Genomic DNA, 106,503 nt, shown 5'->3' on the forward strand with positions numbered 1-106,503 from the left:
GGCCGCCGCTGACGCGGCGACCCGTCCCAACGAACTCACCCCTGGTTAAAACACCAGGTTCACCTCAGGTGGACAAATGCGCCGTTCATCGGTTGCTCGGGCTAGAACGGCTTGGGCTCAGCCGCGATCTCGCCCAGGATGTCACTCAGCGGGCGCGAAGACTGTTGGGTCAGCGAAACGGCCTGGCCCGGCGGCACGTTCTCCGCGATGTCCGTCCCGGCGCACGTGACCCGGGACGCCGGCAGGATCCCGGACACCAGGTACTTGTTGACCAGCGCATCGACGCAGGCGTTGCGCCGCAAGGCGTAGTGCCCGTGCTGACCGTCGTTGGACACGTTGATCAACGGCACGTTGAGGTGCTCGGCCATGACCCGCCCGTTGGCGAGCGGCGTCTGCGTGTCGCCGTCGGAGTTGATCACGATGCCCGCGGGGTACTTCCGCGTGATGGCCGGGATCTTCTCCGGCCGCTGGAACGCGCGGAACGTGCAGTTGGTGGGCGCCATGTAGTCGACGGTCCCGCCGTACGGGTTGGTGTCCCGCCACCGCTTCATGTCGTTGTAGTAGGTGTTGACGTCGGTGAACCAGTCCCACTCGCAGGTGACGGCCTGGTACGTGCCGGGGGAGGTGGGCTCGATGTCGCCCTTCTTCAGCGCCGCGACGATCGCGGAGGCCTCAGCGGGATCAGCGGCTCCGGCCTTGATCGAGGCGATGTGACGTGCGAACGCGGCCCACGAACGACGGTAGCGGGTGGCTCCCACCGCGTAGTCGAACGACGAGACGTCCGCGTACCCGCCGAACGGACCCGCCTTCAGCTTCGCCGCGATCGCGTCCAGCTCACCGCGGACGGCGGCGGGTGTGGTGCCGAGCCCGTAGGTGGAGTTGCGGGCAGCGGTCCACTCCGTCCACTTCTTCAGGTTGTCGGTGATCGCGTCCACCACGTCGACGTCCTGCTCGTGCCACGTCTTCAGCGGGTCCAGAGCGGAGTCCAGCACGCTGCGGTCGAGCGACTTCGGGAACATGGAGCCGAAAACGGCACCGAGCTGCGTTCCGTACGAGTACCCGACGTACGAAACCTTCTTCTCCCCCAACGCTCCGCGGATGACGTCCATGTCGCGGGCGGTGTTCATGGTCGACACGAACCGGCGCATCTCGCCGCCACCGCGCTGGCAGTTGGCCTCGACGGCACGCCCGTAGTTGGACCAGTTGGCGAGCTGCGCATCCGTCGGGCGCGACGGGAACTCGTCGTCAGACGGCGTGGAGATGCACCGCAGCTGCGTCGACCGGCCGACGCCCCGCGGGTCCATGCCGATCACGTCGTAGATCTTCAGCACCTCGGTCTGCGCGTTGAACCAGTGCACCGCGCCCAGCCCGGACCCACCGGGCCCGCCGGGGTTCGTCAGCAACACGCCTCTGCGGCGTGCCGGATCCGCGGCCTTCTTGCGGGAGATCGCGATCTCCAGATTTCCGTTGCCGGGATTCTTGTAGTCCATCGGCACGATCACCGTGGCGCACTCGACCCCGGTCGACGGCGACACCCACCCCGCCGGGCACTCGGCCCAGGCCACCGTCTGGTTGTAGTACTCGTCCAGCGGCCCCGGTTCCGCATGGGCCGTTCCCACCAGGGACATGAGCAGCGGGGCGGCCAAAGCCGCCGCGCCCCAACGCTTCCTCACCGCGACACCCCTCCGATCGTTGGTCGGCGACGACGCTTCCGCAGTCGCCGACCCGATCGAAACCCGCCGAAGGTCGGGTGAATTTCACCGCACCTCGCACACCTCGTAGGTGAGGACGAGGCCGTCGAGCACGCCCTTCGCGACCGCCTGCACGCGGTTCAACCAGCGGTAGCGGTCGTCACCGGTCTCGAAGAGCGGCGCGGCGTAGAGCGGCGCACCGAAACCATTCGAGACGTCAACCCGTCCTGAGTAGTGCAGATACACGAAAGCGCCGTCGTGGGTGCGCAGCACAGAGCGGACGTCCAGCGTCGCGGTGCCGTCCGGGCCGATGGTGAGCCAGTCCGCGGTCGACGTGCCGTGCATCCTGCCGCGCAACCGCTCGCCTTCGAACGTCCCCGACTCGACCTCGTAGATCAGGCGGTCACCGGCGGGCGTTTTCGGGAGCGTGTAAGGCTTCCGCAGCCTCGCGGTCATCGTTCCCAGCGGTACTAGCTCCATCACGCGACCGTCCCACCGTCGACCACGAGGATCGAGCCGGTCGTGTAGGCGGCGGCCTCACAGGTCCGGCCCAGCGCGGTCTTCGCGACGACCGCGGAGCGCAGGTTCTCGTCGGCGACGATCGCCGCCGAAAAATCGGTGCGGATCGCGCCTGGCGCCACGGCGTTCACCCTGATCCCCGCCGGGCCCTGCTCGCGGACGAGCGTCCGGCTAGCGCTGATCATCGCGGCCTTGGCGGCGGAGTAGAGGCCCATGAACGGCTCGGCCTTCAGTCCGGCGGCCGACACGACGTTGACGACCGACCCGCCACCGGCACCGAGACCGGCGGCGACGGCAGCGCGGGTCAGAGCCAGTAGCGCGCGCACGTTCAGGGTCATGATCTTGTCGGCCTTGGCGGAGACGTCGATCAACGGGTCGAACGGCGGCGCGGCGCCGGCGTTGTTCACCAGCACGTAGAGGCGGTCGAAGCGATCGACGACGGGCAGCGCCTCGACCTCGAACTCGCGCTCGACGGCCGCGGCGACCTCCTTGGTGGTCTCGGCTGTCCGCGCGACCACGGCAACGCTCGCCCCCGCACGGGCCAGCGCGCGCACCGACTCCAGACCGATGCCACGGGTACCACCGGTGACCAGTGCGACGTGTCCGATCAGCGAAAACGGGTTGCTCGACATGGCCGCGAAACTAGGGGGCCGCCGCGCCGGGCGACAACGAGCGCCGCTTATCTGCCGGGAAACCCCGTACACGGCGTGCGGAGTGCGGTTTTGGTAGGAAGAGGTATGGATCCGGTCAAGGCGTTGAAGCAGGTGGCGTTCCACCTCGAACGGGCGGGCGAGCCGACCTACCGCGTCCAGGCCTTCCGCAAGGCGGCGGCCGTCATCGCCGATCTCGACCCGGCGGAGGTCGAGAAACGCGCGAAACTCGGCACTCTCACCGACCTGAAGGGCGTCGGAAAGGCGACGGCCGGTGTCGTGGTGGACGCGCTGGCCAACCGCGAACCGTCCTACCTCGCGAAGCTGCGGCACGTCGACTTCTCCGGCGGCGAGGAGCTGCGTGCGAAGCTCAAGGGCGACTGCCACGTCCACTCCGACTGGTCCGACGGCGGCAGCCCGATCAGGGAGATGGCGGAGGCTGCCCGCGACCTCGGCCACGAGTTCATGGTGCTGACCGACCACTCGCCGCGCCTGACCGTCGCGAATGGACTGTCCAGGGCCCGGCTGGAGAAGCAGCTCGAGGTCGTCGCCGAGCTGAACGTGGAGCTGGCGCCGTTTCTGATCCTCACCGGCATCGAGGTCGACATCCTCGACGACGGTTCGCTCGACCAGGACGACGACATGCTGGAACGCCTGGACGTCGTGGTCGCGAGTGTCCACTCGAAACTGAAGATGCCGAAGGCAGAGATGACCGAACGGATGGTGACTGCGGTGTCGAACCCGCACGTCGACATCCTCGGCCACTGCACCGGTCGCCTCGTCGTGGGCAAGGGCCGGCCGGAGTCGCAGTTCGACGCGGTGCGGGTGTTCGAGGCCTGCGCCGAGCACGGCACGGCGGTCGAGATCAACTCACGGCCGGAGCGCCTCGATCCCCCGCGCAGGCTGCTGAGCCTCGCCGTCGACGCGGGCTGCACGTTCTCGATCGACAGCGACGCGCACGCGCCCGGCCAGCTGGACTGGCTGCACTACGGCTGCGCGCGGGCGGAGGAGTGCGGCGTCACGCCCGACATGGTGATCAACACCCGGTCCGCATCAGCGCTGCTGTCCGGGTGAGGTGCTCGTACCACGAGACCAGCGGCCCGGTGTCGGCCAGCGCGCGGCCCAGCGCGACCCGGCACAGGTCCCTGACCGGCTCCGGATCCCACCCGGCCACCAGCTCGTCCACGGTCCCCAACGACCCCAGCGCGTACTGCTCCAGGCCAGCGCAGATCGGCACGACGGTCCCGTCCGCCTTCACCACGAGCGGATCGACGCGCACGAACGCCGACGGATCCGACCGCAGCAGGGCGGCGGACGTGACGTCGAACTGCACCTCGACGGCGTCCTCCTCGGCGACGCGGTTCAGCTCCACGGCCGCGTAGACGAGGTCGACCCGATCGACGCCGTACGGCCGCACGCGGACCTTGCGCGCGCCCTCCCCCACCGCCTCGGCGGCCATTTCCCGCAGTGATGACACGTTCTCCGGCACGAGGTCGATCAGCACGGTCACCCGGTGACCGTCCGCGGCGCATTCACCCACATCGTCCAGCCCGACCACGAGCTCGGCTCCCGGCACGACGGCGAGCCAGCGAGGGTCGTGGACCTCGACTCCCATACCCGTAAGGAGCCGCCATTCGGCCCACAAATACCTCCGTACCGCTCATCGGGCCATTTGGTTTTTCCACCTGGCTGTATCAGGGCCGCCGGCGCTTCCATCGAAGTGCGGAGAACCTCGTCACCCACTCCCGCCACAGCCGCGGATGGGCCGATCAGGGGACTTGGGGTCACACCATCGGGAACACCCGAAACGGGTTCTCACGCAGGAGCGACGTCATCTTCGGGGAGGGAGGGAGCATGCGCCGCCAATTCATCGTCCCAGCGGAGTCGTGCGCCCGGAGTGCGGCCGAAGCGCGCCGGACGGTGCTGCGCGATCTCCACGACGGTGTTGGCCCGTCACTCGCCGCTGTCGCCCTCGGGCTGCGGTCCGCACGGCAGCTGCTCACCTCCGACCCGGCCGGCGCGGCGCGGATGCTCGCGGTGCTCGAGGAGGAGATGCATTCGGCGATCGACGACATCAGGTCGCTGGTGGCGAGCGAGAACCCGGCCTCGGTGACCAAGCACGGTCTGGTCGGGGCGGTCGAGCTGTTCGTCGCCGCGCTGCGGTCCCGGCTGCACGTGGCGATCGACGTCGTGGTGCTCGGCGAGATCCCGGCGTTGCCCGACGCGGTGAGCGTCGCGGCGTACCGGATCATCCGCGAGGCGTTGACGAACGTCGTGACGCACGCCGACGCGCGCACCTGCCAGGTGCGGCTGTGGTTCGACGCCGAGCTGCGCGTCGAGGTGGTCGACGACGGCGTGGGAGCGGCCGAGGTGTCGACGGGCGTGGGTCTCGCCTCGATGCGGCAGCGCGCCAGCGATCTCGGCGGGGAGTGTCGCGTCGAACCCGGTCTCGGCGGCGGTACCAGGCTCGCGGCCGCACTGCCCCTGTCATGACGTTGCGCGCGCTGGTCGTGGACGACCACCCGTTGTTCCGCCGCGGCGTGATGGCTGCCCTGATCGACGGCGGCATCGACGTTGTCGACGAGGCTTCCGGTGGCACGGCCGCCGTCGCACTCGCGCAGCGGCTGCAGCCCGACGTGATCGTGATGGACCTCAACATGCCGGATCTCGGCGGTGTCGAGGCGACGCGCCGGATCGTCGCGGCACGGCCGTCCGCACGCGTGCTCGTGCTGACGATGTTCGACGACGACGAATCCGTGTTCGCGGCGATGAAAGCCGGCGCGCGGGGATATCTGGTGAAGTCCTCGCGCCCTCAGCAGATCGTGGACGCCGTGCGCGCGGTCGGCGAGGGTGAGGCGATCTTCAGCCCTGCCGTCGCCACGCGGTTGCTCGACTTCTTCGCCACGGCACCACGTCCGACCACGCTGGGAGGACTCACCGGGCGCGAGCGGGAGATCGCTCGCCTCATGGCGGACGGCAAGGGCAACGCCGCGATCGCCAAGGAGTTGTTCCTCAGCACCAAAACCGTCCGCAACCACGTGTCCAACATCCTCCGCAAGCTGCAGGTCGCCGACCGCGCTCAGGCCGTGAACCTGTTCCGGGACACATCGGGATGACTGCCCCTGTCGACCGGGACGTTCCCGGTCGGATGATTGGTCGTGCCGCCGTCAGAAGGGGAGCTGATGAACGCCGAGCCCGTCACCGTCGTCCTGCACGCCACCGACTCCATCACCCGCGCTGGCGTGACCGTCGCACTGCGCTCCCGGCCGGAGATCCGGCTCGTCGAACCGGAGACCGCGGAGAGCTGCGTCGCGCTCGTCGTCGCGGAACGTCTGGACGACAACGTGCTGCAACTGCTGAGAAAGCTGCAGTGCCAGCCCAACCCCGGCATCGTGCTCGTCGCCGGTGACGTGGCCGACTCCGAGCTGCTCGACATCGTCGGCAGCGGTGTCTCCGCCGTGCTGCGCCGCTCCGATGCCACCCCGGACACGCTGGTCCGGCTGATCCGCGCGGCACACGCCGGGGAGGGGTCGCTGCCCGCGGATCTGCTCGGCCGGCTGCTCGGCCGCGTCTCCCAGCTGCAGCGCAACGTGTTGCGCCCCAACGGGCTCAACCTCGCCGGCATGTCCAGCCGGGAGACCGAGGTGCTGCGGATGATCGCCGACGGCCTGGAGACCAGGGAGATCGCGGAGCGGCTGTGCTACTCGCAGCGGACGGTGAAGTCGATCCTGCACGACATCACCAACCGCTTCCAGCTGCGCAACCGCGCCCACGCCGTGGCCTTCGCGCTGCGCGAAGGCCTCATCTGACCTCATTCCGCGCGGCCGTTGAGGACGACCGAAGGCGTGCACGCGCCCTTGGGCTGCGGGTTCTGGCAGCTCACCCGGAACACGATCTTCTCGCCCGGCTGGAACCGCAGCGGTTCCTGGACGTGCTCGTCGCGGTCCCGGAAGTTCCCGAGCCCGATGACCCTGATGACCGTGCGGGTCCCGTTCGCGTCCCGGACGAGCTGGGCCGTGCCGGTGTCACCCTTGGCGTTCTCGAAGAAGATGTCCTTGATGAGAACGGTCTTCTTGTCGTCCGGCGGGGTGAACGAGATCTCGGTGAACGAGCCGGTGTTCGCCACGATCGGCGCGGTGACGTCGATCCGGAACGTCACGGGCTCGCCCTTCTCCGCGGGCTTGGGCAGCGTCGGCGTCCCGCTCGTGTCGCCCGGCTTGAGGCCCAGCGCGCCGAGTGCCTGCTCGGCGTTGGCCGCCGCCTTCTTCGACTCCTCCTTGGCGGCTCCCGCCGCACCGGCCGCGTCCTCGCTCTTCTGCTTGATCTCCGCGCTCTCCTGCTGCATCGCCTCGCGGGCGGCGGACTTCACGGCGGGCTTGAGCACGCTGAACCACAGCGCCGCCAACGCACCCGCGAGCAGGAGGAGTGCGATCACCGCGGGCAGCAACCACTTCGGCAGCAGCTGCCGCTGAACCATGGTGCCCTGGGCGAGCAGCGGGTCGCCCTGCTCCGGCGTGATCTCGACCTGGAACGGGTGTCGCTTCGGTTCACCGCGCAGGAACGTCCTGCGCGGCTTGGCCTGCAGCCGCACGAACGCCGTGGTGCCCGGTGGCAGCGAGATCTCCGACCGGTCCAGCCGGAAGTCCAGCTCGTCCTCGGGGTCGACGGCCCGCAGCCGCAGCAGCGCGGGTGCGTTGCCCACGTTGTCGACGGCGACCTCGTACTTGGCCTTTCTGCCGCCCTCCGCCTTGGCGGGCACCAGTTCCGCGGCCACGTCGGTGAACGCGCCGACGGTGACGACGCCCTCCTCGACGACCGAGCCGTGCGGATCTTCGCGCGAGATGACGCGCACGCCGAACGGGACCGCGCCCGCGTAGACGCCCGCGTCACGTGGTGGCGCGAACCGGATGAGCACGGGCGCGGACTCACCGGGGTTGAGGTTGACCACCGGCGGTTCGGCGTGACTCCACGACGCGGCATCGCCGACGACGTCGACCGTGAACTGGTCCACCAGCTCGCCCGCGTTGCGCACCATCACCTGGCAGGTGACGTCCCCGCCCGGTGCGACGGCAAGGTCCGAAGTGGACAGTGTCGCTGTTGCTCCCATGACTGGCAGTCTCCTTCTTTCCCTGTCGCCGCGCAGCGGCGGTGGAGGCGTGACCGGGTGCGCCCTTCGCTGCCCGTTGGGGAAGCCCGGTCAGCCGCGTTCGACGAAGTCCGACGGTTGCACGGTGCTCGGCAGCGCGAGGAAGTCGCCCGACTTCACCTCGCCGAACCTCGTGCCCTCGACGGAGGTGGCGGTGGCCTGGCGGATGCCTTCGGTGTCGTTGTGGAAGACCAGCATCTGGACGGAGAACGTGCCGTCGGCGGTGGTGATCTCCCCCGGTGTCTCGGAGATGCCGGGGTTCCAGCCGAGCCGCACCTTGGCTCCCGGCGGGAAGTCCTTGCCCTGCACCGAGACCACCCCGCCGAGCGGACCTGCCTGCTGGTCGACGGTCAGCGTCGGCTGTTTGACCACGATCCGCGTGGTGGCGACGTTGTCCCCCGCGTCCTCGTCCGGCCCGGTGGCGATCACGACGCCGACGAGCTCGCGGTCGACGGCCTGGGTGGCCGGGATCGTGAGCTTCACCTCGGTCTGGCCGTCGGGTCCGAGCGTGCCGACGGCGCACTCGGGGTCGCAGCCGAACGCGGAGGCGACGACCCGCACGTCGGTGAGCGTCGAACCGGAACTGTTGAGCAGCTTGAACGTCACGGTCACGTCGTCACCGCCGACGAACGCCGGCTGCGGGCTCGCCGACATCGCGAGTGAGAGCGATCCGGTTCGTTCCAGCACCTTCACGGTGACCCTGGACGTGATCGTGCCGACCGCGGCGGTCACCACGTGCTCTCCCGCCGTGACACCGGTGGCTTCTCCGCTCACGACCTTCCGGCCACCCGGCGCGATCTGGCCGAGGTCGCCACCGGCCGGTCCGCCGGTCAGGCCTTCGGGCACGGTCACGGTGAGCGTGGCCGGTGCGGGCGCGAAACCGGTGTTGGCGACGACGACCTCGATCGTCGTCTTGCCGTTGAACGGAACCTCGGCCGGTGTCGCGGTGGTGGTGACGGTGAGCCGCGGAAGTCGTTGCACGGCGGGCTGACCGGCGTTCCGGGTGAGGAGCCGCGGTGTGCCGTTCTGCACGGGCACGGTCCACAGGTCCGGTGGCGACTCGACGTCCGAGGCCGCGAAGACGATCCTGGTGCCGTCCGGGAGCCACGCCGGGCTCCTCGGGCGTTCGACGGCAGAGGAGCCGCGGACGATCACGCGTGCGCCGGTGCCGTCGGCGTTGACCACGCAGATCTGGTCGTCCTGCGTGACGGCGAGGCTCTTGCCGTCCGGGGACCACGCCGGGTCCTCGCCCGGCCGGCCGCGGCACGGATCACCGAACCGCGGGGACAGGTTGATCTGCGAGCTGCCGTCGGGTGTGACGAGCCAGACCTCGGGACCGTCCTGAGCGGTCGACCTGACGGTCACGACCGCGGTGTCGGTGCCGGTGTTGCCGCGCGCGTCGGTCGCGGTGCAGGTGACTCGGGTGACGCCGATCGGGAACCTCGTGCCGGACGGCGGTGTGCAGACCGGGGTGAGCGGACGGTTCTGGCTGTCGGTCGCGCTCGCCTGGTAGGTGACCGCGACGTCGGCGCCGTCCTGCGACTGCACCGTCACGTCGTCGACGCGCACCACCGGTTTGACCAGGTCGGCGACCTGGACGGTGACGGTCTGGACGTAACCGGGGCGGGCCTGCTGCTCGTTGTTGAGCCGGAACTCGATGGTGCAGCGCAGGGTGCTGCCCGCAGTGGCGTCCGGGGCGACCGTGAACTTCTCGGCGAACCGCACGTTCTCGCCGCTCGGGCCGGTGACCGGGCCCGGCGGGGTGAGCTCGACGGTGAGGCCGGTGTCGCACTTCGGCACCGGGGTGATCGTGACGTCGAGGTCCTTGATGCCGTCGAGGATCGCCGTGCGGATCTTCTCCGGACCGGCTCCCTTCACGTACTTCTGCAACGATCCCTTGGGGTCCTTGATGATGTCGTCGATCTGCTTCTTCGAGTTGAGCCCGACCCGCTCGTCGCCGCTGTCGACACCGACGGTGCGGATGTTGGCGCGTTTGAGCTCCACGATGGCGTTCTCGACGGAGTCCTTGCCGGTGACCCGGTACTCCGCGGTCGGTTCGTCACCGATGATCACGACGACCTTGCTGGCGTCGGAGCGGAACTCGAACTCGCGGGTGGCGGTCTCGATCAGCGCGTGTGCCCAGACCTCCGTGGAGAAGGGGTCCGTGACCAGACTGATGCCCTTGACTGCGGCGACGGCCTTCTCGACGTTGTCGGTCAGCTCCAGGCGGCGGCGGAACACCTCGTCCCTGTTCTCCGCACCCGCGTAGGTGGCGACGCCGAACCTGGTCTCCGGCTGCAGAGTCTTGACCTCCTCCATGATCTTGCCGAGCTGGTCCTGGACGCCTTTCAGCTCGTCGGACATCGACTGGCTGATGTCGATGAGCAGCACCACGTCGGGCTTCGGCGGGATGCGCGAGGTGTGCACGACCTGCGTGAGGTCGAAGGTGGTGCCCTGGCGGGCCGGGAGCTCGGTGACGGGCACCTCGATCTCCGGTCGTGGCGGGGTGATGTTGCTGGAGCGCCTGGTGATCGCGATGGTCCTGCCGTCAGGTGACCAGTCGGGCTGGGTGTCGCGGGCGCTGAGGTGGGCGGGGATCGGGATCTCGCCGGTCTTGGCGCCGTCGGACACCCGGTGGATCTGGATGATCGGGCGGGTGCCCTCGCCGGCCGGGACGCGGGTGACGACAGCGATCATCGTGCCGTCCGGGGACCACGCCGGTTGCGACTGCGGCCGCGTCTCGTTGTTCAGAGGCCTGGGGTTCGTGCCGTCGGCGTTGGCGATCACGATGTGGTCGCCGTCGGCGTAGGCGAGCTTGGTGCCGTCGAGCGAGAACGCGGGCTCCTGCTGACTGCCCGGACTCCTCGTGAGGTTCGTGCGCGTGTTTCCGTTGCTGTCCACGGTGAAGACATCGCGGTCGTCGTTCTCCGAACTGGAGAAACCGATCTTGAACGGCTCCGGCTCCGGTGCCGGTTGGGCCCGGCTGACGGGAACCGGCGCGGCGAGCAGCGCCACGAGCAACAACGGAAGTGCGCGCACGGTCATTTCACCTGCTTCTGGAACAGCTCGATCTCGCTGATCACCACGTCGGTGCTCTCGCTGGACGGGTAGACACCCGCGACGAGCACCTGGACCTGCTTCACACCGTCGCCGTTCTTGATGTCGTGGTGCTGCTGCTCCGCCGTGTCGGTGAGCGTGATGTCGTGGGTCTTGCCGGTGTCGAACACCAGCGTGAGGCGTTGCGGCCGGGCGGTTCCCAGGAACTTCTTGGAGTCGCCGCTGTAGACGATCATCCGCCGCAGGTCGGTGACGTGGTCGAACTGGATGGTCAGCGCCGCGGTCTTCGCGTCGGGTGCCGCCCAGTAGGTGCCGTAGTCGTTGTCCATGGCCAGCCCTGCGGGATGGTCGGGGCGTTCCTGGGACGCCGAGAGCGAGCTCTGCCGCACCGGGACCCAGTCCTCGACGAAGAGGTCGACGACCGCGTCCTTACCCTTGACGACCTGGGTGTTGACGGTGCTGCGGAACGGCTGGGAGAACCCGTACAGGCCGCCGAAGAGCAGTACCACGACCGCGAGCGCCCACCGGAAGGCTCTGCCGATGCCCTGGCGGACCTTGGTCGATCGCCTGACGCGGCGCGGCCGGCTGCCTTGCTTCTTGTACTCCGGGCCTTGCCTTGGCACCCAGCGCTTCCACCACGGCTGCTTCTGCGTGACCGCGTCGTGCAGCGACTGACCGCAGACGCCGCAGAACTTCCTGGTGGGCACGTTGCCGGAGCCGCACTGGCCGCAGATGAGGTCACCGGGCTGGGCCTGCCGCCGCATCGTCTGTTGTGGACGGTGGTGGGGCTGCGGCTGCGGCGCGTCGTCCGGGCGCACCGCGCCCGTCTGCACCCTGGCGCCGGTCCACTTCAGGAAGTCGCCGCAGTTGCCGCAGAACTCGGCGTTGGGCGCGTTGTGCTCGCCGCAGGTCTGGCAGACGATCATGTGGTCACCTCGATGGTCGTGGCGACGTGGGCGGGCACCATCCGGCGCACCGCCGCGGTGATCCGCGCCCTGTCGACCGCGGCCGGGTTCGCCACCCGGATGCGGATCAGCACGTGCGCGGGGGAACTGCCCGGGATCGGGCCGTGCGGGCGCGGGGACACCGAGACGCCGCCGCTGTCCGCGATGTCGACCCGGCCGCCGGTGAGGAGCCAGACGTGCTCGGCCAGACCTCTTCTCGTGCCGCGGAACCTGTGCAGCCGCACGGCTCTCGCGACCAGCTCGCGGCGTTGGGCCGGGGTCCAGCTCTCGTCGAGGTCCAGCGCCACCCAGCCGGCCAGCCAGTCGACGAAGTCCGCCGGGGCGAGGCGCGGGTCGAGGTAGGCGGCGAAGCAGTCGAGGACCGTGAAGACAGGGGCGATGACCTCGTCGAGGGCCTGGGTGAAGCGCTGGGTGAAGTCGTCGTCGGTGTAGACGGCGGGCATGCGCTCGCCCAGCGGGTGCGGGGAGATCAGTTCGTCGACGGCACTACGCATGGTCGCACCTCGGGAAGATGGGGCCCGCGATCTCGGCACACATGTCAGCTCCTCGCCACTCGAACCTGGTGCCCGTAGGAAAAGGCCAGGCCGTTGGGCGGCAGGTCGACCCGCTGCACCGACTGTCCCCTCTCGCCGGTCAGCAGGTTCGCCGCGAACAGCCGGACGTCCTCGACCAGCTCGACGCCGGGGATCCGTTGCAGCACCGCGTAGACCTCACCCGAGTGCACCGGCCGCCCGAACGGCCAGCCGTCGCCGTCCGCGCCACCGCGGATCGGGTCGAGGTAGTCGCTCAACGCGTCCATCGCCCTGGCCCTGACCGCCTCGGTCGGGGTCCCGTTGCGCGCCTTGAGGTCCGCCACGACCGTGACGCCCTGGTAGAACGGCGGCTCCACGCTCACCCGCGCCCCGACGCACCTCCGCGCGTCGAGGTGCCGCGCGATGCGCTCGAGCGTCTCCTGGTCGACCTGGAACGCCGCGAAGTTCGGTTCCTCGTGCTCGGGAACAGCGGGCACGACCAGCACGCGCACCCCGTCGTCACCGGGCGCGCACCGCACCCGTGCGACCTCCGGAGCGGCCTCTCGCGCGAGGATCTCGTAGTCCTCGGCCGTCACCGCCCTGTCCCGCGTCCGCAGCGACAGCGGGCCTCTCAGTGCCGCGTCCTCGACCGACTCCCCCGCGACACCGCCGCGACCGGGCTTGCGGTTGGTCACGTTGCTCACGAACGGCACGGGATCCCGTTGCACGGTCACGAGGTTGCGGGCGACGTTGCCCCGCACCCCACCACCGGTGCGGTATTCGGGGACGCGGATCGCCGCGGACTTCGCCGGCACGGCTCCGTAGTGCCGCAGCGTGCCGTCCTGCTGCCGCACCGCTGGGCCGAAGATGATCTGGCCCTCGTTGTTGTCCAGCAGGAAGTGCCGGTCCTGCGGCCCCGACTCGACGAACGTGGGCACCTCGGTCCAGGTGTCCCAGCCGTCGGTGGTGGCGACCTCGACGGTGATCGGCGCGCCCGCGACGACCGGGGTGCGGGCGAGCGGGAACCGTTGTCCCGCCACGCCTTCCGAGACACCGATCGTCTCACCCTTCACGACGTCGGCGTGCACGGCCTCGGTCGTGCCGCCGATCGTGGCCGCGGTGACGTCGCGGATCTTCGGTGAGCGCTGGTAGAACGGCTGGCCCTGCCACAGTTCGGCGGCACGGCAGCGCAGCCAGCCCGCGCGTTGCCTGACCAGGATCGACGTGGTGTGGCCGGACGGGACGTGCACGACGACGTCACCCGCGGAGTTGAAGCCGCCGTTGGTGAAGTGGTCGACCTCGCAGGCGGTCCAGCCCTCGCTCGTCCACGCCTCCCACACCCACGGCGGGTCGGCGGGGTTGATGCCGGAGCCCATCGGCTCGCAGTCGAACCTGAGCAGCACCGCGCAGCCGGGAACCGCGTTGGACAGGCCGAACAGCACGGCGTCACCCGGTTCGGGCTGCTCGCTGAACGCGTGCGGTTCCTTGGCGGCCCTGAGGTCGTCGGTGCGGTCGACGGGCTGACCGTTCGCGGTGGCGGTGGCCAGGTGGGAGAGTTCGCAGGGCACGATCGTGAGCGGGCGGTCGACGGTGAAGACGACGGGTTCCTCGACGCCCTTGCGCTGGGTCGCGACCTGGTTGCCCTGCGGGACCTCCACGGGTGCGGGCTGGGGTGCGGACAGCCAGTAGGTGACGTCCACGCGGGCGGCGGTCGGGGCGAACAGCTCCACGCCGATCAGGTCGAGGAACTTCAGGTAGTGCAGCCGCGGCACGCGGTTGAGCCGGTACATCAGCTCGTCGACCATGTGCGCGAACGCCTCGATCAGCGTGACGCCGGGGTCGGACACGTTGTGGTCTGTCCACTCGGGACAGTGCTGCTGAACGCGGCGCTTGGCCTCGTCGACGAGCTGCTGGAAGCGCCGGTCGTCCAGGTTCGGCAGGGGCAGCGGCATCACGCACCGTCCTCGTGCGGCGGTATGACGTAGAACGGGAAGACGAGGTTGCGCGGGTCGTTGGTGTTGCGCAGGGTGTAGCGGATGTCGATCAGCAGGGTGCCGCTGTCGACCTCGGCGAAGTCGACGACGACGTCGGCCACGTCGACGCGCGGTTCCCACCGCTCCAGCGACTGCCGCACCTCGTAGGCGATCTGCCCGGCCGTCGTGGAGTCCGCGGGCGCGAACACGAGGTCGTGGATCGCGCAGCCGAACTCGGGCCTCATCGGGCGTTCTCCCGGCGCCGTGGCGAGGATCAGCCGGATGCTCTCCACGATCTCGCGGTCACCGTCGACGAGCGCCACCGATCCCGTCGCGTCGGTGCGGACGGGGAAGCTGAGGCCCCTGCCGATGAAATCCACCGTCTCACCCTCCGATCAGGACGGTCGGGCAGCCGGGCGGCAGGATCGGCGCACCGCAGCCGCTCAGGTCGCCCACGCGGGCCGCTGGCTTGCCGCCGATCAGCACCGTCGGGCAACCCGGCGGGATGATCGGCGTCGGCGGGTGCACGGCGGGTGGCGGGAACGAGCAGGTGTGCATGTTCCCGACCGTCGCGGCGGGCAGTCCGCCGATGAGCACGGTCGGGACACCGGGCGGCATGACGACGCCGGGGTGCCCGGTCATGTCTCCGACTCTTGCTGCGGGTGGCATGGTTCGTTCCTCAGTTGATCTTGACGATGGAGCCCTTGACGGTGAGGACACCGCCGGCCGTGACCTCGGTCTGCGCCTGACCGGCGATCTTGACCTGCGTGCCTTCCGCCTTGAGCTCGGTCTGTGCCGTGACGGACACCTTCTGCCCCTTGAGCTCCAGCGGCCCGGTACCCGCGTCGACGGTGATACCGTTCTGCGCCTTGACGTTGATGGTCTTGCCGCTGGTGATCTCGACGTTCTCCGACTTCTGGTCGAGCTTCACGACGAACTTCCCGTCACCGCTGGAGATCACGATGCCGTCGTCCTCGACGAACTCGACCCTGTGCCCCTTCCTGGACACGAAGCCCCGCGCGGCGATCTCGCCGTTGCCGCTGTCGACCGGCGGCTTGCCGAGCGTGGGCGGCTTGTCCTTGCCGTTGTAGAGGCCGCCGAGCACGTACGGGGCGTCGAAGTCGCCGTGCTCGAAGCCGACCAGCACCTCGTCGCCGACCTCCGGCAGGATCACCGTGCCGCGGTTCGCTCCCGCCCCCTGCTGCACGGTCCTCGCCCAGACACTGGTGAAGTCCGCCGACAGCCACGGGAACCTGACCTGAACGCGGCCGATCTGCAGCGGGTCCTTGGCGTTCGTGACGACCGCGGGCACGAGTCCGTTGAGGGGCTTGGGAGTGGTGCCGTGGACCAGGCCGTAGAGGGAGCGTTCCTGCCTGCCCGACACCGTGAACTCCGTGGTGTAGCCGGTGTGTTCGGCGAACAGGTGCCTGGTGCTGGTCAGGGTGTACTTGCCCTGGAACGGTTCGCCGACGTTGGCGAGCGCCACCGCCACTCCCGCCTTCAGCTCGGGGTTTCCCCTCGCCACACCGGTGAGTTCGGCGCACGAGCCGCCGAGCTGGGCCGCCAGCGCCTCCGCCGCGGTCTTGGCCTCGGCGTGCGTCCGGTAGGGCAGGCCAGCTTCGAGGTGCGGCGGTGCCTTGAACTTGTTGGCCAGCTGCGCCGGGTTGGCCTGCGGCACCTCGACGCCGGCGGTGTTCGGGGTGGCGGTCGCCACGATCTCCTGTTTGTTCTCGAAGTCCCAGCCCCTGACCTGGACCTCCGGCACCTGCCCTGCCGTCGTGATGCCCGCCCTGAGCGCCACGAGCGTGCTGTGCATCTCGAGGACGAGCGGGTTGGACCTGGCTTTGGCGTTGGTCTGCGGCGCCGACGCTGGCGGTTGCGGCAGCTTGAAGTCGAGCTTGCCGTCCCTGACCGCGATCTGCGCGCCGACGGTTCTGGCGAGGCGGCTCAGGAACTCCCAGTCGCTCACGTTGTCCTGGCTGAGCTGGGTGTCCGGCCTGCCGCCGAAGCCGGGCACGTTGTCGATCGTGCCCGTTTTGATGTTCGCGCGTTCGGCGACCTTCTTGACGACGTCGCTGACCGTCATGTTCGGGTAGACCGCGACCCGCCTGCCCCGGAACAGCCGGTGTGCCTCGTCGTAGCCTCTCACCTCGGTGAACGTGCCCTGGGCGTCCAGCTCGACGCCGACGGCCGTGATCTCGCCGCTCATCAGCGGTTTCGGGCCGCCGGGATCGGCCGTCTGCACCTTGAGGGCCGCCTTCGCGCCGATCGTGAAGCGCCCCTTGGAGAGCACGACGTGGCCGGGGTCGCGGAACCGCAGCACGAACATGTCCGGCAGGTTCCGGCTGTCGTCGACGTAGGCGTAGGTGAGCAGCAGCTTGACGTCCGCGGGCAGCGGATGCCCCTCGACCTCGACGACCAGGTTGTTGGCGAAGCTCTCGTTAGCCATGCTGGATCTCCTCCAACGCCGGAACGAGCACGGTCGAACCGAGCCGCAGCCGCATCGGGTCGTCGATGTCGTTGGCCTCGGCGATGTACCGCCACAACTCGGGGTTGCCGTACGCCTGGTACGCCAGCGACTGCAACGAATCGCCGGCCGTGAGCGTGTGAGCGTCCCTGGCTGCGAGGGCACCGCTGGTCGGGTTCTGGCCGCCGGGTTCGCCGCTGACCTCCTCCAGGTTGACCGTGCACACCGCCCTGACCGGCATCCCGCCCGGCGTGAAGAGCGTGTACTTGGCCGAGACGCTGGAGACGAAACTCGGGAAGCCCTTCGTGGTGCCCCACTGGAAGATGACCCAGGGCGGGGTGCCCTTGCCGTCCTTGCGACTGTCCTTTGTGGGCACGGTGAGGTTGAAGAGCTGCTCGACGGTCTTGATGGTCGCGTCGCCCATGGTGTCGGTGGAGTCGAGGAAGATCTCCAGGCTCAGCTTGGCCGGCTCGGCCCCCTTGAACTCCGGCACGCCGGCCTTGGCCGCGTTGGGCTGAGCCTGCCGCTGCCACTTGGCGTTCTTGGCGAGCGTGAGCTCCTTGGGGTTGAAGGTGAACTTGATGACGTCCAGCTGCGCCCCTGGCTTCTGCAGCCCGCCCGGCTTGGGCGGCTCGTGCACCGTGATGCTGGCGTGCTCCATCTTCTTGGACGTGGTCGCCGACCCCGCACTGGTGAACGTGACGGTCATCGCGCGTCCAAGAACCCGTGGTGCGCCAGCTCGAGCGTCTCGGTGGCCACCTTGGTCTGCTCGGCGCTCAACTGCGGCCCCGTCCACCGCACCGGCACCACCTCGGCCAACGACCAGCTGGCGATGGTCTTGCCCTCCAGCGTCTTCGCCTCGATGACCGCGGTTCGCCGCTTGATCCCCGCGGCCATCCCGGCGATCCAGCTGGTGATCTTCTGGCTGTCACTGGTGACGGGCCGCGTGAGCTTCACGTTGGGGTACTTGATCCGCGTGGGCAGCTGCCAGACCATCCCGTTGTTGCCGCCCTCTTCCCGCTGCTCGATGACGAACTCGCACCCGAGCCCCTCACAACTGTTGAACGGCCCCAGGTCGTCCTTGTCCACCGACACGTAGAAGCAGACGGCGACGGCTTCCTCAGGTGCGGTCATGGCATGTCCTCACAGGTCGGTGAGCGCCCCACGACGCTCACGGTCGAGCCACAGATCGGCCTTGAGCCGGCGCAGCAGCGGGTCGTACAACTTGCGGAGCAACTCGTCGGCGTTCTGCGAGGCGCCCTGCTGTGCCTGCGGTGGTGCCTCGCTGCGTTGCACGGCGGGTGCTTCCTGGCTCTGCGCGGCCGGTTCCGGGTCCGGTGTGCGGGCGACGACGATCGGGGTCGGGTCCGCGACGGGCAGGGCTGCTTGGGGTGTGTGGGTGACGGGCGGAGTTGCGGCCAAGGCCGGTGCGGTGCGGCGCTGCACCACGGGTGATCCGAAGTTGCCGCCAGGAGCACCCGACGTGAGCGCCCTGGTGACGCTCGTCGATGCCCGCTCGGCGAAACCCGCGATCGGCGCCGAATGCGCGGGGTCTTCGGCCACGGCACGTTGAACGACACGCGATCCAGCCGACCCGCCACCAGCACCGAGAACCGGCAACGGATCGGCAAAACCCGCAACTGGCGCCGACTCGCCGAGGTGCGGCACCATCGGCACGCCGAGCCCAGGGGTTCGTTGCACGGACAGCACATCAGGACGCGCGACTCGTGACGCCGGGAGCCCGCTCACCTCCGCGGCCCGCTGCACAGCATGCCCGCCGGAACCGACAAGCGGCTTCACCGCACCAATCGCGGGCTCAGCGAGTGTGTCCGGACCGGACGTCACACCGGACCCGACGAGCGGCGCCACAACACCGGCGTCGGAAGGTTCCCCAAGCCCAACGAGTGGCATCTCGGCACCAGCCGCCACGACAGGTCCGGCAGGCGAACCCTCGGACATGCCCGCACCGACGTCCCTCGAAGCAACCACGGAATCAGCCGACGGGCCCGGATCCGTCATCCGTTGCACGAAAGGCGCCCCCGGCCCGGCGAGCGGTGGTGCGGCAGCCGGTACGTCGGATTCACCGGCCGACCGCACGACAGCCGAAGCAGATCCTGTGAGCGGTCGAGCCGCGTTCGAGATGCCCGCTGGACCTGCCGCGCCATCGGGACCAGCAGCCGAGGAACGCTGCAGCACAGACGAGATCGGCTCACCGAGCCCCAGCCGCCGCGGCCGCGGTTCCGGAGCCGAACGAGGCGGCTCCTCCCAAGTCCGCTGCACGGCAGCAGCACTCGGCGAGGTCTCCGCAGCAGTCACAGACGGGCCCGCAGCTGCCTCTGCCGGGTCCGCAGTGGTTTTTGGCGGGTCTGCGGCGGCTCCAGGTGGCGCCGCAGCAGGGTCTGCAGCTGCTACACGTGGACCCGCAACGGCCCCAGGCGAGTCCGCAGCGGCCACACGCTGGACAGCCATAACCAGAGGCGGACCCGCAGCAACCACAGACGGGCCGGCAGCAGGCACAGACGGGCCCGCAGCTGCCACACGTGGACCTGCAACGACCTCAGGCGCGCCCACAGCAGCAACACGCTGGACACCAGCAACCACAGGCAAACCCGCCGCAACCGCAGACGGGCCCGCGGCAACCACAGACGAGTCGGCACGACCGACAGACGGCTCCGTAGCAACCACAGATGAGTCGGCACCACCCACAGACGGCTCCGCAGCAGCCACAGACGAGTCCCCACCACCCACGAACGGCTCCGCAGCAGCCACAGACGAGTCCACAGCTGCCACCGACGAGCCAGCCGCAGCCACATGTGGACCCGCAAGGACCTCAGGCGCGCCCACAGCAGCCCCACGTGGATCCGCGACGACCTCAGGCACGCCCATAGCAGCAGCACGCTGGACATCAGCAACCACAGGCGCACCCGCCGCAACCGCAGACGGACCCGCAGCAACCACAGACGAACCTGCAACGGCCGCAGGCAGCTCCCCAGCAACCACACGCGGGCCAGCAGCACCCCCAGCCGGGTCCGCAGCAGCCACACGCTGGACAGCAGCCACAGGCGAGTCCGCAGCTACCACACGCGGGCCAGCAGCAACCACAGGCGCGTCCGCGGCAACCACACGCTGGACACCAGCACCCACAGACGCGTCCGCAGCAGCCACACGCGGGCCAGCAGCACCCCCAGCCGAGTCCGCAGCCACACGCTGGACAGCAGCCACAGGCGAGTCTGCGGCAACCACACGCTGGACACCAGCAGCCACAGACGCGTCCGCGGCAACCACACGCGGGCCAGCAACACCCCCAGCCGAGTCCACAGCAGCCACACGCTGGACAGCAGCCGCAGACGTGCCCGCTGCAACCGCAGGCGGGCCCACAACGGCCTCAGACATCGCGACCCGAGACACCACGGCCCCGGTCACGTCCTCCCGCGGCGGCCCCCACTCACGCGGTGCCGGAGCAGCCACGTCGGAAATCGAGCCGGAAGGCTCCCCCGGCCCCACCGCGTGCGCCAGTGGTGCCAGGAACGAGGGGTTCTGCCAGGCGCTCAACCTCGACGTGAACGAGGACACCGGGTTGATCAGCGGGTGGGGTGCCACGACTCGCTGCAACGGCGGCAAAGTCCGCCAGTCGGCCCGGACAACGGGCAGAGCAGGTTCAGCTGAACGCCGCCGAAAGGGCCACACGGCAAGTCACCTCCCCGAACCGAAACCAGAACCGAACCCAGAGCCAGAACCGAAACCAGACCCAGCGCCGGCGCCGGACCCCGCCGAAATCCGCGTGTTGATGCGGCCGATCTCCTCCACGTACCGCAACCGGTCCGCGTGCTCCAGGTCCAAAATGGAATCGAGCGACCAGTGGAAGTGGTAGGCGACGTACGCGACCTCCGAGTACAGCCGGTCCGGCGCGTACGTCACGATTCCCCCAGGCGCCCACCTGCGATGTCGACCTCGAAGCCGTGTCCGCAGGAGGGGCACGCGACGGCTGAGCGGGTGTGCCCCTCGCTGTTGATGCGGCGGTACATGTCCTGCAGGAAGGCCAGGTCCGAGGCGAACAGGTTCTCGATGATCCCCGCGTGCACGTCGGTCACCGAGCCGAGCCGGACCACGACGCGGCCCAGCAGCACGACGGTCAGGAAGGCCGCGTTCTCGCGGACTCGGTCGTCCCGCAACGGGATCAGCTCGTCGCGGGCCGTGGCCAGGCGCATCACGCCCGACTTGTGCACAACACCGGAGTCGTCGACGTAGCCGCGCGGGAGCTCGAAGGCGAACTCGGTCTGCATGACAGGCGCAGCAGAGCGTTTCACTCGACTTCCATCTCCTCGTAGGTGACCGTGAGCTTCTCGGTCAGCACGGAGGTGTCGCCCGCCTTCAGAGTGCCGATCTCCAACGCCTTCGGCCAGGCGCGCATGATCTTGTAGCGCTTGATGGGCTGACCCTCGTAGTCGTAGACGACGACCACGCCGTTCTTGCGGGCGCTGCCCATCTTGCCGAAGCGGGAGTCCTTCACCCACTTCTCGAAGGAGTTGTCGGCGGTCAGGCCTCGGGTGAAGACGACCTCGCCGGCCTTCATGCGGCCGGGGAGCTTCTTCACGACGTACTTGCCGTCGGCCATGTTCTGCTTGAGCTCGATGACGTCCTGCTCCATCTTCAGGCCCGTCACCTCGGAGATCTGCTTGATCGTGATGCCGTCGACCTCGAGGCCGAACGAGTGGCCTACCGACGTGTCGAGATCGGGGAGTGCCATGTCGATGAACCGCCTTTACTCGTTGACCAGACTGGTGCCGCCCTGCAGCTGGGCGAGCCGGAAGATGACGAACTCCGCGGGCTTCACCGGCGCCACGCCGATCTCGCACACGACCTGGCCGAGGTCGATGCCCTCCGCCGGGTTGGTCTCGCGGTCGCACTTGACGTAGAACGCCTCGTCGGGGGTGAGGCCGAACAGCGCTCCCTTGCGCCACTCCATCACCAGGAACGCGGAGATGGTCCGGCGGATGCGCGCCCACAGGGCGTCGTCGTTCGGTTCGAAGACGACCCACTGCGTTCCGTCCAGAATGGACTCTTCGAGGTAGTTGAAGAGCCGCCGCACGTTCAGGTAGCGCCACGCCGGGTCGGACGACAACGTCCGCGCGCCCCACACGCGGATGCCGCGGCCGGTGAACGTGCGGATGCAGTTGACGCCGATCGGGTTCAGCAGCTCCTGCTCGGCCTTGGTGAGCTGGGTCTGCAACGCGACGGCGCCGCGCACCGTCTCGTTCGCCGGGGCCTTGTGCACGCCCCGCGCGGCGTCGCTGCGAGCCCAGACGCCCGCCATGTGGCCCGACGGCGGCACGAAGATGTTGTCCGAAGTGGACGGATCGTAGACCTTGATCCACGGGTAGTAGAGCGCCGCGTACTTCGAGTCGTAGCCCGCCTCGGTCTGCTTCCAGTTCTTCACCTGGTCCGGTGAGAGGTCCGGCGGCGGGTCGAGGATCGCCATGCGGTCGCCCATGAGCTCGCAGTGCGCGATCATCGCCGACTGCACGGTCTTCACGGCCTCCAGCGTGATCAGCCCGCGCTGGTAGGAGCTCATCAGGTCGGGCACCGAGATCATCGTGACCTCGTCGACGGCTTCCAGGCCGCCGAAACCGGTGCGGTCGGCCACGTCGCCGACGTAGTCGTCGGCCACGACCTTGCGCGGCACGGGCGGCGGCGCCGGAGCCTCGCGCAGCGCCACGGAAGCCTTGTCGGGGCGGGCGAGTGACGCGCCGGCGACCTCCTCGATCGTGATCAGCTTCGAGGCCGTGTTCACGACGGTGACCACGTTCTCCTTGCCGCGCTTGGACGACACCTGGTGCGTCTCGACGACCTTGCCGTTGTCCTTGACGATCAACGAGAAGCGGTCGTCCGGCGGGTTCTCCCCGGCAGGATCGCCGACCTCGACGGACAGGCTGCCCGCACCGAGCTCGCGCGCCGACACGCGGTAGCCGCCCAGCTGGGCCTGCGGGCCCGCGGGCAGCTCGGCCTGGCTGGAGCGCGCGCCGCCGACGCGGACGACGTAGCAGTTGCTGCCGCCGTTGAGGAAGTAGCCGTAGACGGCGAGCGGCAGGTAGCAGCCCTCGGCGAAGTCGCCGAACTTCTCGGTGTACTGCGCCCAGTTCGACACCAGCGTCGGCGTGTTGTAGTCACCTTTGGCCGCGAACCCGACGAACGCGGCGACGGCGGTGCCCACGCCCTCGATCGGTCGAGCACCTGCCTCCACCTCCTCGACGTACACGCCCGGCGAGAGATAGGTGGGCATCGACGGCCTCCCAAGTCGTACGGAACCCTGTCCGACCATGCTGCGGCGACCAGCGAAAACCCGACACGACCGCGCGGCGGTGCCGGAGGGAGCCGGTGACTGCCCGAAAGGGCAGCCACCCCGGAGGGGGATTTTCCGGCCGTTCACCAAACTGCCGCCGTACGCTCACCGCACTCATCTCATTTGAGCCCTACCCTTCGCGACGGTCCATGTCCGCCAACAAGGAAGTGCGCAGGCATGTCACGTCGCAGGGCTCCATTGGCCGTGCTCACCACGGTCGTCGTCACGGCGGCCACCCTCACCGCCTCCACGGTGGCGCACGCCGCCACCACGACCTTCACCCCCACCGCCGACACCTACGTCGACAGCAGCTCGACCGGCACGAACTACGGCACCTCCGGCCAGCTCGGCGTGGACAACTCGCCGATCAAGCGGATGTTCCTGAAGTTCTCCGTGTCCGGCCTCACCGAGGCGGTCAGCAGCGCCAAGCTGCGCGTCCACACCGATGACGTCGCCGGCGCGGAAAGCCCGAACGGCGGCACGTTCCGGGCGATGACCAACACGAGCTGGTCCGAGACCGGTGTCACCTACAACGCCCAGCCGGCCATCGACGGCGCCACGCTCGGCTCCCTCGGCTCCGTCGCGCGCAACGCCTGGTACGAGATCGACGTCACCAGCTACGTCACCGGCAACGGCACGTTCAGCATCGGCATCACGTCGAGCAGCTCGGACGGCGCCGACTACGACTCGCGGGAATCCGGCGCCACCACGGCGCCGCAGCTCGTGGTCACCACCGGAACCACCCCGCCGCCGAGCGGTGATCCGGTGTTCGTCGGTGCGGGTGACATCGCGGACTCCGGTTCCGGTGACACCGCGACCGCCGCGCTGCTGGACAACATCCAGGGCACCGTCTGGACCACGGGCGACAACGCCTACCCCGACGGCACCGCGTCGAACTTCAACACCTACTACGAGCCCACGTGGGGCCGGCACAAGGCACGCACGCGGCCGTCGCCGGGCAACCACGACTACCACACCAGCGGGGCCACCGGGTACTACAACTACTTCGGGGCGCAGGCCGGACCGTCGGGCCGGGGTTACTACTCCTTCGACCTCGGCAACTGGCACATCGTGTCGCTGAACTCCAACATCAGCATGGCGGCGGGCAGCGCGCAGGAGCAGTGGCTGCGGCAGGACCTGGCGGCCAGCACGAAGCCGTGCACCGCGGCGTACTGGCACCACCCGCTGTTCACCAGCGGCGCCAACCACGCCCCGGACACGTCGACCAAGCCGTTGTTCCAGGCCCTGTACGACGCCAACGCGGACCTGGTGCTCTTCGGGCACAACCACCAGTACGAGCGGTTCGCCCCGCAGAACCCGAACGGCGGGCTGGACACGGCACGCGGCATTCGGACGTTCGTCGCGGGCATGGGCGGCGCCGGTGCCTACGGTTTCGGCACGATCAAGCCGAACAGCGAGGCCCGCAACACCGGCACCCGCGGTGTGCTGAAGCTGACGCTGCACAGCAACAGCTTCGACTGGCAGTTCGTCCCCGAGGCGGGCAAGACCTACACCGACAGCGGCACCACCAACTGCCACTGACGCACCGCCACAACCGGGCTGGAGGCCGACGTTGTACCTGTCCACAATTGACCGACCGAGAGCAGCGAGCTGGAAAGGGCTGAGCGGCAACGTCTTCGCGCTCGGCACGGTCAGCCTGATCACCGACGTCTCGTCGGAGATGGTGGCCGCGATCCTGCCGCTGTACCTGGTCATCGGCCTCCAGCTCAGCCCGGCCGCGTACGGGCTGATCGACGGCGTCTACACCGGCGCCACCACCCTGTTGCGGCTGGCGGGTGGTTACCTCGCCGACCGGACGAACAGGCGCAAGGCGGTCGCGGGCTTCGGCTACGGCATCTCCGCCGTGGCCAAGCTCGGCCTGCTCGCCGCGGGCAACTCCCTGACCGCGCTCGGGTTCGTGATCACCGCGGATCGGGCGGGAAAGGGCCTGCGCACCGCGCCGCGGGACGCGCTGATCACGTTGTCCACGCCCAGCGGCGACCTGGGCCGCGCGTTCGGCGTGCACAGGGCGATGGACGGCATCGGCGCCTTCGCCGGGCCGCTCGTCGCGATGGCCGTTCTCGCGGCCTCGGCGCAGTCGTTCGACGCCGTGTTCGTCACGAGCTTCTGCATCGCCGCGTTCGGCGTGCTGGTGCTCGTGCTCTACGTGCGTGACCGGCCAGAACCGGTGCAGCGCAAGGAACCAGTCCGGCTCGCGCTGCTCAGGGATCCGGCCGTGCGCCGGATCGTGCTGGCCGCGTCGCTGCTCGGCCTGGTCACCATCGGCGACGGGTTCGTGTACCTGTTGCTGCAGAAGCGGGAGGGGCTGGCGTTCGGCTGGTTCCCGCTGCTGGCCGTCGGCACGAGCCTGGTCTACCTGCTGCTCGCCGCACCGCTCGGCGCCCTCGCCGACCGGGTCGGCAGGCTCAAGGTGATGCTGTGCGGCTACGGCGCCCTGACCGCCGTCTACCTGCTGCTGCACGGCCCGCTCGGCGGCTGGCCGCTGCTGGTGCTGGTCGTGGTGCTCTACGGTGTCTTCTACGCAGCCACGGACGGCGTGCTGATGGCGCTCGCCGGCCCGGTCCTGCCGGAACGGTTGCGCACCACCGGAATCGCGCTGATCCAAAGTGGACAGGCGCTCGCGTACCTCGGCTCCTCCGTGCTGTTCGGCCTCGCCTGGCAGTTCTGGAGCCCGGAAACCGCCACCAGGATCGCCGCGGTCGCGGTCGTCCTGGCCCTGCTCACCACCGCCGCACTGCTGGGACGTCGCACCTCGTGAAGAACCGACTGCTGATCACCGTCATCGCCGCCGTGCTGCTCGGCGGCGTCGCCATCGGCTACACCGCGCTGTCCGGCACCTCACCCGGCGAGGCCGCGCATTCCATCCCGGCGGGCACCGGCCCCCGGCTCATGATGCTCAGCAACGGCAGGCTCTCCACCGTGTCCCGCAGCGACCCGGCCGGGCCGCGGGAGATCACCGAGCAGCGCTGCGACCGGGCGTACGCCGCGAGCGGCACGATCTCGTGCCTGCGCCCGGTCGGCGCGTTGAAGGCGGGCGAACTCGCCGTGCTGGACAGCCAGCTGAAGGAACTGCGCACGGTTCCGCTGACCGGCTTCCCCAACCGCACCCGCGTTTCCGCCAGCGGCCGCATGGTCGCGTGGACGCTGTTCGTCGACGGACATTCCTACGCCGCCAACGGTTTCTCGACCAGCACGGGCATCTTCGACACGAAGACCGGCGCGCTCGTGCAGTCGCTGGAGGAGTTCACCGTCGAAGGCATGCCGCAGCTGCCGGTGGACGCGAACTTCTGGGGCGTCACGTTCACCGCCGACGACAACCGCTTCTACGCCACCATGTCGACCGGCCCGCACCGCTACCTGATCGAGGGCGACTTCGCGGCCCGCACGGTCCGGCCGCTGACGGAACACGACAACGTCGAGTGCCCGTCGCTGTCCCCCGACGGCACCCGCATCGCCTACAAGGCGGCCGTCAACGGCGACCCGCAGCAGGGCTGGCGCGTCTCCGTGCTCGACCTGGCCACGAGCAGGATCACGCCGCTCGCCGAGACCCGCTCCGTCGACGACCAGCCTGCCTGGCTCGACGACAGGACCGTCGCGTACGGGATCCAGCGCGACGACGGCCTGAACGACGTGTGGTCGGTGCCCGCCGACGGCACCGGAACGCCCAGGATCGAGATCCCCGAGGCGAGCTCACCGGCGCCGATCGGCTGATCGCCACGCCACCAGCCCGAAGGCGAGCAGCGCGGCGGCACACGCGGCGATCACCGTGCCGGTGGTGACGTTTCCCTGCCACCGCACGGCAAGGCCGACGACCAGCGCGACGACGGCCACCGCCACGACGCCCTGGATCCAGCGCGGCCACGTCGTGAGGTCGATTCGCTTGCGCACCAAGGCAGATTATCGCCGCCACTGCCTCGATCGGCCCGTTCTGCCCCAACGGGCAGCATCAACGGCCTCTCCGCACGACCGTCGCGGCATTTCCGCGGCACGGTGCGCTCGCTGACAGTGGACGTTGTGAGCGGCTTGGACCGTGAGGAAAAACGGACACCCCCGGAGTCGCCCCGCCGACCTCCTGCCGCCGGGGTGAAACCGGCCGCGCACGCGATGCTCGCTTTGCAACGCGCCGCGGGGAACACCGCGGTCAACAGCATGATCGCCCAGCGCGTGCCCGACTCGGGGCAGATGTCGGAGATCAACGCGACCGCGGACGCCGTGGTGCACGAGGCGTCCGCCAAGGAGGGCGCGCCACCGGAAGAACGGCCTCCCGCCGGGGATCCAGCCGCGATCAGGGCGCGGCAGCGTGCCGCGTTCGCCCAGCCCGACAAGGTCTCGGCCGAGCGGTCGAAGGTCGTGGCGGCAGCGGCGGAGACCAAGACGGAAGCCGCGAGGCCGGCCGCTCCCGTGACGCCGCCTCGTCCCGCACCCGCCGCACCGCCGGAAAGCCGTGCGCCGCAAACAGAAGCGCCCGCCGCCGCCGTCGCCTCCGCCAGTGACGCTGTCGCCCGTGCCGCGGCGGTCCCCGTTCCCGAGCCCCCGGCACAGGTCGCGCCACCGGCGTTCGCACCGCCGGTCGACTCCGGCGGGCGCCCCGTGCCCGCCAATCCCGTCGCGGACCAGGCGGTCGCCGCCGTCGCGATCAAGCTGCAGCAGTTGCGGTACACGGGACACCAGCTGGCGGCAGAGGCGGCGGCGTCACGGGCTCGTGGTCACGCCCTGGAGGCCGGACTGCAGACCGCGCGGGCCAAGGTCGCCGAGGCGGACACCTCCATCACGACCGTGCGAGGACACGTCGATCAACGCCGTGCGGTGGCCGATCAGTCGAAGAACGCGCTGACGTCGTCCACGGAGAAGGCCACGCAGGTCGCGGCCGAAGCGCCGGGGTTCGCGTCGAAAGCCGACGAGGGCAAGGCGAAGACCGGTCCGATGGTGTCCGAAGCGCGGCAGCTGGGCGGCCGCGCAGCGTCCGTGCAGCCCGAGGACGCCGAGGCGGCCGGCAAGGCCCGTGAACAGGCCGGGCAGGTCAACAGGATCGGTAACGACCTGGGCAGCATCGACGGCGCGATCAGCGCCACCGGTCAGCGCGCGACCGGGCTCGTCGACGAGGCGGCCCGCGCGACGGCGCTCAACTCCGAGGCGAGCGGCAAGATCGCGGCCACGGAGGCCACCCTGGCGTCGACCACCGGCAAGCTCGACGAGCTCACCGCGCAGAACACGCAGGCGAAGTCGGACATCGCCGCGCTGGCAGGCGGACCGGCCGAGATGCGCGAGGGTGCCGCGCAACTCGACGAGCGGGGCGCGGCGGCGATGACCGCGTCGACCGCGCTGGAGTCCAGGCTGCACGCCACGCAGACCGCGTACCTGGGTGCGATGGCTTCCGTACCGGCGCGGCAACTGCGTCAGGGCCCTGCCCTCCAGCGCGAGGCGTACGGCGACCGGGAAAGGGTGAACCTGACCCACGGCCTGCCCGCGTGGCTCACCGGCGAGGACCCGCCGTCCGCACGGGCGCGCGCCGAACAAGCCGCCGCGGCCGAACAGCGCAGGCTGGACGAGCTGCGCCAGATCGAGGCCGAGTCGCACGGCAACTTCGCGTCACTGGGCGCCGGCGCGAAGGCGAGCCTGGCGCTGCGCATGACGTTCTCCCGCCTCACCGGCTCGCTCGGCGCCACGAACTGGCCGAAGTTCGGCCTCAACATCCTGCGCGGCTTCGTCGACCCGCGGGTGTCGATGACCGGTGTCCTGACCGGCCTCGGCATGATCCTCTCCGGCGGCGCCAACCTCTTCAGCCGCCAGCAGTGGGAACGCGACCCGGTCGGCAACCTGCTGAAGTCCGCCGCCGACATCGCCACCGGCATCACCATCGTGCTCGGTTCGGTCGCGGGCCTGGCGATCGCCGTGATCGCCATCTGCGCCGCGGCCATCCTTCTCACCTTCGGCGCGGCCAGTCCGGTCTGCGTCCCGATCATCACGTTCTGCAGCAGCGTGGCCGCCACCGTCGGCCCGTGGGCGGTGGAGGCGGCCGCCATCGCCCTGGAGCTCAACGCGTTCGTGCTCATCAAGAACCTGGTCGACGCCGCCACGGCCGACACCGCGGGACGACTGCGCCAGGAGTCCGAGGACATGGCCTCCGACACCGAGACCATGGGCGTGATGGCGATGCAGATCGCCGGCGAGAAGGCCGGCCAGGTGGTCGGTCCGAGAATCTCGAACGCGGTCGGCGCCGTGCAGTCGGGCCTGCAGGGCTCGACCTCGGTGGCGGCGCGGGCCATGGGCGCCGCGATCGGCGACATCCGCGGCGCGGTGGCGGCGGGCAGGCCGTTCGGCAGCGGCGCGGAACCAGCGCCCGTGGCGGAAGGTGCAGCTGCTGGTGAGGGTGCGACGGCGGGTGAGGCGCCGGTGGCGGCGGGTGAGGCGCCCGCGGTGCCGGAGAGCGCGGTGCCGGACACGGCACCGGCTTCCGAGGCACCGGCGGTCACCGAGGCGCCCGCAGTTTCCGAGGCGCCCGCGGCCTCCGAAGCACCGGCACCGGCGGCGAGCGATGCACCACCCGTGTCCGAACGCGCGCCAGCTCCCGCAGATCTTCCGGAGGGAACCGCAGCCAACGACAACGCCATCCCGGAGTTCGAGCCCGTCGACGTCCCCGAAGGCACCGCGGCCAACGACAACGCGCGGCCGTCCGGCGAGCCCGTCGAGGCTGCTCTGCCCGCGACAGGCACCGACGGCCAACCAGCTCGCAGGCAGTTCACCGTCATCGAAGGCGAGGGCGGCCGTGCTCCGGACCGCCCGGTGGCATCGGCGGGCACCGGTGAACGGCTCGACCTGCGCCAGGTGGAGATCATCGGCGAGTTCGTGGAGGGACAGGGCAAAGCCACCAGCGGGGATCTGGGTGAGGACGCGCTGGGACAACACGGCATGCACGACGCCGACACACCGGGCGGCGCCGGGCAGCGGCCTGAGCTCGAACGGGGCAACTTCGCCCACGAGCACGGTGACGTGCTCGTGCCGGAGGACCAAATGCCGCGCGGCCTCAACCGCGAGTTCGAGATCGAGTTCCCGGAAGGCGGCTCGAAGCGGCTGGACCGCGTCGACATGGCGAACGGCGTGATCTACGAGATCAAGCCGAACACCCCCTCGGCGATCGCCGAGGGTCAGCGGCAGGTCGCCATCTACGTGCTCCACATGAACGAGCAGTACCCGCGGCCGGGCGGCTGGTCGGGCAGGGTGGTGACCTACGACCCGGCAGCCGCCGCGGCGCTGCTGGGCCAGAAGTGAGGAGTCACTCGGCGGCGGCTTCTTCCTCTTCCTCGGCCCGCTGCACGAACGTCTGCGCGGTCTCCTCCTCAGGAGCCTCCTCGCGCTGCACGTGCGCCTCCCCGTGGTCTTCACACCGCTGCACCGGAGCAGCAGCAGGCGCGGCCATGATCCGATCCGCGTTGGCCACGGCATCCCGCTCGAACCGGTCGGACGGATCGCTGACCTTCACCCCACCCCCGGCATCGGTACCGTCGACCGGCCCTGACCGCTGCTGCACCACGTGCGTCAGCTCATGAGCCAGCATGTGCTTGCCGGAATCCGAGGAGGGGTCGTACCTGTCGCGCTGGAACACGATGTTCGAGCCGACGGTGTAGGCATGGGCGTTCACCGAGCGGGCGGAGTGGTCCGCCGCGGCGTCGGTGTGCACGCGCACGTCGGAGAAGTCCTGGCCGAAGCGGCCTTCCATGTCCTCGCGCACGTCCGCGGCCAGCGGCGAGCCGCCGGACGAGATGACGTCGTGCACGGGCGAGCGTTCTTCCTCCACGACCGCGCCGACGCCGGCGTTGCCCACGGCACGTTGCAGGCCCAGCATCCCGGCCGGTCCGAGCACGTCGGTGCGTCCGGCGGCGGCCGCGCGGCCGAGCAGGTCGGTTTCCTCGTGCTGGACCCGGTCGCCCTTGGGGCGGAAGGAAGTCTCCGCGTCGAAATCGTGTCCGTGCATCTCCGCTCCCTGTGAAATGAGCTAACTCACCAGACGTTCGGTTGCCAGTTCGAAGTAGCGGCCGAACTCGCGTTCCCCCACCAGCCGTCCGAGCTTGCGGTACTCGCGCGCCACCGCGCCGATCAGTTCGACCATGCCGACCACGTGGCCCGCCTCGGCCGCCAGGTAGGCCGCCGTCACAGCCGCCGACCTGATGTGGCCGCCCGCCAGTTCGAACGACGCCGCCAGGAAGTCCAGGTCCACATCGGACGATCGCGGCACCGAGGTGCCCAGGCAGCGGTCCCACAGGCCGCGGCGCAGGTCCGCGTCGGGCAACGGGAAGTCCACGATCACGTCGAGGCGACGGGTGAAGGCGTCGTCGAGGTTCGCGCGCAGGTTCGTGGCCAGCACGGCGATGCCGTCGAAGGATTCCATGCGCTGCAACAGGTACGCGCTCTCGATGTTCGCGTAACGATCGTGTGCGTCGCGGACTTCCGACCGCTTGCCGAAGATCGCGTCGGCCTCGTCGAACAGCAGCACGCCGTTGACGCCCGCCGCCTCGACGAAGATGCGCTCCAGGTTCTTCTCGGTCTCGCCGACGTACTTGTCCACGACCGTCGCCAGGTTGACCGTGTAGAGGTCGAGCCCGAGCGAGGCCGCGATCACCTCGGCCGACATCGTCTTGCCCGTGCCGGAGTCGCCCGCGAACAACGCCGTCACACCGCGGCCGCGGCCGCCGCCCGGCCGCATGCGCCACTCGTCGATCACGCGGTCCCGGTACCTGGCCCTGGCCGCGAGCTCGCGCAGCAACGACGTGACGGGCGGGGGCAGCACCAGGTCCTGCCACGACACCGCGGGCTCGATGCGACGGGCCAGGCGTTGCAGCCCTCCCGCGTTCTGGCTGCGCGCACCGGCCCTGAGATGCGTGACGTCGACCAGGCCGTCGTCGGCCAGCGCCGAGACCGTGGCCGCGTTCGCCGCTCTGCTGATCTGCGTGGGGCCGAGGACGAAGTGCGCGGTGACCTCGGCCGGGTCGATCCCCTGCGCCAGCTTGCCGTCCAGCTCCGTGCGCCACAGGTTCACCCGCACCTCGAACGGCACCTGCACCGCGTCGTGCTGCAACGGCGGAACCCGCGTCCAGCGCGGTTCCCACGCGCCCGGCCCGTACGCGATCACCGGGATCTCGTCGTGCAGCAACGGATCCAGTGAGAAGTTCGAGTCGACGGGCCCGATCGCGATCCCCGCGCCCCTGAGCAACGCCTCACGGGTGACCGCCAGCGCGTCGGTCATGCGCGCCGCGTCCACGAGCAGCGCGGGGAAACCGGCCCGCGCCAGTGCCGCCACGGCGAGCTCGGCCGCGCCGCCGCCGGGGTGCTCGCGCAGGTACACGAGCCGGACACCGCGTTCGATGCCGCGCGCGAGCCGGTCCGCGCCCGGCATGGCCACCGGATCTCCCGGCAGCGTCACGAAGTCCGCGAGCAGCGGGTCCGGCCGGTCGTCACCGAGCAGGTGCGCCCCGACCCGGTCCGGTACCCGCAACGACCGGCTGAGCAGCGGCCTTTCCCGGTCCTCCGTGGTGATGAGCCCGCACCGCACGAGCGGGCTGCCGTGGTCGAGCCTCGCCCTGCCCTGCGACGACGCCTCCGCGAGCCCGCACAGCCTCAGCGCGAGCCCGACCGTCGCCCTGCGCCGCGTCACGTCGTCGTTCAGGTACCCGTAGAACTGCTCGAACCGGCTGTCGACGTCCGGCGCGAGCGCCACGAGCAGCAACTCGACGTCCACTTCGGACAGTTGCGCCTTCCGCGCCAGCCGGCCGAGCCGCCCGTCCGCCGTCGTCTCGGTGAACGGCGCGAACGGTTCCCTGCCGCTGTCCAGCAGCGCCTCGATGACCTCGTCCGACAGGTAGAGCCCGCGGAACGGGTCGTCCGGGTTCGGATCCGTGGCCCGCCGCGCCGCCACCGCCACCCGGATCCGCCGCTCCAGCCCTGCCATCCGCTCGAAGATCATCGCGCGACCCTGCGCATCGCCACGCCGTCCGCGGACACGTCGTGCCGCACCCGTTCCTCGCCGGTGTGCAGCTGCACGCCCTCGCGAGCGGGCGGACCGGCCGCGATCCTGCGCCCGGACGACACCGGCGCCGACACGACGACGTCGAGCGACGGCTTCAGCTCACCGCCCAGCGCGCTCCACACGTCCGCGAACGCCCTGTCCTCCGGCGGTGGCAGGGCGACCGTCATCGGCACGGGCAGCTGCATCTCGTCGAGCGAGCCGCTGAGGAGTCCCGGTGGCACGGCGTCGTACTTCAGGAACCCGATGAGCAGGTCCGAGAGGAGCCGGTGCTCGTCCTCCGGGCGTTGCGTCCAAGCCGTGACGAGGTACGAGAGCTTCATGTGCCGCGGCGGGACGTGCCGCGCCGCCACCTTGCCCTGCGCGTCGTACTCGTTGAGCAGCCCGCGCTGGCGGCGGCGCATGTCCTCACGGATGTCGTAGAGGTAGATGTTGACCGTGGGCGCGTTCCGCCGAGCCGCCCAGTCCTTGGTCGGCGCGTCGAACGCGACCTCCAGATCGGAACCGCGCAGCGCCTCGTCGCGGACCAGGCGGCGCAAAGCCTCGTCTACCTCGTGAATCACGCGTCCACGATCGCGCGCGGGCCGGAGAACCGGGACCAGCGCGCCGACGTCCTGAGGGACACGATCGGCTGCCCCAACGGGCAGGCGCACACCTCAGACGGGCAGCGGCCTCATCCGGTCCGGCATGTGGGCCCGCAGCGTGTCGTGCAGCAACGCCACGTCGTCCGCGGCCAGCACCACCGACCCGGTGGCGCAGGCCAGCACCGCCTCACCGGTGCGCTGGTCGGGCACGTACCGGAGCGCCACGTCCGGCACCGTGCACGACTCCGCCTGACGAATCGCGGTCAGCAGCTCCGACACCCGCTCGTACCCCAGCCGCGCGCTCCAGCGCAGCGCGGCCGGGGGACGGACGAACAACCGGAGGCCTCCAGCGGCACGGCGAACTTCAACGCACGTCAACACCGCAGCAACCTCCTAGCAACATCTCACCAGCGAGACTAACCAAAAGCGCAGGAGGTCAGCGGCAGGTGTCACCCGTTCGGTTCACTGGTAGCAGGGCTTCTCGAACTTGAAATCTTTTGCTGTCGGACCGGTGAAGAAGTCCTCCACCAGCGTCACTCCGGTCGGCGCGGCGTCGTCCGGGCGGTAGATGAGTGACTGACGGAACAGGGCATCCTGCGCAGAAGCGGAGAAATTACCTGCACCCGAAGGAAGCATGCCCTCGTAGTCCACAGAGGTGAGTTGACGCACCGCGTTGAGCAGACCGGCCCGCGTCAGGTCCTTGTTCGCCGCGGCCTTCTCCAGCGCCGCCTTCAGCGGGTACGCCCACACCCACCCGGCCGTGTAACCGTCGTTCGGCGTCACGCCGGGCAGCGCGGCACGCATCGCGGTGTGGCCGACGGACTCGGTCGCCCACGCCTTCCACGGCGCCGACTGCATGTACAGGGCCTTGATCGCGGGTGCGGCCGGCGACTTCAGCAGGCCGGGGTTCCACGTCGGCGACGTGCCGATGAACTTGCCCTTGTAGCCCCGTGCCGCCGCCTGGCCGACGATCACGGCCGCGTCGGTCGGGCCGGTCGTGAGGATCACCAGGTCGGGCTTCTTCGACACGACCGCGTCGATCGCGCCGCCCTGGTTGTCCTGGCCGGACTGGGTCGTCACGTTCTCGAACGACAGCCCGCGCTTCTCGGCGGCGATCTTCGCTCCGGCGGCCGCGTCGTCGCCGTAGTCACCGGCGAGGTGCACCGCCATCACGGACTTCACGCCGAGCTTGTCCACGGCGTAGTCGACGGTGTTCATCGACTCGACGCAGTAGTTCGTGCCGGACTCGAGCACGACCTCCTCGAAGCCCCACAACGAGGTCCACGACGCGGGCACCGACACCATCTGGCTGCTCTCCAGGTCGGGCAGGATGGCGACCGTCGTGGGTGAGCCCAGCGTCTGCGTCAGCGCCAGGATCTTGCCCTTGATCTCCTGGTAGACCTGGTTGTGGATCTGCGGGTTGTACTTGTTGTCCTTGACGTACGTGGTCACGTCGACCTCGTAACCCCCGATGCCGCCGCGGTCGTTCACGCGCTTCCAGAACGCCTTCTGCGCGTCCGTGATCGGCACGGCCAGCGTCTTGAACGGGCCTTCCGTCAGATCGGAAATGGTGCCCAGGTAGATGCAGCCCTTGGACTTGTCGGTCGCCTGCGGGCACGCCTCTTTCGTGACGCCGAAGTCGACCTTGATGCCACCCGCGCCCTCCTGCGGCGCGGCGCCGTCCCCGCCCCGGCACGACACCGCCGCGAGCAGTCCCGCGAACAGAACAGCGCTTGTCTTCATCCTGGCAAATCGCTTACCGGACATGGCGATTCTCCTCAGTACGAGAACGGCCAGGTGCGCCAGTAGTTGCGGACGCGCACCCAGATGCCGAACAACCCGCGTGGCTCGACGATGAGGAACACGATGATGAGCACGCCGTAGAGCACGGCCTCCACCTGGAAGACCGTGATCGCACCGGTGGCGTCACCACTGATGAACGGCAGCACCGCGGGCAGTTCCCTGGTGATGCGTGGCAGCAGCGTGATGAAGAGCGCTCCCATGATCGCGCCCGAGATGGTGCCCGCGCCGCCGATGAGCACCATCGCGATGTACTGCACTGACAACAGCAGGTTGAACGAGCCGGGGTCGAAGAACCCGTTCACCACGAACAGCAACGCGCCAGCGACGCCCGCGTAGAACGAGGACACCGCGAACGCCAGCACCTTGTACTTCGTCAGGTCCACGCCGATGACCGACGCGGCCAGGTCCCTGTCGCGCACGGCCGCGAACGCCCTGCCCACCCGCGACCGCACCAGGTTCCGCGCCAGCACACCGAAGATCACCAGCAGCACGAACATCACCAGATACAGCTGCTGTGCCGCGGTGAACAGCGCGTTGTCCCGGTCCAGCCGCACCCCGAAGAGCTCGGGGATCGCCGCGGGCCGCCCGACTCCCGGCCCGCCGGTCAGCGACGTCCACTCCCGGAACACGTGCTCTCCCAGGAAGACCAGTCCCAGCGTCACGATCGCGAGGTAGAGCCCGCGCAACCGCACCGCCACCGGCGCCACGAGCACGCCGAAGAACGCGGCCACCAGACCCGAGGCCAGCAACCAGATCGGCAGCGACGTGATGCCGAACCCGATCACCCGCCCGGTCTCGGGACCCGACAGCGCCGCACCCGTGTACGCACCGATCGCGAGGAAGAACGCGTGCCCCAGCGAGACCTGACCCGCGTAGCCCGTGACGATGTTCAGCCCGATCGCGCCGATCGCCGCCACGAAGCCCGTCGCCAGCAACTGCAGCAGGTCGTCCGTGATGAGGAACGGGACCAGCAGAGCGAGAACGACGAGCGCCGACACCGAGACACGCTTCGGGCGCGTGTTCAGGAACGCCATGTCCTGCGCATAAGAGGTGTACAGCTCTGGCCTGCCCTTGATGGTCTTCGGTCCCTTCACAGCCGTTCCACCTCCCTCTTGCCGAACAACCCATATGGTCTGACGAGCAACACCAGCAGCATCAACGCATACGGTGCGACGAGTGCGAAGTTCGGCCCGAGCCACGGCGCGAAATCACCCTGGTAGGTCCCGAAGAGCGACTCGACGATCCCCACCGCGAGCCCGCCGACGACCGCGCCGCCCAACGACTCCAGTCCACCGAGGATGATCGCGGGCAACGCTTTCAGCGCCACGATCCACAGCTGCTGGTCGACGCCGGCACCGGTCGCGACGAACACCCCGGCCAACGCGGCCAGGCCACCCGCCAGCGCCCACGACAGCGCGAACACCGACCCGACCGAAATCCCTTGCGCCAGCGCGACTTCCTGGTCGTAGGCGACCGCGCGCATCGCGAGCCCGATCCGCGAGTACCGGAAGAACGCGAACAGCGCGACCGTCACGACGGCGGTCGTCCCGATCATCACCAGATACCGCTGCTGCACCTCGGCACCCAGGAACGAAACCGTTGTCAGGCCCCAGGGATCGCCGACCTGCCGCACGTCCAGCCCGATGAACGCGTTCGTCACCACCCTGACCACGACGTCCACGCCGATCGTGATGATCGCGACCACGAACACCGGCTTGCCCACCATCGGCCGCAGCACCGTGCGCTCCACGCCCAGCGCCAGCACGGCGATGACCACCGCCGCCACGAGCACCGCGCCGAAGAACGACACCTCCGGTGCCAGGTACGACACCAGCACCGCGCCCGCCAGCATGAACGCCGGCTGCGCGAAGCTGATCACCTGCGTCGACTTGTAGATGATCACGAAGCCCAAGGCGAGCAGGGAGTAGATCGACCCGGTGCCGAGGCCGCGGATCAACGACTGCAGGAACTCATCCATACATCGACTCCACGAGGTCGTCGAACATCTTGCCCAGCGCGGCCCGTTTCACCTTCTGCGTCGCGGTCAGCTCGCCGTCCTCGTGGTCGAGCTCCTTGGGGAACATGCGGAACTTCTTGATCTGCTCGACGGAGGCGAACTTCGCGTTCACCTCGTTCACGATCTGCTGCACCAGCTCCAGGACCTCGGGCTTCTCCGAAAGGTCCCGGTAGGTGGTGTAGGGGATCTTGCGCTGCTGCGCCCAGTGCCCGACCGTCTCGTACTCGATGCCGATCAACGCCACGAGGTACGCCCGCTGGTCGCCGATCACCACGGCTTCCTTGATGTACGGCGAGGTCTTCAGAGCGTTTTCCAATTCGGACGGTGCGATGTTCTTGCCGCCTGCGGTGATGATGATGTCCTTCATCCGGTCGGTGATCTTCACGTGCGTGCCGGCGACCCACTCGCCGACGTCACCGGTGTGCAGCCAGCCGTCGGTGATCACGCGGGCGGTCGCCTCGGGATCACGCCAGTAGCCCGCGAACGTGCCGCCGTGCCGGGTGAGGATCTCGCCCGTCTCGGAGTCGATCCGCAGCTCGATCCCCGGCTGCGGCTCGCCGACGGTGCCGACCTTGACCCTGCCCGGCCGGTTTCCCGTTGCCACGGCGGTGTTCTCGGTCATGCCGTAGACCTCGTGCATCGGCACGCCGATGCCCATGAAGAACTTCAGCACGTCCGGCGCGATCGGTGCGGCACCGGACGAGGCGTAGCGCACGTACCGCATGCCGATCCTGGTCTTCAGCGCGCGGAAGCAGAACAGCCAGCCGATCGCGTAGATCAACCGGCTCGACGCCGTGTGCGTGCCACCGGTCCGGACGAGCGTCGTCCCGATCGACTCCGCGCGCTTCAGCCAGAACCGGGTGACCGTCCGCTTCAGCCACGAAGCCGACGACACACCGATCGTCACGCCCGCCAGCACCTTCTCCCAGATGCGCGGCACGCCGAACAGGATGGTCGGCTGCACCTCGCGCAGGTTCGCCTGCACCGTCTCGATGGACTCGGCGAAGTGCACCTGCACCCCGGAAGCGGCGCTGAACCACGTGGTGAAGATGCGTTCGGCGACGTGGCACAACGGCAGGTAGGACAGCGTGACGTCGGCGGAGGACGGCGGTGGCGAAGTGAAACCGCCGCCCTCCACCAGCACGTGGATGGCGAACTCGACGTTCGCCACGGTGAGCATCGCGCCCTTGGGCGGCCCGGTCGTGCCGGACGTGTAGATCAACGTCATCACGTCGCCGGGCTCGGTCTGAGCCATCCGCGCGGCCAGCTCGTCGCCGTGCTCGTCGCGATAGCGCGCGCCCATCGCGAGGAAGTCGTCCCACCACAACAGCTTCGGGTTGTCGTAACGCCCCCTGATGCCGCGCGGTTCGAGGTAGACGATCCACTCCAGGTCGGGCGTGTCCTCCAGCACGAGCAACGCCTTGTCGACCTGTTCCTGGTCCTCGGCGATGAGGATCCGCGCGCCGGAGTGCGACAGCAGGTAGGCGACCTCGGACGCCGGGTTCGTCGGGTACAGGCCGACGGTGATGCCGCGGGCCGCGACGATGCCGAGGTCCGCGTAGAGCCACTCGCGGCGGTTCTCGGAGTGGATGGCCACGCGGTCGCCGGGCTGCAACCCGAGCGACAGCAGCGCGTCCCCGACGAGCTCGACGTTCGCCCAGTACTGCGCCCAGGAGACCTCCTGCCAGATGCCGAAGTCCTTGGCGCGCAACGCGATCTGGTCCGGTGTCCTGGCCGCCCGGTCCTTGACGCGGGTGACGACGGTGGTGGTCATGTGGTCACGCTCCGGTGCTGTTCGCCCAGGTACGCGCGGATGACGTCCGGATCGGCCTGCACCTCGGCGGGCGTGCCGGTGCGGATCGGGCGCCCGAAGTCCATGACCATCACGCGGTCGGCGAGGTCCATCACGAGGCCCATGTCGTGCTCCACCATGATCATCGGGATGTTCAGCTCCTCGCGGACGTCGAGGATGAACCGGGCCATGTCCTCGGTCTCCTCGACGTTCATGCCCGCGACCGGCTCGTCGAGCAGGAGCAGCTTCGGCTCCATCGCGAGCGCCCTGCCCAGCTCGACGCGCTTCTGCACGCCGTAGGGCAGCAGGCCGACCGGGAACCGGCGCCACTGCTCCAGCTCCAGGAAGTCGATCACGTCCTCGACCGCGCTGCGGTTCTTCAGCTCCTCGTTCCGAGCCCTCCCGAGCCACAGGAACGCGGACAGCGGGCCGTACCGCATGTGGTTGTGGCGGCCGAGCATGAGGTTGTCGACGACCGTGAGGTGCGAGAACAGCTCGATGTTCTGGAACGTTCGAGACATCCCGCGAGCGGCGATCCGGTGCGGCCGCATCCCGACAAGATCCTCGCCGTTGAACCGCACGCTGCCCTGTTGCGGCCGGTAGACGCCGCTCAGCACGTTGAAGATGGACGTCTTGCCCGCGCCGTTCGGGCCGATGACGGCGAAGAGCTCGCTCTCGCCGACCTCGAACGACACCCCGTCGACGGCGATGACGCCCTCGAACGCGAGCCTGATGTCGGTGACCTCGAGAACGCTCATGACAGCCACCGCTTCCTGCGCTTGTAGTGCTTGACCGCACGAAACGAGGAGGTGCCGAGCCCCAGGTAGAACTCGCGGATGTCGTCGTCGGCGAGCAGGGCGGCCGCGGGCTTGTCCATGACCACCTTGCCGGTCTCCAGCACGTAGCCGTGGTCAGCGATGGACAGCGCCATGCTGGCGTTCTGCTCGACCAGCAGGACCGTGGTGCCCTGTTCGTTGATCTTCACGACCAGGTCGCGGATCTGCTGCACGAGCAGCGGCGCGAGGCCGAGGCTGGGCTCGTCGAGCAGCAGGTATTCGGGCTCGGACATCAGCGCCCTGCCGATCGAGAGCATCTGCTGCTCGCCGCCGGACAGGTAGCCGGCGCTCTGCCTGCGCCGCTCCTGCAGCCTCGGAAACAGCTCGTAGCAGCGGTCGAGGTTCTGCTTGAGGCGTTTCGGTCGCGCGTGGCCGCCAACCTTGAGGTTCTCCTCGACGGTGAGCTCGGCGAGGATTCTGCGGCCCTCCAGCGCCTGCTTGATGCCTCGATCGGCGATCCGAGCAGGTGAGAGGCGGTGGATCGGTTCACCGTCGAGCGTGATGGAGCCCTTGGTGACCTTGCCGTCGTGCACGTCGAGCAGGCCGCTGAACGCCCTCATCAGCGTTGTTTTGCCTGCTCCGTTGGCTCCGAGCAGCGCGACGACACGACCTTTGGGCACCTTGAGGCTCACGCCCCGGAGCACCAGCATCACGTCGTCGTAGACAACCTCAAGGTTGTTCGCCTCGAGCACCGGCGCCTCCTAGGGCCTGCGATGCCGATCAGTATGACCTGGATCACGTCCGATATGACTACCGTGCGCGATTTCGTGATGCGCAGGTCGCGATTGGTCCACCACTCTCCGTGTCCGTCCAGAGTGGACCGAACACGATGTGTGACAACGCGTGACTTGGGTACTCACCTGGTGACGACAACTCAGAGGAGGAGGTTTCGTGACCACCATTGAGAAGTCGGTGGACGTCCACGTGCCGGTGAGCACGGCCTACAACCAGTGGACCCAGTTCGAGTCCTTCCCGGCGTTCATGGACGGCGTCGAGAAGATCGACCAGGTCACGCCGACCAGGACCCACTGGACCACGAAGATCGGCGGGGTCGTCCGCGAGTTCGACGCGGAGATCACCGAACAGCACCCGGACGAGCGCGTCGCGTGGACCACGGTCGACGGACCGCCGCAGGGTGGCGTGGTCACCTTCCACCGGCTCGACAACGACACGACCAGGGTCCATCTCCAGATGGAGTACGACCCGGAGACCTTCACCGAGAAGGCGGGCGCCGCGCTCGGCGTCGTCGGCCATCGGATCGAAGGCGACCTGAAGCGGTTCAAGGAGTTCATCGAGAACCGAGGCACCGAGACCGGCGCATGGCGGGGCGACGTGACGCCGCCGCCCCAGGTCTGATCGTGGTGCACGTTGACGCCAGATCAGCAGGCGGCGTTTGAGGAGCTCGCCCGCACCGGACGTGACTCGCCGCGCTACTACGCGCTGCGGGACCGTCTGGTGCGCGAGTACCTCCCGCTCGCCAGGCACATCGCCCGCCGCTTCAGCGAACGCGGCGAGCCCATGGAAGACCTCGCGCAGGTCGCCGCGGTCGGGCTGATCAACGCGATCGACCGGTACGACGTGGGCCGGCAGACGGACTTCCTGTCCTACGCCGTGCCCACGATCACCGGCGAGGTGCGGCGGCACTTCCGCGACCAGTGCTGGGCGGTGCGGGTGCCGCGCCGCCTGAAGGAGCTGTGCGACTCGATCGACGGCGCGACCGCCGAGCTGTCGCACAAGACCGGGCGATCTCCTACTCCCTCCGAGATCGCCCGGCACCTGGCGGTGCCGCTCTCCGACGTCTACGAGGGGCTGCGCGTCGAGAAGAACGTCGCGTTCGCGCCCCTCGACGCGTTGGAGGGTTCGACGGTCGACGACCCGGCCCTCGAAGGCGTCGAGATCCACGAGGCCCTGCAGCCGATGCTGCGGGGCCTTCCCCGGCGCGAACGAACCATCGTGGTCCTGCGGTTCTTCGGCCGGCTGACCCAGACGGAGATCGCGCGGCGCGTCGGGATCTCCCAGATGCACGTCTCGCGGCTGCTGACCAAGTCGTTGGAGCAGCTGCGCAACAACCTTCTGGCAGACGACTGAAATGAGCGAGCGCGGATGCCCGGTCTTCGCGATACTGGCAGCATGAACCGGTTGCGGTGGCCCCAGAAGCTGGCGATCAGCACCGGTGCCCTGCTCGCTCTCTGGGGAATCGCCGGGTTCTTCGTCACGGGCTTCTCACCGTTCGCCGGCCAGTCCGACACCTGGATCCTGTGGCTGCGGGTCAACCCCCTGCAGAACACCATCCACGTCGTTCTGGGCGTCGTCCTGCTGCTCACGTTCCGCAGCCTGAAGGCACTCGGCACCGGCGCGCTGCTCGTCGCCGCGCTGTCGCTGATCGTGTTCGGGCTCGGCGCCGCGAGGTACGACGAGGGCGTTGTGAACGTGCTCAACGTGAACCCCGGCAGCAACGTGCTGCACCTGCTGGCCGGGTTCGCGGCGCTCGCGGCGGCTCAGGGCGCCGTCTGGTGCCGCCAGTGCGACCGGGTGGCGGCGCTCACGACTTCGTGAGCAGCTTCCGCACGGCGCGTTCCGGGTCGCCCTTGCCGATGACCTCTCCCCGTTCGAACGCCTCGATCAGACGAGGGTCCACGTAGGACTTCCGCGCAACGGCCGCCGTGTTGCCCAGGTGTTCGGCCACCTCCTTCATGACCGCGCTGATCGCTCGTTTCGTCGGTTTGCCGCGTTCCCCGAGAGCTGCCGCGAACGCCTGGGCGGCGTGCACGGTGGCGTGCCACGTGCGGAGGTCCTTCACGCTGAACTCGTCACCGACCAGCTCGCGGAAGCGTTCGTTGACGTCGTCGGCGGTGAGGTCGAAGACGCGGCAGTCCGGCGTCTTGTCCTTGAGCAGTCCCCGCACGGCCCGCGCGAGCACCGGGTCGGTGATCTCCTCGTCGACCTCGACGCCGTGCTTGGCAGGGAAGCGGAACCGGACCCGGTCGCCGCGCACCGAGAGGTGTTCACAGAGGAGGGTGGCCACGCCGTGGGTGCCGTTCTCCTCGGCGTACTCCTCGTGGCCGACGCGGAAGACGCCGAGATCGAGCATCCGCAGCGCGATGGCGAGCAACCGCGTGCGGCCCCGCGACCTCATGTCCTTCTCGATCTGCTCGCGGAACCTCTTGAGCCGCGGGGCCAGTTTCAGGACCCGGTCGAACTTCTCGGCGTCCCGGTCGGTGCGCCACTTCTCGTGGTAGAGGTACTGGCGGCGGCCCGCGTCGTCGTAGCCGACGGCCTGGATGTGGCCGTTGGGGTGCGGCGAGATCCACACCTCACGCCAGGCAGGGGGAATGACCAGCGCTTTCACCCTCGCCACGTCCTCGGGGGCGAGGCGCTGCCCGGTCGCGTCGAGGTAGCGGAAACCGCTGCCGTGTCTGCGGCGGGTCCAGCCCGGTCCTGCCGGGTCGCTGCGGCGCAGTCTCATGCGGGCACCTCGTGGTTGATCAGCACGGAATGCGGGTACCCGCTCGCCGATGAATCACTACACGGTCGGTGTGGAACAAGAGTTCCTTCTCGTGGATCCCGAAACGCGGCGGCCGGTAGCAGCGGCGCCACGGGTCAGGGAGATCTCCCGCGCGCCCGGTGACCTCGACGTGCAGGGCGAGCTGACGCCGTTCCAGATCGAGGTCGCCACCGGCGTCACGCACTCCTTCGAGGAACTGGACGAGCAGGTCCGCTCGGCGCGGCGGACGCTGGTGCGGGCCGCCGACGAGGCCGGGTGCCGGCTCGTGGCCACGGGCATGCCGCCGCTCGGCGAGGCCGGTCCCCCTCCCGGAACGGATGACCCGAGATATCACCGGATCGAGTACTCCCACCGAAGACTCGTCATCGGGCAGGGTGCGTGCGGACTGCACGTGCACGTGGGTGTCTCCTCGAAGGCGGAAGCGGTGGCGGCGTCGAACAAACTGCGTCCGTGGCTGCCGACGTTGCTGGCGCTGAGCGCGAACTCCCCGTACTACGCCGGAGAGGACACCGGCTACGCGAGCTGGCGGTCGATGGTGTGGTCGCGCTGGCCGGTGAGCGGGCCGCCTCCGCACTGGGACGGGCCCGACCACTACGACCGGACCGTCTCGGCGCTCATCAACTCGGAAGCCCTGATGGACAGGGCGATGGTGTACTGGGACGTGCGGCCGTCGGCCGATCATCCGACCGTTGAGGTGCGCGTTGCGGACATTCCGCAACTGGCAACGGAAGTCGCGGTTCTCGCGGAACTGATCCGGGCTCTCGTCGTGACGGAACCCTCCGAACAGAGGGTGGACGATCCCGTGCTGCTGGCGGCATATTGGCGGGCGTCGCGCGACGGGGTCGACGGACTGGCCGCCGATCCACACACCGGAAAACTCTCCCCCGCGTTCGACCGGGCGGTGGAGCTCGTGGATCACGTGGCCGTCGCGCTGCGCGATCGCGGCACTCTGTCTACTGTGGAGCGCCAGTTGGACTGGCTGCGCCACAACGGCTGTGGTGCCTCGAGGCAACGTCGCTGCCCGGACCCCGAGTCCCTTGTGGACATGCTGATCGCCCGAACGCGTGAGGAAACCTGATGCGCCTGCCCGCTCCCCGCGGCCACATGAGCTCGGCTCTGGTCGCCGCCCTCCGTCGTCCGCCGGTGCCGAGGCCGGCGTTGCTCGTCAGCGGGGGCACCAGGGAGATCTTCCTCGACGACGATCTCCAGCTGTCGTTGTGGATCTGCTACGAACTGCGCATGCGCGGCTTCGACGACGTGCACGCGGCCTGGGAGGACCACCCGGCGCTGGCCCAGTTCCACGCGGCTCTGGAAGAGCGCTGGGAAGCAGGCCTCCGCTCGCTCACCGAGTCGACCCAGCACGCGGAGCTCTCCGACGAGGGCATGGCCGAACTGCGAAAGCACCACGCGTTCTGGCAGCCGCGCCGCGAGATGCGCTCGGTGCTGCGCGACATCCAGGGTGACGCCTACGGCACCCGGTCCGAGCGGACGCACTCGGTGCTGTTCACGGTGACGCTGCGCGACCTCGATCCCGTCGGCGTCGACGAAATGCCCGCCCCGACCCTGGCCCTGGTGAACGCGATGTCGTTGTTCGGCCTGCACCAGCGCCTGGTGGGAGCCCTGGTCGGCTTCCTGACCGCCGTCGACACGATCGGCGGCGACCCGTTCGCCCAGCTGCTGCCCGTCCAGTGCCCGCCAGACGACGTCCGTCTCGGCTTCACGGTGTGCCACGAACTGCACGCCCGCCTGACCCAGCACGTCCACGCGTCGGTGCAGGCGGGACGCACCTCACTGCGGGGGCGGTGGCTGCTCCCGCAGGGGCGCGTTAACGTGGGGTGCTGACACCCCGATTCGCTCAGGAGGGAGAACCGTGCCCGACCCCACCGCGCTGGCCTCCGTGGTCGTCGACCGGATCGCACCCGACGTCGTCGTGCTGCACGTGTCCGGAGAGCTCGACACCACGAGCAGCAGCGAACTGACCGCTCCGCTGGACAGTCACGTGGTGTCGGAGAACAGGGCCGTCCTCGTGGATCTCGGCGGCGTGAAGTTCCTCGGCTCCGCCGGGCTGGAGGCGCTGGTGCTGGGGCAGCAGCGAGCCTCGCGGGCCGGAGTCGAGTTCGTCATCGTGGCGTCGGCGCGTGCCGCACTGCGGCCGATCGAGGCGACCGGGCTGGACACGGTGTTCACGATCCTGGGCTCGATGGACGAGGCGAAGGAGCGCTTCACGTCCTGACCGGGGCCTTCGCCGAGCCGCCGCGAGCGCTACCAGGGAAGAGGCCCTGAAGCGTCGAAGTAGCCGCCGGTCGGCCCGTCCGGCCCGATCTGCGCCATCCGCACGATGATCTCGGCGCCCTGCTCGACGGTCTGCCGTCCACTGCCACGGTTCAGATCGGTGGCGGTGAAGCCGGGCTCGACCGCGTTGATCCGCATCCGCGGGAACGCCTTCGCGTATTGCACCGTGACCATGTTGACCGCGGCCTTCGACACCGGATAGGCGACACCGGGATAGCCCGTGCCGGCAGCCGCCGTGGCCAGCGAGGCGAGCCGGCTGCTCACGTTCACCACGACCGGCGCGGCGGACCGCTCCAGCAGCGGCAGGAAGGCGTGCAGCACCCGGACCAGGCCGAACAGGTTGACCTCGAACGTCTCCCGCATGAGGTCGGCGGTCACCGCGTCGGCGCCGACCACCCCGGAAGGCGTCCACTCCGGGGCGATTCCGGCGTTGTTGACCAGCACGTCCAGCTGTTCCACGGTCTTCGCGGCGGCGGCCACCGACTCGTCGGAGGTGACGTCGAGCTGGACGAACCGCGCACCCACCTCGGACGCGGCCGCACGGCCGCGGCCGGAGTCCCGGCTGCCCAGCCACACCGCGTGGCCCGCGCGGACGAGCTGACGGGCGGTCTCCAGGCCGAGGCCCTTGTTCGCGCCGGTGATGAGCACAGAAGCCATGGTCCGAACCTACGACCTGGAGCGCGCTCCGGGTCAAAGGATCAATCCTGGCCGATGTCCTCGTACCAGAGCTCGGGGCGCTCGGCGATGAACGCCGTCATCAGCTCGATCAGCGACGGGTCGTCGACGATCGTGATGCCGACACCGTGCTCGGCCAGCCAGTCGTGGCCGCCGTAGAACGTCGTGGCCTCGCCGATCAGCACGTTCGAGATGCCGAACTGGCGGACCAGGCCGCTGCAGTACCAGCACGGCGACAACGTCGTGACCATCGTGGTGCCTCGGTAGCTGCGCTGGCGGCCAGCGTTGCGGAAGGCCGAGGTCTCGGCGTGCATCGAGGCGTCGCCGTCCTGCACGCGGCGGTTGTGGCCGCGGCCCAGCAGACGGCCGTCGCCGTCGAAGAGTGCCGCGCCGATGGGGATTCCGCCCTCGGCGAGTCCCATCCGCGCCTCTTCGACGGCGACGGCCAGCATGTCCGAAGCAGCTGTCATACGAGCAAACTACTTCGTCTTGTACAGCTTCACCGTCATCGACGTACCGGACTGGCGCAGCACCCGCAGGCCGACGCCCGCGGCGGGCAGCTTCACGCCCGCGTTGGGCTGCTCGGCGAACCAGAACTGCTTGGTGTCGTCGAACACCGGCTGGGCCGCCGCGCCGCGGATGTAGGAGGCCTTGCCGTTGACGTGCAACGTGAAGGAGTCCGACTTCTGCAGCGAGAACGGCGCGTCGTAGCCGCTGACGGACGGCGACCAGCGCTGGCCCTCGAGGTTGTACAGCGGCGCCGGGTTGGCGTCGATCGGCAGGATGAGGCCCTCGCCGGGGTGCTCGCTCACGTTGTTGTCGAGGAACGAGGTGTTCCACAGCGACACCAGCAGGCCGTCCTGGTACGGGAAGTGCTCCACGTAGTCGGGCTTGTCCGGGAAGCTGTAGCGGTACGGGCCGGTGCGGTTGTACTTGCCGTACGACTCGTAGGTGCGGTTCGACGCGATGTAGAACTGGTCGAACGTCTTGGTTTCCTTGCCCTCGGTCGTGCGGAAGCCGCGCGTGGCCCACACGCCCGCAGTCTCGCCGCCGTCGGTGAGCACCGGGGCGCCGTCGGCCGTCACGGTGATCGAGTCGGCGAAGAAACCTTGCAGCGCAAGGGCACCGTCCGTGCGGTAGGCCAGCCGCAGCTTGGTGTTCTTGCCGGCGTAGGCGTCCAGCGGAACGGTCAGGTCGACCCACTGCCCGCCGGAGGACGCGCTCAGAGCGGGCGCGTCGGCCGAGTCGCGCTGGAAGGGCTGACCGTTCGCGACGCCGTCGAGCTGCGTCCAGCTGCCGTCCTCATTGGACGCTTCGACGTAGAGGTAGTCGTAGTCCGCCTCGATGTCGTAATGGGCCTTCAGCGACAACGACGCCGTGGTCTTGCCGCGCAGGTCCAGCGGGACCGTCATGGAGTGGTCGAGGTCGTTGCCCTTCTCGCTCCACCACATCCTGCCGCCCGCGAAGGGTGCGCCGTAGTCGAACGACTTGGAGATGTCCGGCAGGACGACGACGAGACCCTGGGCCTTGGCGGTGTTGTACTCGTGCGGGCCGAGCTCGAAGACGCGTTCCTGACCCGCGACCGCGACCTCGTAATCGAGCCAGCCCAGCTGCAGCTTGTCCCACGCGGAGAACTCGTTGGCGCGCTCACCGGGAGCCTCGCCCGGCGCGTTCACCCGGTTCTGGGCCATGATCGACCACCAGTTGACGCCGTTCGAACCGCCGTTGGTGTCGTAGTGGTCGGGCAGGCCGAGATCGTGCCCGAACTCGTGCGCGAACACGCTCACGCCGCCGTTCTCGGGCTGCACGGTGTAGTCGCCGACCCAGATGCCGGTGTCACCGATCTGCGCGCCGCCGAGCTTGTTGGTGCCGGGGCCGGTCGAGTAGTTCTTGAACGCGTAGCCGCGGTGGCTCCACAGCGCGTCCTCGCCCTGCCACGGATCACCGTCGGCCTGGTCGCCACCGGCGTGAACGATCTGGAAGTGGTCGATGTAGCCGTCGGGCTCGTTGAAGTCGCCGTCGGCGTCGTAGTCGTAGCGGTCCCACTCGTCGTACTGGGCGAGCGCGGCCTTGATCTGCTCGGTCGTCCTGCCCGCGGCCTTCTGGTCCGCGACCCACTGCGTGACGGCGTCCTTGATGAGCTCGCGCGAGTTGTTGCAGATGTTGTCGGCGCACGGGTAGCCGTTGCTGCGGCCGTAGCGGGCCTCGTTGTAGCGGACCTTCACCCAGTCGGTGACGGTGCCGGTGACCGTGTACCTGCCGCTCGACTGCTTGTCGTAGAAGTTCGCGACGGAGTTGGCGTCCTTCTTGCGGCTGAAGTACAGGTCCTGGAAGTACTGGCGGCTGAAGTCCTGGCGCCAGATCGTCGTGTTGTCCACGGCCCGGTTCGGCTCGGGGATCTGGTTGTGCACCGGGCCGTCGAACCGCTGCGGGCCCGGCGTGTTCGGGTTGGTGTCGCGGTCGGGGAAGTCGGGGTGCCGCTCGTTGCCGAACTCCGCCAGGATCACGAAGATCTTGTCGGTCTTCTCCCGCTTCAGCTCGACGTACTGATCCTTGTCCCGCTTCTTGCCGACCTTCGCGACGGTGCTGCTGCCGCGCTTCTCGGTCGTCGCCTCGCCGGTCAGCACGTCGGCCAGCGCCTGCTGCTTCAACGCGCGGCGCTTGACCTCCAGCTCGTGCGGCTGCTCGTCGGACTGCCGCGTCTCCTGCTTCTCCGGTTGCGCGGGAGGTGTCGCTGCGGCCGGTGTGACCAGGCCCGCGGTGATGAGCGCGAGCGCCGCTGCTCCCGCCAGAACTCTTCGCACTTGTCGTTCCCCTCTCGGAATCCGGAGGGCACGCTACGTAGCGGATCCGTCGCTCGACACGTCCGAAAGTCGGGACCGGGCCCCTGCTGGGCCTTTCGGACGCGAGCCGTTCGGCGTATAACCCTTCTCGGGTCGGGGCTGATCCTGGGAGTCCACATGAGACGTCGTCTCCTCACGGCTGCCGCTGCCCTGGTGCTGGTCGTCGCGGGAGCACCGGCTCTGGCCGCCGCCCCTGCCCCGTCCGGCTACCTCGTCGGCAGCACGTCGCCGCTCACCCCTGCCCAGCTCGACCAGCTGCGCGACGCCGGTGCCCAGGTGCACGTGGCCTACCGCAACTTCGGCGGCGCGGCCGCCGCCATCCCGAGCACGAAGGTCGCCGCCGTCCGCGCGCTGCCGTTCGTGACGTCGGTGAACCCCGACCCGATCCGCAAGCTCGCGGCCGTCTCCGATCCGGCGGCCGCGCCGCTGCCGAACGCTCCGTACTGGCACGACCAGATGGATCTGGAGAACGTGTCGCAGACCGGCGCGGGCGTGTGGGTGGCCGTGCTCGACTCCGGCTTCTACCCGAACTGGCGCGACTACTTCGTCGAGAGCGACATCCTCACCGACAAGGCGCGCGCGTTCACCGGAGTCCTCGGCAACCCCAACGCGAACCAGTGGGACTCGGGCAGCGACCCGCACGGCATGGCGGTCTCCGCGACGATCGTCGGCCACCGCTTCGCCGACGACACGAACGAGGGCGGCTGGGGCGCCGGCTACGCGACCGGCTCGCCCGGCACGAGGTGGATCCCCGGCGTGGCACCCAACGCCAAGATCATCCCGGTCAAGGTGTGCGAGCCGATCGGCTGCTTCGGCAGCGCCATCAACGCGGGCGTCGACTACGTGACCTCGCTCAAGAGGGCCAACCCCGGTCAGCCGATCGTGATCAACGCCTCGCTCGGCGGCGCGGGCCTCGACGCGGTCGAGAAGAACGCGCTGGACGCGGCCGTCAAGGCGGGCGTCGTGGTGGTCGCGTCGGCCGGCAACGAGGGTGACGCGGGCATGGGCTTCCCCGCCGCGTACGAGCCCGTCGTGTCGGTGGGCGCGGGCGGCTGGACCCGGCAGTGGAACGACTACCCGGACAAGACCTGGTGGCTCGACGACGTCGCGGAAGCGAGCGTGTCCGAGGTGTACGTGACCGGGTTCTCGTCACGGCAGAAGGCGGGCCAGTACCTGGACGTCGTGTCCGAGGGCCGGTACCTGCTGCTGCCGTACCCGTGCGCGCAGCTCTACAAGGACGGTCAGGTGGCGTCCTCGACGAACAACCGCACGTGCGCGTCGAAGGCCACCCCGGACAACGCCTCCGCAGCACCGTTCCAGTACCTCTTCATGAGCGGCACCAGCTTCTCCAGCCCGGCGGTGGCCGGTGTGGTCGCGCTGATGCTGGAACGCAACCCGCTGCTGTCCAATGCGGACGCGGCGACCGGCACGCTGAACGACCCCGCGTCGTGGGGACCGGGTGAGCTGGAGCGCAGGCTGGAAGCGTCGGCGACGCCGCTGCAGCCCGGCTCGGTCACCGTGACGCACCGGACCGGTGTGCCGCTCACCGAGACCTGGGGCGCGGACGCCATCGGGCACGGCTGGGTGTTCGCGGACGACGCGGTGAACGCCGCCGGTTGACCTGATGCCCGGCACGTCGGGAAAGTGGGAGCTTCCCCCTTCCCCGACGTGTCGGGAGGTCGACAGTGTCGTCGTCAGGGTCGTCATCAGGTTCATCGGTACAAATCGGAGTGAGCAGGCCGCCGCTCGACGTGGCAGACCTGCCGGAACCCGAGGAAGTCTTCGAGGTTCGCAAGCTGGGGCCGCTGCAGGTGGTCCAGTTCGTCATCGGCCCCAGCCTGATCGCGCTCGGCATCTCGATCGGCAGCGGTGAGTGGCTGCTCGGCCCGCAGGCGGTCGGCAGGTTCGGCTTCGTCGGCGTCGGCTGGGTGATCACGGTGTCGGCGTTGCTGCAGACGTTCTACAACGTGGAGATCGCCCGCTACGTCGTGGCGACCGGCGAGGTCCCGATCGTCGGCTGGGGCCGCGTGCCGCCGGGCTGGAAGTTCTGGGTGCCGGTCTCGCTGCTGGTCTTCTACCTGGCGTTCATCTTCGGCGGCTGGGCGGCGGGCGCAGGGCAGGGGCTCTTCGCCCTGATCACCGGCCGCGGCTACCGCCCGGACGAGATCGAGTACGTGCGGCTGCTCGCGATCGGCCTGCTGGTCGTGGTCTTCGTGATCACCGCGGCCGCCCGCAAGGTGTCCCGCGCCCTGGAGCTCACGAACTGGGTGCTGGTGGGGGTTCTGCTGCTGGTCCTGATCGTGGTGACGGTCCTGGTCGTGCCGTTCTCCGTGTGGTCGGAGGGAGTGCGCGGCCTCGTGACGCCCGCCACGCCGCCTGCCGGGATCACCGCGACCCAGCTGGGCGGCCTGGCCGGGTTCACCGCACTCGCGTCCGGCCTGAACTGGTACGCGATGAACCACTACCGCGACAAGGGTTACGGCATGGGCCACCGCGTCGGCTTCCTCTCCGGCCTGCGCGGCGGCAGGCAGGAGCTGCGCCCGGTCGGCGTGACCTTCGTGGACACCCCGGCGAACGCGTCGCTGTGGCGCCGCTGGTACCGGCTGCTGCTGATCGACCAGTGGGCGGTGTTCTTCGTCGGCGCGATGCTCGGCATGCTGCTGCCGACCGTGCTGATGGCCCACATCGTGGCGGTGTCCGGCAAGCAACCGACCGCGGCGAACGTGCCGACGTTCTCCGCCGAGCAGCTGGGAATCCTGTACGGCCAGGGCATGTTCTACCTGATGCTCGTGGTGGGCGTGCTGGTGCTGTTCTCGACGCAGCTAGGCATCTTCGAGGCTCTGGTGCGCAACTTCACCGACGCAGCGCACGCCGTCTCGCCCCGGCTGCGCCAGCGGATCGAGGACGACCCGCGGCGGTTCTACTACCCGTTCATGCTGCTGGTGCTCGCGATCATCGCGGGCGCACTGCACCTCGCGCTGCCCGTGGAGCTGGTGCAGATCTCGGCGAACATGTCGAACCTGGGCGCGCTGATGTTCCCGTTCGCCCTGATGTACCTGAACTCCCGGCTGCCACGCCCCGCCCGGCCGCGGTGGTGGCACCACGTGATCCTGGTGCTGAACGTGGTGTTCTTCGGGTTCTTCTTCGTGAACTTCGTCTACGAGTTCGTCACGGGAGGCCCGCTGGTGCGGTTCTGACCCACTCACTGATGCGCGCGGAGGCGCGTGAACGGAACAGGAACATCACCGGTCGGCTGACGACGAGGGCGACGCCGTCGCCGGCCAGAGCCAGGTCGTCCACGCCAGGCTCGCCGTAGACCTTGAGCCACACCAGATCCGGCACGTAGCCGTCGGGGTTGAGGTTCCCGAACCGGTCGCCCTCGGTCACGACCGCCTCGCCCAGCTCGAACCCGGTGAAGCCGGCGCCGGTCATCCTGGCGCCGGTCTCCCGCTCGACGAGGTGGACCGGGGGAAGCGTGAGGACGCCGCTGAGAGTCCAGTCGTCGACCACCACGTGCAGTCGGCCGGCCTCGGACTCCTCGCCGTGGTGGCCGGCAACGGGTTCCGCCTCGACCACGTAGTAGGTCATGCGCGCGTCCCTCACTTCGGCGGCAGCGCTTCCACGAAGTCGCGGCACCGGGCGATCCAGTCGTCCAGTGCCTCGTCCTCGGAGACCACGCCTCCGTCCACGATCACCCAGCCCTTCATCGGCCGGCCGGTGAAGTCGAAGACGCGCGCCCCCGGCTGTGCGAGCGCGTCTTCCTGCGCGTCGGGGCCCACGCGGGCGATCAGGTCGTCACCCATCACGCCCACCAGCAGGTTCCCGTTCCACAGGAACGCGATGCCGCCGAACATCTTCTTCGCGGTGACGCCGGGCAGCGCGCCCAGCGCGTCGCCCAGGCGGTGTGCCAAGCCCTCGTCGTACGCCACACGCTGAATACTGTCTCAGCGAGTTGCCAGGCGCCTCTCAGATTCGTGTGGCTTCATGGACGTACAGGACATTTAGGAGGCCATCTTGTTCGGCGTGGTCGGCTTCGTGCTCGGTTGGCTCTTGACGCTGTTCATCCTCGTGATGATCGGCCGGATGATCGTGGACTGGGCGGTCACGCTCGAAGCACGCGGTGACTGGGTGTGGAAGGTGCGCCGGGTGACGCACGCGGTGACCGAGCCCGCGCTCGCGCCGGTGCGCAAGGTGCTGCCGCCGCTGCGGTTCGGCGGGTTCGGGCTGGACCTCGCGTTCACCGTCGTGTTCATCGCCGCGCTGATCCTCAGGTCGATCGTGTGGTGAGGACGCCGGGGTTGAGCAGGCCCTGAGGGTCCAGCGCGGCCTTGGCGCCGGACAGGGCCGCGGCGAACAGGTCCGGACGCTGCCGCGCGTACCACGGCATGTGGTCGCGGCCCACGGCGTGGTGGTGGGTGATGGTGCCGCCGGCCGAGACGAGGGCCTCCGACACCGCGGCCTTGATCTCGTCCCACTGCGAGGTGAGACTGCCCCACCGGCCGGGCGCGTAGATGCCGTAGTAGGGCGCCGGGCCGTCGGGGTAGACGTGGGTGAAGCGGCACGTGACGACGCCGATGCCGCACACCTCCTGCAGCGCCTCGGTGGCCGCCGCCACCACCGCCGCGTGCAGCTCGGGGAAGCGGTCCCAGGTGCAGGCCGTCTCGAACGTCTCGGTGATCATCGCGTGCTGGGCCATGGCGTCGCGCTGGTACGGCATGCGCAGGAACGACTTCCGCCACCGCTGCGCCGCGCCCTCGACGACCTCGCCGTCGCCGCACAGTTCCACCGCCCGCGCGAGCAACGCGTCGACGGGGTGGTCCGCGGACTCGAAAGCCAGCACCAGCACCGAAGTCGCCGAACCGGCGTTGAGGAACGCCTCCGCCGGGTCGAGCAGCCGGCAGTTCGCCGGGTGCAGGCCGGACTGCGCGATCAGGCGCGTCGCCTCCACCGCGCGTTCCCACGACGAGAACCGCACCGAAGCCCCCGCGCGGTGCACCGGCGGCGACTGCAGGCGCAGCCACGCCTCGGTGATCACACCCAGCGTGCCTTCGGAGCCCAGGAAGAGCCGGTCGGGCGACGGTCCGGCGCCCGAGCCGGGCAGGCGGCGCGACTCGGAGATCCCGGACGGTGTGACGACCCGCAGCGACTCCGTCAGGTCGTCGATGTGCGTGTAGAGCGTCGCGTAGTGGCCACCGGCGCGGGTCGCGAGCCAGCCGCCGAGCGTCGAGAACTCGAACGACTGCGGGAAGTGCCGCAACGTCAGCCCGAACGGCTTCAGCTGCGCCTCCAGCGACGGCCCCAGCACACCCGCCTGGATCCGCGCGGCACGGCTCGTGGGATCCACCTCCAGCACCTGGTCGAGCGCCGAGAGATCCAGCGTCACCACGCGGTCGAGGTCCCGGGGTTCGACACCGCCCACGACGGAAGTGCCGCCACCGAACGGAATCACCGCGACGTCGTGCGAAGAACACCAGTCCAGCACGTCGACCACGTCCTGTTCGGTGCGCGGCCGGGCAACGGCGTCCGGCAACGGTCCGACGTCACCGGCGAGGTTGCGGGTGACGTCGCGGTAAGCCTGACCGCGGGCATGACTCAGCCGGTCGACGGGATCGGCCGAGTAGAGATCACCCGGCGGCGAGATCCGCGACGGCGGCAGGTCGAGCGACGAGGGATCAGGTGGTGCGTGGAACGTCAGGTCCGCGCCCGGCAGCACCGCCCCCACCCGATCGGTCAGCGCACGGCGTTCCTCCGGGGTGACGGCGTCCTCGACGTTGCCCCAGCCCCACCACGACCTCGTCGTCATGCCGAGCAACCTAAGCGAAACGGCGAAGTTCTGGAACGGGTGAGTAGAAGTACTCGCGCGGGCAGGACGGCCGCGGCACTAGCCTCCACAGGCATGAAGACCTGGGGGGTCGCACTTGCGCTGGTGGCGATGACCGCGCTCGGCGGGGCCATGTACTACGTGACGAGACCGGACGGCAACAGCACCACCGACGAGAAGGCCCGCGAGGTCGCGGAGCGCATCGGCTACCCGGTCGGCACCGACGCCAACTCCTACGCCCGCGCCGCGCTGTCGGGCAACACCGACCCGAAGTACTTCGCGGTCATCGGGATCACCGACAGCCCGACCGACGACCCGGAGAAGGTCCGCGTGAGCCTGGTGTTCCGCGTCCACGACCCCGGCACCTCGGAGGACCCGCCGTCCTTCCGGCTCTGGGAGCGGGACCCGGTGACCGCCTGCTACCGCGCCGACTTCAACTACTACGGCGTCACGAAGGGCGGCCCCGACCGCATCCGCTGTCCTGAGGACGCCAGGCCGATCACGCCACCGCCCGCTCAGAAGACCGGCGTGCCGGAGGCCTACCTCGACGCCTTCAAGGCGATCCTCGCCGGACTGCCGCCCGCGCCGACGCAGGACGAGGTGCTCGCGGCGTTGCGCGCGAAGCTGCCACCGGTGCCGGTCGACGAGCAGACCAAGCTGCCGTGGGTCGAGCCCCGCCTCGACGCCTTCGTCAAGGACGGCGCCGTCGGCATCATCGCCGGAAGCGGCGGTCAGTGCCTCAACGGCGTGCGCCTGGCCGACGGAACCGTTGCGGCGTGGTACCCGCCCCGCGTGCAGACGCAGCCCGGCGAGTACGGCTGCTCCGGCGAGAGCGCACTGGCGCTCTACCGGGTGCCGCCGCCGAAGTGATCAGCCCGCCCCGAAGCACACGAACCCGACGGCAGCGGCATAGGCGGCGTCGTCGGCGGCCGCCCGTTGCACGGCGGCGAGTGCTTCGGCGGGCGCCATCCCGGCCGCGAGCTTCTGGTGCAGCTCCACCATGACCGGAGCCGTGTTGTCGGTCGGCACCGGCACCACGGGCGCGATCAACGTCCGCGTGCCCAGACCCAGCAGAGCTGCCGTGAAGCCCATCAACTCGTCACCCGGCCGCACCGCCGACTGCCCCGTGTCGCACGCCGACAGCACCACGCGGGTCGGAGGAGTCCGCAAGCGCTCGATGTCGTAGACGGTCAACGGCCCGTCCGCCAGTTCCAGGGCGGAGAACAGCGGGTTGTCGACGCGGAACGAGCCGTGCGCCGCGATGTGCGCCAGCGAGGCACCGTCCATTGCGGACGCCACCGCGCTCACCGTCGCCTCCGAGCCGACGAGAACCCGGCCCGGCACGTGCGCGCTGATCGCCTTGATCTCGGCGGGCGCCGCGGTCATCCTCGGCCCGGCCGCCAGCACCGCCTCGCCCGAAGCGTCCGCGACGTAGCACGCCCGCAGCCACACCGACGCCGACGGCGCGACCGTCACCTGACGCTCCAGCACCGCCCACGGCAGGCCGTTCAACGCACCGGTCGGCACCACGACCAGCGGCCGCCCGTCGATCCTGGCCGCCAGCGGGGTCAACAACCGTTGCGCCAGAAGCGAAGCGGCGTGCGCGGCGGAAGACCGCGCCACCGCGAGGTTCGGCAGCTGCGGCGGCAGGGTCACCAGCCGGTGCAACGCGAAGCGCAGCAACCGGATCTCGCGCACGACACCGTCCACCGGCCCGAGCGAGTGCAGCGACGCCCGGCCACCGGCCAGCACCACGGCCATCAACTCGCCGTCGTACTCGACGAACTCGATCAACGCGGCGTCGCCGAGAGCACTGACCAGGGACGCCACCGACGGCGGCTTGAACACCGCGACCTCACCGGACATCTGGCGCGTGAGGTCGCGAACCCGTTGCTCGGCACGGACGAGCTTCGCCCGCAACGCACCGGCGGGCTTCCCGGCCAGCAGCGCCGACTCCACGTCAGCCGACACCGCCCGCAACGACGCCAGCGCGTCCTCGAGCCGCGGATCGTCGGGCGGCGACACGGCCTTCATCCGCAACGCACCGGCGCGCCAGCTCTCGGTCCACGACAGCACCCGCGCGGCGTTCCCGGAGGCCACGGCCAGCCGCAGCCCTTCCAGCGCCAAGGCCTGCCCCTGCACCCCGGTGGACGCCCGCAACTCGGCCGCCCCCAGCGAAACCCGGTACTCGTCCAGCAGCGAGATGCCGCGACGCAGAGCAGAGGACGTACCCCGGACATCACCGGAAAGCTTGCGCCGCAACGCCTCCGCGTACCACCCGCGCACCCGCAACCCGGCAGGGCCGCGCAGCCGGGAAGCCGCGGCGACCGACAACTCGGCGACGGCACGGGCGCGATGCCCGAGATCCGCCGCGACCAGTCCGGCGTCGATGCGGGCCTCCAGCGCGGGCAGCCGCCAGTCCATCGCGTCCAGCTCGGAGGCGACCCGCGACAACGCGAGCCGCAACGGCCGGCTCCGGTCACCGCGCAGCACGGCGGCGTGCAGCTCCAGGTACCGCGCACCGGCAGCCCACAACAGGCGTTGCTCGCGGCGGAACCTGCGCCGCGCCTCGGCCGCGAACCCGTGCGCGGCGTCCGGGTCGTCGTCGAGCAGGGCGATCCGCGCGCGGAAGTACAACGCCTCCGACACGCCCAGCGGGTTCTTCAACGCCTTCAGCTCGGTGATCGCCCGGTCGGCGGCCGCGCGGGCCTCGTCCAGCAGCGGCACGGAGACCAGCAGCTCCAGGCGGTTCACCAGCAGCACGGGACGCATCACGTCGAGCCGCCGGTGCACCTCCTCCGCCTTGTCGAACAGGGTCAGCGCGGCCGGCACGTCACCGCCGCGGGTGGCCATGATGCCCGCGTTCCAGTGCACGTCGGCGACACCGAGCTCCTGGCCGAGCTCCCCCAGCAACGACGCGGCGAGCTCGAAGTCCGCCGACGCCTCACGCATGTTGCCCACATACGCGCGCACGAGCCCGCGGTTGTTCAGAGCGCGCGCTTCGACGAGCTGGTCGCCGACGCGCCGAGCACCGGCGATGGCGGCGGTGTAGTCGCGCTGCGCGTCGTCATAACGGGTCAGGTAGTGGAAGACGACACCGCGTTGCATCAGCGCGGCCACCGCGTCGGCGCCGGTCAGCTCCGGCATCGCGAGGTCGAGCAGCTTCAACGCCTGCTTCTGCTTGCCGGTGTAGGCGAGCACCCACGCGAGGCTCATCTGCGCCAGGGCGGCCAGGCGCGGCAGCGAGGCCTCGGAAGCGATCCTGATCGACCGCCGGAGGTGCCGGGCGGCGCCGCTGAAGTCGTGCATCTCCCGCAGCGCGAGACCGATCGCCCGCTCGGCGACGGACCATTCCGAACGATCCTCGGTCGTGCGGAGCACCGCGCGCGCCATCTCGACGGCCGCGCGCGGGTTGCGCTGCCTGGCCTCCAGCGCGTCCTCCGCACAAAAGTCGGTCACGGCGTCACTTTATCCGCTGTGGTAGCTTGATCAAGCTCGGTCGGGGTGCCCGTCAACGCTGCTTTAGTGAGGCCGTGGTGTCGAAAGTGCCAGAAAGCGCGGAGCTTTACCAAAGAGCTTTCCTGCAGCTCATCGCCGAGGACAAGAACATCAGCTTCCACGCCGAACGCGGGCGTGAATTCCTTTATCGACCCGGCCAGCTGCTCGTCGGTCCCGACGATCAACAACGGGTGATCGAAAAACTGCGCGAAAACAACATCGTCGCCCGCCCGGTGGATGGATTCGCCGGTTTGGCGCGGCTGATCCTGCCGAACAACCCCGAGGACGTTCCCCGCATTGTTCGCCTGTTGCGCGACCAGCGGAACTGGCCGAACCAGCGGGTGCCGCTGGTGCAGCCGCACCACGTGATCGTCGGCCACGGCGGCCTCGTCATGGGCAACCCCGGCGACCGGCCCTACCCCGCCGAACCGATCCCCGCGCCCAAGTCGGACGACCGCCTCCGCGAGGTCAGGGTCGGCATCATCGACACCGGCATCTCCTCCGGCGCCGACAGCGAGCACTCCGACTGGTTTGCCGAGCGCTACGACAAGGAGCCCGACGACGTCGACCCCGCCTACAGCAGCGGCAACCACTTCGCGTTGCAGGGCGGGCACGGCACGTTCGTCGCGGGCGTGATCCAGAGCGCCGCGCCCGGCGTCACGTTCGACCCCGAGGTCGCCCTCGACCAGAACGGCTTCGGCGACGAGGAACGGCTCTGCAACAAGATCATCGAGCTGGGCCAGAAGAAGATCAACGTGCTCAACCTGTCGCTGGGCTGCTTCACCGAGGACGACGTGGCGTCCGAGCCGTTGCGCCGCGCCGTCGAGGGCCTGCCCGCCGACGTCGTCGTGGTCGCCTCGGCCGGCAACCAGGGCACGCAGCGGCCGAGCTGGCCCGCCGCGCTGTGCCGGGTCACCGCCGTAGCCGCCGCCGAGCAGAAGCGGGACGGCTCCCTCGGGCCCGCCTGGTACTCGAACTGGGGCCACTGGGTCGACGCGTGCGCGATCGGCAACAGGGCCTCGACGTACCTCAAGGGCGAGTGGCAGCTGCCCGGCGAGGCCTCCGCGACGCCGTTCGCGCTGTGGGCCTACTGGTACGGCACGTCGTTCGCCGCGCCCCTGGTCACCGGCCGGATCGCCGCCACGATGGTCGCGGACGGCATCACCGCAGCTCAGGCGCGTGACAAACTGCTGAGCGGCCCGGAGTTCCACCCCGGCTACGGAGTTTTTGTCAAATAGTTGTATCTGGGGAGCAACCTCGGCCTCCGCCAGGTGTGACCGCAAGGAGTCGACGTGACCGCAGGATCCCCGATCGCCGCGCTCGTGAGCGCGGCGGCCGAGGGCGACCAGTCGGCGTGGAACGAGATCGTGGACCGTTACACGCCCCTGGTGGTGTCGGTGATCTACAAGCACCGGCTGCGCCCCGCGGACGCGGCCGACGTGAACCAGACGCTGTGGCTTCGGCTCGTGGAGCAGATCGGACGGCTGCGCGAGCCCGAGGCACTGCCCGGCTGGATCATGACGACCACCCGCAACGAGTGTCTGCGCGTGCTGCGCGTGCAGCAGCGGACGCACCTGTACGACCCGTTGTCCGAGGCCGACGCGCTGGAGTCGGAGCAGCTGGACGCGGACGTGGAGGCGGACCTGCTGGCCGTGGAGCGGCGGCAGGCGTTGCGGGACGGTTTCGCCGAGCTCACCGACCAGTGCAAGCGGTTGCTGACGAAGCTGATGACCGATCCGCCGCCGAGCTACCAGGTCGTGAGCGAAGAGCTCGCGATGCCGGTCGGCAGCATCGGCCCGACGCGGATACGTTGCTTGGAGAAGTTGCGGAAAACCCCTGCGATCTCGGCGTTCCTGGGATCGTCGGCGACGAGAGGAGGTGTGCTGGGTGCGGCACGACTGGGACAGTGACGAAGTACTGCTCGACGCCCTGCGCGACGCGTTGAGCACACCTTCCGAGGAGGTTCCGCCGGAGTTCGTGGAAGCCGCGAAGGCCGCGTTCACCTGGCGGAACATCGACGAGGAGCTGCTCGCGATCACGTCGTACGACTCCGTGCTGGACGACACGCTGTTCGCCCGCGCGAGGTCCACGGCGACGGCGCGGCAGCTGATCTTCGACGCGGAGGGCGTGTCGTTGCAGGTGGAGGTGTCGGCGGCGGGAATCACCGGCCAGCTGATGCCCGCGTCGGGATCGGTCACGCTCGTGACGCCTTCCGGGGACCACGAGACGTCGGCCGTCGACGAACTCGGGATGTTCGTGATGGGTGCGGCACCGCGCGGACCGGTCAAGTTCCGTTTTTCGAACGGTTGCACCGATTGGTTCATCCTCTAGTCACCATTCGAGTGACAGGGGAATTCATTCGATCGGCCTACATCTGCGGCCAGTAGGGTTGTCGACGCTCAGAATTCGCATCATCGCGAGAGGTGTGTGCTGTGGTCGATCGAGTCAGCTGGGTTCCGGAAGGTGTCAACGTCGACGTTCCGAGTTCTGCCCGGATCTACGACTACCTCCTCGGCGGCGGGCACAACTTCGAAGCGGACCGCGAGACGGCAGAGGCTCTGATCAGGGTGCTGCCCGTGCGGGACATGGCCCGCCGCAACCGCGCGTACCTGCGCCGCGTCGTGCTCGAGCTGGCCGGTCTCGGCATCCGCCAGTTCCTGGACCTCGGCTCCGGCATCCCGACCGTGGGCAACGTGCACGAGGTGGCGCACGAGGTCGCGCCCGAGTCGAAGGTCGTCTACGTCGACTTCGAACCGGTCGCGATCACGCACGCCGAGCTGATGCTGGCCGACGAGCCGAACGTGACGGCGTTGCTCGCGGATCTGCGCGAGCCGGAGAAGGTCGTGGCCCAGGCGCGCGAACTCCTGGACTTCTCGCAGCCGGTCGGGCTTCTGGTCGTGGGCGTGCTGCAGTTCATCCCGGACTCCGACGACCCGTGGGGCGTGTTGTCCCGGTACGTGGAGGCGCTCTCGTCCGGTTCGTACCTCGCGCTGTCGCACTTCACCGCGGACAGCATGCCCGCGGCCATGGCCGCGGGTGAGGAGATCTTCGCCAGGACGGCCGAGCCGATCACCCCGCGCACCAAGGCCCAGGTGGCGGACATGATGGCCGGCACGGAGATCGTCGAGCCCGGCATCGTGTTCACGCCGGAGTGGCGGCCGGAAACGCCGGAGGACGTCGGCGCCGACCCGTCGAAGGCCAACATCTACGCCGCGGTGGGTCGTAAACCCTGATGACCACCTCGCCCCTCGCACAGCGCTGGGCGGCTGTTCTGATCGAGAGCGCGTACTCGCCGATGTCACGGCGAAAGCTGACGCAGCACCTCGAGGAGCACGCCGCCCGGTTGCGTGCTGGGCAGGAGGTCGAGGCGGTCGGCGCCTGGCTGGTGCGCAAGCGCTTCACCGGCCCCGACTCGTTGCGCCGCACGCTCGAGGTGCTGGCGCCGGAGTTCTCCGCCGACGTGCTGGGCGCGCTGGCGTCCGGGTACGTGCGGGCGACCCGCGACCAGCTGTTCGCCGAGCAGGAGAAGGTCAAGAACTCGTTGCTGAAGGCCGTGGAGGACGCGCAGCGCGACTCGCACGACAGCGAGGCCCGGTTCGCCCAGGTCTTCGCGTCGACGGCGGTGGGCATCGCGATCTTCGACCTGCAGGGCGGCGTGGTGGAGGCGAACGAGGCCCTGGCCACGATGCTGGGCCACGAGGAGATGCCCAAGGAGTTGTTCGCCGAGGCCGACGCGATGGCGCTGGCCGCGGCCTGCGACCGGATGCTCTCGTCCTCTGTGGACAGTGACAGGCGGGAGTGGCAGCTGACGCGCAACAACGGCGACACGGTGTGGGCGAACGTGGTGCTGTCCGTGCTGCGCGGGTCGGACGGGCTGCCGAAGTTCCACGTCGCGTTGATCGAGGACGTCACCGAACAGCGGATGCTGCAGGAGTGGCTGCGGCACCAGTCGTTGACCGACCTGCTGACCGGGCTGCCGAACCGCGCGTCGTTCACGGACAAGCTGGAGTCGGCGCTGGCGTCCGGCGAGCCGTACACACTGGGATACCTCGACGTCGACAGCCTGACGATCGTCAACGACGGTCTCGGCTACACCGCGGGCGACGCGGTGCTGGTGGAGGTCGCCCGGCGGTTGCGCGTGGTGCTGCCGGACGCCGTCGTGGCACGGGTCGGTGGCGACGAGTTCGTCGTGCTGATCCACGGGTCTCCGGACGTGGCCGCGCTGGCCACCATGATCGACGAGGAGCTGTCCGAGCCGGTCTACCTGGAGGGCGCGGGCGTCGCGGTGTCGACGTCGATCGGGTTCGTGCACGCGACCGGGCCCGGCGTGGACCCGACGGTGGTGCTGCGACGGGCGCACTCGACGTTGCGGCGCGCGGAAACCGGCGGCAAGAGACAGTGGGCGATCTACGACCACGAGGCCGACGTGGCCGACCGCGCGAGATTCGCCCGGATCGCGGCGATGCCCGGTGCCTTCGAGAACGGCGAGATCTCCGTGGATTACACGCCGGTGTCGTGGGTTTCGGGATCCCTGGCCTTCGTCGAGGCCTCGCTGCGGTGGGGCGCGTCCCGCCACGACGAGGTCGTGACCTATGCCGACGCTCTCGGCCTGGCTTCCCGCGTGGGCCAGATGGTGTTGCACGACGCGTGTTCGCGCGGGGAGCCGGTGCTGATCCGGTTGTCCCGCGACCAGTCACGGGATCCGGACCTGGCCGCGCACGTGCGCGCGAACCTGCGGGCCTGCGCCTTCCCGGCCTCGTCGTTGTTCCTGGCGCTGGACGTGCGCTCGATGCCCGACGCCGAGGAGAACCTCGACGTGTTGCACGACATGGGTGTCCACGTGCTGCTGCACGAGTTCGGCGGCGGCTTCGCCGGTTTGTCCACTGTGGACCGCAGTCCGGTGTGGGGCGTCCGGCTGGCCCACCCGCCCTCGGAACGGCTGGCGCGCCAGGGAATGGCGCTGATGGTGCCGCTGCTGCGGTCAGCCGGTGTGCACGTGATCGGCGGTCCTGGCGACCCGGACGAGCTCAAGGCGCTCGGCGTGGACCTGGTGGTGTCGTGAGTGGTTTTGGCCGCCGCCGACCAAAACCACTCACGAGCGTTCGTCAGGCAGCGTCCTCGACGGTGGCGAGGTCGGCCTTGGCGGTGCCGGCGAAGTTGCGCTCGACACGGGACTTCTCGGCGGCGTTCGGCACGGGGTTGGTGCACGAGACACCACCGGTCGAACCCGACATCAGGCTGGAGCACGGGCCGGGCTTCACGTCCGGCAGGCCCAGGATGTGCCCGATCTCGTGGGCGGCGATCCGGGTGATGTTGTACCCCTGGTCGATCGCCTGCTTGCCCATCCAGATCTTGCCGTTGCCGAGGGTGGTCGGCTGCGCCCGCGGCCAGCCGGGGTCCGCGACGATGGTGAAGTTCGCCCGCTCACCGGCGCGCGCCTTCCTCATCTGGACGTTCTTCACGTTGGAGTTCCACACCGCCGCGGCGGCCTCGATCTCCTTGTCGTACTGAGCCGCACCCGTGGAGTTGTAGAGAAGGGTGCGAGCAGCGTGTGCGGTGCCGACGAAGCCGGTTGACAGGGCGGCCGCGACAGCGAGCACAGCTGTTGTTTTGCGCAGGAACACAGGAATCTCCTCGCAATGCAGGGTGATTGCGCTTCGACTGTATCGCCGCAGCGTTGGCGCACAAGAAGAGTCAAGTGTCAAACAACCCTGGCACGGTCCAGAAACTTCGTAGGGCAATCCCCTCCGTGCTGCGGTTTCCCGCTCCACCGCCACGAACAGACCGCCGCCAGAAGAGGGGTATAACTGTTGACGTCGTCCGGATCTGATGGTCCGGAAGGGCGTCACCGATGTGAGGCGAACGGACCGATGAGGCAATGACGTACCCGCCCGGCTACGCCGAAGAGCGAATCCAGATCCTGAGCGCGGTGTGCCGGGCCGCGGACTCCTACGCCGAAATCGCGGGCATCATCGCCACTTCGGCGAACGAGGACGTTGCCCTGGCGGCACTCCGGGAAAGGCTCGGCACGACCGAGCCGGGCGCGCGAGCGGTGCTGGAGATGCAGTTCCGCAGGCTCATGCCCGGCCACCGCGAACGGCTGCGTTCCGAGCTGGAGGAATGGCGGAGCCAGGTCGAACGGGACCGGTGAGCCCGGTCCCGCGACCTCAGGCGAAAGAAGGCTGCCGCAACGCGTGCTCCACCAACGCGATGAGGATCTGCTTCGTCGACTGCCGGTTCCGCGCGTCGCACGGGATGATCGGCACCGAGGACGGGATCGTCAGCGCGTCCCGCACCTCCTCCGCCCGGTGGTGCATCAGGCCGTCGAAGCAGTTCACCGCGATCACGTACGGCAGATCGCGGTCCTCGAAGAAGTCGATGGGCGCGAACGCCTCGTCGATCCGGCGCGTGTCGACCAGCACCACGGCACCGATGGCGCCGCGGACCAGGTCGTCCCACATGAACCAGAACCTGTGCTGCCCCGGCGTGCCGAACAGGTACAGGATCAGGTCCTTGTCCAGGTGCAGCCGGCCGAAGTCCATGGCCACCGTGGTGGTGACCTTGTCGGGGACGGCCGAGAGGTCGTCCACACCGACCGACGCCTGGGTCATGACGGCCTCGGTGGTCAACGGGGTGATCTCGGAGACCGAACCGACGAACGTCGTCTTGCCGACGCCGAACCCACCCGCGACGACGATCTTCGCCGACGTCGCGTTCAGGTCGACCCCAGGTGACCCCGGACGACCCGGAGCACCTCTGCTCATGGGGAACTTCTCTCTACTCAGGCTCGCATGGAAACGTGCAGCTGGGCACGGATCTCCGGCGTCAACTGGAGACCGACCCGCTCCACCAGCCGGGTCATCGCGTAACCGATGAGCCCGATGTCGCAGTTGGGCGCGGCGAGCACGGCGAGGCAGGACCCGTCGCTGATGGACATCAGGAAAAGATAGCCCCGTTCCATCTCCACGACAGTCTGCTTCACCTCACCCGCCTCGAAGCAACGCGCCGCGCCGAGGTTCAGCGAAACCAGGCCGGAGGACACTGCGGCCAGCTGTTCCGCGCGGTCGTGCGGGAGGCGGTCCGACGAGGCGAGCAGCAGACCGTCCGCCGAGACGACGATCGCGTGCGCGACACCGGCGACCCTGCTGACGAAGTCCTCGACCAGCCAGCTGAAGTTGTCCAGTTCCTCAGTCGCGGTGGTCACTGGTGTTCCCTTTCTGCGATCACGGGGATGCCGCCGACGGCCGAGTCGAAGAGCGACTCACGGCCGAGCTGGACACCCTTCTGGTACGTGGCGAACCGCTGCCGGAGCCGTTCCGCGGAACGGCCTGCGGTCCCGGCAGTCGCCAGCTGGGGAACGGGTGACGACGGTTTCGGCGTGGAGCCCGGTACGAGACGCGCCTTCGGGACGCGCTTGGGCAGGCCGTTCTCCGTCGTCTGCGCGGGCACGCTGCTCTCCAGCGCCCCAGCGGCACGCCAGCCCTCGTCTGCCGATCCCCAGTCGGACTCGGCGAAGTCGGCGACCGCGCGCGGCACCGCCGTTGGTGCCTCGGACTTCGAAGGTTCGGACGAACGCTGCCGCTTGGGCAGGCCGTTCACCGTGGAAGGTTCTGACCCGGTGTCCGGCTCCGCTGCCGGAACGTCCTTTGTGGAATCAACCGCCGGCCGCTGCGGCGCGGCCGCCGGAGTCTGGAACCACCGCGACAGGCTGTCGGCGGAGATCTCCTCGACGTCGTCGGAGATGGCGGGGAAGATCTCGGTCGCCGGATCCGCGGGTCGTGCGGGTTCCGCCGGCCGCTCCATCGGCGGCTCGTAGGAGTAACCGTCCTCAGCGGACACTTCGGTCGGCTCGACGCGCGCGGTGAACAGGCCGTCAGCGGACGTCTGCTCGATGCGGTGCCGGCCGGAGGGCTCGTCGGCAGCGGCGGACGGCAGCACGACCGGGTACTCGGGCGTCCACTTCGGAACGCCGGCGAGGCCCTCGCCCGTCGCCTCGACGGGCGTGGCCGCGGGCGGCAGCGGCAGCGCGGGCGGCGCTCCCTTGTGCAGCAACGAGATCGGCAGGATCACCTGGGCGGTGACACCGCCCTCGATGTCGTCGTTGTTCGCGAGCGTCACGCGGATCTCGTGGCGCTTCGCGAGCTGGCCGACCACGTACAGGCCCATCTCGCGGGCGACGGAGACGTCGACCTCAGGCGGATCCGCGAGCTTCGCGTTGGCCTCGGCGATGTCGTCCTCCTGCATGCCGACACCGCGGTCGTGGATGCGGATCGCGACCTCGCCCTTGCGGGTCTCGATCGTGCGCACGGTGACCTTGGTGGTGGGCTTGGAGAACGCCGTCGCGTTGTCGAGCAGCTCGGCGATGAGGTGCGCGAGGTCGTTGACCACGCGGCCCTGCACCATCATGTCCGGCGTCGGCGCGATCTGGACGCGCGCGTACTTCTCGACCTCGGACACCGCGGCGCCGAGCACCTCGGCGATCGCGACCGGGCGGGTGACGCGGCGGTTGACCGTCGTGCCGGAGAGGACCAGCAGGTTCTCGCTGTTGCGGCGCATCTGCGTCGCGAGGTGGTCGAGCTCGAACAGCGACGCCAGGTGGTCGGGGTCCTGCTCGTCCTGCTCGAGCCGGTCGATCACGCTGATCTGGCGTTCCACCAACGCCTGCGAGCGCCGCGACAGGTTGATGAACATGTCGTTGACGTTCGCGCGCAGTGCCACCTGCTCGACGGCGAGGCGGACGGCTTCGCGCTGCACCAGGTCGAACGCCCGCGCGACCTGGCCGACCTCCTCTGTCGTGTTGAGCGGCACCGGGACGATCGCCTCTTCCGCGGCGCGTTCCGGGTCGCGGTGCGAACGGATGCGGCGAATGGCTTCCGGCAGCTGGTTGCGGGCGACGTCGAGCGCGCTGCGGCGGAGGATGCGCAGCGGCCGAAGCATCGACTGCGCGACCATCGCCATCAGGCCGAACGCGACGATCAGCGACGCGGCGACGAGTGCGGCGTCGCGCCACGCGTCCGTGCGCGCCTGGGCCGCGAGCCGGGTCGTCGTGCTGTCGGCCTGGCTCTCCAGGTCACCGGCCAGCTCGTGCACCAGGTTGGCGGTGTCCTCACCGATCTTGAGGACCTCGGCGTCCGTGATGGACACCGGCTTGCCCTCGGCGTCCTGCGCGAGCGCGAGCTTCACGAGCCGGTTGCGCCCGTCGACCGCGGAACCGGACACCTTGTCCTGGAACTTCTGCCGGTTCGCCGTGGAGGCGACGTCGTTGAACTCGTTGAACGCCGCGTCCAACCGGGACTGCGCTGCCCGCAGCTCGTCCGCGGCACCGGGCGCGAAACCCCGGCGCAGCGCGGTGGACGTCAGGATCGAGTTCTGCTGGCCGACCTGTTCCTGCGCCTGGTACAGCGCCTGCGCGGCGGCGACCAGCGGAACGATCTCCGGTTCGCTCAGGCTCGAGATCGCGGCGCGGTGCACCTGGCCGAGCGAGGCGATGATCTGGTTGTAGGCACCGATCACGGCCATGTCCGGGTACTTCGTGGTCAGGATCGTGTTGCGCAAGCTCGCCAGGCCGTCCAGCGACTGCAGCGACTTGCCGAAAGCTTCCTGCAGAGGCGCGCTCAACGCGGTCGTCGTGGCGCCCGTGTCCCGGTACTTGCCCAGTTGGGTGTCGGTGGCGCCGGTGCGGCCGGCGTGCTCGGGGCACGCGTTCTGCCTGCCGGCGGCAACACACTGCACCGCCCAGTCGCGCTCGACCTGGAGCGCGTTCTCCACCTTCGCGGCCTGGTGGCTGACGGCGAGCTCGCGCTGGACGGTGCTGAACAGCTCCACGTCGTCGAGCTGGGTGTTCAGGCGCAGGCCCGCGAGAGTCGCGGTGCTCAGAGCCGGAACCAACAACACCACCGCGAGCTTGCTCCGCAACCGCCAGTTGCGTAGGCGGAACCGGTCGATGCCTCGCTGGTCCTCACGACCGCGCACCGTCAACACTCCCCGCCCCGTTTAATAGCTGCAAACCTGGTGGATCTTGGTGTAAAACGCACGGCTCTCATACCGCCGTTCGGACGACAAAAACTCGTTCCAGAATCAACAACTGACAGTAGGACGGCTAAATGGCCTCTGCTCGATAATTCGTCCGGCGGAAACAACAGGCGCGGGCGGCCGTGATCACGGCGCGATCACAGCCGCCCGCGCCGTTCGTCAACTACCGGAGGGCTGGATGAGCATCGGCTTGACGTCGAGCTCCTTGTCCAGCAGCCCGTACCGCTGCATCAGCTGCGTGACCCGCTGCAGCCGGGTCGCGTCGAGCGAGGTCGGGAAGGCACCGAAGTGGACGAGAGCTGCGGTTTCCTTGTCGACCTTGGCGTACTCGACGAGCAGCGGCTCCACCGTGGGGCGGTCGGCGGCGTCGGCCTGGCCCTTGGCGATCGCGCGCTGGAACGCGGCCACCGTCTTGGGGTTGTTCTTGGCGAACTCACCGCTGGTCGCGTAGCCCGCGATCGGGATGTTGTCGGTCGGGCCGGAGGCCGCGTCGAGGATCTTGACCTGGCCGGCGGCACGCTGGGCACGCGTGATGAACGGCTCGACCATGAACGCCGCGTCGACGGTCTTGTTCGCGACCGCCGCCTGCATGTCCGGGAACGGCATCTCCTTGAACGTGACCGACTTCGGGTCGACGTTCGCCGCCTCCAGCGTCGCCTTCGCGGTCAGCTCGGCGATGTTCTTGAACGTGTTGATCGCGATGGTCTTGCCCGCCAGGTCCTTGGGGCTCTTGATGGCCGAGTCACCGGCGGCCAGGATCAGGAACATGTCGGGTTTGGCCTGGTAGCCGTCGGCGATGAGCTTGATCCCGTCGACCGCCTTGGCCGCGTCCTTCGACTGGGCGGCGAAGAACGAGACCCAGTTGCCGAACGTCATGTCCAGCTCTTTGTTGATCAGGCCGGGGATCGCCTGAGCACCACCCTGGATCACCTTGAGCTCGACCTCGAGGCCCTCCTGCGCGAAGTAGCCCTTCTGCTTGGCCACGTGCACGGATGCCACGTCGAGGATCGGAAGGACGCCCAGGGTGATCTTGGCCTTCTCGACCTGGCCGTTCGAGTTGGCCGCGGGCGTCTGCTCTTTGCCGCCGAGCAGTCCACAGCTCGCCACGGTGGCGAGCAGCGTGGCGAGGGCGATGCCACGGACGGCGATGCGGCGGACTCTTCGAGTCATCGGGAGCACTCTCCTGTCGGAGCGGTGTCGTCGTTGCGGGGAATGCGCGACGGTCAACCACTCAGAGTAATGATGCTGCTCCAAAAGACCCCAGTTGACCGACACACGCAGGTTCCAGTCCACTACCTGCGGTGAGCATCTAAGCACAGCAGGTCTAGGGCGAGGAGAACCCCAGTTGAAGCGCTCCGTTGCCGTCGTCGGCGCCGGGCCGGCCGGTCTGACCTTGGCAAACCTGATCCAGCAGTCAGGTATCGACTGCGTCGTGCTGGAAAAGGCCAGTCGCACTCACGTGGAAACCCGGCCACGCGCGGGAGTCCTGGAACATCGCTCTGTAACCATGCTCGAGTCGCACGGACTCGCCGATCGTTTGCTGATGGAAGCAGACCGTCACGGAACGTGTGAATTCCGCGTGAGCGGACAGGCGTTCCAGGTGGCGTACAGCGATCTGTACGGAGGCCGGCAGCACTACGTCTACCCGCAGCAGGAAGTGGTCAAAGACCTCATCGCGGCATTCCTCGACGCCGGTGGCGACATCCGGTTCTCGGTCAGCGACGTGGAGCTGGCCGACCTCACGTCGTCACGACCGTCCGTGAGCTGGACCAGCGCGGACGGGGTCCGCTCGACCGTCACGTGCGACTTCGTCGCCGGGTGCGACGGATTCCACGGCGTCTGCCGCCCGTCCATTCCTGACGGAGTGCTGACGGAATTCACCCATCAGCACGGGATCGAGTGGCTGGCGATTCTTGCCGAGGCCCCTCCGTCCACTAAAGCCATCATTTATGCATTGCACGAGGATGGTTTCGCCGGCCACATGCTGCGGTCGCCGACCGTTTCTCGCTTCTACCTCCAGGTGCCCGTCGGAACCAAAGCCTCGGATTGGTCCGACGAACAGGTGTGGGAGGCACTCCACAAAAGATTCGCACTGCACGGTTCGACGTGGTCGCTGACCGAGGGCAAGATCATCGAAAAGCGCGTTCTCGACATGCGCAGCCACGTGGTGGAGCCGATGTCGTACGGCCGGCTGTACCTGCTGGGTGACGCAGCCCACATCATCACGCCGGTCGGCGCCAAGGGCATGAACCTCGCGATGAACGACGCCGCAACGCTCTCACATGCACTGACGGACTTCTACGCGACCGGTTCGGAGACCGGCCTCAAGACCTACTCCGACGACTGCCTGCGCCGGGTCTGGCGGGCGCAGGAGTTCTCGCAGTGGATGGTGAACATGATCCACACCGACGTGGGCTCGCCCTTCTTCGGACGCTTGGCGCAAGCACGACTGGAGCACCTGGCCGAGTCGGCCGCGTACCGCGCGAGCTTCGCGGAGAACTACGTCGGCCCCTGAGGGCACAATCTCCCCCTATGGGGTGACTCCCGGGCTCCCCTAACGAGTGAGGCCAACCCCCTAGGGGCCAGCTTTCGTCACGATCTGGGGCCAACTCCCGATGCCGGGGGATGTCGATCATCCATACGGTTCAACACGACATCCCCCGATTCAGCTACAGGAGCTTGAGTCCCATGCAGCAGACCACGCCCGCCGAGCCCACCACGGTGCAGACCGGCCAGACCACCGTGCAGAGCGGTGACACCACGGTGCAGACCGGTGGCACGACCGTGGAGACCGGTGGCACGACCGTGCAGGCCGCGGAGCCGACCACGCTGCACGACTTCACCCTCGGCCTGCTGACCGACCTGGACGCCCGTGAGGCGTTCCAGCAGGACCCGCTGGGCTGCCTGGAGGCCGCGGGCCTGAGCGACATCACCGCGGGCGACGTGCACGACATCCTGCCGCTGGTGCTCGACGCCGCGTCCGTGCCGAACGTCGAGGGAATCGAGGACATCCTCGGCGGCACCGAGCTGCCCGCCGTCGACAGCCTGCTGCAGATCGCGGGCACCGTCGAGGGCGTCACCGGCGTCACCGACATCGCCGCCCCCTCGGCCATCACCGCGCTGGTCTCGGACTTCTCCGGCCTGGGCGACGTGTCCGGCACCCTCGACTCCGTCGTGTCCACGGTTCCGCAGGCCACCGACGTCGTCTCCAACGTCTCCGACATCGCGACGCACAACGTCACCAAGGTGACCGACGTCGTCGACGTCCACGGCATCCACAACACCGCCGACGTGCTGGTCAAGGACCTCGACGCCGACGTGCTGGTGAAGGACGTCGCCGACACCGACGTGCTGGTCAAGAACGTCCTGAACTCGGCGGACGTCGTCGACGTCAACAACGTCGCCGACGTCGCGCACGTGACCGACAACGCCCTGCACGTGACCGACAACGTCGTGCAGAACGTCGCTCAGGTCGGCGACGTGCACCACGACCTCGGCCAGGTCATCGGCGACGTGAAGGTCGGCGACCTCGACCTCCTCGACGGTGGCATCGGCAACCACAACAACGTGGACGTCCACTTCTGATCGTTCTGCCATCTGCTCTCGTCGAGCAGTCACGGGGGGAACGGAAGGCGGGTGCTCGGCTCTGCCCCCGAGCGCGGGTGCCCGCCTCCCCCACGTCGCACAGCCGAGCCCCGGACCGCGCCGGTCCGGAGCTCGGCTGTTTTGTCATCGCTTCCGTCAGGTCGCGTCGTAGAGCGCGGCCACGCCTCGCTCCATGGCCTCCCGGACGCGCAGCAGGTCCACCGGGGACCCGTGGGCCCCACCAGGGTCGACCGCGCGCCAGACGTCGGACGGCGTGGTCCCGACCGGCAGGTCCAGGTACCACGCGAAACCGCGCGGCCGTGGCGGCACACCGGCTTCCACCAGGTACGAGTTGACGAACGTGTCGATGACGTCCTGGTCCGGGTGCATCGGAGCGGGCGTGCGCACCACCCGGCGCGGGCCGGCCACCCACGCCAGGAGAAGCTGGTAGCCGTTGTCCGGCAACGCGAGCAGCCGCCGCCCTTCCAGCAGCACCACCCTGTTCCGCCCGCCGGACACCTCGGTCGGTTCCGCGTCGACGACGAGGAACCGGTTCCAGTCGGTCATCCGGGAATCAGGACGAGACGGTCTCGCTCAGCGACTCGCGCTCGGCGGCAGCCCACTTCTCCACGTCCATCGTGGGCTTGCCGACGTTGAGCAGGCGCGCCACCTTCGACCGCAGTTCCACGAAGGCCTCGTCGGTCCGCGTCGTCACCTGGTCGCGTTCGGCGGGCAACGGCACCTCCAGATCGGCCACCAGCCGGGCGGGAGAGCCCGAGAGCACCAGGATGCGGTCCCCCAGGTACACCGACTCGTCGATGTCGTGCGTGACCACGAGAACGGTCGTGTCGTGCTCACGACGCACGCGGAGCAACAGGTCCTCCAGCTCGAACCGGGTCTGCGCGTCCACCGAGGCGAACGGCTCGTCCATCAACAACAACGAAGGCCGGTACGCCAGAGCGCGCGCGATCGCCACACGCTGCTGCATGCCACCGGAAAGCTGCCAGGGCCGCTTGCGAGCCGCCCCGCCGAGCCCCACCCACTCCAGCGCCTCGGCGGCCCGTGCGCGGCGTTCGGCGCGCGGCAGCGACCGCAGCGGGAACTCGACGTTGCCCTGGACGCTCAGCCACGGGAACAGCGAACGCGAGTAGTCCTGGAACACCACGGCGAGATGCGAGCCGTGCAGGGACACGTCGCCGCGCGACGGCGCGACGAGCCCCGAGATCGTGCGCAGCAGCGTGGACTTGCCACACCCCGACGGTCCCACCACGCACACCAGCTCGCCGGCGCGCACGGTGAACGACAGACCACCGATGGCCTCGTGGTCGCCGTAGGTGTGGCCCAGGTCGGCCACCTCAAGCATGTTGCTCATCACGACTCCTCGGTTGCCACGCCAACGCCCTGCGTTCCACCGCCAGCAGCGCGGTGTTGAGTCCGTAGCCGAGCACGCCCAGCAGGACGATCCCGGCCCACATGCGCGTGTAGTCGAACTCGCGCTGTGCCTGCATGAGCTGCGAGCCGATGCCGTTGTCGGTGCCCACGAGCTCGGAGATCACCATCAGCACCAGCGAGAGCGACAACGAGACCCGCAGCCCGGCGAAGATCTTGGGTGAGGCGGCGGGCAGGACCACGCCGAGAACCCATTGCCAGCGCGGGATCCGGAAGACCGCGGAAGTGTCCACTTTGGTCACGTCGACGGAACGGGCACCGTCCACGCTGTTCAGCAGCACCGGCCACACGACACCGAAGACGATCGTCGCGAGCTGCATCGACGTGCCCGCCTTGAACAGCAGCAGGAACACCGGCACCAGCGCGGGCGGCGGGATCGAGCGCAGGAACACGAGCAGCGGTCCCGCGTACTCCATGGCCCGGTCGGACCGGCCCAGCACCAGCCCGAGCGACACGCCGATCACGCCGGCGATCACCCAGCCCGACAGCAGCCGCACCACCGACGGCACGACGTGGCCGGTGAAGTTCGCCGGCTCCAGCACCCACCACTCGTTGGCCGCGGTGACGATCTTCGACGGCGGTGGGAAGAACGGGTCGTCGGCGAGCCAGCCGAGCACCTGCCACACCACGACCAGGCCGGCAAACACGGTCCACCGCTGCAGGAACTTGGTCACCAGGCCACCCACCGGCGGCGGACGCGTTCCAGGCCGTTGTTGAGCAGGACACCGATCGTGCCCGCGACCACGGTGCCGACCAGCACCTGGTCCATCCGGCCCGGTCCGCTGCGAGCCTCCATGATGAAGTAGCCGATGCCGATCTGGCTGCCGGCCATGAGCTCGACGCTCACCATCACGATCAACGCCGTCGTCGCCGCGAGCCGGATTCCGGTGAGGACGAACGGCAACGCGCTGGGCAGCGCCACGAGGAACAGGACGCCCATCCGGCCGGTGCCGAAAACCCTTGCCGTGTCGACGAGCAGCGGGTCCAGTTCGTCGAGGGCGTAAATGGTGTTGAAGAGGATCGGCCACAGTGCCGCGTAGACCGCCAGCGTGATCTTCGTTTCCGGACCGAAGCCCAGCATCACCAGCGCGAGCGGAATCAGTGCCACAGAAGGGATCGGGCGCAGGAACTCGATGACCGCGCGCGTCGCGTGACGAACGGCGGGGACGCTGCCGAGGACCAGTCCACTCGGCACGGCGATGGCGACGGCGATCACGATCGCGATCAGAAGTGCCAGGACCGTTGCCACGACATGACTGATGAAGCTCGGCGAGGTCAGTTGCGTGACCAGCTCACCGACCACGACGGACGGTGGCGGAAGCGCGTGTGCGGGTATGAAGGGAGATCGTCCTACGAGCTCCCAGAGCACGAGGAACCCGGCGATGCCGAGAAGTCCCCTTGTGAACGCACGCACTCGGTCACCCTAGAGAGTGGATCTCCCGTTCACAATGCGTGCTTGCCCAACTCCAGGTTGTTTCCCACACATCGCCGCGCTTCAGCAGACCCTGACGCGCTCCACTTCGCCGAAGCTCTTCACCCATTCGGAGTCCGAGAGCCGCGCGCCGTCTTTTTCACACATCTTCTTGATGATCCGGCCGCTGTCGAGGAGGTACGGCAGCAGTTCGGGGTTGTCGCCGCCCGCGCGGACGAGGAAGTCGCCGTACTGCGGCCGGTACACCGGTTGCGTGTCGTGACCGTGCCCCGTCACGTACACGAGCCGGTCCGCAGGACGCCCTGACGTGTAGAGCTGTTGCACCTCGAAGACGTTGTCACGCACGACGGCCACGCGGCCGTCGTCGGAGAACGTCACGCGGGCGCCCGCGCGCATCACGCTGTCGATCGTCGCGCGCAGCACGGGCGACTCGCTGGGCACCCGCTGCCACACCTGGACGATGCCCTCCGGCGAGTGCTCCACGGCGAGCCAGCGGCCGTCGCTGCTGTAGGTGAGGCCGCGGACGTAGACGGGCTGGACCAACGGTGGCGACGCGGCCTCGAAGGTGCCGCCGACGTGCCAGAACTCGATGGTCGTCGTGCCCTTCGCGGCGTCCCACACCGCGGTGGCGAGCTCGCGGCCGTCGTAGTTCAGCGCCACGCTGCCCGCGGCGCGCACCGGCATCGGCAGCCGGCGGGGCTGCTTCGGGTCGCTCACGTCGAGCAGCACGCCCGGCTCGTTGTCGTCCGGCGTCGGGAGGCCCTGCTCGACGTCACCGATCCTGCCGACGATCCGCGAGCCGTCCGCGCTGATGTCCAGCGTGCGGAACCGGTCCTGCAACGGGCCGAGGTAGGTGATGTCGTTGGCGCTGTTGACGTTCCACAGGTGCTGACGGCCGGTGCCGTCCTGCGTGACCGCACGGTGTTCGGCGAGCTTCACGACCCGGTGACGGTCGAAGAACCGCTTGCCGGACACCGCGCCGTCCTCGTCGAGGCTCCACATGCGGTCCGTGCCGTCCTCGTCGGTCACCGCGGCCAGCTCACCGCGCGGCGCGACCTGCACGGCGGCGTTGTCGGCCGGCGTGCCGGTGAACGGGATCCTGCGCGTCACCGCGTTCGCCAGCCGCAGCATCCGCTCGGCCTCCGGCGACGGGTTGACCTTGTAGCCGACCAGCGCGTACTTGTCCGCGTACGGCCGGCGCTGCTCCATCAGCGCGGCGGACTCGGAGATCGCCTTGCTGCCCAGCTCCCTGTCGTGCAGCTCGGTGATCTTGCGCTCGCTGGCCAGCGCGTAGATGACGGAACCGGGCACGAGCGCGGCGAGCACCGCCATCACCGCGATCAACGCGGTCGAGCGCCGGGTCTCGCGTTTGGCGCTCATGTCGACGAACCGGCGTTCCTGCGCCGTCAGGAACTCGCCGAGCTCCTTGGCCTTGCGCAGCCGCGCGCCCCGGTAGAGGGCCAGCGGGTCGCGGTCGCTCGCCTCCCACAGCTCGATCGCCGTGACGAGCTGCTGGTGCGTGCGGAGCTTCTCGCGTTCGGAGTCGATCCACCCGGTGAGCCTCGGCCAGCGCAGCACCGCGTCGTGGGCGAGCTCGACGCCGTCCTCGGTCAGCGTCACGAGCCTCGCTTCGGCGAGCAGGCCGAGCAGGTGCGGGTCGATGTCGAGCGTGCGGGTCCTGCGCTGCACCATTCCGTTGCGCTGCAGGGAGACGAGCCTCAGGAAGACGCTCTTCACCGCCGCCTGCTCGGCGCCGGTGAGGCCGTCGAAGAACGTGTTCGCCGCCCGTGCGACGACGTGCTCGATGCCACCGGCCTCCTCGAACCCGGACTGCGACAGCGTCATGCCGCGCTTGCGCCGCCAGGTCTCCACCAGTGCCTGCTGCACCAGGGGCAGCGCGTGCTGGTTGGCGGCGTCCGCGACCAGTCTGGCGATCACCGCGGTCTCGACGGTGGCGCCGATCTTGGCGGCGGGCTCGGTGATCGCGCGGCGCAGCTGGTCCGCGCTCATCGGCTCGATGACGATCTCGGTGCCGCTCAGGCCGAGCGCGCGGCACCGGTCGCGGTGGTCGGCGCGGACCGCGACGACGACGTGGGGGCAGCGGGTGAGGGCGGTGACGAAGTCGTGCTGGTCGAGCGCTTTCTCGACGTCGTCGACGAGGAGGATGAGGCCGGGGCGGTGCTGGCGGATCCGGAGCCGGAGGTGGTCGGGGTCCTGCCTGAACTCGGAGGCCAGCTGCTGCGGCGTCGTGTTCTCGAAGACCTCGGAGAGGGCGTGGGCGAGATCGTCGAGCGCGTTGTCCTTCGGCGTGATCACGACGGCGTCGTCCAGGGCGGGCTTCAGGCCGGCGTGGAGGAGGGAGGTCCGGCCGGACCCGGAGGGGCCGACGAGAACGGTGAGCGGTCGCGCCCTGACCGACTCGACGACCTGTTCGACGAGGCACTCGCGGCCGAAGAACCTCTTCGCGTCGTTCTCCCCGAACGGTTCACCGCCCGGGTACGGTGCGTCAGACTGTGGTGGCAGTGCGTGTTCGGCGGCGAGCTCACGCCAGCGCTTGGCCCACGGCGCGGGATCGCCCTCACACGCCCGGACGAACGCGAGCGTCAGCGCCAGGGACGGCAGTTTCCTGCCGCCCGCCGCGTCGGACAACGCGGTGGGCGAGTAGTTCGCTCGCCTGGCCAGCTCGCGATAGCTCGGTTTGCCTGCCTGGTCACGCAGTCTGCGCAGGTCACCGGCGAACCGCAGCAACGCGGTGTCCTCAGGACCCAGCGGTCGTTCCCCTCGTGGCATGCCGCCTCCCGGCCGGATTGTCCACCAGAGGTTCGCCCGGCGTCTAACGGCCCGCTAACCATCCGCAGGACCTGCTGGTCAGTTCCGGCAGGGCGGGGTGAAGGCGAGGTCGCCGAAGTAACGCTCCCACTCCTCCCGGTTCATCCGCGGGTAGGCCTGCTCGCAGATCCGGACCGCCGGATCCCGCGGATCGACGTTCCACAACCGCACCGCCCGATCCGCACCGCCGGTCACCACCTCGTCGCCCTTCGGCGTCAGCCCCACCGCCGCCACGGGCCCGGCGTGCCCGCGCAGCAGCGCCTGCTCGACGGGTTCGGGGCCGTCCCCGAGCCGCCACAGCCGCACGAGACCGTCGTCGGTGGCGACCGCGGCGCTGCCGGTGCCGAGCCACGCCGAGGTGACCTCGCCGCCACCGGACGGGATCTCCGCGCGCAGCACCGGGTCGCGCGGGTCCGTGACGTCCCAGAGGTGGACGGCGGTGGTGGCGGTCGTCATGAGGAGGTTGCGGCCGCCGAACTGGGCGTTGCCCGCGAACTCCTTGGTCAGGGAGAGGAGTTTGGCGTCGTGCGGGTCGGTGATGTCGACGAGGTGGACGGCACGGCCGGTGGTGACGGCGGCGAGGACGGTGCCGTCGGAGCGGAAAGCCACGCCCGCCAACGGTCCCAGGCCGAGCTCCGCGGTGGTGAGGAGCCTCGGGCGTTCGCGGCGCAGGTCGGTCCAGAAGCTCAGGACGCCGTCGTTGCCGGTGGTGACGAGGGTGGTGCCCTGCCAGGCGACGGCCGCGGCACGGGTGGGCAGGACCGCCAGTTCGCGGGGTTTGCCGAGGGAGACGTCGACGACGTGGACGGCGCCGTCCTCACCGGCGGAGGCGATCAGGCCGCCGGTCGAGTCCATCGCGAGCGATGTGACGGCGCCGGAATGCCTTGCGGCCACGTGGAAAGCGCGCGGGGACGGCAGGTCGTCGAGGTCCGTCAGCACCACCGTGCCGTCGCGGTGACCGGTGGCGACCTGTTGCTGCGTCGAGCCCACGACCAGTGCGGTCACCTCGGACTCGGCGTCGCGGAGCACCTGGAACGGGACGTCCTCCTGACGCAAACCGTTGCGCGCCTGGGACAACGGCACGAGCTGGTAGGCGGCGAGCGCGACCTGCTGGGCCAGGCCGGGGTTGGTGGACCGCAGCGCCGCCGCCTCGCCGACCGCCTTCAGCACCACCGCCGTCGCGCGTTGCTCGTCGGCGGTTCTGCTGGCCTGCAAGGCGAACACGGTCGAGCTGGCGGCGATGACGATCAGGGCGGCCAGCGCGGCGAGCAGCTGGCGCTGGCGGCGGGTGCGTCTTCGCGCGCTCACCGAGACCTCCTCCTCGGCGGCGAGGCTCGCGGCGAGGAACGCGCGTTCCCTGGAGTTCAGCGACAGTCCGGCGGGAACGGTGGTGAGCCGGCGGCCGCGGAACAACGCGCCGGGGTCGCGGTCGAGGGACTCCCAGGTCTGCGTGGCGTGCGTGAGTTCGCGCTGTGCCTTGATGTTCTCGCGCTCCTGCTCGATCCACTCGCCGAACGCGGGCCAGCTGCGGATCAACGCCTCGTGCGCCAGTTCGACGCCGTCGCGGTCGATCACGACGAGCCTGGCCGCGGCCAGCGCGAGCAGCACGTCCTCATCGGCCTCGAGCTCGTCGGAGTGCGCACGGCGTTTCGTGTCCTCTTCGGTCACGAGCCGCAGGAGGATCCGTTTCGCCTGCGCCTGCTGCCGGGACGTGAAGCCGTCGAAGACCTCCTGCGCGGTGCGGGCGACGGCGTGTTCGAGACCGCCGACCTGCTCGTAGCCCGCGAGCGTCAACGTCATGCCGCGCCGGTGCTGCCAGGTCTCCGCCAGCGCGTGGGACAGCAGCGGCAGCACGGCGGCCTGGCCCACCGCGTCGGCCATCAGCCGCGCCAGCAACGCCGTCTCGACCTTGGCACCGGCGACGGCGGCCGGTTCGGTGATGGCGAGGCGCAGCTCGTCCGGCGTCATCGCGCCGACCATGACCTGACCGCCGCTGAGCGCCTCGACCAGCTCGGGGTACTGCGCGCAGTGGCCGTAGTAATCGGCGCGCACGCCGATGACGACCTTCGTGCAGTTCGTCAGTGCCGAGATGAGCCACGTGCGCAGTTCTTCGCTGCGGCACAACGTGAACAGCTCCTCGAACTGGTCCACGACCACGAGGTGCTCGTGCCTGCGGCGCAGTGCCGCCGGATCACGCAGCTCGTCGGCGAGCTCGACCGCGTCCGCGCCGGTGAGCCGGGCGAGCGCGAGCGCGCACTCCTCCACGGGATCCGCGCCGGGCGTGAACAACAGGACGGGCCCACGCGTGCGGGCGATGAGACCGGCCCGCAGCAACGACGACTTCCCCACCCCGGACGGCCCGAACACACCGGTGAAGCGGTGCTTCGTGGCCAGCAGCTCCGCCGTCAACCGCTCGCGCCCGAAGAACTTCGGCGCGTCGTCGGGCTGGAACATGGCCAGCCCGACGTACGGACTGTCGCTGCCCCCGTGCGGTTCGGTCTCCGCGACCGCACGCCACCGCCGCTCCCACTCCTCCGGGTCGGCGTCGCAGGCCTTGGCGTACGCCTTCGTCACCGCGAGCGACGGCAGCTTCCGCCCGCCCGCCGCCTCCGACAGCGCCGCGGCCGAGTAGTGCGCCCGCCGGCTCAGCTCCCGGTAGGTGGGGCTGCCCGCCCGCTCCCGCAGCCGGCGCAGATCCGCCGCGAACTGCAGGAGACCGCTCTCGCCCTCGTCGAGAGGGCGTTCCCGTCTCGGCATCCCGTCATTGTTCAGAGAACTTTGTTCAGCGGCCAACGCCTGACCGTGAACAACCCGTTCGCCCTAACGTCGACAGACGCGAGAAACCCCGGTGCTCGCGCCCCGAACCGGCGCCGGAGTGGCTGTGGGTGGCCTCCCCCAGGTGCCACCCACAGTTCAGCAGACCGGCACCCGCTCAACCTCGGGCAAGTACCTCGCCCAGTCCTGGTCGGGCAGCTCCGCACCGCCGAGACACAGATTCCGGACCACCTCGTTGACGTCCGTGCGCAGCAGCCAGATGTTCCCCTCCGTCAGCGCGACGAACCCGTACGGCGGCGACCAGTGGTCGACCGCGGTGATGTTGTCCGGGAAGTTCTCGAACCCCGCGATCCGCACGGGCCTGCCCCGCTGCGCCAGGTCCCAGACGTGCACCGCGCGGTCCGTGCCCAGCAGCACCTGGCGGCCGTCGGGCGAGAACTCGATCATGGGCTCGGCGTTGGGCTGAGTGGGGATGTCGGCCTGCACCACCGGATTCGCGGGATCGGTGACGTCCCAGACCTGGACCTGCCCCAGCGACAAGCTGGCCACGAGGACGAACCTGCCGTCCGCGCTGAACCGGCGCGGTTCGAAGGTCCCCGGCGCCGTGGACTCGTACACCCGGTGCGCCGCATCGCCGTCGATCCGCCAGATTTCGGTGGATCCGCCGTTGATCCGCGACACGACCACGATGCGGCCGTCCGGCGACATGCGCAGCGACAACGGTGGCTTGTCGCCGGGGACGGCGATCTCCCGCAGCTCGCTGGTGCCGACGTACCGCCAGATCTTGGCCCCGTAGCCGTCGATGGGCCTGTCGGTCGTGACCACGCCCGCGATGGTGTCCACCGTGCTGTTCGCCGACAGGCCGTTTCCGAAGTACGAGCTGGCCGGAACGCGGGCGAGTGTGCGCGGACTGGACGGGTTGGTGATGTCCTGCAGCTCGGCACCCCGCTCCGTGGCGACGATCGCGCGCCGGTCATCGTCACTGACGACGAGCGGCCGTCCGACGATGGTGCCGTGTGACGAGTCGATGCCGTGTGAACGGAGGTTGTGAAGCGACGTGACGAAGCTCAGCTCCTGAAAGGTGCCGAAGAGGCTGCCGCCGTCGAGCTTGGTGAAGCGGCTTCCCGCCCACGTCGAGTTCAGCCGCTCGCGCCGTGTCGTCGCGTCGACGGTGAGCAGCGCGTCACGGGTCGCTTCGGTCGGCGCGACCTTGTACGCCGCGAGCGCGAGCCGGATCGCCTCCCCCGAATCGGTCGGCAGCAACGCCATCCGCCGTGCCACGTCGGCGGCACTTCCCGCCACTGCGACATCCCGTTGCCGGGACGCCTCGCTGGACCGGTCGATCGCGAACACGACAGTGCCCGCGAGCAGCAGAACCAGCACGGACAGCACAGCCACGACCACGCGGGTGCGGCGGGCGCGGCGGCGGCCGTCGGCCTGGCTCGCGGTGAGGAAGGCGCGTTCGGGTTCGGTGAGCGAGCCGGGGTCCAGCTCGCTCGCCTGGGCCAGCCGCACGCCCTTGTAGAGGAGGTCGCGGTCGCCGTCCCACTCCGCGGCGGCCTCGGTGAGCTGGTGGTGCACGCGCAGCGCGTTGCGGTCCTCGGCGATCCAGTCGCGCAGCCGCGGCCAGGACCGGATCAACGCCTCGTGGGTGAGCTCGGCGTGCTGTTCGGTGAGCGTGACGAGCCGGGCGGCGGCGAGGTGTTCGAGCACCTCGGCGTCGAGATCCTCACGGGCGGCGCGGCGTTTCGTGTCCTCGGTGCCCTCGCCGAGCGCGATGAGGCGCAGGAAGATGCGGCGAGCGGTGTGCTGTTGATCTTCCGTGAGCTCGGAGTAGACGGCCTCCGCCGTGCGGGCGATGGCGTGTTCGACGCCGCCCGCCTCCTCGTACCCGGCGAGCGTCAGCGTCATGCCGCGGCGGCGGTGCCAGGTCTCGACCAACGCGTGCTGCACCAGCGGAAGCGCGGCCGCCTGGCCCGCCACGTCGGCAACGAGGCGGGTGACGAGCGCGGACTCGACGGTGGCGCCGACGCGCTGGGCGGGTTCGATGATGGCGCGGCGGAGTTCGTCGGTGGTCATCGGTCCGACGAGGAGCTGGCTGCCCTCGAGCGCCTCGACGAGCTCCGGATGCCGGCCGATGTGACCGTAGAAGTCCGCGCGCACACCGATGACCACGTGCGGTGCGCCGACCAGGGCCCGCACGAACCAGTCGCGTTGCTCCGCGCCGCAGAGCGTGAAGATCTCCTCGAACTGGTCGACGACCAGCACCAGGTCGTGTTGCTGGGCGAGCAGCCCGAGCGCGGCCGGGTCCGCGAGCTCCGCGCGCAGGGCCACGGCGGACTGACCGGTCGCCTGGGCGATGCGAACCGCGCACTCGTCGAGCGGGTGCACGCCGGGCGTGAAGATCAGTGCGCGGTCGAGTTTCGGCAGCAGTCCCGCGCGCAGCAGCGACGACTTGCCGGAGCCGCTCGCGCCGAAGACACCGACGAGCCGGCGTTTCCCGACCAGGTCGACGAGCTTCGCCGTGAGCTTCTCCCGGCCGAAGAACCGGTCGGCGTCCTCCTTCTGGAACGCCTTGAGGCCCACGTACGGCGCCTCACCCGTGGGATCGGGCGGAGCGGCGATCGACCGCCACCGCTGTTCCCACTCCTGCTCGTCGCCGTCGCAGGCCTTGACGTAGGCCAGGGTGACGGCGAGCGACGGCAGCTTCTTGCCACCCGCGGCATCGGACAGCGTGGCCGCCGAGTAATGCGCGCGTGAGGCCAAGGCCCGGTACGACGGTTTGCCCGCCTTGTCGCGCAACTTGCGCAGATCGGCCGCGAACCGGCCGAGTTCCGTGTCTTCGCTGTCCAGCGGACGTTCGGTGCGTGGCATGTCGGTCTCCCCCTGTGACCGATTGTCCACTCCCTGTTGTTCAAAGCGCATGGCCGACCCCTTACAACGTCTTCGCCGTAGCGTTTGCGTTGCAGGTGGTGATCGGGGGATCGCCAGAAGATGCCCCTCCGGACTCGGGGGCCGGAGGGGCACGGGGGATGTTCAGAGTGTGGTCAGAGCCCGACGAGCTTGTACAGGCCGCCGACTTCCTGGCGGTTCAGGACGCGCATCGAGCCGGGACGCTGGTTGCCGAGGTAGACCTCGCCGATCGCGGTGCGCACCAGCGACTGCACCGGGTAGCCCGCGGCCTCCAGCAGCCGACGCACGATGTGCTTGCGCCCCTCGTGCAGCACCACCTCGACCAGAGCCTTGCCGGGAACGGCGCTGACGAGCTTGAACGAGTCGACCTTGACCGGCCCGTCCTCCAGCTCGATGCCCGCCTTGAGACGCTTGCCGACACCCTTCTCGACCGGGCCGGGAACCTCGGCGAGGTAGGTCTTCTTGACGTTGTAGCTCGGGTGCATCAGCCGGTGCGCGAGCTCGCCGTCGTTGGTGAGCAGCAACAGCCCCTCGGTCTCCGCGTCGAGGCGGCCGACGTGGAACAACCGCTCCTTTCGGTTGCGCACCAGGTCGCCGACGCACGGGCGCCCCAGGTCGTCCTCCATCGTGGAGAGCATCCCGAACGGCTTGTTCAGCGCGATCGTCACGACGTCCTCGCGGATCTGCACCCGCACCCCGTCGACGTGAACCACGGCCGTCTCGGGGTTGATCCGACGCCCCTGCTCGCGCACGACCTCGCCGTCGACCTGGACGCGTCCCTGGTCGATCAGCTCCTCCGAAGCACGGCGCGAGGCGATCCCCGCCTGCGCGAGCACCTTCTGCAGGCGCACGCCCTCGTTCTCAGACATCGTCGATCGCATCCACTTCGGGCAGCAGCGGCGCGATTGGCGGCAGGTCGTGCAACGACGACAGCCCCAACCGCTCCAGGAACAGTTCGGTCGTCCGGTACAGGATCCCACCCGTGTCGCTGTCCGTGCCCGTCTCCTCGATGAGCCCCCGCGCGACCAGGGTCCGGATCACACCGTCCACGTTGACGCCACGCACCGCCGCGACCCGAGCCCTCGTGACGGGCTGCCGGTAGGCGATCACCGCGAGCGTCTCCAGGGCCGCGCGGGTGAGTTTCGCGCGCTGCCCGTCGAGCAACAGCTTCTCCACGAACGGGGCGTACCGGTCCCGCGTGTAGAACCGCCAGCCGTCCCCCGCCCTGCGCAGGTCGATGCCGCTGCCGGACTCGGTGTACCGGGTCGACAGTCTACGGAGTGCCTCCTTGATCCGCTTAACCGGCTGCTCGAGGGCACTGCTGAGCTGGTCTTCGGCGATCGGGCTGTCGACGACGAGGAGCACGGACTCCAGTGCGGCGTCCAGTTCCCGGTCGTCGGTGAGGTCCGGGAGGCCGCTGTCCTCGATCGCCTCCTCGGGGGCGGCGGCGAGGAGCTGCGCTTCGAGGGTGGCGGCGTCGGGGTCGGCTTCCGGCTCGGGCTCGGCCTCGGCTTCCGGCTCGGGGTCGGAGGGAGGCCGATGAAGGGCTCCTTCATCCACCTCAGGTGTATCAGGGAGCCCTTCATCGCTCGCGACCGCCTCGGGCTCGGGCGACGCAGCGGCTTCCGGCACGGCGGCGGTGTCGTTCTCACCGTCCCCGTCGAACGCGGGCCCCGGCTTCTCGACCTCTGCCGCGTCCGGCCCCACCAGTGGCTCGCTCATCCGCCGTAATCCTCGTCCTCGTCGCCGGCGTGCACCTGCGCCTGCGCTTCCTCCAACGTCCCGCCGACCCACGTCACCTGCAGCGGCCCGAGCGGGTCCTCCTGCTCGAAGGCCAGCGACTTCTCCCGGTACAGCTCCAGCAGCGCCAGGAACCGCGCGACGATCTCCATCGTCTCGGTGCAGTCGGCGATGATCTCCGCGAACGACGCCGTGCCCTTCTCGATCAGCAGCGCGCGCAGCGTGTCGGCGGTCTCGCGGATCGACACGCGGTGCTGGTGGATGTGGGCCGTCGACAGCGTGCGCTTCTGCTTCGGCCGGAAGGCGGCGGCGGCGATCAGGGCGAACTTCTCGGGCGTCACGCCGAGCATCACCTCGGGCAGCAGGCCCTCGTACCGCGGCTCCAGCGACACCGACCGCGGGTACCGGCGGTAGGCGCCCTGTTCCAGCTCCGCGAACAGGGCCGCAACCTGCTTGTAGGCCCGGTACTGCAGCAACCGCGCGAACAGCAGGTCCCGCGCCTCCAGCAACGCGAGGTCGTCCTCGTCCTCGACGTCGCCGGCGGGCAGCAGGCGGGCTGCCTTCAGGTCGAGCAGGGTCGCCGCGATCACCAGGAACTCGGTGGTCTCGTCGAGGTCCCACGACTCCCCCATGGCGCGGATGTGCGCGATGAAGTCGTCGGTGACCTGGTGCAACGCCACTTCGGTCACGTCGAGCGTGTGCTGGGAGATGAGCTGGAGCAGCAGGTCGAACGGGCCCTCGAAGTTCGTCAGCCGGACCTTGAACTTGCCGTCGTCAGCAACAGGAGCTTCCTCTGTCACTGCTCGCGCAACCTGCGTACCAGCAACGAGGCGTCACCATGTGTCTCGAGGTCGTCCAGCACGATCGCTATCGCCTCGCGCACCACGCGGCCGCGGTCGACGCCCAGGCCGTGCGAGGCGCGCAGCGACAGCCGCGCCTGCTCCAGCGCGAGCAGTTCCTCGTCGGACACGTAGACCGTGATCTTCGTGGTGTGCTTGGTGCGGCCGGAGCCACGACGCTGAACGGGCGGTTCGACGGCGTCCGGCACCTCGGCGGGCGCGGCAGCGGTCAGCCGGAAGAGCTCCGCCGCCCCCGGCAGTGATGGGCGACGGTTCACCTGGCGATCACCTCGCGGGCCAGCGCGCGGTAGGCGTTGGCGCCGGACGAGCGGGGTGCCCAGCGGGTGATCGGTTCACCGGACACGGTGGTCTCCGGGAAGCGCACCGTGCGGTTGATGACCGAGTCGAACACGATGTCGCCGAACGCCTCCACGACGCGGGCCATGACCTCGCGCGAGTGCAGCGTGCGCGGGTCGAACATCGTGGCGAGGATGCCGGTGATGTTGAGCTTGGGGTTCAACCGTTCCTTGACCTTCTCGATGGTGTCGATGAGCAGCGCCACCCCGCGCAGCGAGAAGAACTCGCACTCGAGCGGGATCAGCACTCCGTCCGCGGCCGCGAGGGCGTTCACCGTGAGCAGGCCGAGCGAGGGCTGGCAGTCGACCAGCACGTAGTCGTAGTGGTCGATGACGGGACGAAGGGTGCGCACGAGCGTGTGCTCGCGGCCCACCTCGGACACGAGCTGGATCTCGGCCGCCGAGAGGTCGATGTTGCTCGGCAGCAGGTCCATGTCGTCGACCATGGTCTTGCGGATGACGTCGCGGACGGCGGTGTCGCCTTCCATGATGACGTTGTAGATCGTGGTTTCCAGCTGGTGCGGGTGCACGCCGAGGCCGACCGACAGCGCTCCCTGCGGGTCGAAGTCGACGAGCAGCACCCGTCTGCCGTACTCGGCCAGCGCCGCGCCCAGGTTGATGGTCGACGTCGTCTTCCCGACGCCGCCCTTCTGGTTGCACACCGCCAGGATCTTCGCCGGGCCGTGGTGCAGCAGCGGCGGAGGGTCCGGGATGTGGCGCCGTGGGCGGCCTGTCGGGCCGATGCCGTCGACCTGCTCCTGAGCGACGTCGTCCACCGGCGCGGCGTGCGGAGCCAGGCTCAGTTCGGCACGGGGCGCGAAAGCGTGCTCCGGTGTCGACATGGCTGGCGTTCCCTCACTGGTCGTAGTCGTCTCTCCGGGCGCAGCGTAGGCCGCACCCGTGCGAGCGGCAACGCGCCTCGCCGGTGTTTGTCAAGACTTGGTTAGACGGGGACATCCGTTCGTGTGCGCCGGTCAGCCGCGGACAGCACCACGTCGAGCAGACCTGGGAAGAGAAGATCCAGGTCATCGCGGCGCAGCGACACCCAGCGCTGGTTGCCGCGGCACCGTGTTCGGGTGATGCCCGCTTCCCGCAGCACGCGCAGGTGCTGGGAGAGGGTCGACTTCGCCACGTCAACCTCGAAGGCCCCGCACAGCCTCTCCCCGCTCGACTGGATCTGGCGAACGACCGCGAGCCTCGTCGGGTCGCTCAGCGCGTGCAGCACGGCGGCTAGATCAATGGCCTGTGGGGACGGCTCGTCCAAGTTCGGCACCTGACCACCGTACCCGTGGAAGCCTCATGTTCCAGTGGCCCGAGGGTGTGCAGTTGCGTAGACCTCCCTCAAAGTCGTAACGGTTACCAGTGTGTACACCTGAGTGGTGGTAACCGATGCGTGCCCGAGAAGTTCTTGAACCACCCGAACGTCCGCACCCCCTTCGAGCAGATGGGTGGCGAACGAATGTCGCAACGTGTGAGGCGACACCGCCGCGGTGATCCCGGCGTCCTCCGCGGCGGTCTTCAGCACCGTCCACGCGCTCTGCCGCGAAAGCCGTCCACCCCTTGCATTCAAGAACAATGCAGGCGTGCCACGCCCCTTGGCCGCCAACGCCGGGCGCGCCCGAACCAGGTACGCGTCCACGGCGGCCAACGCGGGCCTGCCCACCGGCACCAGCCGCTGCTTGCCTCCCTTCCCGTCCAGCAACACCGTCCGCTCGGCGGCGTCGATGTCGTCCACGTCCAGCCCCACGACCTCGGAAATCCGCGCTCCGGTCGAGTACAGCAGCTCGAGCAGGGCCTTGTCCCTGAGGTTTCCCACATTTTCGAGCAGCGTCAGGACATCGTTGACAGGTAAGGCTTTCGGCAGCCTCTTCGGTGGCGATGGCGGGTGCACGGCCCGTGCGGCGTCATGGGGCACCACGCCTTCCCGGTGTGCGAACCGGTGCAACCCGCGCACGGCGACCAACGTCCGAGCCGCCGACGAGGCTGCGAGCCCGCTCTCCCGCAACGCCGCCAGGAACTCGCTCACGTGCTGCTCGGTCACCGCACCCAGCTCCGTCACCCCGATGGACTCGAGGTGTTCGGTGTACCGGCGCAGATCGCGGGTGTAGGAGTCGAGCGTGTTCCGTGCGGTGCCGCGTTCGACGGCGAGGTGGTCGAGGTAGCTCGCCACCAGATCTGCAATCACGCCAGTCCTTCCAGCACGATTTCTCCGTCGCGCGCGTTGACGCCCTTGGCCAGCGCCGGGTCCTCCGCGATCGCACGTTCGAAACCCTTGTCCGCCAACGCGATGACGTACGGCAGCGTCACGTTCGTAAGCGCGTAGGTCGACGTGTTCGGCACGGCACCCGGCATGTTCGCGACGCAGTAGAACACGGAGTCGTGCACGCGGTAGGTAGGCGAGTCGTGCGTCGTCGGCCGGGTGTCCTCGAAACAGCCGCCCTGGTCGACCGCGATGTCCACCAGCACGCTGCCTGGCCGCATCCGCGACACGAGCTCGTTGCTGACGAGCTTCGGGGCCTTCGCACCCGGCACGAGCACCGCGCCGATCACGAGATCCGCCCAGCGGCAGGCCTTCTCGACCTCGTAGACGTTGGACGCGATCGTCTGCAGGTGCCCGCGGTAGGTGAAGTCGATCTGCCGCAACCGGTTCACGTTGGTGTCCAGCACGACCACCTCGGCCTGCATGCCGATCGCCATCGTCGCCGCGTTCATCCCCGCCACGCCCGCACCGATCACCGCGACCTTGCCCGCAGCGACACCGGGCGCACCACCGAGCAGGACGCCACGGCCGCCTTGCGCGCGCTCCAGGCAATGCGCGCCCACCTGAGCCGCCATCCGCCCGGCGATCTCGCTCATCGGCGCCAGCAACGGCAACGACCCGTCCGGCAGCTGCACGGTCTCGTAGGCGATGGCCGTGATGCCGGCGGACGCGATGGCCTTCGTGCACTCCGCGCTCGCCGCCAGGTGCAGGTACGTGAAGAGCACCTGATCGCGGCGCATGCGGTGGTATTCGGGCTCGATCGGTTCCTTGACCTTCAGCACGAGGTCGGCGGCCGCCCACACCTCGTCCGCGGTCGGGGCGATCCGCGCGCCCGCTGTCGTGTACTCGTGATCGGGGAACGACGAGCCGGCTCCGGCGTCGTGCTCGACGACGACCTCGTGGCCGCGGCGGACCAGCTCGACCACACCGGCGGGCGTGATCGCGACGCGGTACTCGTGGTTCTTGATCTCCTTTGGGACACCGACCAGCATCGTCGCAGCGTATTCCCGATATCGATCTGCTGCATCGGATACCGTGCGCAGTCGTGTCACAAGCATTCGGGCCAGAGCAGCAGCGCATCGGCAACCAGCAGCGCGAAGAGGCGATCACCGCGCTCAACGACCACTTCGCGCTGGCGCGGCTCGACATCACCGAGTACCAGGCGCGGGTGAACCGCGCGTCCGGCGCGCAGACCTACGCCGAGCTCGCGGAACTGTTCCGCGACCTGCCGCAGCCGCACCCGCCGTTCCTCGCCCCGCCCTCGGTGCCGTTCACCGCCGTTCCGCCGCCGCCACCGGGTTTCCCGCCCCAGCCCACGCAGCCGTACTACCCGCCGCCCACGGGCCAGCAGTACGCGGTTCCGCCGCCTCCCGGCACGGGATATCCGAGCCCGATCGCCCCGTACGGCTACGACCCGATCACCGGCCTGCCGCTGTCGGACAAGTCGAAGATCGCCGCGGGCCTGCTGCAGATCTTCCTCGGCAACCTGGGCGTCGGCCGGTTCTACACCGGCCACGTCGGCATCGGCATCGCCCAGCTGCTGACCTGCGGCGGATGCGGCATCTGGTCGCTGGTCGACGGAATCATCTTCCTGGTCAGCGGCGGCACCGACGCCGACGGCCGGCAGCTGCGCAACTAACCCTCGGCGGCCGCCTTGATCGAGGCGGCCTCCGTCTCCACGTACCGCCTGGTCAGCGAACGCGTCATCAGCCAGCCGACCCCCGCCAGCGGACCGGACACGGTCAGGCCGAGGGTCAGCCTGCTTCCGTCGGGGTGCGGCTCGACGTCGTGCACGGCCGTGACGGTGACACCGGGCTGCTTCGACTCCCAGGTGAACGACGTCCCGTCGGTCAGCTCGGTGACCGTCCACACCGCCGGGGACAGCCGGGGCTGCCGCAACCGCGTTCGTGAGCCGACGGCGAGCGGTCCGGCGTCGAGACGTTCCACGGAGTCGACAGTGGGGATCCGCTCTGGCCAGCGCTCGACGTCGGCGATCAGCTCCCACACCCGCTCCGGCGGGGCCGCGATGACGACGGCGTGCTGCAGGCCTGGCATGCGCCGAGTCTAGATACCGGCGAGATTTCGCCCAACGCCCCAAACGGCGGCTACGACGAGAACGGCGAAACCGACCGATTTCGGCACGGATCTCCGTTCGCCCGTCCACTTGTCGCGCGTCCACCGCCCGAACAGCCACAGAACCAGCGGCACGCCCAGCACGAGCAACACGGCGTTGTAGTGGAACGCTCCGACGATGTCACCGTGCAGCAGCGCGTGCACCATGCGCGTGGCACCGCATCCGGGGCAGTTGAAACCCGTCAGCCACTTGATCGGGCACTTCGGCAGGAGGTTGCCGGGCTGGTTCGGGTCGACCACCAACAAAATCGCGGCCCCCACCCCGGCGGCCGCCAACACGATGAACGGCGCTTTCATCGACCTGAGGTGGACAAAAGCGCCGTTCATAGCAGACGACTCTACCCCTTGCGCGCGGCGAACCGGGTCGGCTTGTCGCGGAAAGGCGCGTCGGACTGGCGCGGCTCGGCACGGCCCTCGAGCACCTCGCGGGCCGCGATGAGCCCGGCGACGGCGGACGCGTTCACGATCTCGCCGGAGAACACCATCCGCACGGCCTCGTCGATGCCGAAGCGGTGGATCTCCAGGTCCGCCTCTTCCTCGCCCTGCACGTCACGGTCCACTTCGGACAGATCGCGGGCCAGGAACACGCGCACGACCTCGTCGGTGAAACCGGGGGACGCGGCGACGTCGACCAGCGTGTCCCAGCGCGCCGCGTCGAGCCCGACCTCCTCGGCCAGCTCCCGCCGCGCGCCGACGACCGGCTCCTCGCCGTCGTGGTCGAGCAGCCCGGCCGGCAGCTCCCAGAGGTGCCTGCCCAGCGCGTGCCGGTACTGGTGGATCAGCACGACCTCGCCCGCGTCGTCGACCGCCACGACCGCGACCGCGCCCATGTGCTCGACGATCTCGCGCTTGGCGGTGCCGCCGCCGGGCATCTCGACCTCGTCGATCCGCAGCGCCACGACCCGGCCGACGTGCAGGTCCTCGCTGGAGACCGTGCGGAAGTCGTGCCGCGAGGTCACTTGGACGCTCCCGCGGTCAACGGGAGGCGGTCGGCGACCCGGTAGTCGATCGCGGCCTTCACGAACGCCGCGAACAGCGGGTGCGGCTTCGTGGGACGGGACTTGAGCTCCGGGTGCGCCTGGGTGGCCACGTAGAACGGGTGCACGTCGGCCGGCAGCTCGACGAACTCGACCAGGCGGCCGTCCGGCGACAGACCCGAGAACACCAGGCCGGCGTCGGTGAGCTTGCCGCGGTAGGCGTTGTTGACCTCGTAGCGGTGCCGGTGGCGCTCGGAGACCTCGGTCGATCCGTAGGCGGTCGCGACCTGCGAGCCCGGCGTGAGCTTCGCGATGTACGCACCGAGCCGCATCGTGCCGCCCATGTCGCGCTGACCGGAGACGACGTCCTCCTGGTCGGCCATGGTGGAGATGACCGGCGAACCGCCCTCTTCGAACTCACTGGAGTTCGCGTCCTCGATGCCCGCGAGGTTGCGCGCGGCCTCGATCACCATGCACTGCAGGCCGAGGCACAGGCCCAGCGTCGGCACACCGCGCGTGCGGGTGTACTTGAGCGCGCCGATCTTGCCCTCGATGCCGCGCACGCCGAACCCGCCGGGGATCAGCACAGCGTCCATGCCGGACAGCGCACGGGCAGCGCCCTCGGGCGTCTGGCACTCGTCCGACGGCACCCACTTGATCTCGACCTTGGCGTGGTGCGCGAACCCGCCCGCACGCAGCGCCTCGGTGACCGACAGGTAGGCGTCCGGCAGGTCGACGTACTTGCCGACGAGCGCGATCTTCACCGTCTCGGTGGGGTTGTGCACGCGCTCCAGCAGGTCGCCCCACACCGTCCAGTCGACGTCGCGGAACGGCAGGCCGAGGCGGCGCACGACGTAGGCGTCGAGGCCCTCGGAGTGCAGGACCTTCGGGATGTCGTAGATCGACGGCGCGTCCACGGCAGCGACGACGGCGTCGGTGTCGACGTCGCACATCAGGCCGATCTTGCGCTTGAGCGCGTCCGGGATCTCCCGGTCCGCGCGGCACACGATCGCGTCGGGCTGGATACCGATGTTGCGCAGCGCCGCGACGGAGTGCTGTGTCGGCTTGGTCTTCAGCTCGCCGGACGGCGCCAGGTACGGCACGAGGCTGACGTGCAGGAAGAAGACGTTGTCGCGGCCCACGTCGTGGCGGACCTGGCGGCACGCCTCCAGGAACGGCAGCGACTCGATGTCGCCGACGGTGCCACCGACCTCGGTGATGACCACGTCGGGCGTGACGCCGTCCGCGTCCGGCTCGGCCATCGCGCGGATGCGGCGCTTGATCTCGTCGGTGATGTGCGGGATGACCTGGACCGTGTCGCCCAGGTACTCGCCGCGGCGCTCCTTGGCGATGACCTCGGAGTACACCTGGCCGGTCGTGACGTTCGCGTCGCCGCTCAGATCCCGCGCGAGGAACCGCTCGTAGTGGCCGATGTCGAGGTCCGTCTCCGCGCCGTCGTCGGTCACGAAGACCTCGCCGTGCTGGAACGGGTTCATCGTGCCGGGGTCCACGTTCAGGTACGGGTCGAGCTTCTGCATCGTTACCCGCAGGCCGCGCGAGGTGAGCAACTGGCCGAGGCTGGAGGCGGTGAGCCCCTTGCCCAGGGAAGACGCGACGCCTCCCGTGACGAAGACGTGCTTGGTCGTACGTGCCTGCTGCACCAACGGGGCTCCCGTGAAAATCGTGGGGGAAAATCCCCCTGTCCACGGGCCCTAACGCTAACACGCCGCCGGTCACTCAGCGCACCACGACCCGGCAGATCACATCACCCGATCGGCGCAGTGAGGGGATTCCCCGAACTCCCCCCGGCACGGGCCGAGATCAGGAATCGTTGTCACGTGACCTTCGACGTGGCAGGGGAAGCTGCGAGAGCTGTGCGGGAACGCGCGGGGGCGTGGCGTTTCATCGAGGGGTTCGCGGCCGCGTGGGCTGAGCCGATCGAGCCGCAGGACGGCTGGAACCACGCCGATCTGGACGCCGCCGAACACCGCCTGGGTGTGCGGCTGCCGGACGCCGTGCGCGACGCCTACGCGTTGTTCGGCAAACGCCCCGACCTCACGAGCAACCAGGACTGGCTGCTCACCCCGAGCGAGCTCAGGCTGGCCGGCGAGGTCGTCGTCTTCCGCACGGAGATCCACGCCGTCACCTCGTGGGCAGCGGCGCTCGACACCGCCGACCCCGCCGTCGTGCACGAGACGGAACGCGGCTGGGAACCCTGGCTCCCGCACTTCTCCACCGCCTGCGTCGAACTGGTGCTGTCCGAGGCGTTGTTCCGCGACGGCGCCGAGACAGCGGACAGGGAGACGTCCGAGGCGGACATCTCCCTGATCGAGGAGCACTTCACCCTGCTACCCCTGAACAGTCCTGGCAGCCGCTGGTTCGCCTCCGACGACGTGATCCTCCGCGAGGAGGACCGCGAGTGGCTGTGGGCCCGCGCCCGCACGCCGGAAGCGTTGGAGCTGCTGATGAAGCGTTTCCCCGGCGCCTGGGAGTACTAGGGCCTAGCTCGCGGCCCCCGGCGAGGACGCCTCCGCGTTGCCGGCGACTCCGTACCGTCCGGAGCGGCCCTCCAGCTGCTCTCGCAACGCCATCACCACGACGACCTGACCGGCCGGGGTGTCGGAGTTGTCCACCGTGGACAGGATCGACGTCGCGTTGGTGTCGGCGCGGACCACGCCGATGGCGCCGGTGCCGTTCGCGGAACCGTTGGCGCCCGCGAGCACGACACCCGCGCCAGACCGGTCGAGCTGCGTGGCGAACCGTGCGATCGTGGCGGCCCGGTCCGCGGCCGAGTCACCGATCGCGGCACCGCCCGTGAGCACGATCGCCAGCTGTGCGGGCTTCACACCGGACGTGGCCTTCACGAAGCCCGCGTTCGACAGCCCGGCGAGCGCGGCGGCTGTCTCGTCCGCGGAGGCCTGCGGCTGGTTGTTGGCCGGGTTGAGCAGCAGCAACGTGCCGAACAAGCCACCTGCGCGAGTTCCCGGATCACCGGCCGTGGGCAGCTGTGAACCGGCGGGCTGCAGCCGTGCCACGAGATCGCGCAGCTGGTCGCCGCGGGACGGGTCGGCGAACGCGTCGGTCAGCTGGATCTCGCCGGTGACGCTCGCGCCCGCGGACTTCAGCAGGCCGCTCAGCGCGTCCCGATCGGACGGACGCGCGTCGGAGGTCGTGACGATGACGACGGTCCGGTCGGTGAGCCGGTCCTTGACCGCGAGCGGGCCGACGGACGCGGCGAACTTGTCGGCCTCGGTCAGCTTGGCGTTCAACGCGTTGCGGTCGTTCTGCAGGTCGTTCACCTGCTGTGCCAACGAGTTCTTCTCATCGCTCAACCCGGAGAGCAGCCGCCCGCTGATCGCGGTCGACCCCAGCACGACACCCACCGCGAGCGCGAGGAACACCGCGGTTATGGACACTATGTGGTAGCGCAGCGAGATCACGAGAAGAACCCCTTGAACCAGTTGACGACGGATTGCCACGCGTCGACCACGATGTCGACGTAGACGTGACCGACGCCGGACACCGACAGCGCCGCCACCATGGCGACGATCGCGGCGGACACCAGCAGGACGATCACGCCCATTGACACCCGGCTGCGATGCAAGGTCGCGACGGCCTCCCCGTCGACGAGCTTGCTGCCGAGCTTCAACCGGGTGAGGAACGTGGAGGGGTTGGAACCGGAGTGCCCGCGGTCGAGGAACTCGCGCAGCGTCGCGCGCATCCCCACCGTGACGACCAGGGACGCCCCGTGGGCCTCGGCGAGCAGCAACGCGAGGTCCTCCGCGTTGCCGGAGGCGGGGAAGGTCACCGCGCCGATGCCGAGGTCCTGGATCCGCTGCAGGCCGGGCGCGTGGCCGTCGGTCTGCGCGGGCACGACCACCTCGGTGGCCGCGCGCAGTGACGCGGTGCCGATGCCGTCGGGGTCACCGACGACGACGTCGGGCTTGTACCCGGCGTCGTGCAGCGTGTCCGCGCCGGTGTCGACGCCGATCAGCACCGGCCGGTATTCGCGGATGTACTTGCGGAGCTTGCGCAGCTGTTCCGCGTGCGACGGTCCACCCGCGACGACCAGCACCTGCCGGTCGCGCATCGGCACGTACACCTCGGGCACGCCGACACCGTCGAGCACCAGCGCGCGTTCCCTGCGCAGGAACTCGATGGTGTTGGCGGAGAACGCCTCCAGCTGCGCCGACATGCCGGCCTTCGCCTCGATCATCGCGTCGGCGATGCTCTCGGCGTTCTGCTCGACACCCTTGGCGAGCTCGCGTTCCCCTGCGTAGACGACACCTTCGTGCAGCCGGATCTTCGTGCCTTCCCTGATCTCGCGCAGGGCGACGGCACCGACGTTGTCGATGAGCGGAATGCCCGCCTCGATCAGCAGTTCCGGTCCGAGATTGGGAAAACGGCCGGAAATCGACGGCGAGGCGTTCACGACACCGACCACCTCGGCCGCGACGAGCGCCTCCGCGGTGCGCCGGTCGAGGTCGACGAGGTCGAAAACAGCGACATCACCGGGACTGACGCGCCGCACCAGGTCACTGGCGCGCCGATCAACCCGCGCGACACCCGTGACACCGGGAAGTTCTTGGTTGGAGCGGCTCAGCAACCCGGAAAGCTTCATGCGTCCGATAGTGGCTCACGGTGCGCACGCGACAGGTGAGGCACGCCGGGCAATTCTTGCTGGTCAGTCGTCGGGGTGAACTACTACGGCTCCAAACGCGAGGATTGTTGCCGCTATCAGCACCCACACGCCGTTGCCGAACCCGGCTTCGAGCCCGGGATCGATGGTGATGTTGCCCTGCTTGTGAAAGCTGATCGCGTTCAGCAAATACACGAACAGCATTCCGGTGACTCCGGCCAGTGCCGCCGCTCCGGCAAAAGCGACTTTCCGCCACCGGATGCCCACGAGCACGACCGCCGCGGCCGCCACCGCCGGGATGCCGAAGAGCGGGCCGTGCTCGTCCTTCGTGCCGCCGAAGTGCGTGGCCCAGCCCGTGGTGACGTAGGCGGTCTGCGGCTGGTCCGGCGTGAGGCGGATGAGCAGTTCCGACAGCGGCAGGAAGGTCGCGGCGACCGCTGCCGCGGCGGCCAGTGCGAGCAGCGCCGCGCTGAGGATCTTCATGCCGGCTCCCGCTGGACCGCGATGGCGCCTGCCAGGGCCGTCAGCGTTCCTATCAGGAGGAACAGGAGACCGAAGCCGATCGCGAAGTCGCCCTGCTGCTCGACGGCGTGGCCACGTTCCGAAACGACGAGCACGCTGGTGATGCCCACCGCGCCGACCTGAGCCGCCGCGCCCGCCAACGCGGCCCGCTCGACCCAGATTCCGGCGATCATGAGCGCGGCCGTGATCGCGACGGGCAACCCGTACCAGGGCGACAGCTCACCCGCGGGCCAGTCGCCCGGCTTGTTCACGACCTCCGTGCCCCACGCCCTGACGACGACCTCGACGTTGCCCGCGTACGCCGTTGAGTACCACGGCAACACCATCGCCGTCGCGGTCAGCACCACCCCGGCGGCGATCAGGGCCACCGCTGTCGGTCTTCCGATCACGGCGTCTCCCGCTTCTCGTCGTCCAGCACGGCGATGCCGAACGGCGGCGTGTCATCGTCGTTGGCGAGCTGGTGCACGACCACCTTCTCCTCTTCGGCTTCCACGGCCTGCTTCCGCTGCCTCCGCTGCTGCGCGAGCACCGCACCGACAAGCCCGATGATCGCCGCCGCGCCGAGCAAGTACGCCCCGCCGAGGACGTCGAGCGTGTTCGACCCACCGTTCTTGACCAACAACTCGCTCAGGACCCGCTCCTCCCGCCGCACCTGCAGCAGGTAGCTGAACATGATCCCGGCCAACGCCCCGGCGGCCCCCATCGCCACGGGCCTGCCGACGAACGTCGTCCGCTCCCTCATCGTGAGCACGGCGCCCACCACCATCAGCACGGCGGCGACGACCACCGGCCACCCGAGCGCGTGGTAGGCGTCGCGCGGACCGCCCTGCGGCGGTTCCGTCGTGACGATCCACAGCGTCGTCGTCATCGACTGGTCGAACCCGAACCCGCGGTAGACGGTGCGGTACGTGCCCTCGAAACTCCCGGCGACCGCCAGCGCGGCCCCGAGCACGAGGAGGAGCGCGGCGATCTTGCGACGATCAATCACTCTTCGGCTCTCTCGGCTCTTCGGGCTCTTTCGGTTCCACGATCACGGGGAACCCGTACGGCGGCGTCTCACTGTCGTCGCCCTCGATCTGGTGGATGACCACGCCGTCCGCGTCGACCACGGGCTCGCTGACGACCCTGCGCGGCAACTCCTGGTGCAGCACCGCCGACACCACCCCGATCCCGGCCGCGACGATCAGCATGGTGACCCCGTCGCCCTGCTCCACGTCGAAGGGCACCGGCGCGTCCAGATCACGCAGCTTCTCGATCGTCCCCCGCACCCCGGCCACCGCGGACCAGGCGACGCCCACCAACACGCCGGCCCCGAGCAACGACCCGACCCGCGCCGCCGGAACCCGGAACGCCAGCCCCGCGCACAGGGCCATCACCAGCGCGGCCCCGACAGCCGGCTCCCCGTACTCGATCGGCCCGAGCAGGAGGGCACCGCGGAAGTCGTCCCGCTCGGTGACCCACGACGTCGCCTCGTACCGGAACGTCCGCCCCTGCAACTCGACCTGCACGGAGTAGGCGGACAGGAACGTCGCGGCGACCGCCAGCCCAGCCGCGACGAAAACCAGGATCGCCCCGAACGCCCGGCGCGTGGTCACAGATCCGGTCCACCTTCCACCGCACCACCGGGTGCGTCCGCTGACCGGGACTCGGTCACGGGTTCCATCATGCCGAATTGGAGCGGGGGTGGCGGCGTGGGTGTGCCGGTTCAGCGGAGGGTTCGTGGTGCGGGATCAGGCGTGCACGGCTCGGCTTCCCCATCGCGGTTGTCGGGGGGGTGGGCGGCTGTGCCGTTGATCCACAGCCGCCACCAGGCCTGGCGCCGGACCGGCGCCGTCAAGCCTTCTTCTTGCGCCTCCGCACCACCGGGGCCGCCGACTTGTCGGCCTTCGCCGCCGCCAGCAGTTCCTCGGCGTGCGCGCGGCCCGTGTCGGTGGAGTCCATGCCGGCCAGCATGCGGGCCAGCTCGACCACGCGTTGCGTCTCGTCGAGCTTGCGCACCGCGGACCTGGTGAACGTGCCGTCCGCGGACTTGTCGACGACGAGGTGCCGGTCCGCGAACGCCGCCACCTGCGGCAGGTGCGTCACGACGATGACCTGGTGCGAGCGGGCGAGCCGGGCGAGGCGGCGGCCGACCTCGACCGCCGCGCGGCCACCGACACCGGCGTCGACCTCGTCGAAGACGAGGGTGGGGACCGGGTCGGAGTGCGACAGCACGACCTCGAGGGCGAGCATCACGCGGGAGAGTTCGCCGCCGGACGCGCCCTTGTGCACCGGCAGGGCCGGGGCGCCGGGGTGCGAGATGAGGCGCAGCTCCACGTCGTCGACGCCGGACGAGCCCGCGTGCAGGATCGACCGGCCGACGGCGAGCGCCTGCGGGTCGCCGGCTTCGGCGTGGCGGGGGCGCACGGCGAGTTCGACCGAGGCGTGCGGCATCGCGAGGCCGTCGAGCTCCTCGGTGACCGCCTTGCCCAGCTCGGCCGCGGCTTCCACGCGGGCCGCGGTGACCTGTTCGGCCAGACCTGCCAGTTCGGCGGCCAGCTCGTCGCGGCGGGCGGCCAGGGCGGTGAGGGCTTCCTCGGACGTGTCCAGGCCGTCGAGGCGGGCGCGGGCCTCGGCGGCCCAGGCGATCACGCCGTCGACGTCGGCCGCGTACTTGCGGGTCAGCGCCTTCAGTTCGGCCTGGCGTTGCAGCACCTGTTCCAGGCGGCCGGGGTCGGCTTCCAGGTGGTCGAGGTAGCTGGAGATCTCGGCGCCGACGTCGGCCAGCAGGGTGGCCGCTTCGACGAGGCGCGGTTCCATCTCGCGCAGCTTCGGGTCCTCGGACGCCGACAGGCGGCGGGCGGCCTCGGAGATCAGGCCCAGTGCGCCGGGATTGTCCGGGTCGCCCTCCAGCGATCCGGAGACCGCGAACTGCGCGCCCTGAGCGGCCTCGCGGAGCTGGTCGGCGTCGGCCAGGCGGCGGGCCTCTTCGTGCAGCTCGGCCTCCTCGCCCGGCTTCGGGTCGACGGCGTCGATCTCGGTGAGGCCGTGGCGCAGCAGGTCGGCCTCGCGGGCCAGCTCGCGGGACCGTTCGGTGCGTTCCTTCAGCTCCGCCGAGACGCGCAGCCACTCCTCGCGGACGGCCTGGTACGCGCGCAGCGGCTCGGCCACGTCGTCGCCCGCGAAGCGGTCCAGCACGGCGCGCTGCTCGGTCGGGCGCATGAGGCGCAGCTGGTCGTTCTGGCCGTGGACGGCGATCAGCTGCTCCGCCAGTTCGGACAGCACGCCGACGGGCACGGAGCGCCCACCCACGTGGGCGCGGGAGCGGCCGTCGGAGCCGACGGTGCGGATCGCGATCAGCGAACCGTCCTCGTCCGCCTCGCCGCCCACCTCCTCCGCCACCTTCGCGGCAGGGCTGCCCGCCGGAGCCTGGAAGCGGCCTTCCACCACCGCTTTGTCGGCTCCGGTGCGCACGCGGGACGCCTCCGCCCGGCCACCGCCGAGCAGGTGCAACCCGGTCACGACCATGGTCTTGCCCGCGCCCGTCTCACCGGTGACGACGGTGAATCCGGGGTCCAGTTCAAGGGTGGCCTCGTCGATCACGCCAAGGCCATTGATGCGCATCTCGGCCAGCACAGGGCGAACCTTACTTGTCGAGTCCGACATTTCTCGGATTGGATGTCTTCCCGGGGCACCGTAACGAGCGAGTGCCGATGCACCGAGCGGTGCGATCAGCCTGCCGATGGTCCCCGCCATCCCTTCACCGGCAGATCGAACTTCTCGACCAGCCGGTCCGTGAACGGAGCCTGGCGCAGCCGCACGACCTTGAGCGGCACCTCGCCCTCCACGATCTCGATCCGCGCGCCCGCCGGCAGCTCGAACGTGCGCCGCCCGTCCGCGGACAGCGCCGCCGGGTGGCCCGTGGCCTCGATCTCGAACGCCACGTGCGACTTCGGCGAGACGACCAGCGGCCGGGCGAACAGCGCGTGCGCGTTGCTCGGCACCACCAGGATCGCCTGCACGTCCGGCCACACGACAGGGCCACCGGCGGAAAACGCGTACGCCGTCGAGCCCGTCGGCGTCGCACACAGCACGCCGTCGCAGCCGAACGCCGACACGGGCCGCCCGTCGACCTCGATCACGACCTCGAGGATGCGTTCGCGGATCAGCTTCTCGACGCTGATCTCGTTGAGCGCCCACGTCTTCACGACGACGACGCCGTTGACCTTCGCGACGAGGTCGAGCGTCATGCGCTCTTCCACGAAGTAGTCGCGCTCCAGCACGTGGCCGACGGCTTCGTGCAACGCGTCCGAGTCGGCCTCGGCGAGGAAGCCGACGCGGCCCAGGTTGACGCCCAGCACCGGAACGCGCGCGGGGCGGGCCAGCTCGGCGCCGCGCAGCAGCGTGCCGTCACCGCCCAGCACGAGCACGAGCTCGGTGCCCTCGGCCGCGTGGTCGTCGGCGGGCACGACCTTGGTGCAGCACGACGGGCCGAGGTCACGCGCCTCGTCGTCGAGCACCCTCGTCGTGACGCCACCGACCGCCAGACGGCCGGCGACCTGACGGGCGAGATCGATGTTGCTCTGGTGGCCGGTGTGGACGACCAGCAGGACTTCCCTCATTGGGGCCCTTCTTCGACGGCGGTGCGCACCATCTCCTCCGCGGGCACCGGTTCACCCTTGCGGAGCCAGAGGAAGTACTCGACGTTGCCGGACGGTCCTGGCAGCGGGCTCGCGACGACACCTCTCGTGGTGAGTCCGAGCTCCTCGGCGGCTCTCGTGACCTCGAGAACGGCGGCGACGCGCAGTTCCGGGTCGCGGACCACGCCACCGGAGCCGAGGCGTTCCTTGCCGACCTCGAACTGCGGCTTGACCATCGGCAGCAGGTCGCCCTCCTCGTCGAGGCACGCGGCCAGTGCGGGAAGCACAAGCCTCAACGAGATAAACGAAAGATCCGCTACGACGAGTTCAACTTTCCCGCCGATGTCCTCGGGCGTGAGGGTGCGGACGTTGGTCTTGTCCTTCACCACGACCCGGTCGTCGGTCTGCAGCTTCCAGTCGAGCAGCCCCCTGCCGACGTCGGCCGCGACGACCTGCCTCGCGCCGTTGCGCAGCAGGACGTCGGTGAAACCGCCAGTGGATGCGCCGGCATCGAGACACCGCTTGCCCGTGGGGTCGATCTTGAAGCGCTCGAGCGCGCCGATCAGCTTGTGCGCGCCCCTGGACGCCCAGTTCGGGTCGTTGTCGAGATCCTTGACGACGACCGCGTCCGAGGTCTCCACAGCGGTCGCGGGCTTCGTGGCGACGGTGCCGCGCACCGTGACGCGGCCGTCCGCGACGAGTTGGCTGGCGTGCTCACGGGACCTGGCGAGCCCCCTGCGCACGAGTTCGGCGTCGAGCCGCACCCTGCGAGGCACTGTGCATCACACCTTGTCGATGCTCGACAGTGCGTCGGTGAGCGTCGCGTGCACGGCGTCGAACCGCGCCACGTGCTCGGCGAGGGGAACGTTCTCGAGCCCGTCGAGCCTCTCCAGCGCGCCGTCGATGGCGTCAGCCGGGTTGGGCGGCGGTCCGGGCAGGGGGTAGCTCACGGTCTTACGGTAGCCGATGGAGTACCGACAGGTCCGCGCCGACATACGTGGGCCTTTGGTCTTCCGGAAGCGCTTGCGCTTCTTCAGCCGTCGACACACCTGTGAGCACGAGCAACGAGTCCATCCCGGCGTTCACCGCGCCCAGGATGTCCGTGTCGAGCCGGTCGCCGATCACCAGCGGACGGTTCGCCTGCAGCTCCTTCGCCGCCTGCTGCAGCAGCGGGGTGGCGGGCTTGCCGGCGACGAGCGGCTCCTGGCCGGTGGCGGTCTTCAGCGCCGCGACGAGACTCCCGTTGCCGGGCAGGAGACCGCGCTCGGTGGGCAGGGTGGCATCGACGTTGCACGCCACCCACAGGGCACCGTTGCGAATGGCCACCGCGGCCTCGGCCAGCTCGCGCCAGCCGAGGTCCATCGACAGACCCTGCAGGACCGCTGTCGCGCCCTGCGCCTCGTTGGTGGGGATGAGGCCGCGCTTGAGCACCTCGGCCTCCAGCGCCTTCGTGCCGAGCACGAGGACGGTCGCGCGCTTGGGCAGCCGCTCGGCGAGCATCGACGCGCCCGCCTGGGCGGAGGTGCTCACCTCGTCGACGCTCGTGTCGAACCCGAGCTCGACGAGGTGATCCGCGACCGCCTGCGGTGAGCGAGAGGCGTTGTTGGTGACGTATCGGATCCCGATGCCCTTGCTTCTGGCCGCCGCGACGGCTTCCGCAGCGCCGGGCACGGCTTCGGATCCGCGGTAGACGGTGCCGTCGAGATCGATCAGCAACGCGTCGTACCGGTCGACCAACGTCTCGCTCACTGCTGCGCGGTCTCCTCCTGGGTCAGCTCGAACGCGCGCTCGGCGGCGTCCGTCTCCCCCTCGTCGTCGGCCTCGGCGGCGTTGAGGAACCACTTGACGGCTTCCTCGGTCCGGCCGGCCGCTGCCAGGTTGTCGGCGTAAGCGTAGAAGAGCCGCGCGGAGTAGGGGTTGCGCTGCCCGGGATCGAGGTCCGGCCCCTGCAACGCCACGACAGCCGCCTCGAGCTGCCCCATGTCCCGCCGGGCCCCGGCCGCGACGATCCGCAGCTCGATGGCGTCCTCCTGCGACAGCTCTGCCGCCGCCGGGTCCTTGGCCAGGTCGATGGCCCGCTCCGGCCGCCCGAGCGCCCGCTCGCAGTCGGCCATGATCGCCAGGTGGCCCGGCCCGGTCATCATCCGGCGCGCGGCCCGCAACTCGCTGAGCGCCTCGGCCCACTCGTCCGCGAAGTAGGCGGTGAGCCCCGCCGCTTCCCGCACGACACCGACCCGCGCCGCCTTGCTGCGCGCGTACCGCGCGTGCTCCAGCGCCAGCTCGGGCTCCTCGTCGATCAGCAGCCCGGCCGCGGCCAGGTGCCGTCCGACGATCTCCGCGAGCCCCTTGGGCAGGCTGCGCAGCTCGGCCCGGATCTCCGGGTCGAGAAGCGACAGGTCGGCCTCTTCGGGCAGCTCGGGACGGCCACCGCGGGGCGCCGGGGCGTCCTCCCGGTCATCGCGCTCGTCACGCTCGCTGCTGTCGCGATCGTCCGAGTCGGCGTCGGCCGCCTGGACCTCACGGTCGTCGTCAGCCTCCGCGTCCTCGTCGTCGCCGGCAGCGACGACGTTGCGGTCCTCGGCGTCGCGGTCCGCACGGACCTCGTCGCCGCTCTCGTTGCTGTCGTCGGAGGTGGCGGCGGTCTCGTCGCCTTCCGCGGTCTGCTCGCGGTTGGCGGCGGCACGGCTGGCGGCAGCGCCGTCACCCAGGCGGTAACCGGGCCGCTCGGCCTCCGGCGTCACACCGGACGCGACGGCGGCCTCGTCCTGCCCTGCCGACTCCTGCTCGGCCAGACGCTCCTGGAAACGCGCCGCACGCTCGCGGCTGCGCTCGTCACGACGGTCCTCGCGCTCGTTGGCCGGACGCTCGTCGCTGCGGTAGCCCTCGCGGTCATCGCGCCGGTAGCCGCCACGATCGTCCTTGCGGTATCCACCGCGGTCGGACCGGTAGCCGCCGGAGTCGCTCTTGCGGTACCCGCCACGGTCGCCGGAGTCGTCACGGCGGTAACCGCCACGGTCACCGGAACGCTCGCCACGGAAACCACCGCGGTCACCCGAGTCGCTCTTGCGGTAACCACCGCGGTCGCCGGAATCGTCACGGCGATAGCCGCCACGGTCGCCGGAACGCTCACCCCGGAAACCGCCGCGGTCACCCGAGTCGCTCTTGCGGTAACCGCCACGGTCACCCGAGTCGTCACGGCGGTAACCGCCACGGTCACCGGAACGCTCACCACGGAAACCACCGCGATCACCCGAGTCGCTCTTGCGGTACCCGCCACGATCGCCGGAGTCGTCACGACGGTAGCCGCCGCGGTCGCCCGAATCGGTCTTCCGATAGCCGCCGCGCTCGCCGCCCGAGCGGTAGCCGCCACGGTCACCCGAGTCGTCACGGCGGAAGCCACCACGGTCACCGGAACGCTCACCGCGGTAACCGCCGCGGTCCTCGGAACCCTGGCCGCGGTAACCACCGCGGTCATCCGAGCCCTGGCCGCGGTAACCGCCACGATCGGCCGAGCCCTGACCGCGGTAACCACCACGATCGCCGCCCGAGCGGTAGCCGCCGCGGTCGCCAGAGCCCTCGCCTCGGTACCCACCGCGATCGCCCGAATCGTCCTTGCGGTAGCCACCGCGGTCGGAGCGGTAGCCGCCGGAACCCTCGCCACGCTGGTAACCGCCGCGCTCACCGGACCGGAAACCGCCACGGTCTCCACCGGAACGCTCGCCGCGGAACCCGCCGCGCTCGCCCGAATCGGTCTTCCGGTAGCCGCCGCGGTCGCCAGAGCCTTCGCTGCGGTAACCACCGGAGTCGCTCTTGCGGTAGCCGCCGGAACGCTCGCCGCGGAAACCGCCACGGTCACCCGAGTCGTCACGGCGGTAGCCGCCACGGTCGCCACCGGAACGCTCGCCGCGGTAGCCACCGCGGTCGTTCGAGTCGTCCTTGCGGTAGCCACCGCGCGTGCCGGAACCCTGGCCGCGGTCGTTCGAGCGGTCGCCGCGGTAACCACCGCGCTCGCCCGAGCTGTCCTTGCGGTAGCCGCCGCGGTCGCTGGAACCCTGACCGCGGTAGCCGGCGCGGTCGTCTCGACGGTCGCCGCGGTTGCGGTCGCCGGAGCCTTCACCACGCTGGGGGTTGTTGCTGAACTTGCGATCGCCTGCTGAGCGGCCACCCTCGGAACGGCGCGGTCGGTCTCCCTGGCCACGCTGACGGTCGCCGGGACGATCCCCGAACCTGGACACCAAATCCTCCTATGGACACGCTGAAAGGGGCTTGTGAGCGAGCACTGTAGTTGTGCCCCGCAATCACAAGCCCCTTCAGGGAAGAAGTTCGGCGGCGACCTACTCTCCCACACCGTAACCAGTGCAGTACCATCGGCGCAGAA

104 protein-coding genes and 1 pseudogene are annotated in these 106,503 nt (G+C 69.6%); 28 read left to right on the plus strand and 77 right to left on the minus strand.

What is annotated here, in order from left to right:
* Nucleotides 1-101: 101 nt before the first annotated feature.
* The 3 genes from IEZ09_RS27935 to IEZ09_RS27945 all read right to left on the minus strand — a co-directional run bounded on the left by IEZ09_RS27935 (nucleotide 102) and on the right by IEZ09_RS27945 (nucleotide 2,842).
* Entirely contained in the window at nucleotides 102-1,673 is a 1,572-nt protein-coding gene (locus tag IEZ09_RS27935; RefSeq protein ID WP_189256755.1) for an alpha/beta fold hydrolase, read from the minus strand.
* 84 nt (nucleotides 1,674-1,757) lie between these two features.
* Nucleotides 1,758-2,171, minus strand: coding sequence for a DUF3237 domain-containing protein (locus IEZ09_RS27940; RefSeq protein WP_189256756.1), 414 nt, complete (start codon nucleotides 2,169-2,171; stop codon nucleotides 1,758-1,760).
* Complete coding sequence (locus IEZ09_RS27945; protein ID WP_189256757.1) at nucleotides 2,171-2,842, minus strand: SDR family NAD(P)-dependent oxidoreductase; 672 nt, start codon at nucleotides 2,840-2,842, stop codon at nucleotides 2,171-2,173. The genes IEZ09_RS27940 and IEZ09_RS27945 overlap by 1 nt, the downstream gene beginning before the upstream one ends.
* Before the next feature lie 105 nt (nucleotides 2,843-2,947).
* On the opposite strand from IEZ09_RS27945, the gene IEZ09_RS27950 reads away from it, so the two are divergent.
* Nucleotides 2,948-3,934, plus strand: a complete 987-nt coding sequence (locus IEZ09_RS27950) for a PHP domain-containing protein (protein ID WP_189256758.1) — start codon at nucleotides 2,948-2,950, stop codon at nucleotides 3,932-3,934.
* Here IEZ09_RS27950 and IEZ09_RS27955 read toward each other — a convergent pair.
* On the minus strand, nucleotides 3,897-4,475 hold the full coding sequence (locus tag IEZ09_RS27955; protein WP_189256759.1) for a hypothetical protein: 579 nt from the start codon (nucleotides 4,473-4,475) through the stop codon (nucleotides 3,897-3,899). The two genes, IEZ09_RS27950 and IEZ09_RS27955, sit on opposite strands and share 38 nt — an antisense overlap.
* A gap of 239 nt (nucleotides 4,476-4,714) precedes the next feature.
* On the opposite strand from IEZ09_RS27955, the gene IEZ09_RS27960 reads away from it, so the two are divergent.
* The 3 genes from IEZ09_RS27960 to IEZ09_RS27970 all read left to right on the plus strand — a co-directional run bounded on the left by IEZ09_RS27960 (nucleotide 4,715) and on the right by IEZ09_RS27970 (nucleotide 6,669).
* A complete protein-coding gene (locus IEZ09_RS27960; protein WP_189256760.1) occupies nucleotides 4,715-5,353 on the plus strand; it encodes a sensor histidine kinase in 639 nt (212 codons plus the stop codon).
* Nucleotides 5,350-5,976, plus strand: a complete 627-nt coding sequence (locus tag IEZ09_RS27965; RefSeq protein WP_189256761.1) for a response regulator — start codon at nucleotides 5,350-5,352, stop codon at nucleotides 5,974-5,976. Before IEZ09_RS27960 ends, IEZ09_RS27965 begins: the two co-directional genes overlap by 4 nt.
* 66 nt (nucleotides 5,977-6,042) lie before the next feature.
* Nucleotides 6,043-6,669 carry a response regulator transcription factor gene (locus IEZ09_RS27970; protein ID WP_189256762.1) on the plus strand — a complete coding sequence of 209 codons (627 nt, stop codon included), beginning with the start codon at nucleotides 6,043-6,045 and terminating at the stop codon, nucleotides 6,667-6,669.
* Nucleotides 6,670-6,671: 2 nt separating this feature from the next.
* Here the strand turns inward: IEZ09_RS27970 and IEZ09_RS27975 are convergent, their stop codons facing one another.
* The 17 genes and pseudogenes from IEZ09_RS27975 to IEZ09_RS28055 form a co-directional block, all read right to left on the minus strand.
* Nucleotides 6,672-7,967: a COG1470 family protein gene (locus IEZ09_RS27975; RefSeq protein WP_189256763.1), complete on the minus strand. Its 1,296-nt coding sequence runs from the start codon at nucleotides 7,965-7,967 to the stop codon at nucleotides 6,672-6,674.
* A gap of 90 nt (nucleotides 7,968-8,057) precedes the next feature.
* Nucleotides 8,058-11,051: a VWA domain-containing protein gene (locus IEZ09_RS27980; protein ID WP_189256764.1), complete on the minus strand. Its 2,994-nt coding sequence runs from the start codon at nucleotides 11,049-11,051 to the stop codon at nucleotides 8,058-8,060.
* Nucleotides 11,048-11,989 (minus strand): zinc ribbon domain-containing protein, encoded by a 942-nt coding sequence (locus IEZ09_RS27985; RefSeq protein WP_189256765.1) that lies wholly within the window; start codon nucleotides 11,987-11,989, stop codon nucleotides 11,048-11,050. Before IEZ09_RS27985 ends, IEZ09_RS27980 begins: the two co-directional genes overlap by 4 nt.
* The gene (locus IEZ09_RS27990) at nucleotides 11,986-12,522 is read right to left on the minus strand and encodes a phage tail protein (protein ID WP_189256766.1); all 537 of its coding nucleotides are present in this window, start codon (nucleotides 12,520-12,522) and stop codon (nucleotides 11,986-11,988) included. The genes IEZ09_RS27985 and IEZ09_RS27990 overlap by 4 nt, the downstream gene beginning before the upstream one ends.
* Before the next feature lie 44 nt (nucleotides 12,523-12,566).
* Nucleotides 12,567-14,492 carry a putative baseplate assembly protein gene (locus IEZ09_RS27995; protein WP_189256767.1) on the minus strand — a complete coding sequence of 642 codons (1,926 nt, stop codon included), beginning with the start codon at nucleotides 14,490-14,492 and terminating at the stop codon, nucleotides 12,567-12,569.
* The gene (locus tag IEZ09_RS28000; RefSeq protein WP_189256768.1) at nucleotides 14,492-14,893 is read right to left on the minus strand and encodes a GPW/gp25 family protein; all 402 of its coding nucleotides are present in this window, start codon (nucleotides 14,891-14,893) and stop codon (nucleotides 14,492-14,494) included. Before IEZ09_RS28000 ends, IEZ09_RS27995 begins: the two co-directional genes overlap by 1 nt.
* A 4-nt stretch (nucleotides 14,894-14,897) precedes the next feature.
* The gene (locus IEZ09_RS28005) at nucleotides 14,898-15,182 is read right to left on the minus strand and encodes a PAAR domain-containing protein (protein WP_189256769.1); all 285 of its coding nucleotides are present in this window, start codon (nucleotides 15,180-15,182) and stop codon (nucleotides 14,898-14,900) included.
* A 10-nt stretch (nucleotides 15,183-15,192) separates the two neighbouring features.
* Nucleotides 15,193-16,962 carry a VgrG-related protein gene (locus tag IEZ09_RS28010; RefSeq protein WP_189256770.1) on the minus strand — a complete coding sequence of 590 codons (1,770 nt, stop codon included), beginning with the start codon at nucleotides 16,960-16,962 and terminating at the stop codon, nucleotides 15,193-15,195.
* Complete coding sequence (locus IEZ09_RS28015) at nucleotides 16,955-17,689, minus strand: CIS tube protein (RefSeq protein WP_189256771.1); 735 nt, start codon at nucleotides 17,687-17,689, stop codon at nucleotides 16,955-16,957. Before IEZ09_RS28015 ends, IEZ09_RS28010 begins: the two co-directional genes overlap by 8 nt.
* Nucleotides 17,686-18,114, minus strand: coding sequence for a phage tail protein (locus IEZ09_RS28020; protein ID WP_189256772.1), 429 nt, complete (start codon nucleotides 18,112-18,114; stop codon nucleotides 17,686-17,688). Before IEZ09_RS28020 ends, IEZ09_RS28015 begins: the two co-directional genes overlap by 4 nt.
* Nucleotides 18,115-18,123: 9 nt before the next feature.
* On the minus strand, nucleotides 18,124-18,543 hold the full coding sequence (locus IEZ09_RS28025; RefSeq protein ID WP_189256773.1) for a hypothetical protein: 420 nt from the start codon (nucleotides 18,541-18,543) through the stop codon (nucleotides 18,124-18,126).
* Nucleotides 18,544-19,388: 845 nt separating this feature from the next.
* Complete coding sequence (locus IEZ09_RS28030; RefSeq protein ID WP_189256774.1) at nucleotides 19,389-20,024, minus strand: hypothetical protein; 636 nt, start codon at nucleotides 20,022-20,024, stop codon at nucleotides 19,389-19,391.
* Nucleotides 20,025-20,054: 30 nt separating this feature from the next.
* Nucleotides 20,055-20,360 carry a hypothetical protein gene (locus IEZ09_RS28035; RefSeq protein WP_189256775.1) on the minus strand — a complete coding sequence of 102 codons (306 nt, stop codon included), beginning with the start codon at nucleotides 20,358-20,360 and terminating at the stop codon, nucleotides 20,055-20,057.
* A 385-nt stretch (nucleotides 20,361-20,745) separates the two neighbouring features.
* Nucleotides 20,746-20,898: pseudogene (locus tag IEZ09_RS28040) on the minus strand (DUF6760 family protein); the annotation flags it as partial.
* Complete coding sequence (locus IEZ09_RS28045) at nucleotides 20,895-21,263, minus strand: hypothetical protein (RefSeq protein WP_189256847.1); 369 nt, start codon at nucleotides 21,261-21,263, stop codon at nucleotides 20,895-20,897. The gene IEZ09_RS28045 and the pseudogene IEZ09_RS28040, both read right to left, overlap by 4 nt.
* 20 nt (nucleotides 21,264-21,283) lie before the next feature.
* On the minus strand, nucleotides 21,284-21,727 hold the full coding sequence (locus IEZ09_RS28050) for a phage tail protein (protein ID WP_189256776.1): 444 nt from the start codon (nucleotides 21,725-21,727) through the stop codon (nucleotides 21,284-21,286).
* Nucleotides 21,728-21,742: 15 nt separating this feature from the next.
* Nucleotides 21,743-23,260: a phage tail sheath family protein gene (locus tag IEZ09_RS28055; RefSeq protein WP_189256777.1), complete on the minus strand. Its 1,518-nt coding sequence runs from the start codon at nucleotides 23,258-23,260 to the stop codon at nucleotides 21,743-21,745.
* Between the two features lie 237 nt (nucleotides 23,261-23,497).
* Between IEZ09_RS28055 and IEZ09_RS28060 the strand changes: the two genes are divergently transcribed.
* Genes IEZ09_RS28060 through IEZ09_RS28070 form a run of 3 tightly spaced genes read left to right on the plus strand, consistent with a single transcriptional unit; the run spans nucleotide 23,498 to nucleotide 27,052 of the window.
* The gene (locus tag IEZ09_RS28060; protein ID WP_189256778.1) at nucleotides 23,498-24,862 is read left to right on the plus strand and encodes a CBM96 family carbohydrate-binding protein; all 1,365 of its coding nucleotides are present in this window, start codon (nucleotides 23,498-23,500) and stop codon (nucleotides 24,860-24,862) included.
* Between the two features lie 31 nt (nucleotides 24,863-24,893).
* Entirely contained in the window at nucleotides 24,894-26,099 is a 1,206-nt protein-coding gene (locus IEZ09_RS28065; RefSeq protein ID WP_189256779.1) for an MFS transporter, read from the plus strand.
* Nucleotides 26,096-27,052, plus strand: a complete 957-nt coding sequence (locus IEZ09_RS28070; protein ID WP_229813016.1) for a TolB-like translocation protein — start codon at nucleotides 26,096-26,098, stop codon at nucleotides 27,050-27,052. The genes IEZ09_RS28065 and IEZ09_RS28070 overlap by 4 nt, the downstream gene beginning before the upstream one ends.
* On the opposite strand, the gene IEZ09_RS28075 is transcribed toward IEZ09_RS28070, so the two are convergent.
* A complete protein-coding gene (locus IEZ09_RS28075) occupies nucleotides 27,032-27,229 on the minus strand; it encodes a hypothetical protein (protein ID WP_189256780.1) in 198 nt (65 codons plus the stop codon). The genes IEZ09_RS28070 and IEZ09_RS28075 overlap by 21 nt on opposite strands.
* Nucleotides 27,230-27,355: 126 nt before the next feature.
* On the opposite strand from IEZ09_RS28075, the gene IEZ09_RS28080 reads away from it, so the two are divergent.
* Nucleotides 27,356-30,610: a hypothetical protein gene (locus IEZ09_RS28080; RefSeq protein WP_189256781.1), complete on the plus strand. Its 3,255-nt coding sequence runs from the start codon at nucleotides 27,356-27,358 to the stop codon at nucleotides 30,608-30,610.
* 4 nt (nucleotides 30,611-30,614) lie between these two features.
* Here the strand turns inward: IEZ09_RS28080 and IEZ09_RS28085 are convergent, their stop codons facing one another.
* From IEZ09_RS28085 to IEZ09_RS28130, 10 genes are all read right to left on the minus strand, one after another.
* Nucleotides 30,615-31,313 (minus strand): eCIS core domain-containing protein, encoded by a 699-nt coding sequence (locus IEZ09_RS28085; RefSeq protein ID WP_189256782.1) that lies wholly within the window; start codon nucleotides 31,311-31,313, stop codon nucleotides 30,615-30,617.
* 21 nt (nucleotides 31,314-31,334) lie between these two features.
* Nucleotides 31,335-33,299 carry an ATP-binding protein gene (locus tag IEZ09_RS28090; protein WP_189256783.1) on the minus strand — a complete coding sequence of 655 codons (1,965 nt, stop codon included), beginning with the start codon at nucleotides 33,297-33,299 and terminating at the stop codon, nucleotides 31,335-31,337.
* A complete protein-coding gene (locus tag IEZ09_RS28095; protein WP_189256784.1) occupies nucleotides 33,296-33,922 on the minus strand; it encodes a Pvc16 family protein in 627 nt (208 codons plus the stop codon). Before IEZ09_RS28095 ends, IEZ09_RS28090 begins: the two co-directional genes overlap by 4 nt.
* Nucleotides 33,923-34,015: 93 nt before the next feature.
* Nucleotides 34,016-34,279 (minus strand): hypothetical protein, encoded by a 264-nt coding sequence (locus IEZ09_RS28100; RefSeq protein WP_189256785.1) that lies wholly within the window; start codon nucleotides 34,277-34,279, stop codon nucleotides 34,016-34,018.
* A 126-nt stretch (nucleotides 34,280-34,405) separates the two neighbouring features.
* Nucleotides 34,406-35,686, minus strand: a complete 1,281-nt coding sequence (locus tag IEZ09_RS28105; protein ID WP_189256786.1) for an ABC transporter substrate-binding protein — start codon at nucleotides 35,684-35,686, stop codon at nucleotides 34,406-34,408.
* Nucleotides 35,687-35,721: 35 nt separating this feature from the next.
* A complete protein-coding gene (locus tag IEZ09_RS28110) occupies nucleotides 35,722-36,840 on the minus strand; it encodes a branched-chain amino acid ABC transporter permease (RefSeq protein WP_229813017.1) in 1,119 nt (372 codons plus the stop codon).
* On the minus strand, nucleotides 36,837-37,724 hold the full coding sequence (locus tag IEZ09_RS28115; protein ID WP_189256787.1) for a branched-chain amino acid ABC transporter permease: 888 nt from the start codon (nucleotides 37,722-37,724) through the stop codon (nucleotides 36,837-36,839). The genes IEZ09_RS28110 and IEZ09_RS28115 overlap by 4 nt, the downstream gene beginning before the upstream one ends.
* Nucleotides 37,717-39,537, minus strand: coding sequence for an AMP-dependent synthetase/ligase (locus IEZ09_RS28120; protein WP_189256788.1), 1,821 nt, complete (start codon nucleotides 39,535-39,537; stop codon nucleotides 37,717-37,719). The genes IEZ09_RS28115 and IEZ09_RS28120 overlap by 8 nt, the downstream gene beginning before the upstream one ends.
* Entirely contained in the window at nucleotides 39,534-40,313 is a 780-nt protein-coding gene (locus IEZ09_RS28125; RefSeq protein ID WP_189256789.1) for an ABC transporter ATP-binding protein, read from the minus strand. The genes IEZ09_RS28120 and IEZ09_RS28125 overlap by 4 nt, the downstream gene beginning before the upstream one ends.
* On the minus strand, nucleotides 40,310-41,083 hold the full coding sequence (locus IEZ09_RS28130) for an ABC transporter ATP-binding protein (RefSeq protein ID WP_189256790.1): 774 nt from the start codon (nucleotides 41,081-41,083) through the stop codon (nucleotides 40,310-40,312). The genes IEZ09_RS28125 and IEZ09_RS28130 overlap by 4 nt, the downstream gene beginning before the upstream one ends.
* A gap of 199 nt (nucleotides 41,084-41,282) precedes the next feature.
* Here IEZ09_RS28130 and IEZ09_RS28135 point away from each other — a divergent pair, with 199 nt between their 5' ends.
* From IEZ09_RS28135 to IEZ09_RS28145, 3 genes are read left to right on the plus strand one after another with little or no spacing between them, the layout of a single operon-like run.
* Nucleotides 41,283-41,747, plus strand: a complete 465-nt coding sequence (locus IEZ09_RS28135) for an SRPBCC family protein (protein WP_189256791.1) — start codon at nucleotides 41,283-41,285, stop codon at nucleotides 41,745-41,747.
* Nucleotides 41,748-41,759: 12 nt separating this feature from the next.
* Nucleotides 41,760-42,479 carry a SigB/SigF/SigG family RNA polymerase sigma factor gene (locus IEZ09_RS28140; RefSeq protein ID WP_189256792.1) on the plus strand — a complete coding sequence of 240 codons (720 nt, stop codon included), beginning with the start codon at nucleotides 41,760-41,762 and terminating at the stop codon, nucleotides 42,477-42,479.
* A 42-nt stretch (nucleotides 42,480-42,521) separates the two neighbouring features.
* Nucleotides 42,522-42,947, plus strand: coding sequence for a DUF4383 domain-containing protein (locus tag IEZ09_RS28145; RefSeq protein WP_189256793.1), 426 nt, complete (start codon nucleotides 42,522-42,524; stop codon nucleotides 42,945-42,947).
* Here IEZ09_RS28145 and IEZ09_RS28150 read toward each other — a convergent pair.
* A complete protein-coding gene (locus IEZ09_RS28150; protein WP_189256794.1) occupies nucleotides 42,934-43,857 on the minus strand; it encodes a DNA topoisomerase IB in 924 nt (307 codons plus the stop codon). The two genes, IEZ09_RS28145 and IEZ09_RS28150, sit on opposite strands and share 14 nt — an antisense overlap.
* A 49-nt stretch (nucleotides 43,858-43,906) precedes the next feature.
* Here IEZ09_RS28150 and IEZ09_RS28155 point away from each other — a divergent pair, with 49 nt between their 5' ends.
* From IEZ09_RS28155 to IEZ09_RS28165, 3 genes are read left to right on the plus strand one after another with little or no spacing between them, the layout of a single operon-like run.
* On the plus strand, nucleotides 43,907-44,974 hold the full coding sequence (locus tag IEZ09_RS28155; protein WP_189256795.1) for a carboxylate-amine ligase: 1,068 nt from the start codon (nucleotides 43,907-43,909) through the stop codon (nucleotides 44,972-44,974).
* Nucleotides 44,974-45,738, plus strand: coding sequence for an iron-containing redox enzyme family protein (locus IEZ09_RS28160; protein ID WP_189256796.1), 765 nt, complete (start codon nucleotides 44,974-44,976; stop codon nucleotides 45,736-45,738). The genes IEZ09_RS28155 and IEZ09_RS28160 overlap by 1 nt, the downstream gene beginning before the upstream one ends.
* Before the next feature lie 28 nt (nucleotides 45,739-45,766).
* Nucleotides 45,767-46,129 carry an STAS domain-containing protein gene (locus IEZ09_RS28165; protein ID WP_189256797.1) on the plus strand — a complete coding sequence of 121 codons (363 nt, stop codon included), beginning with the start codon at nucleotides 45,767-45,769 and terminating at the stop codon, nucleotides 46,127-46,129.
* A gap of 29 nt (nucleotides 46,130-46,158) precedes the next feature.
* Here the strand turns inward: IEZ09_RS28165 and IEZ09_RS28170 are convergent, their stop codons facing one another.
* Genes IEZ09_RS28170 through IEZ09_RS28180 form a run of 3 tightly spaced genes read right to left on the minus strand, consistent with a single transcriptional unit; the run spans nucleotide 46,159 to nucleotide 49,667 of the window.
* Nucleotides 46,159-46,845 carry an SDR family NAD(P)-dependent oxidoreductase gene (locus IEZ09_RS28170; RefSeq protein WP_189256798.1) on the minus strand — a complete coding sequence of 229 codons (687 nt, stop codon included), beginning with the start codon at nucleotides 46,843-46,845 and terminating at the stop codon, nucleotides 46,159-46,161.
* A 41-nt stretch (nucleotides 46,846-46,886) separates the two neighbouring features.
* Nucleotides 46,887-47,333, minus strand: a complete 447-nt coding sequence (locus IEZ09_RS28175; RefSeq protein WP_229813018.1) for a nucleoside deaminase — start codon at nucleotides 47,331-47,333, stop codon at nucleotides 46,887-46,889.
* 9 nt (nucleotides 47,334-47,342) lie between these two features.
* Nucleotides 47,343-49,667, minus strand: coding sequence for an immune inhibitor A domain-containing protein (locus IEZ09_RS28180; protein ID WP_189256799.1), 2,325 nt, complete (start codon nucleotides 49,665-49,667; stop codon nucleotides 47,343-47,345).
* A gap of 156 nt (nucleotides 49,668-49,823) precedes the next feature.
* On the opposite strand from IEZ09_RS28180, the gene IEZ09_RS28185 reads away from it, so the two are divergent.
* Both IEZ09_RS28185 and IEZ09_RS28190 read left to right on the plus strand, forming a co-directional pair.
* Entirely contained in the window at nucleotides 49,824-51,326 is a 1,503-nt protein-coding gene (locus tag IEZ09_RS28185; RefSeq protein WP_189256800.1) for a S8 family peptidase, read from the plus strand.
* A gap of 110 nt (nucleotides 51,327-51,436) precedes the next feature.
* Nucleotides 51,437-52,903 carry an Nramp family divalent metal transporter gene (locus IEZ09_RS28190; protein WP_229813019.1) on the plus strand — a complete coding sequence of 489 codons (1,467 nt, stop codon included), beginning with the start codon at nucleotides 51,437-51,439 and terminating at the stop codon, nucleotides 52,901-52,903.
* Here IEZ09_RS28190 and IEZ09_RS28195 read toward each other — a convergent pair.
* Together IEZ09_RS28195 and IEZ09_RS28200 are read right to left on the minus strand one after the other, a co-directional pair.
* On the minus strand, nucleotides 52,875-53,294 hold the full coding sequence (locus IEZ09_RS28195; RefSeq protein ID WP_189256802.1) for a hypothetical protein: 420 nt from the start codon (nucleotides 53,292-53,294) through the stop codon (nucleotides 52,875-52,877). The two genes, IEZ09_RS28190 and IEZ09_RS28195, sit on opposite strands and share 29 nt — an antisense overlap.
* Nucleotides 53,295-53,305: 11 nt before the next feature.
* Nucleotides 53,306-53,635, minus strand: coding sequence for a TfoX/Sxy family protein (locus IEZ09_RS28200; RefSeq protein WP_189256803.1), 330 nt, complete (start codon nucleotides 53,633-53,635; stop codon nucleotides 53,306-53,308).
* Nucleotides 53,636-53,729: 94 nt separating this feature from the next.
* Between IEZ09_RS28200 and IEZ09_RS28205 the strand changes: the two genes are divergently transcribed.
* Complete coding sequence (locus IEZ09_RS28205; protein ID WP_229813028.1) at nucleotides 53,730-53,993, plus strand: YggT family protein; 264 nt, start codon at nucleotides 53,730-53,732, stop codon at nucleotides 53,991-53,993.
* On the opposite strand, the gene IEZ09_RS28210 is transcribed toward IEZ09_RS28205, so the two are convergent.
* Entirely contained in the window at nucleotides 53,974-55,509 is a 1,536-nt protein-coding gene (locus tag IEZ09_RS28210; RefSeq protein ID WP_189256804.1) for an FAD-binding oxidoreductase, read from the minus strand. The genes IEZ09_RS28205 and IEZ09_RS28210 overlap by 20 nt on opposite strands.
* A gap of 93 nt (nucleotides 55,510-55,602) precedes the next feature.
* On the opposite strand from IEZ09_RS28210, the gene IEZ09_RS28215 reads away from it, so the two are divergent.
* Nucleotides 55,603-56,397 carry a hypothetical protein gene (locus IEZ09_RS28215; RefSeq protein WP_189256805.1) on the plus strand — a complete coding sequence of 265 codons (795 nt, stop codon included), beginning with the start codon at nucleotides 55,603-55,605 and terminating at the stop codon, nucleotides 56,395-56,397.
* Here the strand turns inward: IEZ09_RS28215 and IEZ09_RS28220 are convergent, their stop codons facing one another.
* Together IEZ09_RS28220 and IEZ09_RS46795 are read right to left on the minus strand one after the other, a co-directional pair.
* Complete coding sequence (locus IEZ09_RS28220; protein WP_229813020.1) at nucleotides 56,398-58,986, minus strand: CHAT domain-containing protein; 2,589 nt, start codon at nucleotides 58,984-58,986, stop codon at nucleotides 56,398-56,400.
* Nucleotides 58,983-59,405, minus strand: a complete 423-nt coding sequence (locus tag IEZ09_RS46795) for a hypothetical protein (RefSeq protein ID WP_229813021.1) — start codon at nucleotides 59,403-59,405, stop codon at nucleotides 58,983-58,985. The genes IEZ09_RS28220 and IEZ09_RS46795 overlap by 4 nt, the downstream gene beginning before the upstream one ends.
* On the opposite strand from IEZ09_RS46795, the gene IEZ09_RS28225 reads away from it, so the two are divergent.
* The 5 genes from IEZ09_RS28225 to IEZ09_RS28245 all read left to right on the plus strand — a co-directional run bounded on the left by IEZ09_RS28225 (nucleotide 59,376) and on the right by IEZ09_RS28245 (nucleotide 64,087).
* Entirely contained in the window at nucleotides 59,376-60,263 is an 888-nt protein-coding gene (locus tag IEZ09_RS28225; RefSeq protein ID WP_229813022.1) for a S8 family peptidase, read from the plus strand. The genes IEZ09_RS46795 and IEZ09_RS28225 overlap by 30 nt on opposite strands.
* A 54-nt stretch (nucleotides 60,264-60,317) precedes the next feature.
* Nucleotides 60,318-60,935 carry an RNA polymerase sigma factor gene (locus tag IEZ09_RS28230; protein ID WP_189256807.1) on the plus strand — a complete coding sequence of 206 codons (618 nt, stop codon included), beginning with the start codon at nucleotides 60,318-60,320 and terminating at the stop codon, nucleotides 60,933-60,935.
* On the plus strand, nucleotides 60,913-61,356 hold the full coding sequence (locus IEZ09_RS28235; RefSeq protein ID WP_189256808.1) for a hypothetical protein: 444 nt from the start codon (nucleotides 60,913-60,915) through the stop codon (nucleotides 61,354-61,356). The genes IEZ09_RS28230 and IEZ09_RS28235 overlap by 23 nt, the downstream gene beginning before the upstream one ends.
* A gap of 101 nt (nucleotides 61,357-61,457) precedes the next feature.
* A complete protein-coding gene (locus IEZ09_RS28240; protein ID WP_189256809.1) occupies nucleotides 61,458-62,258 on the plus strand; it encodes an SAM-dependent methyltransferase in 801 nt (266 codons plus the stop codon).
* On the plus strand, nucleotides 62,258-64,087 hold the full coding sequence (locus IEZ09_RS28245; protein WP_189256810.1) for a diguanylate cyclase domain-containing protein: 1,830 nt from the start codon (nucleotides 62,258-62,260) through the stop codon (nucleotides 64,085-64,087). The genes IEZ09_RS28240 and IEZ09_RS28245 overlap by 1 nt, the downstream gene beginning before the upstream one ends.
* A gap of 43 nt (nucleotides 64,088-64,130) precedes the next feature.
* On the opposite strand, the gene IEZ09_RS28250 is transcribed toward IEZ09_RS28245, so the two are convergent.
* Nucleotides 64,131-64,649 (minus strand): snapalysin family zinc-dependent metalloprotease, encoded by a 519-nt coding sequence (locus tag IEZ09_RS28250; protein WP_229813023.1) that lies wholly within the window; start codon nucleotides 64,647-64,649, stop codon nucleotides 64,131-64,133.
* Nucleotides 64,650-64,903: 254 nt separating this feature from the next.
* Between IEZ09_RS28250 and IEZ09_RS28255 the strand changes: the two genes are divergently transcribed.
* Nucleotides 64,904-65,176, plus strand: coding sequence for a hypothetical protein (locus IEZ09_RS28255; RefSeq protein ID WP_189256811.1), 273 nt, complete (start codon nucleotides 64,904-64,906; stop codon nucleotides 65,174-65,176).
* A gap of 16 nt (nucleotides 65,177-65,192) precedes the next feature.
* On the opposite strand, the gene IEZ09_RS28260 is transcribed toward IEZ09_RS28255, so the two are convergent.
* The 4 genes from IEZ09_RS28260 to IEZ09_RS28275 all read right to left on the minus strand — a co-directional run bounded on the left by IEZ09_RS28260 (nucleotide 65,193) and on the right by IEZ09_RS28275 (nucleotide 70,227).
* On the minus strand, nucleotides 65,193-65,789 hold the full coding sequence (locus IEZ09_RS28260) for a GTP-binding protein (protein WP_189256812.1): 597 nt from the start codon (nucleotides 65,787-65,789) through the stop codon (nucleotides 65,193-65,195).
* Nucleotides 65,790-65,806: 17 nt separating this feature from the next.
* Nucleotides 65,807-66,229, minus strand: coding sequence for a roadblock/LC7 domain-containing protein (locus IEZ09_RS28265; protein ID WP_030468876.1), 423 nt, complete (start codon nucleotides 66,227-66,229; stop codon nucleotides 65,807-65,809).
* Nucleotides 66,226-68,997 (minus strand): sensor histidine kinase, encoded by a 2,772-nt coding sequence (locus tag IEZ09_RS28270; RefSeq protein WP_229813024.1) that lies wholly within the window; start codon nucleotides 68,995-68,997, stop codon nucleotides 66,226-66,228. Before IEZ09_RS28270 ends, IEZ09_RS28265 begins: the two co-directional genes overlap by 4 nt.
* Nucleotides 68,998-69,216: 219 nt before the next feature.
* Nucleotides 69,217-70,227 carry an ABC transporter substrate-binding protein gene (locus IEZ09_RS28275; protein WP_189256814.1) on the minus strand — a complete coding sequence of 337 codons (1,011 nt, stop codon included), beginning with the start codon at nucleotides 70,225-70,227 and terminating at the stop codon, nucleotides 69,217-69,219.
* 175 nt (nucleotides 70,228-70,402) lie between these two features.
* Between IEZ09_RS28275 and IEZ09_RS28280 the strand changes: the two genes are divergently transcribed.
* Nucleotides 70,403-71,572 (plus strand): 4-hydroxybenzoate 3-monooxygenase, encoded by a 1,170-nt coding sequence (locus IEZ09_RS28280; RefSeq protein WP_189256815.1) that lies wholly within the window; start codon nucleotides 70,403-70,405, stop codon nucleotides 71,570-71,572.
* Nucleotides 71,573-71,745: 173 nt separating this feature from the next.
* On the plus strand, nucleotides 71,746-72,642 hold the full coding sequence (locus IEZ09_RS28285) for an IniB N-terminal domain-containing protein (RefSeq protein WP_189256816.1): 897 nt from the start codon (nucleotides 71,746-71,748) through the stop codon (nucleotides 72,640-72,642).
* A 156-nt stretch (nucleotides 72,643-72,798) separates the two neighbouring features.
* Here the strand turns inward: IEZ09_RS28285 and IEZ09_RS28290 are convergent, their stop codons facing one another.
* The 15 genes from IEZ09_RS28290 to ald form a co-directional block, all read right to left on the minus strand.
* A complete protein-coding gene (locus IEZ09_RS28290) occupies nucleotides 72,799-73,209 on the minus strand; it encodes a DUF5956 family protein (protein WP_189256817.1) in 411 nt (136 codons plus the stop codon).
* Nucleotides 73,210-73,216: 7 nt separating this feature from the next.
* Nucleotides 73,217-74,014, minus strand: a complete 798-nt coding sequence (locus IEZ09_RS28295) for an ABC transporter ATP-binding protein (RefSeq protein ID WP_189256818.1) — start codon at nucleotides 74,012-74,014, stop codon at nucleotides 73,217-73,219.
* Nucleotides 73,998-74,765, minus strand: a complete 768-nt coding sequence (locus tag IEZ09_RS28300; RefSeq protein WP_189256819.1) for an ABC transporter permease — start codon at nucleotides 74,763-74,765, stop codon at nucleotides 73,998-74,000. Before IEZ09_RS28300 ends, IEZ09_RS28295 begins: the two co-directional genes overlap by 17 nt.
* Complete coding sequence (locus IEZ09_RS28305; RefSeq protein ID WP_189256820.1) at nucleotides 74,762-75,505, minus strand: ABC transporter permease; 744 nt, start codon at nucleotides 75,503-75,505, stop codon at nucleotides 74,762-74,764. Before IEZ09_RS28305 ends, IEZ09_RS28300 begins: the two co-directional genes overlap by 4 nt.
* Nucleotides 75,506-75,586: 81 nt before the next feature.
* Entirely contained in the window at nucleotides 75,587-78,313 is a 2,727-nt protein-coding gene (locus tag IEZ09_RS28310; RefSeq protein ID WP_189256821.1) for an nSTAND1 domain-containing NTPase, read from the minus strand.
* 78 nt (nucleotides 78,314-78,391) lie between these two features.
* Nucleotides 78,392-81,109 (minus strand): nSTAND1 domain-containing NTPase, encoded by a 2,718-nt coding sequence (locus IEZ09_RS28315; RefSeq protein ID WP_189256822.1) that lies wholly within the window; start codon nucleotides 81,107-81,109, stop codon nucleotides 78,392-78,394.
* Nucleotides 81,110-81,265: 156 nt separating this feature from the next.
* Nucleotides 81,266-84,001 carry an nSTAND1 domain-containing NTPase gene (locus IEZ09_RS28320; RefSeq protein ID WP_189256823.1) on the minus strand — a complete coding sequence of 912 codons (2,736 nt, stop codon included), beginning with the start codon at nucleotides 83,999-84,001 and terminating at the stop codon, nucleotides 81,266-81,268.
* Nucleotides 84,002-84,174: 173 nt separating this feature from the next.
* On the minus strand, nucleotides 84,175-84,909 hold the full coding sequence (locus tag IEZ09_RS28325; RefSeq protein WP_189256824.1) for a pseudouridine synthase: 735 nt from the start codon (nucleotides 84,907-84,909) through the stop codon (nucleotides 84,175-84,177).
* Nucleotides 84,902-85,762 carry an SMC-Scp complex subunit ScpB gene (scpB, locus tag IEZ09_RS28330; protein WP_229813025.1) on the minus strand — a complete coding sequence of 287 codons (861 nt, stop codon included), beginning with the start codon at nucleotides 85,760-85,762 and terminating at the stop codon, nucleotides 84,902-84,904. The genes IEZ09_RS28325 and scpB overlap by 8 nt, the downstream gene beginning before the upstream one ends.
* On the minus strand, nucleotides 85,759-86,580 hold the full coding sequence (locus IEZ09_RS28335) for a segregation and condensation protein A (RefSeq protein WP_189256825.1): 822 nt from the start codon (nucleotides 86,578-86,580) through the stop codon (nucleotides 85,759-85,761). Before IEZ09_RS28335 ends, scpB begins: the two co-directional genes overlap by 4 nt.
* Entirely contained in the window at nucleotides 86,577-86,852 is a 276-nt protein-coding gene (locus tag IEZ09_RS28340; protein ID WP_370467754.1) for a hypothetical protein, read from the minus strand. The genes IEZ09_RS28335 and IEZ09_RS28340 overlap by 4 nt, the downstream gene beginning before the upstream one ends.
* Before the next feature lie 41 nt (nucleotides 86,853-86,893).
* Nucleotides 86,894-87,817, minus strand: a complete 924-nt coding sequence (locus IEZ09_RS28345) for a ParA family protein (RefSeq protein WP_189256827.1) — start codon at nucleotides 87,815-87,817, stop codon at nucleotides 86,894-86,896.
* 101 nt (nucleotides 87,818-87,918) lie between these two features.
* Nucleotides 87,919-88,248: an ArsR/SmtB family transcription factor gene (locus IEZ09_RS28350; RefSeq protein WP_189256828.1), complete on the minus strand. Its 330-nt coding sequence runs from the start codon at nucleotides 88,246-88,248 to the stop codon at nucleotides 87,919-87,921.
* A 24-nt stretch (nucleotides 88,249-88,272) separates the two neighbouring features.
* Entirely contained in the window at nucleotides 88,273-89,148 is an 876-nt protein-coding gene (gene xerD / locus IEZ09_RS28355; protein WP_189256856.1) for a site-specific tyrosine recombinase XerD, read from the minus strand.
* An 8-nt stretch (nucleotides 89,149-89,156) separates the two neighbouring features.
* A complete protein-coding gene (ald, locus tag IEZ09_RS28360; RefSeq protein ID WP_189256829.1) occupies nucleotides 89,157-90,227 on the minus strand; it encodes an alanine dehydrogenase in 1,071 nt (356 codons plus the stop codon).
* Between the two features lie 53 nt (nucleotides 90,228-90,280).
* On the opposite strand from ald, the gene IEZ09_RS28365 reads away from it, so the two are divergent.
* Complete coding sequence (locus IEZ09_RS28365; RefSeq protein WP_189256830.1) at nucleotides 90,281-90,874, plus strand: NINE protein; 594 nt, start codon at nucleotides 90,281-90,283, stop codon at nucleotides 90,872-90,874.
* On the opposite strand, the gene IEZ09_RS28370 is transcribed toward IEZ09_RS28365, so the two are convergent.
* The 4 genes from IEZ09_RS28370 to pyrG are packed head-to-tail and all read right to left on the minus strand — an operon-like array spanning nucleotide 90,871 to nucleotide 94,006.
* A complete protein-coding gene (locus IEZ09_RS28370; protein WP_189256831.1) occupies nucleotides 90,871-91,290 on the minus strand; it encodes an SRPBCC family protein in 420 nt (139 codons plus the stop codon). The two genes, IEZ09_RS28365 and IEZ09_RS28370, sit on opposite strands and share 4 nt — an antisense overlap.
* 9 nt (nucleotides 91,291-91,299) lie before the next feature.
* The gene (locus IEZ09_RS28375) at nucleotides 91,300-91,695 is read right to left on the minus strand and encodes a DUF2752 domain-containing protein (RefSeq protein ID WP_189256832.1); all 396 of its coding nucleotides are present in this window, start codon (nucleotides 91,693-91,695) and stop codon (nucleotides 91,300-91,302) included.
* Between the two features lie 11 nt (nucleotides 91,696-91,706).
* Nucleotides 91,707-92,327, minus strand: a complete 621-nt coding sequence (locus IEZ09_RS28380) for an NUDIX domain-containing protein (protein WP_229813026.1) — start codon at nucleotides 92,325-92,327, stop codon at nucleotides 91,707-91,709.
* A complete protein-coding gene (pyrG, locus tag IEZ09_RS28385; protein ID WP_370467753.1) occupies nucleotides 92,324-94,006 on the minus strand; it encodes a CTP synthase in 1,683 nt (560 codons plus the stop codon). Before pyrG ends, IEZ09_RS28380 begins: the two co-directional genes overlap by 4 nt.
* 177 nt (nucleotides 94,007-94,183) lie before the next feature.
* Here pyrG and IEZ09_RS28390 point away from each other — a divergent pair, with 177 nt between their 5' ends.
* Nucleotides 94,184-94,843, plus strand: coding sequence for an SMI1/KNR4 family protein (locus IEZ09_RS28390; RefSeq protein WP_189256834.1), 660 nt, complete (start codon nucleotides 94,184-94,186; stop codon nucleotides 94,841-94,843).
* Nucleotides 94,844-94,846: 3 nt separating this feature from the next.
* Here the strand turns inward: IEZ09_RS28390 and IEZ09_RS28395 are convergent, their stop codons facing one another.
* From IEZ09_RS28395 to IEZ09_RS46800, 12 genes are all read right to left on the minus strand, one after another.
* The gene (locus IEZ09_RS28395; protein ID WP_189256835.1) at nucleotides 94,847-95,785 is read right to left on the minus strand and encodes a copper transporter; all 939 of its coding nucleotides are present in this window, start codon (nucleotides 95,783-95,785) and stop codon (nucleotides 94,847-94,849) included.
* On the minus strand, nucleotides 95,782-96,966 hold the full coding sequence (gene steA, locus IEZ09_RS28400) for a putative cytokinetic ring protein SteA (protein ID WP_189256836.1): 1,185 nt from the start codon (nucleotides 96,964-96,966) through the stop codon (nucleotides 95,782-95,784). Before steA ends, IEZ09_RS28395 begins: the two co-directional genes overlap by 4 nt.
* Nucleotides 96,967-97,029: 63 nt before the next feature.
* The gene (locus IEZ09_RS28405) at nucleotides 97,030-97,467 is read right to left on the minus strand and encodes a hypothetical protein (RefSeq protein WP_189256837.1); all 438 of its coding nucleotides are present in this window, start codon (nucleotides 97,465-97,467) and stop codon (nucleotides 97,030-97,032) included.
* Nucleotides 97,464-97,895 carry a hypothetical protein gene (locus tag IEZ09_RS28410; protein WP_189256838.1) on the minus strand — a complete coding sequence of 144 codons (432 nt, stop codon included), beginning with the start codon at nucleotides 97,893-97,895 and terminating at the stop codon, nucleotides 97,464-97,466. The genes IEZ09_RS28405 and IEZ09_RS28410 overlap by 4 nt, the downstream gene beginning before the upstream one ends.
* Nucleotides 97,892-98,494, minus strand: a complete 603-nt coding sequence (locus IEZ09_RS28415) for a hypothetical protein (protein ID WP_189256839.1) — start codon at nucleotides 98,492-98,494, stop codon at nucleotides 97,892-97,894. The genes IEZ09_RS28410 and IEZ09_RS28415 overlap by 4 nt, the downstream gene beginning before the upstream one ends.
* Complete coding sequence (locus tag IEZ09_RS28420) at nucleotides 98,487-99,101, minus strand: hypothetical protein (RefSeq protein WP_189256840.1); 615 nt, start codon at nucleotides 99,099-99,101, stop codon at nucleotides 98,487-98,489. The genes IEZ09_RS28415 and IEZ09_RS28420 overlap by 8 nt, the downstream gene beginning before the upstream one ends.
* Nucleotides 99,102-99,339: 238 nt before the next feature.
* Nucleotides 99,340-101,121: a DNA repair protein RecN gene (gene recN / locus IEZ09_RS28425; protein WP_189256841.1), complete on the minus strand. Its 1,782-nt coding sequence runs from the start codon at nucleotides 101,119-101,121 to the stop codon at nucleotides 99,340-99,342.
* 95 nt (nucleotides 101,122-101,216) lie between these two features.
* The gene (locus IEZ09_RS28430) at nucleotides 101,217-102,107 is read right to left on the minus strand and encodes an NAD kinase (RefSeq protein WP_189256842.1); all 891 of its coding nucleotides are present in this window, start codon (nucleotides 102,105-102,107) and stop codon (nucleotides 101,217-101,219) included.
* Entirely contained in the window at nucleotides 102,104-102,901 is a 798-nt protein-coding gene (locus IEZ09_RS28435; protein ID WP_189256843.1) for a TlyA family RNA methyltransferase, read from the minus strand. Before IEZ09_RS28435 ends, IEZ09_RS28430 begins: the two co-directional genes overlap by 4 nt.
* 6 nt (nucleotides 102,902-102,907) lie before the next feature.
* Nucleotides 102,908-103,075: a hypothetical protein gene (locus tag IEZ09_RS28440; RefSeq protein ID WP_189256844.1), complete on the minus strand. Its 168-nt coding sequence runs from the start codon at nucleotides 103,073-103,075 to the stop codon at nucleotides 102,908-102,910.
* Between the two features lie 4 nt (nucleotides 103,076-103,079).
* Nucleotides 103,080-103,874: an HAD-IIA family hydrolase gene (locus tag IEZ09_RS28445; RefSeq protein ID WP_189256845.1), complete on the minus strand. Its 795-nt coding sequence runs from the start codon at nucleotides 103,872-103,874 to the stop codon at nucleotides 103,080-103,082.
* Nucleotides 103,871-106,360, minus strand: a complete 2,490-nt coding sequence (locus IEZ09_RS46800) for a hypothetical protein (RefSeq protein ID WP_189256846.1) — start codon at nucleotides 106,358-106,360, stop codon at nucleotides 103,871-103,873. Before IEZ09_RS46800 ends, IEZ09_RS28445 begins: the two co-directional genes overlap by 4 nt.
* Nucleotides 106,361-106,503: the final 143 nt, after the last annotated feature.

Origin of the sequence: Lentzea flava, from assembly GCF_014648475.1 — a bacterium.
GTDB classification, from domain to species: Bacteria; Actinomycetota; Actinomycetes; order Mycobacteriales; family Pseudonocardiaceae; genus Lentzea; species Lentzea flava.

Coding starts and splice junctions, on each gene's coding strand:
- IEZ09_RS27940 (WP_189256756.1), bottom strand. CDS start 2,171: ATGGAGCTAGTACCGCTGGGAACGATGACCGCGAGGCTGCGGAAGCCT.
- IEZ09_RS27945 (WP_189256757.1), bottom strand. CDS start 2,842: ATGTCGAGCAACCCGTTTTCGCTGATCGGACACGTCGCACTGGTCACC.
- IEZ09_RS27950 (WP_189256758.1), top strand. CDS start 2,948: ATGGATCCGGTCAAGGCGTTGAAGCAGGTGGCGTTCCACCTCGAACGG.
- IEZ09_RS27955 (WP_189256759.1), bottom strand. CDS start 4,475: ATGGGAGTCGAGGTCCACGACCCTCGCTGGCTCGCCGTCGTGCCGGGA.
- IEZ09_RS27960 (WP_189256760.1), top strand. CDS start 4,715: ATGCGCCGCCAATTCATCGTCCCAGCGGAGTCGTGCGCCCGGAGTGCG.
- IEZ09_RS27965 (WP_189256761.1), top strand. CDS start 5,350: ATGACGTTGCGCGCGCTGGTCGTGGACGACCACCCGTTGTTCCGCCGC.
- IEZ09_RS27970 (WP_189256762.1), top strand. CDS start 6,043: ATGAACGCCGAGCCCGTCACCGTCGTCCTGCACGCCACCGACTCCATC.
- IEZ09_RS27975 (WP_189256763.1), bottom strand. CDS start 7,967: ATGGGAGCAACAGCGACACTGTCCACTTCGGACCTTGCCGTCGCACCG.
- IEZ09_RS27980 (WP_189256764.1), bottom strand. CDS start 11,051: ATGACCGTGCGCGCACTTCCGTTGTTGCTCGTGGCGCTGCTCGCCGCG.
- IEZ09_RS27985 (WP_189256765.1), bottom strand. CDS start 11,989: ATGATCGTCTGCCAGACCTGCGGCGAGCACAACGCGCCCAACGCCGAG.
- IEZ09_RS27990 (WP_189256766.1), bottom strand. CDS start 12,522: ATGCGTAGTGCCGTCGACGAACTGATCTCCCCGCACCCGCTGGGCGAG.
- IEZ09_RS27995 (WP_189256767.1), bottom strand. CDS start 14,492: ATGCCGCTGCCCCTGCCGAACCTGGACGACCGGCGCTTCCAGCAGCTC.
- IEZ09_RS28005 (WP_189256769.1), bottom strand. CDS start 15,182: ATGCCACCCGCAGCAAGAGTCGGAGACATGACCGGGCACCCCGGCGTC.
- IEZ09_RS28010 (WP_189256770.1), bottom strand. CDS start 16,962: ATGGCTAACGAGAGCTTCGCCAACAACCTGGTCGTCGAGGTCGAGGGG.
- IEZ09_RS28015 (WP_189256771.1), bottom strand. CDS start 17,689: ATGACCGTCACGTTCACCAGTGCGGGGTCGGCGACCACGTCCAAGAAG.
- IEZ09_RS28020 (WP_189256772.1), bottom strand. CDS start 18,114: ATGACCGCACCTGAGGAAGCCGTCGCCGTCTGCTTCTACGTGTCGGTG.
- IEZ09_RS28045 (WP_189256847.1), bottom strand. CDS start 21,263: ATGCAGACCGAGTTCGCCTTCGAGCTCCCGCGCGGCTACGTCGACGAC.
- IEZ09_RS28050 (WP_189256776.1), bottom strand. CDS start 21,727: ATGGCACTCCCCGATCTCGACACGTCGGTAGGCCACTCGTTCGGCCTC.
- IEZ09_RS28055 (WP_189256777.1), bottom strand. CDS start 23,260: ATGCCCACCTATCTCTCGCCGGGCGTGTACGTCGAGGAGGTGGAGGCA.
- IEZ09_RS28060 (WP_189256778.1), top strand. CDS start 23,498: ATGTCACGTCGCAGGGCTCCATTGGCCGTGCTCACCACGGTCGTCGTC.
- IEZ09_RS28085 (WP_189256782.1), bottom strand. CDS start 31,313: ATGCACGGACACGATTTCGACGCGGAGACTTCCTTCCGCCCCAAGGGC.
- IEZ09_RS28090 (WP_189256783.1), bottom strand. CDS start 33,299: ATGATCTTCGAGCGGATGGCAGGGCTGGAGCGGCGGATCCGGGTGGCG.
- IEZ09_RS28105 (WP_189256786.1), bottom strand. CDS start 35,686: ATGAAGACAAGCGCTGTTCTGTTCGCGGGACTGCTCGCGGCGGTGTCG.
- IEZ09_RS28115 (WP_189256787.1), bottom strand. CDS start 37,724: ATGGATGAGTTCCTGCAGTCGTTGATCCGCGGCCTCGGCACCGGGTCG.
- IEZ09_RS28120 (WP_189256788.1), bottom strand. CDS start 39,537: ATGACCACCACCGTCGTCACCCGCGTCAAGGACCGGGCGGCCAGGACA.
- IEZ09_RS28125 (WP_189256789.1), bottom strand. CDS start 40,313: ATGAGCGTTCTCGAGGTCACCGACATCAGGCTCGCGTTCGAGGGCGTC.
- IEZ09_RS28145 (WP_189256793.1), top strand. CDS start 42,522: ATGAACCGGTTGCGGTGGCCCCAGAAGCTGGCGATCAGCACCGGTGCC.
- IEZ09_RS28150 (WP_189256794.1), bottom strand. CDS start 43,857: ATGAGACTGCGCCGCAGCGACCCGGCAGGACCGGGCTGGACCCGCCGC.
- IEZ09_RS28155 (WP_189256795.1), top strand. CDS start 43,907: ATGAATCACTACACGGTCGGTGTGGAACAAGAGTTCCTTCTCGTGGAT.
- IEZ09_RS28160 (WP_189256796.1), top strand. CDS start 44,974: ATGCGCCTGCCCGCTCCCCGCGGCCACATGAGCTCGGCTCTGGTCGCC.
- IEZ09_RS28170 (WP_189256798.1), bottom strand. CDS start 46,845: ATGGCTTCTGTGCTCATCACCGGCGCGAACAAGGGCCTCGGCCTGGAG.
- IEZ09_RS28175 (WP_229813018.1), bottom strand. CDS start 47,333: ATGACAGCTGCTTCGGACATGCTGGCCGTCGCCGTCGAAGAGGCGCGG.
- IEZ09_RS28185 (WP_189256800.1), top strand. CDS start 49,824: ATGAGACGTCGTCTCCTCACGGCTGCCGCTGCCCTGGTGCTGGTCGTC.
- IEZ09_RS28195 (WP_189256802.1), bottom strand. CDS start 53,294: ATGACCTACTACGTGGTCGAGGCGGAACCCGTTGCCGGCCACCACGGC.
- IEZ09_RS28210 (WP_189256804.1), bottom strand. CDS start 55,509: ATGACGACGAGGTCGTGGTGGGGCTGGGGCAACGTCGAGGACGCCGTC.
- IEZ09_RS28215 (WP_189256805.1), top strand. CDS start 55,603: ATGAAGACCTGGGGGGTCGCACTTGCGCTGGTGGCGATGACCGCGCTC.
- IEZ09_RS28245 (WP_189256810.1), top strand. CDS start 62,258: ATGACCACCTCGCCCCTCGCACAGCGCTGGGCGGCTGTTCTGATCGAG.
- IEZ09_RS28255 (WP_189256811.1), top strand. CDS start 64,904: ATGACGTACCCGCCCGGCTACGCCGAAGAGCGAATCCAGATCCTGAGC.
- IEZ09_RS28260 (WP_189256812.1), bottom strand. CDS start 65,789: ATGAGCAGAGGTGCTCCGGGTCGTCCGGGGTCACCTGGGGTCGACCTG.
- IEZ09_RS28275 (WP_189256814.1), bottom strand. CDS start 70,227: ATGACTCGAAGAGTCCGCCGCATCGCCGTCCGTGGCATCGCCCTCGCC.
- IEZ09_RS28285 (WP_189256816.1), top strand. CDS start 71,746: ATGCAGCAGACCACGCCCGCCGAGCCCACCACGGTGCAGACCGGCCAG.
- IEZ09_RS28290 (WP_189256817.1), bottom strand. CDS start 73,209: ATGACCGACTGGAACCGGTTCCTCGTCGTCGACGCGGAACCGACCGAG.
- IEZ09_RS28295 (WP_189256818.1), bottom strand. CDS start 74,014: ATGAGCAACATGCTTGAGGTGGCCGACCTGGGCCACACCTACGGCGAC.
- IEZ09_RS28310 (WP_189256821.1), bottom strand. CDS start 78,313: ATGCCACGAGGGGAACGACCGCTGGGTCCTGAGGACACCGCGTTGCTG.
- IEZ09_RS28315 (WP_189256822.1), bottom strand. CDS start 81,109: ATGCCGAGACGGGAACGCCCTCTCGACGAGGGCGAGAGCGGTCTCCTG.
- IEZ09_RS28320 (WP_189256823.1), bottom strand. CDS start 84,001: ATGCCACGCACCGAACGTCCGCTGGACAGCGAAGACACGGAACTCGGC.
- IEZ09_RS28325 (WP_189256824.1), bottom strand. CDS start 84,909: ATGTCTGAGAACGAGGGCGTGCGCCTGCAGAAGGTGCTCGCGCAGGCG.
- scpB (WP_229813025.1), bottom strand. CDS start 85,762: ATGAGCGAGCCACTGGTGGGGCCGGACGCGGCAGAGGTCGAGAAGCCG.
- IEZ09_RS28345 (WP_189256827.1), bottom strand. CDS start 87,817: ATGTCGACACCGGAGCACGCTTTCGCGCCCCGTGCCGAACTGAGCCTG.
- ald (WP_189256829.1), bottom strand. CDS start 90,227: ATGCTGGTCGGTGTCCCAAAGGAGATCAAGAACCACGAGTACCGCGTC.
- IEZ09_RS28370 (WP_189256831.1), bottom strand. CDS start 91,290: ATGCCAGGCCTGCAGCACGCCGTCGTCATCGCGGCCCCGCCGGAGCGG.
- IEZ09_RS28375 (WP_189256832.1), bottom strand. CDS start 91,695: ATGAACGGCGCTTTTGTCCACCTCAGGTCGATGAAAGCGCCGTTCATC.
- steA (WP_189256836.1), bottom strand. CDS start 96,966: ATGAAGCTTTCCGGGTTGCTGAGCCGCTCCAACCAAGAACTTCCCGGT.
- IEZ09_RS28405 (WP_189256837.1), bottom strand. CDS start 97,467: ATGAAGATCCTCAGCGCGGCGCTGCTCGCACTGGCCGCCGCGGCAGCG.
- IEZ09_RS28430 (WP_189256842.1), bottom strand. CDS start 102,107: ATGAGGGAAGTCCTGCTGGTCGTCCACACCGGCCACCAGAGCAACATC.